Below are 109,193 nucleotides of genomic sequence, written 5' to 3'. Positions count from 1 at the left end.
CATCAACTTCATCGTCGCCGGCTCGACCGTCATTCTCGGTGAGGCCTGGTTCCGCCAGGGTGGCCGCACGCCGGCGCTCGGCGAAGGCGCGCGCTTCCAGACGATCACCTTCCCCTATGCCGACAGCATCCGGGAAATCCCGATCCTCGGCCCGATCTATTCGGACCTGCTTTCCGGGCATTTCATCCTGACCTATGTCGCCTTCGCCATGGTGCCGATCAGCTGGTGGATCCTCTACCGCACCCGTTTCGGCCTGCGCCTGCGCGCGGTCGGCGAGAACCCGGGCGCGGTCGACACCGCCGGCATCTCGGTGATCTGGATGCGCTATCGCGCCGTCATCTGCTGCGGCATTCTCTGCGGCTTTGCCGGCGCCTATCTGTCGCTGGCGATGACCGCCGGCTTCGTCAAGGGCATGACCGCCGGCAAGGGCTATATCGCGCTGGCAGCGCTGATCTTCGCCAAGTGGCGGCCGTTCAACATCATGCTTGCCTGCCTGCTCTTCGGCTTCCTCGATGCGCTCGCCATCCGCCTGCAGGGCAATCCGCTGCCGCTGATCGGCCAGGTGCCGGTGCAGCTGATGCAGGCGCTGCCCTACATCCTCACCGTGATCCTGCTTGCCGGCTTCATCGGCAAGGCCATTCCGCCGAAGGCCGGCGGCGTCCCCTATGTGAAGGAGCGCTAGAACCATGGAAAAGGAACTGTTCGAAGCCGCGCGCGACGCAATGGCCAAGGCGCATGCGCCCTACTCGAAATTTCCGGTCGGCGCGGCGATCCGCGCCGAAGACGGCAAGATCTACACCGGCGCCAACATCGAGAACCTGTCGTTCCCCGAGGGATGGTGTGCCGAGACCACTGCGATCAGCCATATGGTCATGGCCGGCCAGCGCAAGATCCTGGAAGTGGCCGTGATCGCCGAGAAGCTGGCGCTCTGCCCGCCTTGCGGTGGCTGCCGTCAGCGGCTGGCGGAATTTTCCGGTGCTAGCACACGCATCTTCCTCTGTGACGAGACCGGGGTGAAGAAGACCTTGGCGCTATCCGATCTCCTTCCGCACAGCTTCGAGACCGAGATCCTGGGATGACCGCGGCCGCTGAACTGTTGAAGGCCCGGCTCGGCGACCTTTCTCCGCGCTATGGCATCGTGCTCGGCTCCGGCCTCGGTTCGCTGGTCGAGGCTTTGGACGAGACGTTGCGCCTCTCCTACGCCGAAATCCCCGGCTTCCCGGTCAGCAGCGTCTCCGGTCATGCCGGCGAGCTCGTGGCCGGAACGCTCTCGGGCGTGCCCGTTGTCATGCTCTCCGGCCGGGTTCACTACTACGAACAGGGCGACGCCAATGCGATGCGCGGCCCACTGGAGACCCTGAAGGCGCTCGGCATCGAATGCCTCGTGCTGACCAATTCCGCCGGATCGCTGCGCGAGGATCTGCCGCCGGGATCGGTGATGCGGATCTCCGATCACATCAACTATTCGGGCTTCAACCCGTTGATCGGCGTCGAAAGCGACGATCGCTTCGTCGGCATGACCAATGCCTATGATGCCGAGCTTGCGGGGCGAATGCAGGACAGCGCCGAACGCCTCGGCATTCCGCTTCTCGCCGGCGTCTATATGTGGTTTTCCGGCCCGAGCTTCGAAACGCCGGCGGAGATCCGTATGGCGCGCATCCTCGGCGCCGATGCCGTCGGCATGTCCACGGTTCCGGAAGTCATCCTCGCACGCTTCTTCGGCCTCCGCGTCGTTGCCGCCTCTGTGATCACCAATTTCGGTGCAGGCATGACCGGTGGCGAGATCAGCCATCACGAGACCAAGGACATGGCGCCGGTCGGGGGCAAGCGGCTGGCCGCAATCCTCGCGGACATGATCGCGGCCGACGCGGTGCGCGGGTGACGATGCTTCCGCAGGAAACCATCAGGCGCAAGCGCAACGGCGAGCACCTCGCCCCGGCCGAGATCGCGGATTTCATTCGCGGCCTGTCGGATGGTTCGATCTCCGAAGGGCAGGTCGCCGCCTTCGCTATGGCGATCTGGTTCTCCGGCATGAGCCGTGAGGAGACCGTCGCGCTGACATTGGCGATGCGCGATAGCGGCGAAACACTCGACTGGAGTGGCATTTCACGCCCGATTGCCGACAAGCATTCGACCGGCGGTGTCGGCGACAACGTCTCGCTGATGCTGGCGCCGATCGTTGCTGCCTGTGGGCTTGCCGTGCCGATGATATCAGGGCGTGGCCTCGGGCACACCGGCGGCACGCTCGACAAGCTCGAATCCATACCCGGCTATGATATCCAGCCGTCGGCGGCGGTTTTCCGCCGCACGGTCGACGAGATCGGTTGCGCCATCATCGGCCAGACCGCCAATCTCGCGCCTGCCGACAAGCGCCTCTATGCGATCCGCGACGTCACCGCGACCGTCGATTCGGTACCTCTGATCACGGCCTCGATCCTGTCGAAGAAGCTCGCGGCCGGCCTTCAGTCGCTGGTGCTCGACGTCAAGCTCGGCAACGGCTCCTTCATGAGCGATACGCGCGAGGCCGAGATCCTGGCACGCTCGCTGGTCGATGTCGCAAACGGCGCCGGCGTGCGCACCTGCGCACTTCTAACCGACATGAACGAACCGCTGGCAGACGCGGCCGGCAATGCGCTGGAGATCGACAACTGCCTGTCTTTCCTGCGGGGCGAGAAGAAGGGAACACGGCTTGAAACGGTCGTGCTCGCCTTTGCCGCCGAAATGCTGCTGGCGGGCGGTGTTGCCGGCGATGCCGAACAGGGCGAAGCCTTGGCGCGCAAGGTGCTTGGCAGCGGAGAAGCGCTGGAACGCTTCGGGAAGATGGTCCATGCGCTGGGTGGACCGGCGGATTTCATCGAGCGCTCGGTCGCCTATCTCGGCCGTGCGCCGGTCATCCTGCCGGTCGAGACCGAGCAATCCGGCTATCTGGCTGCCTGCGAGACGCGGGAACTGGGCATGGCCGTGATCGCCCTCGGCGGCGGCCGTTCGCATCCGGACGACAGGATCGATCATCGCGTCGGTTTCGACGCCCTGAAGCCGCTTGGAACGCGGGTCGAGAAGGGCGATCTGATCGCCTTCGTTCACGCGGCAGACCAGGGGGCTGCGGAAGCGGCCCGGCGACGCCTGTTGGAACTCTACACGATCGACGACGTCGAGCCGGAGACGAGGTCTCCGATCCTTGCCAAGATCACCTGACGAGATGCAGGGCGCCGTCCTCCACGCGGAAGGACGACAATCGGTTGAGGAACGTCATGCCGATCAGCGTGCCGGAAAGCGCCTTGTCCGGCAGCACAAGCGCCTGCACGTCGCGCACCACGATACCGCCAATCTCGATCCGGTTTAGCATGGTCGGAGCCGCTTCGATGACCCCGTTGGCGGTGCTGACGCGGGAGGCAAACGAGAGCGAGCTCGGTGAGATGCCGAGCCGGCGCGCGGTTGAAATGTTGATGGCAATGGCGCTTGCGCCCGTGTCGACCAGCCCGCGTTCCGTGCGGCCGTTGATGCGAAACGTGCCGAAGAAGTGTCCCCTTCCGTCCGCGTCGAGCACGACGCTGCGTCCAGAGGCGTATTTCGCTGTCATTGCCGGCGCGGCAGGCGTCGTTTCGACGGCCGAGTTGCTGTCGGCCTGTGTCAGGACGCTCGTCGCGAAGTGAGGCACCAGCATCGCCGCAAGCGCGGCCACACCGGCCAATGTAAGCAGACGGACGAGCATGGACATCACCTCTCGATCGAACAGAAATGCTCGTTCAAGTAGAACGGATGACGCCTAAGAGGGCATAAAAAAAACCGCCGGGATCCGGCGGTTTTTTGATCGATTTCAGATCCTGGTTAAGGAGCGGCAAATCACTTGGTGCCGTACATGCGGTCGCCGGCGTCACCCAGACCGGGCATGATGTAGCCGAGTTCGTTCAGGTGGCTGTCGATCGAGGCCGTGAAGATCGGCACGTCCGGGTGCGCGCTCTGGAAGTTGCGGATGCCTTCGGGCGCGGCGAGCAGGCAGAGGAAGCGCATGTTCTTGGCGCCACGTTCCTTCAGCTTGTCGATCGCGGCGATCGACGAGTTGCCGGTGGCAAGCATCGGATCGACGACGATGATCAGGCGCTCTGACAGGCTCTCGGGTGCCTTGAAGTAGTATTCCACCGCTTCGAGCGTCTCATGGTCGCGATAGACGCCGATATGGGAGACGCGGGCGGAAGGCACCAGTTCGAGCATGCCTTCGAGCAGCCCGTTGCCGGCCCGCAGGATCGAGGCGAAGACAAGCTTCTTGCCTTCGAGGACCGGCGAGTCGATTTCCTGCAGCGGCGTTTCGATGCGCTCCATCGTCAGTTCGAGATCGCGCGTCACCTCGTAGCAGAGCAGCGTCGAAATTTCCCGAAGAAGCCGGCGGAAACCCGCAGTCGAGGTCTCCTTCTTGCGCATGATGGTCAGCTTGTGTTGCACAAGCGGATGATCGATCACTGTAACGCCGTTCATGGCTCACCTTTCCGGATTTTTGTATCCGTCCTTTTTCCATGGAATGCGTCGTCGCCGCAAGGGTATTGGCCGGCGGGAGACCGTCATCCCCAGCCGGCAAATCGTGACCTGTGCCCTAGATCCGCGCCAACAGCAGCTTACGCGTCGGCTCGTCGACGAAGGCGGCTTCGATCGCGGTCCTGGTCATGCCTTTGATCTCAGCGTCGCTGAAGCCCATCACCGCGGAGGCGATGTCGTATTCCTGGGCGAGCGACGTGTGGAAAAACGGCGGATCGTCGGAGTTGAGCGTCACGCGCACGCCGGCCTCGTGCAGTGCCCGCAGCGGATGCGACGCGAAATCCGGGAAGACCTGAAGCGAGATGTTGGAGCCGGGGCAAACCTCGAGCACCACGCCGGCGTCCGCCAGGCGCCGCACCAGATCCGCGTCTTCGATCGCCCGCACGCCGTGGCTGATGCGCGACGGGCGCACATGGTCGAGCGCGTCGCGCACGCTGAAAGCGCCGGAGAGTTCGCCGGCATGGATCGTCAGCCCGAGGCCGGCATCACGCACGATATCGAAGGCGCGCGCGAAGTCGGCGACCTTGTGCATGCGTTCCTCGCCGGCGAGGTTGAAGCCGGTGACGAGCTTGTGCTCGCGCTTGGCGGCGAACTCGGCTGTCTTGATCACCGATTCCGGGCCGAGATGGCGGATGCCGGTGATCAGCATGCGCGATTCGATGCCGGTCTTCTGCCGGGCCGCTTCCATGCCGGCCGCAAGGCCTTCGAGATAGGCATGGGCACCCAGGCCGATCGTCTTGCCGTGATCAGGCGAAACGATGATCTCGCTATAGATCGTGCCCGCTTCGGCGAGTTCCGTCAGGTAGGCTTCCGCGAGCAGCGCGTAGTCTTCCTCGGTCTTGAACAGCGAGGCGATGGCATCGTAGCACTTCACGAAGCTGGTGAAGTCTTCCCAGAGATAGGCCTTGTCGCGGATGATTGCACTGGTGTCTACGCCGTATTTCTCGGCCTGGGCCAGAGCCAGTTCGGGCGGCGTCGCGCCCTCGATGTGGCAATGCAGCTCCGCCTTCTTCAGGTGTGCGGTCAAATGAGGCTTCTCCCATGGTGGCCCGGCGCGATGCCGAGATGCTTGGCGACGGTTTCGCCGATATGCGTGAAGGTGTTGGCAATGCCGAGCGAGCGGCTGCGCAGTGACGGCCCGAACATCAGCACCGGCACGCGCTCGCGCGTATGGTCGGTGCCGCGCCAGGTCGGATCGCAGCCATGGTCGGCCGTCAGGATGACGATGTCGCCCGGCTGCAGGCGCCGGTCGAGATCGGGCAGGCGTGCGTCGAAGGCCTCGAGCGCCGCCGCATAGCCGGCAACGTCGCGGCGATGGCCGTAGAGCATGTCGAAATCGACGAAATTGGTGAAGACCAGGCTGCCGTCCTCGGCCTCGTCGATGGCCGCGAGGCTGGCATCGAAGAGCGCCATGTTGCCGTCGGCCTTGGTCAGCTTCGTCACCCCCTGGTGGGCGAAGATGTCGCCGATCTTGCCGATCGCGTGAACCGTGCGCTCGGCCTCCACAAGCCGGTCGAGGATCGTCGGCTCGGGCGGCAGCACCGAGAAGTCGCGGCGGTTGCCGGTGCGCACAAAGGTCTGCGGGCTCGTGCCGACGAAGGGGCGGGCGATGACGCGGCCGATATTGTAGTCGTCGAGCAGGCGGCGAACGATCAGGCAAAGCTCGAGCAGCCGGTCGAGGCCGAAGCTTTGCTCGTGCGCCGCGATCTGGAAGACCGAGTCCGACGAAGTGTAGCAGATCGGCTTGCCGCTGCGCATATGCTCCTCGCCGTGGCGGGCGATGATATCGGTGCCGGAGGCGTGGCAGTTGCCGAGAATGCCGGGAATGTTGGCCTCGCGGCAGATCGCTTCGACGAGCTCCGGCGGAAAGGCGTCGCCTTCGGCGGAGAAGTAGCCCCAGTCGAACATGACCGGTGTTCCGGCGATTTCCCAATGACCGGAGGGCGTGTCCTTGCCGCGCGATACCTCGCTTGCCGCGCCATAGGCGCCATAGACGCGATTGGGCACAGGCATGCCCTGGGGAACGGTGCCGGTCGCAAGTTTTGCCGCGTGGATCAGACCAAGCGCGGACATGTTCGGCAGGCTGAGCGGGCCTTCACGCAAGCCTGGCCGGTCGGCAGCGCCGATAGCGCAGAACTCGGCGATATGGCTAAGCGTATTGGCACCGAGATCGCCGAAGGCTTCGGCGTCAGGCGCCCCACCTATGCCAAAGGAATCGAGAACGAATAGAAAGGCACGCGCCATGATGCACCTGACAGCGGGCGCGCAGCGTTTGCGGCCCGAAACCTACGGAAAAGCGCAGGCGCGCCTCTTGGGCACCTGCGCAATCTCGAAGGGATAGCGCCGCTTGTTGTTCAATGCAATTGCGTCGGACACCCGTCCGATCAGCAATCCGAGCATTTTATCGGCTGGGAGAGGCGTGCGTGGAAGTAGGCCGTCTTGGAGAGATCGATGGTCTTTGCGGTCGCCTGAAGGCTTGGCGCGTAGAGCAGGAGTTCATGCGGTACGGTCAGTTCCGTGCGAATGACGAAGGAGTTGGTCGCTGCGAACTGGGCGGGCAGCGAAACCTTCGTATTGACGGCATAGGGCGTGGCGCCTGCCTGATCGCGCGACCACAGGATCGTGCCCTCATTGGTGTTCGTGACCGCGATGCCGCTGATCTTCAGCGTGTAGTTGGTGTTCCCGTAGGGCGCCAGGATGCTCTTTGCGATGTTCGACACATTGGTGAGGAAGGCCTTGTTGACCTCCGTCTGCTGCGCGACGACGTCGGCCGTAGCGCTTGCGGCGCGCGCGGTCTTGCCGGCAACGGTAAAGCCGACCGAAAGTTCGAAGGCGCCGAGATAAGCCACCACCAAAAGCGGGGCGACCATCGCGAATTCGACCGCACCGACGCCGCTCTTGTCGCGCCGCAGCGCGCCAAGAGTTTTGGTGATCGGCTTGAAGCGCAGAATCTCTAACGCGGAATACGACATCGCAGGGCGCCTCACTCGCTCTCGTTTCGGAAGGTGGCGGTCGCCACCATGAGATAGTCCTTCGGCATGCTTGAACCAGCTGGCCGCAGGTTGGTGATGAACGGCCTGACGAGGTCCGTGAAGACGCTCCAGCGATAATAGGCGCGAAGCACGTTGAACGAGCCGGGACCGCCAGGGGCAAACTTGAAACCGGTCGTGTCGATGTCGGTGGAATCGGTCTTGCGCGGGATCAGCACGGGAAACTTGCTGAGATCGGCGACCGCTCTGACGTCCAGATAGAATTGCGAGGGTTGGCCGGCTTCGGTCGCCGAGCATTTCATCAGCACCGAGATCTCTTCACAGAACGCCTGGCGGAACTGCGCCTCGCTCATGTCGGTCTGTTTTCCCTGCTGGAAGGTGATCTGACCGGTGCGGACCTTGCGCGCCATCGTCTCCGTCGCATTCGCAAGGAGCTGGTCGCCGTAGAAGGCGGCGAAGGTTTCGAGCGACGCGAAGATCACCACGAAGAAGGGGAGCGCGAGAATGGCGAACTCGATGCTCGTCGTGCCTTTGCGGTTGCGAAGGAAGCGGCTGAAGATGCCTTTTCGCCTTTTTTCGGCCCCGCTCGGCCGCCCTGTGCCCTGCTCGATGTTCATTGCGCCGTCCCATCATGTTACGCCAGACGGGCGGCAGATTATGGAGCAACCATTGATATTTCGTTCTCAGGGGTGATGTGTATTTTAACGAATCACCGGCCTAGAACCCATAAAAATCAATTGGTGCTACCTGCGGTTTTACGTTCGGCGTGACGCTCGCAATTTGGTGTGCAGGAGAGCACGGTGCGGGACGTCTGTTTGTAGACGCGCACGGTGTTGCCTTCGTCGATCGACACCAGGATGCGCTCGTCGACGATCGCGTTTCCGTCCTGATCGAGGATGACCAGGTTGGTCGTCCCGAAGTTGCGGCCGGTGATCACGATCGTACGGGCGTCGGCAACCGTTGCGTCCGCAACCTCGGCATTGCCGATAATGACCTTGCTGACAGGGCGATCGAGCTTCAGTACGCGCGCGTGATCCATATACACGCGCATCATGTCGCTCTCGGCCGCGGCGGCAACCGATGGAGCAAGGGCAGCGATCGCGAATGCGAATATGGCGGCTCGGCCGGTCGCGAATGGCGTGGTCATGGCGGGTCCCTAGGTGGTGTTCACGCCATACTCCCTTGTCTTGGTGAATGAACCGTTAAGTCGGCCCCGTCGAGGCTTTGCGGAGGCCTCGTCGTTTTCTGTTCGTTTACCCAAAAATCAGGGACGCTTCGTTAACCTTCAGGTAACCGCCTTCTTTAAGTCGATGGCAATGCGCCAGGACTAGTTTGGGGTTCATCCGATCAACGGCAACAGTTGGCGGAAGTGCTGAACAACAAACGTGAAGTAGGAGAATCATCATGAAGAAGATTTTTGCCCGTCTGATGAAGGACGAGTCCGGCGCGACCGCCATCGAATACGGCCTGATCGCAGCCCTCATCTCGGTTGCCCTGATCGCTGGTGCCAGCACCCTCGGCAACTCGCTGAACAGCACGTTCAACGGCCTCGGTGGCAAGCTGACCAGCACCACGTCGGGCAAGCTCTAATCGGCTAAACGCAAGCGAGGGGAAATTCGCATGACGAAGATTTTCCGCCGCCTGCTACGGGATGAAGCCGGCGCGACTGCCATTGAGTATGGCCTGATCGCGGCTCTCATTTCCGTCGCCCTGATTGCTGGTGCGACCACGCTCGGGAACTCGCTCGATTCCACGTTCAATGGGATCGGTGGCAAGATCACGACGACCACGGCCGGCAAGCTCTGACGAAACAGGTTTCGCAAGAACCTGCGATAGAGCCGCCCCCAAAAGGCGGCTCTATTGTTATCTGGAAGCCAGCAGGCATCGCAGATTGTTTGCTCTCATTTTGGAGGCAGGAAGCGTGATTGAAGCCGCCATTTTCGTGGTTTTTCCCTTTTGTCTGGGATTCGCGGCGTTTTCTGACCTGCTGACGATGACGATCCCGAACCGTGTTTCGGTGATCCTGCTTGGCGCCTTCTTCCTGGTGGCGCCGATGTCTGGCATAGGGCTTACGGAAATCGGCCTGCATCTGCTCGCAGCCGCCGCAGTCTTTGCCGCATGTTTTGCCCTGTTTGCGACGAACGTGATGGGGGGCGGAGACGCGAAGCTGCTGACGGCCAGCGCCATCTGGTTCGGACTGACGCCGTCGTTGACGGCCTTCCTGCTCTATGTCTCGATCTTCGGTGGGCTGTTGACGCTCGCGGTGCTTTTGTTGCGCCGGCAGGAGCATACGATCCTTGCGAGCGGCATTCCTTTCCCGCAGCTGCTGCTCACCGCCAAGAAAGTTCCCTACGGGATCGCGATCGCGCTTGGGGGCTTTGCCGCCTATCCCTCGTCGCCGCTGATGGAGGCGGCCTTCGCGCGGCTGTCCTGAAAGGTCACGCGCCCGGCTGGTCAACTTTCGTTAACTGCGCTCATAAGTAATCCGTTAACCATAATTACACCAATTCCTGATCAATCTGACCCTGGCATTTTTTCGGGGCTCGGAAACAATCATGAAACCGGTTCGCATCATCATACTGGCAGTGGCCGTTCTCTCGGCTGCGATGGCCGGTCTTTTGGCGATGAGGCTGACAGGCGCGCCTGCGCCGCAGATGGCTGAACCGGTCGTCGAGCGTGCCCCCACCGTCAACGTGCTGGTCGCCAGCAAGAGCCTGCCCGTCGGATCGCGACTGGGCGGTGACAGCATCCAATGGATGGCCTGGCCGAAGGACGGCGTGGTCGATGGCATCATCACGGAAGAAAACCAGCCGACTGCGATCGACGATCTGACCGGCGCGGTCGTCCGCCTGCCGATCTTCAACGGCGAACCCGTTCGTCACGAAAAGGTGGCCGATTCGTCCAGCCGCATCATGTCCTCGCTGCTCCCAGCGGGTAAGCGCGCCGTCGCGACCGAAATCACGGTCGCCACCGGTGCCGGCGGCTTCATCCTGCCGAACGACCGCGTCGACGTGATCATGGTGCGCAAAGGTGACGGCGAACTCTATCTGACCGAAACCGTGCTCAGCAATGTGCGTGTGCTCGCGATCGACCAGCAGGTCGAGGAAAAGGATGACGGCACCAAGGCGGTGGTCGGAACCACGGCCACGCTGGAACTTACGCCTGACCAGTCGAAGGTGATGACGGTCGCACAGCAGATGGCGGAACGCATTTCGCTGGCGCTTCGAAGCGTCGCCGACGCACAGGAGCCTGACACGGATGCAGCAGACTATCTGCTGAGCGGCGACGGCCAACCGAACATTCAGGTCATCAAGTCCGGCTCCATCGTCAAGGGCGATGGCACGGTCGGCCAGACGCAGCAATGACAGACACGGGCAGGAACCAGGTGAGCACGGGGCAAAAGGTGAAGCGGAGCGGAAACAAATTTCGGGCGTCTGTCGCAGCCGGCCTATCATTCTGCCTGGCGGTTACCGGCATGTATCTGCCGGCGCCGACGGAAGCCTTTGCCGGCGCGTCCTCGGTCGTCCGCATCGTCGAAAGCGGCCCGGGCGTGAAGAAGAAGGTCAGCCTCGGTTTGAACAAGGCCGTGGTCGTCGACTTGCCAGCGGACGCGCATGATATCCTCGTCGCCGACCCGTCGCTCGCCGACGCCGTGACCCGCACCTCGCGGCGCATCTACCTGTTCGGCAAGTCCGTCGGCCAGACCAACATCTTCGTCTTCGGTCCCAACGGTGAGGAGATCGTCTCCCTCGACATCGAGGTCGAGCGCGATGTGTCCAACCTTCAGTCCAACCTGCGCCGCTTCATTCCGGATGCCGATATCAATGTCGAGATCGTCTCGGACAACATCGTGCTGACCGGTACCGTGCGCACGCCGCTCGATTCCACCCGCGCCGTCGACCTTGCCAAGGCCTTCCTCCAGGGCGGTGAAGCGACCACGCGCAACATCACGGCCCAGGGCAACAACGGCGACGCCGATATCTTCGCCGAAGACCGGCAGGTGTCGCAGATCGTCAACCTTCTAACAATCGACGGCGACGACCAGGTAAATCTTAAAGTTACCGTGGCCGAGGTCAGCCGCCAGGTTCTGAAACAACTTGGCTTTAATGGTCGTGTCAGCGACGGGCGAAGCGGGATTGCCTTCCGTAACCCGGCCAATCTCGGCGATGCGATCGGTGTCGGTGTCAACGCAGTGGTCAACGGGTCGATCGGCAGCACGGCGATCTCCAGCTACATAAATGCGATGGAGCAGGCCGGCGTGATGCGGACGCTGGCCGAACCGAGCCTGACCGCCATTTCGGGGCAAGAAGCGAAGTTCTATGTCGGCGGCACGTTTCGATTGGCGGGAACGCAAGAGGTATCGGAAGAAGACGATCCGGTAACGAAGCAACCCAAGAGAAAGGTCGAACGTGAAGTCAACGATGTCGAATATGGCATCCGTCTGAATTTCAAACCGGTCGTGCTCGGTCCGGGGCGCATCAGCCTGAAAATCGAGACGAACGTTTCGGAGCCAACCTACGAGGGATCCGTCGTTACCGGTAACAGCTATACCGACATTCCGGGCAATACCTTCCTCGGTATCCGCAAGCGCGAAGCATCGACCAGCGTCGAGCTCCCGTCCGGCGGCTCGATCGTGATCGCCGGCCTGGTTCAGGACAACATTCGCCAGGCGATGTCCGGCCTGCCGGGCGCTTCAAAGATCCCGGTCCTCGGCACGCTGTTCCGCAGCAAGGACTTCGCGCGGAACGAGACCGAACTGGTCATCATCGCCACGCCCTATCTGGTCCGTCCGGTTGCCAGAAGCGCGATCTCCCGGCCTGACGACAACTTCAATCCGGCCAACGACCTCGACAGCTACTTCCTCGGTCGCGTGAACCGCATCTACGGCCGTCCGGAGGCAGTCGCTCCGGCAGGCCGTTACCACGGCAACGTTGGCTTCATCTACAAATAGGCTGGGTCATGACGCTTCGAACCGTTAGTCACGCGAATTCCGAAAGGCCGAACGCCATGTCCTCAGGTCCGTCAGGAACATTCATCCGTCGCACGAGCCGGGCAGCCGTCCTGGTGCTGGCCGGTGCCCTGCTTGCCGGTTGCGGCACGCGGGACAATCTGGCGACCGGCTCCATACCCGACGACTACCGCACCCGGCATCCGATCGTGCTTGCCGAAGGGGAGCGGGTCATCGACATCCCGATTGCCTCGGGCGATCGCCGTCTTACCCAGGGCACGCGCGATGTCATCGCCGGCTTTGCAGCCGACTATCGCAATTCCGCAAGCGGGGTCGTGCAGATCATGATGCCGCGGGGGGCCGCCAACAGCCACGCAGCCCAGGCGATGCGCCGGGAGATCCGCGGCGTGCTGGCGAGCGCCGGTGTGCCGCCCAAAAGGTTGCTGGAGACGAGCTATGACGCCGGACCCTACGGCGATGCCGCGCCCATTCGTCTGAGCTATGTGGCGATCACGGCGCAGACGGGACCTTGCGGCACCTGGCCGGAGGACCTGAACCTCAACACCATGGAAAACAAGAACTACTACAACTTCGGTTGCGCCACGCAATCAAACCTGGCGGCTCAGATCGCCAATCCGACGGACCTTCTCGGGCCGCGTCAAACGTCGCCGATCGACGCGGTGCAGCGCGGCAAGGTGATCTCGGACTGGCGTGGAACCGAGAAGAAGGACGGCACGGTCATCACCTTCAACTGATATCGGCTGGATGAAAAGATGAGTACCATCGATTACAGGATCGAAACTGGCGCCGAGGGGGACGACCCGTCCTTCGATGCGCGCACGAGCGATCTGGAGCAGGTTCGGCCGCTGCCGCGGATTTCGATCCACGCGTTTTGCGAAAGCAACGCGATGTTGCGGCTGATGGAGCGCTGCGGGCAGGATCGACGCATGGCGAAGGTGAGCCTGCGCATCAACAGCGGCAGCATCGACGCCGCCGCGAACATGTTTGCGACAGTACCGACGCCCAACCTGATCATTCTCGAGACGGCGACGGAGCCGCGGTCGCTGCTGACGGAACTGGCGCCGCTGGCTGAGGTTTGCGACCCCAGCACCAAGGTGATCCTCGTTGGCAAGCACAACGATATCGGGCTCTACCGCGAACTCATCCGCAACGGCATTTCCGAATACATGGTCGCGCCGGTATCGATGCCGGATATTCTCACGGCCGTGTCGGCGATCTTCGTCGACCCGGATGCCGAACCCTTGGGGCGAAGCATCGCCTTTATCGGTGCGAAGGGCGGCTGCGGATCGTCCGTGATTGCGCACAATTGCGCCTGGGGCATCTCCAGCCTGTTTTCGACCGAGACCATTCTCGCCGATCTCGACTTGCCCTACGGCACGGCCAACATCGATTTCGACCAGGATCCGCCGCAGGGCATTGCCGAAGCGGTTTTTGCGCCGGAGCGCCTGGACGAGGTGTTCCTCGATCGCCTGCTGACCAAATGCTCCGAGCACCTGTCGCTGCTTGCCGCACCGTCGATGCTCGACCGCGCCTATGATTTCGAGACCGGAGCTTTCCACCCGATCCTCGAGATCCTTCAGCGTAGCGCTCCGGTTTCCGTTCTCGACATCCCGCATCTGTGGACGGACTGGACGCGCTCCGTGCTCGGCGAAGCCGACGAGGTGGTGATCACGGCGATCCCCGACCTTGCCAGCCTGCGCAACACCAAGAACCTGCTCGATGCCATGAAGAGGCTACGCCCGAACGACAAGCCGCCCCATCTGGTGCTGAACCAGGTCGGCATGCCGAAGCGGCCGGAGATTGCCGCCAACGAGTTCTGCGATTCGCTGGAAATCGAAGCGGCAGCCATCATTCCCTTCGACGCGGCCTTGTTCGGAAACGCTTCGAACAGCGGGCGGATGATTGCCGAAATCGACAAGAAAGCGCCGGCCGCCGAAACCTTCTCGCAGCTCGCACATCTCCTGACCGGCCGCGTGACGATGAAGAAGGCGCGGCGCGGCGGCCTTGGCAAGATGCTCGCAGCGCTCGGCAGAAAATAGGAACGTAGGATTACCCAGATGTTTGGCAAGCGCGGAAACGAAGGCTTCGGTAAAGGCGGCGGCACCCCGGTTTCCGCCCCGCCGCCGATCGTGGCTGCGGTGCAAGCGCCGGTGGTCGAGCGCGCCGTTCCGGTTCTCGCCGATACACCCTCCGCTGGCGCGAGATTGCCGACGCCCGCCCCGCCGGCAAGGCGGCGGCAGGCGCGAACGGAAGACTATTACGACACCAAATCGCAGGTCTTTTCCGCGCTGATCGACACGATCGACCTGTCGCAGCTCGCCAAGCTCGATACGGAGAGCGCGCGCGAGGAAATCCGCGATATCGTCAACGACATCATCACGATCAAGAATTTCGCGATGTCGATCTCCGAGCAGGAGGAACTGCTCGACGATATCTGCAACGACGTTCTGGGCTACGGTCCGCTCGAGCCGCTGCTTGCCCGCGACGACATCGCCGACATCATGGTCAATGGTGCCGGCCAGACCTTCATCGAAGTTTCCGGCAAGGTGCAGGAATCGGAAATCCGGTTTCGCGACAACGCGCAGCTTCTGTCGATCTGCCAGCGCATCGTCGGCCAGGTCGGCCGTCGCGTCGATGAATCGAGCCCGATCTGCGACGCGCGCCTGCCGGATGGGTCCCGCGTCAACGTCATCGCCCCGCCGCTCGCCATCGACGGCACGGCGCTGACCATCCGCAAGTTCAAGAAGGACAAGCTGACGCTCGAACAGTTGGTCCGCTTCGGTTCGATCACGCAAGAGGGCTCTGTTCTCCTGCAGATCATCGGCCGCGTCCGCTGCAACATCGTCATTTCGGGCGGCACGGGTTCGGGCAAGACGACGCTGCTCAATTGCCTGACGCGCTACATCGACACGGATGAGCGGGTGATCACCTGCGAAGACACGGCCGAATTGCAGTTGCAGCAGCCGCATGTCGTGCGCCTCGAAACCCGCCCGCCGAATATCGAAGGCGAAGGCGAGATCACCATGCGCGATCTCATCAAGAACTGCCTGCGCATGCGCCCCGAACGCATCATCGTCGGCGAAGTGCGCGGCCCGGAAGTCTTCGACCTGCTGCAGGCGATGAACACCGGCCATGACGGTTCGATGGGGACGATCCACGCCAACACGCCGCGCGAATGCCTGAGTCGTATGGAGTCGATGATCGCTTTGGGCGGCTATACGCTGCCGGCAAAGACCGTGCGCGAGATCATCGCCGGATCGGTGGACGTGATCATCCAGGCGTCCCGCCTTCGCGACGGGTCCCGCCGCATCACCCACATCACCGAGGTGGTGGGCATGGAAGGCGACGTGATCATCACCCAGGACCTGATGCGCTACGAGATTGACGGTGAAGACGCCGGCGGACGGATTATCGGCCGCCACATGTCGACCGGCATCGGCCGGCCGCATTTCTGGGATCGTGCCCGTTACTTCAACGAGGACAAGCGCCTGGCAGCGACCCTCGACGCGATGGACAAGGGCTAGGAGCTGGGATGTTCGGGATAGACATCACCGTTCTGGCACTCGCGGCCCTCGTCGCCATATCGGCGGCGGCGCTTGCCTACGGCCTGCTGTTCTCGCGCATCGAAAGCGAAAAGAAGGCGGAAGGCCGCGTGCGCAAGATCAGCGCAGCGGAAACCGACCGCGCCAAGATGAAGGCTGCGCGCGACCGCGTGAGCGAATTGTCGAAACGGCGAAAATCCGTCCAGGATTCGCTGAAGGAGCTGGAAAAGAAACAGCAGGAGCGCTCGGCCAAGACTGCTCCTTCGATGAAGGTGCGTCTGACACAGGCGGACCTGTCGATCTCCATCGGGCGCTTCTATCTGTTCAGTGCACTTTTCGGCTTCTTTGCTTTTCTTGTCGTGTTGATGGCGGGGGCCGGGCTTGCCATTGCCGCCGGCTTTGGCCTGGTGGCCGGTCTCGGCCTGCCGCGCTGGTTCATCGGCTACCTGATCAAGCGGCGCTGCAAGAAGTTTCTCGAGGAGTTCCCGAACGCGCTCGAGGTCATGGTCCGCTCGATCAAGTCGGGCCTTCCCTTGAACGACGCGTTGCGTCTCATCGCCGCCGACGGTCAGGAGCCGGTCAAGACCGAGTTTCGCCGCGTGGTCGAATCCCAGCAGGTGGGCCTGAGCGTGACCGAGGCCTGCGCCCGCATGGTCAACAGCATTCCTCTGCCGGAGGTGAATTTCTTCGCCATCGTGATCGCCATCCAGGCGCAGGCGGGCGGTAACCTATCGGAAGCCCTCGGCAACCTGTCCAAGGTCCTGCGTGAGCGCAAGAAAATGCGGGCAAAGGTCAGCGCCATGTCGATGGAAGCCAAGGCCTCGGCTTGCATCATCGGCGCCCTGCCGTTCATCGTCGCGCTCTTGGTCTACCTGACATCGCCCGCCTACATGATGGTGCTTTTCACCGACCCGCGCGGTCATCTGATCATCGGTGCCGGCCTGTTCTGGATGAGCATCGGCATCTGGGTGATGCGCAACATGATCAACTTCGACATCTGAGGGGCGCGTCGATGAGCACGAACCTGATCAAGACCCTGACCGATCCGAACGTCGTCATCGCCGTCCTGGTTTCGCTCGCCGTGCTCGCGACCTTCTATTCGCTGATCGTGCCGCTGTTCGATCGCGGTGACCTCGGCAAGCGGATGAAGTCCGTTGCCACTGAGCGCGAGCAGATCCGGGCGCGCGAACGCGCGCGGCTTGCCGCCGAGGTACAGAACGGCAGGGCAAGCCTGCGCGGGCAGAACAACGCCTCCATCCGGCAGATCGTCGAACGCCTCAATCTGCGCTCCGCGCTTGTCGACGACAACACCGTCAACCGGCTGAAAATGGCCGGCTTCCGCTCGCAGAACGCGCTCAACACCTTCCTGTTCGCGCGCTTCTGCCTGCCCTTCCTGTTCCTGCTCATCGCGCTCGTCTACATCTTCGTCCTCGGCAACTTTGTCGACAAACCGTTCATGGTGCGGCTGTTCTTCGCGATCGGCTTCGCCTATCTGGGCTTCTACGCGCCGAACATCATCGTGACCAATGCGATCTCCAAGCGCCAGGCGTCTATACGCCGGGCCTGGCCGGACGCGCTTGACCTTCTGCTGATCTGCGTCGAATCGGGCGTGTCGATGGAACTGGGCATGCGCCGCGTCGCCGACGAAGTGGCGTCGCAGTCGCAGCAGCTTGCGGAAGAGTTGGTGCTGACGACGGCGGAACTGTCGTTCCTGCCCGAGCGCCGGGTTGCGCTTGAAAATCTCGGTCAGCGCACCGGCCTCGATGAGGTCAAATCCGTGGTCCAGGCGCTGATCCAGGCGGACCGCTACGGCACGCCGATCGCCCAGGCCCTGCGCGTGCTTGCACAGGAAAGCCGCGACCAGCGCATGACCGCAGCCGAGAAGAAGGCGGCCGCCCTGCCGCCGAAGCTTACCGTGCCGATGATCCTGTTCTTCCTGCCGGTACTGGTCGCGGTCATTCTTGGACCGGCGGGCATCCAGGTCGCCGACAAGTTCTAGGCAGCGGCGCGCCGCCGGCAGCGCTCAATCATCGTCAGAGGATTGCCTGTGCGCAGCCGTAGACAGGCATGCCGCGCGAATGTGTGCGGCGCGCCTCGCGGACTGTTTAGGCAGTAGATCGGAAGCCTGGAGGCGGCAAGGGCGTCTCCGAAGAATGCGGTTCGCCTTTAGTTGGCGACCTTCTTGTCGTCGGCTTTGGCGAGCTCTTTCCATGCGCCCTGCTGCGACAGCATCGAGCGCAGATAGGCGACGTTCGCTTCGGCCTGCTCGCTGGAAAGCTCCTGGCGGGCGATCGTCTCTGCTTCCTGGAAGCGGCCCTGAAGGCCGACGGCGAGCGCAAGGTTCTGCCGCACGCTGCTATCGGCGCCGGGCTGGCTTGCCGCAGACTTGAGATAGGTTTCGGCGGTGCGAAGGTCCTTGGTCAAAAGGTATGACATGCCGAGATTGGAGAGCACCGACGGCTCGTTCGGCTTGAGCTCGAGGGCCTCGCGGTAGCGCAGCCGTGCTTCCTGGGCGCGGCCCAGCTGGTCGAGGATCGCGCCCTCGGCCGATTTCAGCTTCCAGTCCGGACGGTCGGGCGTCTGCGCCCGGCCGATCGTCGCAAGCGCCTGCTCGAGCTGGCCGGCGGCGGCCTGGGCCTTGCCGTAGGCGCCGAGCACTTCGCGGTCGGACGGATGGTTGATCGCGACCTGCTGCATCACCGCAAGCGCCTGTTCGTTGCGGCCGGTCATGCGCAAGAGATTGGCGTAGTTGAGCCCCGCTTCGCGGTCTTTGGGGTTCTTCTCGTAGGCCTGGCCGATGCTTTCGGCAGCGGCCGAAAGCTCGGTCGCGGTCATGGACTGCACCGGTTTCGACGTTCTGGAGATCGACCCCGTCGTCAGTTCCTTCTTCGGCTGGTTGGCGCAGCCGGCAAGGGCAAGCGCCACCAGCGCGATTGCCGCGCCCTGCAAGAAACGGGCGTGTTTCGAGGATGAGGTCGTATATTTGGCCATGTGTGTCCCCAGCATGCATTCGCGCACCTGAACTTCAGACAACACCGGCGCAACTTTCACTCCAGCAATAATCTGTTAACCCTAACAGAGCGTTAATGGCGCGATTCCATCTCTGTCAGCCGAGGACTTTCATGGCCCCCTATCAGTTCATCGAGCGGCCGTCGCCGTTCAACACCAGCGCCGGCAAGACCCTGCCGATCTTCGCCGTCACGCCGGCGCATATCGAGACGGGGACGATCGACCCGATCGCTTTGGACTGGGCGCGCAAGGCAGGCTTCACGGCCGATTCCGGCGCGGTGCTGTTGATCCCGTCCGCCGACGGCCATCTCGGCGGCGCGCTCTTCGGCCTCGGCAGCAATCCGTCGGAAGCCCCGTTCCTGGCCGGCAAGCTGGCGCGAGCGCTGCCGGCGGGCAAATGGCATATCGAAACGGCGCCGCTGACGGCCAACCGGCTCGCGCTCGGCTACGGCCTCGGCTCCTATCGCTTCGAGCGCTACAAGTCCGCCAAGGGCGAACCGCCCACGCTGCTCATTCCGGCAGATGCGGACGCAACCGATATCAAGCGCCAGCTCGCCGGCGTGTTCCTTGCCCGTGACCTTATCAACACGCCGACCAACGACATGGGGCCGGAAGCGCTCGAAGCGGCGTTCCGTGCGCTAGCCGCCCACTACAAGGCCGATGTTTCGGTCATTACGGGCGAGGCGCTGCTGACGCAGAATTTCCCGCTGGTCCACACCGTCGGCCGCGCCAGCGCCGAGGCTCCGCGTCTGCTGGAGCTGCGCTGGGGCAAAAAGGGCCACAAGAAGGTAACGCTCGTCGGCAAGGGCGTCTGCTTCGATACCGGTGGTCTCGACATCAAGCCGTCGGCCTCCATGCTCCTGATGAAGAAGGACATGGGCGGTGCCGCCAACGTGCTTGGCCTGGCGCTGATGATCATGGACGCCAAGCTCAAGGTGGATCTGCGCGTCATCGTGCCGGTGGTCGAAAACTCGATCTCGGCCAACGCCTTCCGGCCCGGCGACATCTACCGCAGCCGCAAGGGCCTGACCGTTCAGATCGACAACACCGATGCCGAGGGCCGGTTGATCCTCGCCGACGCACTCGCCTATGCAGACGAGGAAAAGACCGATCTGCTCGTCGACATGGCGACGCTGACCGGTGCCGCCCGCGTCGCGCTCGGTCCGGATCTGCCGCCCTTCTTTACCGACGATGCCGATCTCGCCCATGATCTCACGGAAGCAAGCCTCGAGGTCGACGATCCGATGTGGCGGATGCCGCTCTATAACGGCTACGACAAGGATGTCTCGGCCCGTATCGCAGACCTGACCAACGCGCCGGCGGGCGGCATGGCCGGATCGATCACCGCGGCACTCTTCCTCCGGCGCTTCGTCACCAACGCCAAGAGCTGGGTGCACTTCGATATCTTCGGATGGGCTCCGTCCGAGCGTCCGCATTCGACGGTTGGCGGGGAGGCGCAGGCGATCCGCGCGCTCTATCAGCACGTCCAGAAGATGGCGAAGTAACCGCAGCCAGGCGGAACCGGCAAAGAAACGCTTGCGTAACGATCCGCCGCTATCGTGGCGGATCTGTATCTTGCGTAGGAGCTGCCATTGCCGATCGAGCTAACGCCCTCCCAGGCCCTCGGGCTTTGGCATTCGGTGTCGCTCGCTCAGGTTCGCGTCGACAGCCGCGACCTGACCTTGCGGCAGCTGGCGATCCTGCTGCAGATCTACCTCGTGCCGCCGCCGCACACCGTGCGCGGACTGGCAGCGACGCTCGGTGTCACCAAGCCGGTCATCACCCGCGCGCTCGATACCATGGGCGCGCTTGGCCTTGTCGATCGCGTCCGCGACGATCGTGATCGCCGCAACGTCGTCATCAAAAGGACAGTTGAGGGTGCTCTCTATCTTGAAAAACTCGGTGACCTGATCATTGATCAGGGCCGCAAGCAGCTGAAGTGAGTAAGATATGTCGACACTGCCCGATCGCCGTCTGAATGCCTATCGACCAGACCTTGCCGAAAGCCGCCTTCGCGGCGTCGTAGAGGCTGAACGGTATGTCGAGGGCAGCGTTGCGCGCGTCTCGGTTCCGGTTGCGCCGCTGCGTGCCAAGCCCGATCTCGCCTGCGGCACCGATACCGAACTCTTGCTCGGCGAATCGGTCCGGGTGCTCGACACCAGCAACAGCTGGTGCTGGGTAAAGGCCGACCTCGACGGCTATGTCGGCTACCTTCCGGAATATTGCCTGGCGCCGGTTATCAAGAGCCCGACCCATGTCGTGACCGCGCCGCGCACGTTCGTCTATACCGGCCATGATCTGCGTTTCCCGACCGTCTATCCGCTGTCGATGGGCAGCCGGCTGACGGTTATCGATGAGCGCGAGACCCGGGGAACGCGCTATTTCCTGCTCGACGGCGGCCAGGCGGTCATCGCCAATCACTGCATCGAGGTCGGCAATGTCTTGCCGGGAGACTATGTCTCGGTCGCTGCCCGCTTCGTCGAAACGCCCTATCTCTGGGGCGGGCGTTCCGGCTTCGGCATCGATTGCTCCGGTCTTGTGCAATTGTCGATGATGATGGTCGGCAGGCAGGCGCCGCGCGATTCCGATATGCAGGCGACGGGGCTGGGAACACCGATTGTGCGCGAAGAACTCAAGCGCGGCGACCTCGTTTTCTGGAAAGGCCACGTCGCGCTGATGGAGGACGACGAAACCCTGATCCATGCCAACGGCCACACGATGACGGTAGCGCGCGAAGGGTTGGAAGCCTCGATCGAACGGATCGGCTGGCTCTATGAGCAGCCGACGGGCTATCGCCGCCCTTGATCGCCTGCCAGCGGGACCGGAGAAGCGAGTTTCCTCGATCATTGCCGATGAGGCAAGACAACCATTCGCCTTGCGGAATCAGACGTTGCGTCTCTGGCAGCAGCTTCGGCGCAGCAAGCGCTGCACCACGCTCTCGCTAAATCAGTAGCCGGCTACTTTGTCGACGACATGTTCGAGCTTCTGCCCGCCTTCGAAGCGGGAGATCTGCTGCTCCACGTGGCGGAAGAGCGCCTTGACGTCGGAGGATGCCGCCACGTGCGGCGTGACGTAGACGTTGGGCAGGGTCCAGAAGCGGCTGTCCTGGGCGAGCGGCTCTTGCTCGAACACGTCGAGAGAGGCACCGGCGAGCACGCCGCTGTCGAGCGCCTTCAGGATGTCTGCTTCGACCTGGCTGCCGCCGCGGCCGGCATTGATGAAGACAGGTGCGCCGAACGGCCCATTGCGGCTAAGCTTTGCAAACAGGCGCAGGTTGAATATGCCGCGGGTGTCCGGCGTCAGCGGCAGCAGGCCGACGAGGAAGTCGCTGCGCGCCAGGAAGCTGTCGAGTTCGTTGCCGCCAAAGGTCTCGATGCCGGCGACGTCGCGCTTGCTGCGCGACCAGCCGATGACTTTGAACCCCATGGTAGATAGCTTGCGGGCGGCGTCCTGGCCAAGCACGCCCATGCCCATGACGCCGACGGTGATGTCGGCCGCTTCGGGCTGGGTCAGATCGCGCCATTCGCGTTTCGCCGCCTGCGCCTCATAGGCGCGGTGCTGGCGCAGGTGCAGGAGGCACTGCATGACCACCCACTCGCTCATGCGCGTCGTCAGCGTCTGGTCGACGAAGCGCACCAGCGGCACCTCGGGAAGACCAGGCAGCGTCAGCACGTGATCGACGCCGGCGCCGCCGGAGAACACCACCTTGAGATCGGGGGCCCGCTCAAAAAGGTCCGGCGCCGATTTCCAGACGACCGCATAGTCGATGCCCGAGAGATCGCGGTTGTGGTGAACCGCATCGGCGCGGTTGATCACCTCGCGATCCGGGAAGGCCCCGCGAAGCGCCGCCTCGACCTCCTCTGGAATGAACTTCAGATCGACGATGACGGGGCTTTTTGCGGACATTCGGACACCTATTGGCGGATCGCGGTCAAGTTGACGGCTTCGAGGTTGAAGGCGGCTGCCATCAGCGCCTTGGTATAGTCCTGGCTCGGCGCATTGAAGATGCGCTCGGCCGGACCCTGCTCCACCACCTTGCCCATGCGCATGACGATCATCTCGTTGGCAAGGGCGCGCACGACCTTGAGGTCGTGGCTGATGAACAGATAGGCGAGGTCATGCTTCACCTGCAGGTCGCGCAGGAGGTCTACCACCTGTGCCTGAACGCTCATGTCGAGCGCCGAGGTCGGTTCGTCGAGCATCACGAATTGCGGCTTCAGCACCATGGCGCGCGCAATGGCGATGCGCTGGCGCTGGCCGCCGGAGAACTCGTGCGGATAGCGCCACCGGGTCGCAGGATCGAGGCCCACTTCTTCGAGCGCCGCGGCGACGCGAGCATCGCGCGCGTTGTCCGACAGCGATCGCTCGTGGATCTTCAGGCCCTCGGCGATGATATCGGCCACCGACATGCGCGGGCTGAGTGAGCCATAGGGGTCCTGAAAGACGATCTGCATCCGGTTTCGAAGCGGCCGCATCGCGTTGAAGCTGTACCGGTCGATGTCCTTGCCGATGAAGGCGATGCGTCCCTTCGACGAGATCAGCCGCGTCAGCGCCAGCCCGAGCGTCGTCTTGCCGGAGCCGGATTCGCCGACGACGCCGAGCGTCTGGCCGGCACGCAGCTTCAGGTCGATGCCGTCGACCGCCTTTACATGGTCGATCACCTTGCGCAGGAAGCCGGCCTTGATCGGAAACCACACCTTCATGTCGGAGGCTTCCATCACGATCGGCTTCGACGCGTCTGATAGCGGCGGATTGCCCTTCGGTTCGGAGGCGAGCAAATGGCGGGTATAGGCGTGCTGGGGATTGGCGAAGATTTCGGCGGTCGGCCCGGTCTCGACTATCTTGCCCTTGGTCATAACGCAGACCCGATCGGCGATCTTGCGCACGATGCCGAGGTCATGGGTGATGAACAGCATCGACATGCCGTGCTCGTCCTTGAGCGACTTCAAGAGTTCGAGGATCTGTGCCTGTACGGTGACGTCGAGCGCTGTCGTCGGCTCGTCGGCGATCAAGAGTTCCGGCCGGTTGGCGAGCGCCATCGCGATCATCACGCGTTGGCGCTGGCCACCCGAGAGCTCGTGCGGGTAGGCGCTGAGCCGCTTTTCCGGCTCGCGGATGCCGACCTGGTTCAAGAGTTCGAGAATGCGCGTGCGCCGCGCCGCGCCCTGCAGCCCCTGGTGCAGTTCAAGGATCTCACCGATCTGCCGCTCGATCGAGTGCAGTGGGTTGAGCGAAGTCATCGGCTCCTGGAAGATCATGGTGATGTCGTTGCCGCGCGCATGGCGCAGCTCGGCATCGCTGGCCCTCAAGAGGTCCTTGCCGTTGAACAGGATTTCGCCGCTCGGATGGCTGGCCGACGGGTAGGGCAGGAGCTTCAGGATCGAGTTGGCCGAGACCGATTTTCCCGAACCGGATTCGCCGACAAGCGCCACGGTTTCCCCGCGCTTGATGTCGAAGGAGATGTGATCGACGGCAACGGACGTGTTGCCGCCCTGGTGAAAGGCGACGGAGAGGTCGCGGACGGAGAGAAGGGGGTCTGTCATCGTCGCGCTCACCGGAACGTCTTTCTCGGATCGAAGGCATCGCGCGTGGCTTCGCCGACGAAGATCAGCAGCGACAGCATCAGCGACATGACGCAGAAGGCCGTCAGCCCCAGCCAGGGCGCCTGCAGGTTGGACTTGCCCTGGGCGATCATCTCGCCGAGCGAGGGCGATCCGGGCGGCATGCCGAAGCCGAGGAAGTCGAGCGAGGTCAGCGTCGTGATCGAGCCGGAGAGAATGAAGGGCAGGAAGGTCAGCGTCGCTACCATCGCGTTCGGCAGGAGGTGGCGATACATGATCGTGCCGTTGCCAACGCCGAGCGCGCGTGCCGCGTTGACGTATTCGAAGTTGCGCGCCCGCAGGAACTCGGCGCGCACGACGCCGACGAAGCCGACCCAGGAGAACAACAGCATGATTCCGAGCAGGATGAAGAAGCCCGGCGGCAGGATCGCGGCGATGATCAGCAGAATGTAGAGCACCGGCATCGACGACCAGATCTCGATGAAACGCTGCATCAGGAGGTCGGTCCAGCCACCGAAATAGCCCTGGATGGCGCCGGCGGTGACACCGATCACCGCCGAGGCGATGGTGAGCGTCAGGCCGAAGAGCACCGAAAGACGGAAGCCGTAGATCATGCGCGCAAAGACGTCGCGCGCCTGGTCGTCGGTGCCGAGCCAGTTGAGGTTTCCGACGATGCAGTTCCGGTCGCTGGTCTTGTCCGGGTAGGCGGAGCAGCGCTCTTCCTTGTCCATCAGCCAGAAGGGCTTGGTCGGCGCCGAATGCGGGATGTTGGAATTGACCGTCTGGTAGGAATAGCGCACCGGCGGCCAGATCATCCAGCCATTGGCCTCGATCTCGTCGCGGATGAAATCGGAGCGATAGTCGGTCTCGGCCAGGAAGCCGCCGAACTTTTCCTCCGGATAGTCGATGACGACGGGGAACAATAGCTCGCCCTTGTACGAGGCGATGATCGGCTTGTCATTGGCGATGAGTTCGCCGACCAGGCTGAGCCCGAACAGCGCCAGGAACAGCCAGAGCGACCAGTAGCCGCGCCGGTTCGCCTTGAAATTCTGCCAGCGGCGCTGGTTGACCGGTGACAGCCAGCCACGCGGCGCCACAGCGGCCGGGGAGGTCGTGACGCTTGCCATCAGACATCCCTCCGCTCGAAGTCGATGCGCGGATCGACCCAGGTATAGATGAGGTCCGACAGCAGGCTGACGAGCAGGCCCATCAGCGAGAAGATGAAGAGGGTAGCAAAGACGATCGGATAGTCGCGCTTGACGACCGAATCATAGCCGAGCCGGCCTAGGCCATCGAGCGAGAAGATGTATTCGATCAATAGCGAACCGGTAAAGAAGGCCGAGATGAAGGCGCCGGGGAAGCCGGCGATGATGATCAGCATGGCGTTGCGGAACACATGGCCATAGAGCACCTGACCGTCGGTGAGGCCCTTGGCCCGTGCGGTCGTCACATACTGCTTCTTGATCTCATCGATGAAGGAATTCTTGGTGAGCAGTGTCGTCGTTGCAAAGGCCGACAGCAGCAGCGTGATCAGCGGCAGCGTCATGTGCCAGATGTAGTCGAGGATCTTCTGCCACCAGGGCAGTTGCCAGAAATTGTCGGAGACGATGCCGCGCAACGGGAACCAGTCGAAGAACGAGCCGCCGGCAAAGACGACGATCAGCAGGATGCCGAAGAGGAAACTCGGTACGGCGTAGCCGACGACGATGATGCCGGAGGTCCACACGTCAAAGGCGGAACCGTCGGACACCGCCTTCTTGATACCGAGCGGGATCGAGATTGCGTAGGAGAACAGCAGGATCCATAGCCCGAGCGAGATCGAGACCGGCATCTTCTCCTTGATCAGGTCGATCACCGACGTGTTGCGGAAGAAGCTCTCGCCGAAATCGAAGCGCATATAGTTCCACATCATGGTGGCGAAGCGCTCGAGCGGCGGCTTGTCGAAGCCGAACTGCTTTTCGAGCTTGGCGATGAATTCCGGATCGAGGCCTTGAGCGCCGCGATAGCGCCCGCCCTCGTCTCCGCCGGCTTGCATCAGGTCGCCGCTGCTGCCCGACAGACGATCGGAGCCGCCGGCATTGGTCAGGTCCGAGATCACCTGCTCGACCGGGCCGCCCGGCGCGAATTGCACCACGATGAAGGAGATCGCCATGATCCCGAAGATCGTCGGGATCATCAGAAGCAGGCGGCGCAGGATATAGGCACCCATCAGGCGGGCCTTTCGATCGACGTGTGGGCGGTGGCCCGGACCGGCGAAGCGTCGGCATGCCGTCTATGGTGTCTCAATCCCTGTGTCTCCTTGCGTGCCCCGGATCGAGGCTTGTTTCAGTGATTCGTTTTTTTGCATTTGGAATCGAGACGCCATCTGAGCGCAAGGACTTCATTTGGGGGAGGCGTTTTTCGACCACCAGGCATCAGGAAACCCGATGCCATAATAGGGAAGCTCCTGCGGGCGGGCGAGCTGTTTCCAATAGGCGACACGAACGTTCTTCGAATAGAAGAGCGGCACGACGTAGTGGTGGGCGAGCAGGACCCGGTCGAGCGCCCGTGTCGTTGCCACCAGTTCCTCGCGGTTGGGCGCGAAGATGATCCTGCGGATGAGTTCGTCGATCGCGGGATCGGCGATGCCGGCATAGTTCCTCGATCCCGTCTGGTTGACGGAGCCGGATCCCCAGTAGTCGATCTGTTCGTTTCCGGGCACCAGCGTCTGCGCCCAGATGCCGTAGATCATGTCATAGTCGAAGCTTCGCACACGGTTGGTGTATTGCGAGTCGTCGACGGTCCGTATGCGTGCATCGATGCCGATCTTCTTCACGCTGTTGATGAACGGCGTGACCGTACGCTCGAAGGACGGATTGGACAAAAGCAATTCGAAGCTGAAGGGCTCGCCGGTCTTTACATTGACCAGGCGGTTGCCCTTGAGTTCGTAGCCCGCCTCCTTGAACAGCGCCAACGACTTCCGCAGGTTGTCGCGCACCTTCTGCGGGTCGCCGTTGACCGGGTTCGTGTAGGGCGTTGTGAAGACCTCCGGAGGAACCTTGTCTTTCAGTTCCTCCAGAATGGCCTTCTCGCGCCCTTCCGGCAAAGCCTTGGAGGCAAGCTCGGTGCCCCAGAAGTAGCTGTCGACGCGTTGAAAGGCGTTGTAGGCAAGGCTGCGGTTCAGATCCTCGAAATCAAAGGCGTAGTTCAGGGCTTCGCGCACCCGCTGGTCTTTGAACTTCTCGCGGCGCATGTTCGGCACGAAGGCCTGCATGATGCCAGCTGCGCGCAACGGATTCTCGATCTCCTCGCGGACCACACGGCCGTCTTTCATCGCCGGGAAATCATAGGCCGTCGCCCAGTGGCTGGCGCTGTTGTCCTGGTAGAAATCGACGTTGCCGGCGCGGAAGGCCTCGAACTGCACGTTCCGATCGCTGAAAAAGGCATAGCTGATCACGCCGAAATTATATTGCCCGACGTTGACGTTGAGGTTCTTGCCCCAATAGTCGTCTCTAAGCTCGAAGCGGATTGAGCCACCGGCCTGGAACGAGGCGATCTTGTAGGGGCCTGAGCCCATCACCGGCTCCAGAGTCGTACGGCTGATGTCGCGCTTGTTGCCTTTGGCGTCCTGCCCCTCCCACCAGTGTTTCGGCACGATCGGGAATTGACCGAGAATGTTCGGCAATTCGTGATTGTTCCTTTCGTCGAAGCGGAAAGTGACGTCGCGCTCGCCCGTCTTTTCCGCCGAAACAACGTGGCGGTAGTAGTTGGAGAGCAGCGGATTGTGCTCTTTCACCTTTTCAAACGAAAAGACGACGTCCTCCGGCGTCACCGGCTGGCCATCGGCCCATTTGGCCTCGGAGCGTAAGCGAAACGTCGCGGAGGAAATATCGTCGGGGTATGAAACGCCCTCGGCCAGCAGCCCATAGGCGGTGGTGATCTCGTCCTCGGCCGATTTCATCAATGTATCGAAGACGAGCGAGGTTACGCCGCTCGCCGCCTCGCCCTTGGAGAGTATAGGATTGAAGGTGTCGAAGGTACCGCTCTCCGACAGGCGCAGCTCTCCACCCTTGGGAGCGTCAGGATTGACGTAGTCGAAGCGCGCAAAATCAGGCTTGTATTTCAACTCACCGATTGACGATGTTCCGTGACGCCAGACGGGCTGTTCTTGGGCATTGCCTGCAGCAGGAAAGAGAAGAAACGCCGCTGTCAGTAGCGATGCAGCGAGGCCTGATTTCATGGTCCTGCAGACGTATGGCATCCAGCCCTTACCCCTTTATATTTCAATCTTCTTTTGCGAGAGCATAGGCGAAATCAGGGCAAATGACAGGCACCGCCGCAAATCAGGCCAAATTTTTGAGTCACATCCCGGTGATTCACATGCGTGTGAGGCGCAAGGCTGAGGCAAAGACGGGGCCTTAGGATGGGGTTCGCCGGACACGGCATGCGTAGATCGGCGCTGCTGTCTGCGAGACAAACGGGACGAAATTCAATGATTGCTCCATTTCGACGTTGCGGCTCGGCGTTTCTTGCGCTGCTGCTTGGAACCAGCCTCCTGATCGCCGACAACGCCGCGGCCGACGACGTGCCGGCAAAGACGCTCTTCGGCGCCAAGGCTCTGCCTGCCGAGATGGCGGCAAATTCCTACGGCTTCTATGCCAAGGGATGCCTTGCCGGCGGTGTCGCCATCCCGACTGACGGGCCGACTTGGCAGGCAATGCGGCTGTCGCGCAACCGCCGCTGGGGCCACCCGCAGATGATCGCGCTGATCGAGCAGTTTTCCCATGATGCCGCCAACAAGGTCGGCTGGCCGGGTCTGCTGCTCGGCGATATCTCTCAGCCACGCGGCGGGCCGATGCTGTCGGGCCACGCCTCGCATCAGATCGGGCTCGATGCTGACATCTGGCTCACCCCAATGCCGCAACGTACGCTCAGCTATCGCGAACGCGAGGATATCTCCGCCACCTCGATGCTGCAGAAGAACAAGTTCCTGACGGTCGACCGTTCGATCTGGACGCCGAAGCACGCGCAACTGATCATGCTGGCGGCGAGCTATCCGCAGGTCGAGCGCGTCTTCGTCAATCCGGCGATCAAGAAGAAGCTTTGCGATACCTGGACGGGCGACCGCACGAATCTCGGCAAGGTTCGGCCGATCTACGGCCACGACTATCACTTCCACATCCGCATCAAGTGCCCCGCGGGTGCTTCGACCTGCAAGGACCAGGCGGAGGTGCCGGCCGGCGACGGCTGCGACAAGTCGCTGGCCTGGTGGTTCACCGACGAGCCGTGGGCAAAACCGACGAAGAAGCCGGACGCGAAGCCGGTCAAGCCGAAGGTAACGACGCTTGCCGACCTGCCGAAGGCCTGCGCTCTCGTGCTCAACGGCCCGGCGCCCGCCTCGGAAGCGGCCGCCACTTTTGGCACAGCCTACCGGGCTGCCGCGCCGGCCGCAGCGAGCGATAGTATCGAGCAGGTGATCGGTGCGTCCGGCGATGTCCCGCCGGCCGATATCCCAGTGCCGATGGCGCGTCCGACGCTGCAGTAGGCCAGCGACCCGAGCGGGGCGGGGAGGCATCAGCCTTCCCATTCCCGTGGCGCTCATGTATAGGGCAATCAAATCGATTTAAATATTGATGCGAGGCCCGGCATGGCGGATCGGAAATGTGTTGCGCTGATCGCGCATGATCAGAAGAAGGACGATCTTGCGGACTTTGCCAAGGCGCATGAAGCGGTACTGGCTGACTGGCGGATCGTCGCCACCGGCACGACCGGCGGCCGTGTTCTCGACGTCTGCCCAGGCCTCGATATCACCCGGCTGAAAAGCGGTCCCCTGGGCGGGGACCAACAGATCGGCGCGATGATCGCGACCGGCGAAGTGCAACTGCTGATCTTCTTCGTCGACCCGCTGACCGCCATGCCGCACGATGTCGACGTCAAGGCGCTGATGCGCCTCGCCATCGTCTACGACATTCCGATGGCGCTCAATCGTGCAACGGCCGAGCAGTTGATCGACCTCAACCCCAGATGATGCGGGCTCCGGCGGGTGGATGCGACAATCCTCCCGCACTTTTCCTCATCCCGTTCTGTCTGATAGACAGTTCAGCAACCCAAGATGACGATCAGGATGGATCTTGCGATGTCCGGCAACAATGAACACAGCTTTCCTTTTCCGATCCTGATCGGTGACATCGGCGGCACCAACGCGCGCTTTGCCTTGCTCATCGACGCCTTTGCCGACCCGAAGCAACTGCCGCCGATCAAGACCGGCGATTTCGAGACGATCGAGGAGGCGCTGCAAAAGAGCATTCTCGACAAGACCTCCGTGCAGCCGCGCTCGGCGATCCTGGCGGTGGCCGGTCCGATTCGGGGTGATGAAATTCCCCTGACCAACGCCGGCTGGGTGATCCGGCCGAAGGACATGCTTTCGAGCCTCGGCCTCGAAGACGTGCTGATCATCAACGACTTCGAGGCTCAGGCGCTTGCCGTCGCCGCTCCGGCGGACGAGGACCTGGTGCAGATCGGCGGCGGCAGCATCCGGCCGCTGACCTCCCGCGTCGTGCTCGGACCGGGAACGGGCCTTGGCGTCGGCGGCCTGGTCTTTGCCCAGCACACCTGGTTCCCGGTGCCGGGCGAAGGCGGCCATGTCGATATCGGCCCGCGCACCGAACGCGATTTCCACATCTGGCCATTTCTGGAGCCGATCGAAGGCCGCATGGCCGGCGAGCAGATTCTCTGCGGCCGTGGCATCATGAACCTCTACCGCGCCGTTTGCGCCGCCGATGGCGTGGATCCGGTTCTGACGGACCCCGCGGAAGTGACGACGCACGCCCTTGCCGAGAGCGACAGGGCGGCGATCGAGACCATCTCGCTGTTTTCGACCTATCTCGGTCGCGTGGCCGGCGACATGGCGCTGATCTTCATGGCCCGTGGCGGCGTTTTCCTGGCAGGCGGTATCTCGCAGAAGATCCTGCCGGCGCTGATGAAGTCGCCCTTCCGGGCCGCCTTCGAGGACAAGGCCCCGCATTCGGCGCTGATGAAAACGATCCCGACCTTTGCCGTCATTCACCCGATGGCCGCGCTCTCGGGATTGGCAGCCTTTGCCCGCACGCCGAGGGATTTCGGTGTGGCAACGGAGGGACGCCGCTGGAGAAGCTGAGACCGTGGCGTGCGCAAAGACTCGCCAAAGCGATATCAAACCACTATAGAGCCCCGGGAAAGATCGGGCCGGATGCCGGCCCTCCAGATTGGTTCCAGGGAAGACGGGCTTTTTGAGCGTCAGCAAGAAAAAACAGCACGCGGTCGATTCGGATACGATCAGCGGGATCCTCAAGCGGGTCATTGCGGAAAACGGTCGTGACCACATTCGCGGCTATGCTTTTGCCATCGGCTGCCTGGCGGTGGTCGCTGCCACGACAGGCTTTACCGCCTCGATCATGGAAACCGTCATCAACGAGGCCTTCGCCAACAAGCGGGCGGACATCGTTCTGCTCGTCTGCGGCGCGATCCTCGCCGCCTTCGTGCTGCGCGGCTTTGCCACTTACGGCCAGGCCGTCGCGCTTTCGAAGATCGGCAACAACATCGTCGCGCGCTATCAGCGCCGTCTTTACGCCCATCTGATGGCGCTCAGCGTCGGCTATTTCAACGAGACCCGTTCGGCGCAACTCGCCGCCCAGATCAGCCAGAACGTCAGCGGCATTCGCGACGTGCTCAATCTGACCGTTACCTCGATCGCGCGCGACCTGCTGACGCTGATCGGTCTGGTCGGCGTCATGTTTGCCAAGGACTGGCTGCTGTCGATCATCGTCTTCGTCGCCGCACCTCCGCTGCTTTTGGGCCTGCGCTATGTGTCCAAGCGCCTGCGTTCGGCCACCCGGGAGGCGATCGAAGTCAACAGCCGCGTTCTCGGCGCGATGCAGGAAACCATTCAGGGCATCACCATCGTCAAGGCCTTTACGATGGAGAGCGAGCTTCGCGGCAAGGTCGAGGCGATTGTCGATCGCGCCGAAAACCGCGCCAACCGCATTGCCCGGTTGAGCGAGCGCACGGCGCCGATGACCGAAACCTTCGCCGGCCTGGCGATCTCGGCGGTGCTTGCCTATTCGGCGTTCCGCGCCATCTATGCCGACGTACCGCCCGGCGCCTTCTTCGCTTTCGTCGTCGCTTTGCTGATGGCCTATGACCCGGCCCGCCGCCTGGCGCGGCTTCAGGTCTCGCTCGAGCGTGCCGCCGTCAACGCCCGCATGGTCTACGAGATCCTCGATACCGTGCCGCACCAGCGCGACAAGCCCGATGCCAAGGAACTGACGTTTACCAATGCGACCGTCGAGCTGCGCGACGTGCGCTTCAAATATCCGAATGGCGACGACGTGCTGCGGGGCGTGAGCTTCATGGCTGAGGGCGGCAAGACGACGGCGCTTGTCGGTCCGTCAGGGGCCGGAAAATCGACCGTCATCAGCCTCATTCCGCGGTTCTACGATCCGGCGTCCGGCCAGATCCTGGTCGATGGTCAGGATATCGCCGACGTCACCAAACTGTCGCTGCGCAAGGGCATCGCCTATGTGTCGCAGCAGCCCTATCTCTTCGAAGGCTCGATCCGCGACAACATCCGCTACGGCCGCATCGACGCGACGGATGCCGAGGTGGAGGAAGCCGCACGGCTTGCCTACGCCCATGATTTCATCCTGGCGCAGCCGCAGGGCTACGACACGCCGGTTGGCGAAAATGGCATGACGCTCTCGGGCGGCCAGCGCCAGCGCCTGTCGATTGCGCGCGCGCTCGTGCGCAACGCGCCGATCCTGCTGCTCGACGAGGCCACTTCTGCGCTCGACACCGAATCGGAAGCCGCGGTGCAGAAGGCGCTCGACCACGCCATGGATGGCCGCACGGTGATCGTCATCGCGCATCGCCTCTCGACCGTCGTCAACGCCGACAAGATCATCGTCATGAAGGATGGTTGCGTCGTCGAGGAAGGCACCCATGCGGATCTTGCACGGCGGCCGGACGGTCTCTACGCTCGGCTCCACAATCTCCAGGGCCAGAATTCGGAGGAGCAGTCTCCGGATGGCGAAACGCCCGAAGCGCCGGCCGGCGCCCAAATCCACTAGCGGACAAGAAGGAACTCACCGATGGGCGCGAACGATATGAAGCTCGTGGTGGTGGGTGCGGCAGGCCGTATGGGCCAGACGCTGATCAGGACGGTTCATGCGATGGACGGCGTGCGCCTGCATGCGGCCGTCCAGCGCACGGGTTCTCCCTTCATCGGCCGCGATGCGGGCGAACTCTCCGGGCTTGGTCCGATCGGCGTGCCGGTGAGCGACCAGCCGCTCGAAGCCTTCGTCGAAGCCGAAGGCGTCCTTGATTTCACCGCACCGGCGAGCACCGTCGAGTTTGCCGGTCTCGCGGCCCAGGCCCGCATCGTCCATGTGATCGGCACCACCGGCTGCTCGTCCGACGACGAGGCGAAGATCCGCGCCGCCGCCCGCCACGCCCGCATCGTCAAGTCGGGCAATATGAGCCTCGGGGTCAATCTGCTCGGCGTTCTGACGGAGAAGGCGGCGCGTGCGCTCGGTCCGGCCGACTGGGACATCGAAATCCTCGAAATGCACCACAAGCACAAGGTCGATGCGCCCTCGGGCACGGCCCTGCTTCTCGGTGCTGCGGCGGCGAAGGGGCGCGATATCGCTCTTGCCGACCATTCGGTGCGCGTGCGTGACGGTCATACAGGCCCGCGCCCGGTCGGCACCATCGGATTTGCCACCCTGCGCGGCGGCTCCGTCATCGGCGAGCACTCGGTGATTCTCGCCGGCGAAGGTGAGCAGGTGACCCTGTCGCACAGCGCCACGGACCGTTCGATCTTCGCGCGCGGTGCCGTCACCGCCGCACTCTGGGCTCGCAGCCAGAAGCCCGGTTTCTATTCTATGCTCGACGTTCTCGGGCTCAACTGACCTTTCCACTCTCAAGTCTCAAGGGGAATTCGACATGAGCGGTACTCTCGTCCTCGTCCGGCATGGCCAGAGCGACTGGAACCTGAAGAACCTGTTCACCGGCTGGCGTGATCCGGATCTGACGGAACTCGGCGTCGAGGAAGCCAAGGCCGGCGGCAAGGCGCTTGCCGACTACGGCATCAAGTTCGATATCGCCTTCACCTCGGATCTCGTCCGTGCCCAGCGCACGTGCCAGTTCGTGCTCGACGCCGTCGGCCAGTCCTCGCTCGAGACGATCCGCGACCAGGCGCTGAACGAACGCGACTATGGCGACCTCTCGGGCCTCAACAAGGATGACGCCCGCGAGAAGTGGGGTGAAGAGCAGGTGCATATCTGGCGCCGCTCCTACGACATCCCGCCTCCGGGCGGCGAGAGCCTGCGTGACACCGGCGCCCGCGTCTGGCCCTATTACCTGACCGAGATCCTGCCGCGCGTGCTCTCCGGCCAGAAGGTGCTGGTCGCCGCCCACGGCAACTCGCTGCGTTCGCTGGTCATGGTGCTCGATCGCCTGTCGAAGGAAGAGATCCTGAAGCTCAACCTCGCGACCGGCGTGCCGATGGTCTACAAGCTCAACGCCAATTCGACCGTCGCTTCCAAGGAAGTGCTCGGCGACATGTCCGGCGCCCACTGATCGCTGATGGCCAGGAAATGAAAAAGGGGCGCTGGCGCCCCTTTTTTGTGTCTCCGATAATGCCGGCAAACCTGGCGATCAGATCGTGCCGTCAGCCGCCTTGCCGGCTTCCCAGCCGAGGATGGCGCGTTTGCGCGTCAGGCCCCAGTGATAGCCGGTGAGGTCCCCACTCTTGCCGAGCGCGCGATGGCAGGGGACGACGAAGGAAATCGGGTTGCGGCCGACAGCAGCACCGACCGCGCGCGATGCCGTCGGCTGGCCGATGTTCCCGGCGATGTTCGAATAGGTGGTGGCGCAGCCGAGAGGGATCTTCAGCAGTGCCTGCCAGACCCGGATCTGGAAGTCGGAGCCGATGAGGAAGATGCGCAGCGGCTCGTCCTGTCGCCAGCGCGACGGATCGAAGATGCGCGCGGCATATTGGGCCGTCGCCGCGCTGTCCTCGATGTAGCGGGCGTTCGGCCAGCGTTGCGCCATGTCCTCGAAGCTCGCCTGCTCGCCGCCCATATCGTTGAAGGCAAGTCCTGCGAGGCCGCGCTCGGTGATCATCACCAGCGCCGTGCCGAAGGGCGAGGGGTGGTAGCCGTAGCGGATCGTCAGACCCTCGCCGCGGGCCTTCCATTCGCCTGGCGACATCGCCTCGTGGGTGACGAACAGGTCGTGCAGCCGGCTTGGTCCTGACAGGCCCACTTCGATGCTGGTTTCGAGCAGCGGCATGTCTTCCTGGCGCAGCAGGCGCTTGGCATGGTCGAGGGTCACGGCCTGCAGGAAGGCCTTCGGCGACAGGCCCGCCCAGCGGGTGAAGACCTTCTGGAGCTGGGTCGGCGACTGCTTCAGGCGCTGCGCCACGGATTCGAGCGACGGCTGGTCGCGATAGTCCTCAGTGAGCATTTCGATCACGCGGCTGACCGTATCGTAGTCGGTGCCCTTCGGCGTGATGTCGGTGGGTACGGATGTCGCAATGTTCATGGCTCTTCTCCTGTCTTGCCACAGGTAACCATTTGCTGGCCCCGTCAACCACCCGAAACTTGAAAACATGCGATCGCCCGGTGCCGCGATTGTAAGCGCCGGGCGTCAGCGGCGGCGCACGGTCGCAAGCGCCCCCGAGAGCGCCAGCGCAAAGGTCTCGCGATCGTCGCGGTTGAGGAACGAGCCGATATCGGTTCGGCGGCCACCGCCGCTGATCGTCATCGAGACGATGCCGATTTCCTGATGCCGGGCGACATTCAAGCGTGCCCAGAACGGATTGAAGCGATGTTCGCTGATCTGGCCCGAGGGCGTGAACTTGCGCACTGAAACGTCCGTCCTGCTGACGCTGACCTCTTCGCGGCTGAGCCCCGAGCGGTTGTTCAGCCAGAAGGCGCCGAACAGCAGCAGGTAGTCGAGCCCGAAAAAGAACACCACCGGCCAGGCGCCGATGATGAGGAAGACGATACCGTGAACGAGGCTCAGGAGCCCGGCGATCAGGAAGAACATCTTGAAGCCGCGGCGCCCGAGCGAACGATAGGGCTTGAGCTCGGCGGTGAAGACCGGAGCGTCCTCGGATGGGGTGGTGGCGTTGCCATTGATCATGACCTTTGACTATAGATGCATCATGAAAAACGTGAAGCCGAAATTGCCTGTTCGCGCCGCCAAACCAAAGCCTGCAGCCGGTCGTCGCGCCATGCCGCGGGTGAAGAGCCTCTATAGCCAGGACGAGCTCAAGGAGATCTTCCGGCGCTTCTCGATCCAGCGGCCGGAGCCGAAGGGCGAGCTCGAGCATGTCAATCCCTTCACGCTGGTCGTCGCCGTGGCGCTCTCGGCGCAGGCGACCGATGCCGGCGTCAACAAGGCGACGCGCGCGCTCTTTGCCATCGCCGATACGCCGGAAAAAATGCTGGCGCTCGGCGAGGAGAAGGTTCGGGACTACATCAAGACGATCGGACTTTTTCGCAACAAGGCAAAGAACGTCATCGCGCTGAGTGAGAAGCTCATCCGGGATTTCGGCGGCGAGGTGCCGCGCACGCGGGAGGAACTGGTGACGCTGCCGGGCGTCGGTCGCAAGACCGCCAATGTCGTGCTTTCCATGGCCTTCGGCCAGTCGACGATCGCCGTCGACACCCACATCCTGCGCATCGCCAACAGGATCTGTCTGGCGCCGGGCAAGACCCCGGACGAGGTGGAAGACAAGCTGATCAGGATCATCCCCGACGAGTATCTCTACCACGCTCACCACTGGCTGATCTTGCACGGGCGCTACTGCTGCAAGGCGCGCAAGCCCGAATGCGAGCGCTGCGTCATCGCCGATCTCTGCAAGTCACCGGAAAAGACCTGCGATATCCCGGCGCCGCTGGTCGAGCTGCCGCCGCAGATGATCTCGGCTGCTGGTTGAGCCGTCAGGCCGAAACCATCCGGTCGATCAGCGTGCCGATCGTTTCCACGTAGACCTCGCTCGACGCGCCGTCGGCAATGTCGAGCGCCGCACGATCGAACGCGGCCGAAAGCAGTGAGGCCATGGCCGACAGCCTGTGGGCCGAAACGGTTTCCGGAGCCATTGCCTCGGCGATCCCTTCCTCGAGCGTTCTTTGCGCGTTGGCCGCGTCGATCGCCATCATTTCCCGCTTGCCGAGGACGGCCGGCCCATCGAGCAGGAGCAGGCGGATACGCCCCGGCTCGCGCATGGCGTCGAAATAGGCGCGGGCGCCGACCTTCAGTGCCTCTCGGGCTGAGAGGTCGCGTGATGTCGCTTGTTCGATCGACGTCGCCACCGAAATTGCTTCCCGCTCCGCCACCGCGCGAAACAGCGCCTTCTTGTCCTCGAAGTGGTGATAGAGCGCGCCGCGGGTGAGGCCGGCGGTTGCGACGATGTCCGGCGTCGAGGTGTCGGCATAGCCCCTGGTAACGAAGAGGCCGCGGGCAGCATCGAGGATCGCGGCACGAGTCGTGTCGGATCGCTCGCGGTTGGAGCGGCGGGAAATGTCCTGTTGCATACATGCAGCCTGTATGTTAATTAAAGAAACATACAGATTGTATGATATTGCCGGAGCGAGGAAAAGCCATGAAATCGACGAGCTATTACCCGGTCATCATGACGGCTGACGTTGCCGCCACTGCCGCCTTCTACATCGATCACTTCCGTTTCCAGGCGCTCTTCACCAGCGACTGGTATGTGCATCTGCAATCGATCGAGGACGAACATGTGACGCTTGCCGTGCTCGACTACCGCCACGAGACGATCCCCGAAGAGGCGCGCGCGCCCACCCGCGGTCTTCTCCTCAACTTCGAGGTCGAGGATCCCGATCGCATCTATGCGCAAGCGCTTGCCTCCGGCCTGCCGATCCTGAAGACCTTGCGCGACGAGGATTTCGGCCAGCGTCATTTCATTACGGCCGATCCGAATGGCGTGCTGATCGACATCATCAAGCCCATTCCCCCGAGTGCCGAATTCGCCGCCGCCTATGACGAAAGCGCGCTTCCTACGGCGTGAAGCCGCCCGCACGCGTCTTTTGTCTTCCAAATGGCCGGAAAACCGGTATTAACGAACACCGGCCATCACGGAGACCGGACGAGGTTCATGACAAAATACGACGTGCTGACGATCGGCAACGCCATCGTTGATATCATCGCGCGCTGCGACGATGCCTTTCTCAATGAAAACGGCATCATAAAGGGCGCGATGAACCTCATCGACGCTGAAAGAGCCGAGTTGTTGTACTCGCGCATGGGCCCGGCGGTCGAAGCCTCCGGCGGCAGTGCCGGCAATACGGCAGCGGGCGTTGCCAGCCTCGGCGGTCGCGCCGCCTATTTCGGCAAGATCGCGAGCGACCAGCTCGGCGAGATCTTCGCCCACGACATTCGCGCCCAGGGCGTCTATTTCGAGACCAAGCCGCTCGAGAACACGCCGCCGACCGCCCGCTCGATGATCTTCGTCACCGAGGACGGTGAGCGCTCGATGAACACCTATCTCGGCGCCTGCGTCGAACTCGGCCCCGAGGACGTGGAGCCCGAGGTCGTCGCCCAATCCAAGGTTACCTATTTCGAAGGGTATCTCTGGGATCCGCCGCGCGCCAAGGACGCCATTCGCGAGACCGCGCGGATCGCCCACGCAAACGGCCGCGAGACCGCGATCACGCTGTCCGACAGCTTCTGCGTTCACCGTTATCGCGACGAGTTCCTGGAACTCATGCGTTCCGGCACGGTCGATATCGTCTTTGCCAACAAGCAGGAAGCGCTGGCGCTCTACGAGACCGAGGATTTCGATCTGGCGCTGGAGAAGCTGTCGAAGGATTGCAAGCTCGCCGCCGTGACGCTCAGCGAAGAAGGTTCGGTGGTCGTGCGTGGAGAGGAACGGGTTCGTGTCGGCGCAACGCCGATCGCCCAGGTGGTCGACACGACAGGTGCGGGCGACCTCTATGCCGCGGGCTTCCTGCATGGCTACACGACGGGGCGTTCACTGGAAGACTGCAGCAAGCTCGGCAATCTTGCGGCCGGCATTGTTATCGGCCAGATCGGGCCGCGGCCGATGGTCTCGCTGGAAACGGCCGCCAAGCAGGCCGGTCTCGCCTGATCCGACCGAATTGATTTTTGGTTAAAGACGGGCGCGGCCTTACTTGAAGGCCTCGCCCGGATAGGCGCCCCAGATTTCGCCCTGGGCGATCCAGCCTTCGACGCCTTGCGCTTCGGCATGGCACCAGTCGCCATTGCACTCGCCGACTTTCACGATGACACCGGGCTCCATGCGGGCGACGATCGGGGAATTGCCCTGCGCGTCGCGGCGCATGTTGACGAAGACGCCTTCGCCCTTGCCGCGCATCCAAGGGGCTGCGACGGCCGTGCGGTCGCCGGAGAGCAGCGCCTGGTTCACCCAGCCTTCGGTGCCGTCGGCGTCGCGGATGCGGCGCCAGTTATCGTATTCCTGGATGATCTCGACCGGCACGCCCGGCTTCATGTAGCGGAAGGCGACCGCGTAATCGACGCTCGGGCCGATCCTGAGATTGACGCTCTTGGATTTCAGGCTGACGAAGCGCGGCAGCGGCAGCCCGCTGGCGCCCTTGGCGGCCTGAGCGTAAGCCGCCGACGTCATGATCGCGGCGCCGAGGCAGGCGGCGATCAACGAGAGCGAGAATCTGGAAATGACGTGACGCATGACGAAGCCCATTTTCCGTGGCACTAGCTTTTGCAGGCGCAGTTCACTTGAGGCCCATGGGTCGGGCGGAAATCGCGGGGACGACGACGCGAGTTTTGTTTGTCTTCCCGGTGGGGTCTGGTAGAAATTGCGGCTACAGGGAGAAAGTATCGCCCAACTTGGTTAAGGACCCGTCAACAAGGCCCGTCGCAGCAATGACAAGCAAGAAGAAGCCCACGGTCTACATCACCCGCAAATTGCCAGACATCGTCGAGACGCGCATGCGCGAGCTCTTCGATGCGGAGCTGAACATCGACGATACGCCGCGCAGCCAGCCGGAGCTTGTGGCCGCGGTCAAGCGCGCCGACGTGCTGGTGCCGACGGTGACCGATCGCATCGACGCGGCGTTGATCGAGCAGGCCGGCCCGCAGCTGAAACTGATCGCAAGCTTTTCCAACGGCGTCGACAACATCGATGTCGATGCCGCCGCCCGCAAAGGCATCACCGTCACCAACACGCCCAACGTGCTGACGGAAGACACTGCCGACATGGCGATGGCGCTTATCCTCGCGGTGCCGCGCCGGCTTGCCGAGGGTGCGCAGATCCTGACCGACCGCAAGGGCGATTGGGCCGGCTGGTCGCCGACATGGATGCTCGGCCGCCGCATTGCCGGCAAGCGCATCGGCATCGTCGGCATGGGCCGGATCGGGACGGCTGTGGCCCGCCGCGCCAAGGCCTTCGGCCTCTCGATCCACTACCACAACCGTCACCGGGTGAAGGCCGAAACCGAGGAGATGCTGGAGGCGACCTATTGGGACAGCCTCGACCAGATGCTCGCCCGCGTCGACATCGTTTCGGTCAACTGCCCGTCAACGCCGGCGACCTATCATCTGCTTTCGGCCCGCCGGCTCGCCCTGATGCGGCCGGACAGCTACATCGTCAACACCGCCCGCGGCGGCATTATCGACGAGACGGCGCTGATCAAGTGCCTGCGTGAAGGCAAGATCGCCGGCGCCGGCCTCGACGTCTTCGAGAACGAGCCAGCGGTCAATCCGAAGCTGATCAAGCTTGCCGGCGAAGGCAAGGTCGTGCTCCTGCCGCATATGAGTTCGGCCACGCTCGAAGGCCGCATCGACATGGGCGAGAAGGTGGTGATCAATATCCGCACCTTTTTCGACGGCCACCGCCCGCCGGACCGGGTTCTGCCGGGCCGCGACTGATAGCGAAACGCCGCACGATCCTATCGTGCGGTCGCCAGCTGCTTCGCTGACGTTCGAAAACTAAAGCGTCTTGCGCATCTCGATCGCCGTCGGCCGGGTAAAACCGGGATGACACATCGTGTCGCTCTGAACGAAGCCCCAGGCGGCAAAAGCGCGGTGGTTGTCGGCGAGTTCGACGCGGGTGAGGAGTCTCAGCGCCGGAAGTTTCAGCGCACGCGCCGTCGCTTCGGCTTCAGCGAGCAGCATTCGGCCGATGCCCTTTCCTTGCGTCTCAGGCGCGACGGCAAGCTTGCCGATATATAGGCAGTCGTCCTCCGGTTTGCAGAAGATGCAGCCGACCAGCCGCTCGCCATCGCTGACGCCGAAGGCGATCTCGTCGGCAATCTTGTTGCGCAGCGATTCGATGTTCAAAGCATGCGCCGACGAGGGCGGGTCGATCCGCCCATCCATGTAGGAGAAGGCGCCAAGGATCAGCGCCAGCAGTTCCTCGTGCCGGTCGAATGCTTCGTCGATACGAAAGATCTGCACCATCGCCTATGCTCTCTTGCGGTAACGGATGGTGTTGAACTGTGCCGTCAAGGCGTCATACATCAACAGCCGCCCGACCAGCGGTTCTCCGAAACCGGCAATCACCTTGATCGCCTCCATGGCCTGCAGCGTGCCGATGACGCCAGTCAGCGCGCCGACGATGCCGGCCTCGGCGCAGGAGGGCACGACGCCGGCCGGTGGCGGTTCTGGAAAGAGATCTCGGTAGGAGGGGTTCGGCCGTCCATCGGGGCCGGCGCTATAGGGCATAAGCACCGTCAGCGAGCCGTCGAAGCGGCCGACGGCGCCGGTCACCAGCGGAATGCCGACTGCTGCCGCCGTATCGGCGGCGAGGTAGCGGGTATCGAAATTGTCCGAACCGTCGATTACCAAATCGTATTGCCGGAACAGCGCCTCGGCATTGTCGGCGTTGAGGCGCAGCCTGTGTTCGTTGACGCCGACATGCGGGTTGAGCGATGTGATCGCTTCGGCGGCCCGCTCGACCTTGGCACGGTCGATGTCTTCGGTGCGGTGGATGATCTGCCGCTGCAGGTTGGAAAGCGCGACCGCATCGTCGTCGACGATGCCGATCCGGCCGATGCCGGCGGCGGCAAGATAGACGAGCACCGGGGCGCCGAGGCCGCCGGCCCCGATCACCAGCACGCGGGCTGCCTTCAGCCGTTGTTGCCCGGCGCCGCCGATTTCCGGCAGCACGATATGGCGGGCGTAACGGGTGATCTCCGATTGGTCGAGCTTGTTCTCACCGGTCATGGCAATCCTCCTCGGTGACTTCTGCTTATCCCGTAACGCTGCCATGCGAAACGGTCAGGAAGCGGCCGCGTTCGCCGAGCGCCTCAAACATCGATTGGTCCGTCCCGGTCATGAAGGCCTGGCCACCAAGCCCATCGACGAGATCGAACAGAGCCGCGCGCCGGTTGACGTCGAGATGGGCGGCGATCTCGTCAAGGAGCAGCACTGGCGCATGGCCGGTCATGTCGCCGACGAGGCGCGCATGCGCCAGCACCAGGCCGACGAGCAGCGCCTTCTGCTCTCCGGTCGAGCAGCGCGCCGCCTCCATGTCTTTCTCCCGGTGACGCACGAGCAGGTCGCTGCGGTGCGGCCCGTCGAGCGTACGGCCGGCTGCCGCATCGCGCGGGCGCCCGTCGCGCAGCATCGTCAGATATTGTTCTTCCAGATCATAGGCCGGACGATGGCCTTCGTCATCGAGAAAGCCCGATAGCGCCAGGCGGGCCGACGGAAAGACGCTCTCGTCGACAGTGCGCTCGACGAGCGCCGTCAGCAGGCCAAGCATTTCCTGCCGTGCCAGCGCCATGGAGACGCCGAGGCCGGCCATTTCGCGCTCGATCGCCGTCAGCCAGGCCGGGTCCGGACGGAACTCGCCGAGCAGCCGGTTGCGGCTGCGCATCGCCCGGTCGAATTCGCTGGCGCGCCGGCCGTGTTCCGGATCGAGCGAAAGCACCAGCCGGTCGATAAACCGTCGCCGGTCGGCTGAAGGGCCGGTAAAGAGCCCGTCCATCGATGGCGTCAGCCAGAGAACGCGCAGGTGGTCGGTCAATTCGTCGACGGTCGCTGCCGGTGTTCCATTCAGCCGCAGCCGCCGGGATTGCCCTTCCGTGACGCCGGCAGTCCCGGTGCCGATCTCGACGGTTCCCTCCATGCCCTCGACTTCCGCAAAGACCGAGAACCCGTCGCCGGCACCAACCCGGGTCACGTCCGCATAGGCTGCGCGCCTGAGGCCGCGGCCGGGCGAAAGGAAAGAGACGGCTTCCATGAGGTTGGTCTTGCCGGCGCCGTTCTCCCCCGTCAGCACCACATGGCGCTGATCGAGCTCAAGCGAGAGGGCCGCATAGTTGCGGAACTCCGTAAGCTTCAGGCGGTTGAGAAAGACCTTGTTTGGCATCGGCAGTCCGGATTCGACGTTGGGCGCAGCTAGGACGAAAGCGCCTGCCAAGGCAAGGCGAAATGGGGCGCGTCGCCATATCGTGCAAGATAGGCCGATATCGACAGGGGAAAGGCGACAAACCCCTTTGATTCGGTGCTTTTCATAAAGGACCTAGTGAAATATGACAGCCGCATGACAATCCACAGATGGATATACGTGTGATGCTGGCCTGGTTCCGCAAACTTCTTCCCCGCGAGGATCGCTTCTTCGACCTCTTCGCAAAACATTCGCGCACCGTCGTCGGTGCTGCCGATGCGCTCGACAAGGTTCTCGCTGGCGGCGACGATCTGGAAAAACACTGCGACCGGATCGTCGCGCTCGAGGATGAGGCGGACCACATCACCGCCGAGGTACTGCTGGCCGTGCGCCGGTCCTTTATCACGCCCTTCGACCGCGGCGACATCAAGGATCTGATCCAGTCGATGGATGATGCCATCGACATGATGCACAAGACCGTCAAGACGATCCGCCTTTACGAACAGAAGAGCTTCGATCCCGGCATGCGCGAAATGGGCACCACGGTCGTCAAGGCCGCGCACCTGATCGCCGAGGCCATTCCGCTGCTCGACCGGATCGGCGCCAATCACGACCGCCTGATCGCGATCGCCGAAGAGGTCACCCGCATCGAGGGCCGTTCCGACGAACTGCACGAACAGGGCCTTAAGGACCTGTTCCGCCGCCACGGCGCCAGCAACCCGATGGCCTACATCATCGGCAGCGAGATCTATGGCGAGCTCGAAAAGGTGGTCGACCGCTTCGAGGACGTCGCCAATGAAATCAGCGGCATCGTGATCGAGAACGTCTGATGGATGCGACGCTCGCCTTTCCGTTGCTCGTCGGGCTGATCGGCATCGCGCTGTTCTTCGACTTCCTGAACGGCCTGCACGACGCCGCCAACTCGATCGCGACGATCGTCTCGACACGGGTGCTCCGGCCGCAATATGCGGTCATGTGGGCGGCCTTCTTCAACTTCATCGCCTTCCTGTTCTTCGGCCTGCACGTGGCCGAAACGCTCGGCAAGGGCATCATCGATCCCGGCATCGTCACGCCGCTGGTGATCTTCTCGGCGCTGATCGGCGCGATCGTCTGGAACATCGTCACCTGGCTGTTCGGCATCCCGTCGAGCTCGTCGCACGCGCTGATCGGCGGCCTCGTCGGCGCCGGTCTTGCCAGCACCGGGTTCAGTTCGATCGTCTGGACCGGCCTTTTGAAGACCGTCGGTGCCATCTTCATGTCGCCTGCGATCGGCTTCTTCCTGGCGCTGCTCCTGGTGCTGATCGTCTCCTGGATCTTCGTTCGGCAGACGCCCTTTGCCGTCGACCGCACGTTCCGCGTGATGCAGTTCATCTCGGCCTCGCTCTATTCGCTCGGCCACGGCGGCAACGACGCGCAGAAGACCATGGGCATCATTGCCGTGCTCCTGTTCTCGCAAGGCTATCTCGGCTCGGAGTTCTACGTACCCTTCTGGGTGGTGATCACCTGCCAGGCGGCGATCGCGCTCGGCACGCTGTTCGGCGGCTGGCGCATCGTCCACACGATGGGCTCGAAGATCACCAAGCTCAATCCGATGCAGGGCTTCTGTGCCGAGACCGGCGGGGCGATCACGCTCTTTGCCGCCACCTGGCTCGGTATCCCGGTCTCGACCACGCACACCATCACCGGCGCGATCATCGGCGTCGGCGCGGCCCGCCGGGTTTCGGCGGTCCGCTGGGGGCTCGCCGGCAACATCGTGATTGCCTGGTTCATCACCATGCCGGCCGCGGCGGCGATATCGGCGCTTGCCTACTTCACCATCGATCTCTTGTTCTGATCGATGCGGAAATCGCCTCCCGCCCGCTTATGAGGCGGGAGGCACCCATCATTTCGAGACCCGAGGCGCGAGGCTGTTCTGCCCGCCCTGGTGCAAGGTCAGGCTTTCGGCACGGTCGCCCTTGAGCGTGAAGCTGATCTGGGCATCGATGAGCTTCGTAAAGAAGCGGTGATCGGCCTCCGGAAGGATTTCGAGCCGATCCTGCCCGGTCGCCTGGGCAAAAAGGCTTTCACCATCCCGAAAGATCGTAAGTTCGAAATCCGGCGCCAGCCTGTAGGTGCCGATATAGGCATCATAGCGCGCCGGATCGATCGCTATGGCCGTGCGCTTGACGGTTGGCGGCGCGAGCGGCGCGTTGCGATTGAGCAGATGGCGGCCGATGTCGTCGACGCCGACGTCGGTCGACGCATTCGAAAGAGCGACCACGCCGACACCCGTCGACGGACGGTAGCCGACGAAGGATCGGTAACCGCCGGTGCCGCCGTTGTGCCAGATGAACTGCTCGTCGCCCTTGCCCGAGACGACCCAGCCGAGCGCCTGCTGATCGCGATCGCCGTTGCCGATCGGCTGGCGGGTCGCCAGCAGCGTGGTGAAGGCGGGAGCGAGCGGCGATGCCGTCTTTCCCATGGCCGCCTCGAGGAAAAGCAGGAGATCGTCCACGGTCGAGCGGAGGGCGCCTGCGCCCTGCAGAACGTCGAGATCCCAGTCGCTGACCGGCTCCAGGGCCGCGTCGTGGCCCGTTGCCCGGCGTTCGGCCCAGTCGGGTCGCGACGTGATGGCCGTATCCTTCATGCCGAGGGGAAGGGCGATGCGGCTGACGATGAGGTCTTCATAGGAGAGCCCGGACTTCAGCGCGATCGCATGGCCGAGAAGCCCGGCGCCAAGGTTGGAATATTCATGCTCGACACCGGGGCGGCGCTGCGGCTTGTGGCTGGAGAGGAAGGCATAGAGCTTTGCCGCGTCGTAGCCGGCATAGGGATTGCTCATGTCGGCCGGCACCAGATTGCTGGGCAGCCGCGGCAGGCCGGACATGTGCGTTGCGAGGTCGCCGAGCGTGATCGGGGTCTGCTTGTCCTCCGGCATGATCACGCGCTCGGGCAGAAGCGTGGCCACAGGTGTGCCGAAGCTGAGCGTGCCTTTCTCGATCGCATCGGCCAGCAGCAGCGCGGTAAAGACCTTGGTGATCGAGCCGATCTCGAACACCGTCTGCCCGTCGACAGCGCTCGGATCGCCTTTGGCCGGATGGCCATGCGCGATGACGCGCCGGCCATTGGCATCGATGATGCCGACGACGATGCCGACCGACTGCTGCTGCTTGTCGATCCGGTCGGCCAGTGTCTCCTGAATTTCTGCGTCCGTGGGCGGGGGAAGCGGACTTGCGTGAGCGTTGGTGCCAAGCGCCATAAGGACGATCCAGTTCAGAAAGCGGTTCCGCATGAGAGATAGGAATCCAGTTTTCGGTTGTCAGGGGATGCGCTGATGATGCCAGCCGGTTTCGGTCAAGCCTTGGTCAAGACTTGATCGGCGATCGGCGCGATACCGTCCGCAACGATTGTGCCGGGATTGCGGAAACCGTCACGGATCCCAATAGGGCGGATCGCCGAAGGCTGCCTTCAGGTGCTGGGCGATCGCTCTGAGCTTGGTGGAGGCGCGTCGGCCCTCCGGATGCGCCATGTAGATAAACTCCGCCTGCGGACTGAGCCCGACGTCGATCTCGCGCAGTTGCCCCTCGCGCACCGCCGGACCGGCGATGAAGGCGGGCAAAAGCGCGATGCCGAGCCCGGCGACGGCGGCGTCGTGCAGCATGTCGCCGTTGTTCATGCCGAGCGCCAGGCGGGCCCGTACAACCGTCGCGCCGCCAGGCCCTTCGAAGCGCCAATCGGCAGCACCCCGGTTGGTGTAGAAGATGCCGCGATGGCCTTCGAGTTCGGCAAGCGACGCCGGTGTACCGTGCCGGTGGAGATAGTCGGGCGCGGCGACCAGCAGGCGCCGGCTTCTGGCAAGCTTCCACACGACCAGCCGCGAATCGGCGATCACGCCATGGCGCACGATCGCATCGTAGCCTTCGGAGGCGGCATCGACCCGACGGTCGTCCAGGTCGAGCGTCAGCTCGATCTCCGGGTATTGGGTCAGGAAGGGATAGAGCGCCGGGCCGAGATGCCGTCTGCCGAAGCTGACGGGGGCTGCGATCCGAAGCGGTCCCGTCAGCAACCCGCGGCGTTCGGCAAGATCGTCGGCGGCGGCCTGCACTTCGCCGACGATCCGGATGGCGCGCTCGCGAAAGGCGATGCCATCCTCCGTGAGCGTCAGCTTGCGTGTGGTGCGGTGGAGAAGCGTGGCGTTGAGCCCGCGTTCCAGTTCTGCCACTCTCTCGCTGACGACGGATTTCGACAGCCGCAGGCGACGTGCCGCCTCGCTGATCGAGCCGGCTTCGGCCACGGCGACAAAGGCAGCTATCCCTTCGATCTTCATCATCGTTCGGCTTTTCCGAATTCGAGTTCCACAATTGGAAGACTAATCCGAACGACCGTTTTCCGCCATATCTATGGGCATCGAAGGACGGCCAATCGAACCGGCCTCCTCATCAACCCAGCAAGAGGATTTCATCATGTCACGTTTGGAGAACAAGACGGCGCTCATCACCGGCGGCACCAGCGGCATCGGTCTCGAAACCGCCCGCCAGTTCATTGCCGAAGGCGCACGTGTTGCCGTCACCGGCACCAACCCGAAGAACATCGCGGAAGCCCGCGCTGTCCTTGGCGAGGCCGCGCTCATCATCGAGGCCGATGCCGGCAATGTCGCCGGCCAGGCGGCCGTTGCCGAAAAGATTCGCGCCGCCTTCGGCACGCTCGACATCCTGTTCGTCAATGCCGGCATCGCCAAGCTGCAGCCGGTCGAGCAGTGGGACGAGGCAAGCTTCGACCGCTCGGTCGCCATCAACGTCAAGGGCCCGTATTTCCTGATCCAGGCGCTGCTGCCGGTATTCTCGAAACGCGCTTCGGTCGTGCTCAACACCTCGATCAACGCCCATATCGGCATGCCGACCTCCAGCGTCTATGCGCTGACCAAGGCGGGGCTGCTGTCGCTGGCCCGCACGCTTTCGGGTGAACTCATCGGTCGCGGCATCCGCGTCAATGCCGTCAGCCCTGGCCCGATCCGCACACCGCTCCATGACGGCCACGCCCCGACGCCCGAAGAGAACAAGCAGGTGGTCGATGCGATCGCCGCGCAGATCCCGCTCGGCCGATTTGGCGACGCGAGCGAGATTGCCAAGGCGGTGGTCTTCCTCGCCTCCGACGAAGCCACCTTCACCGTCGGCGCCGAACTGATCGTCGATGGCGGCATGGCGACGCTCTAGGACAGGCGCCGATAAAAGGCGCAAATGCCTGATGATCCAAGCGCCGCGGGTCCAGCCGACCCGCGGCGCCATCGTGTTGCCGTCTCTGGCATTGCCCGCCGTTGGCATCGGCGACGGAGAAGAGTATATTTTCCAACTCTAATAAAAGGCATCCGTTTGCGCGAATACGCGAGACGAACACCGATCAGATCCCAGGAGGAGACGATGACGAGTGTCAGATGGATGATGAAGGGGCGTGAGTTCATTCATTGCAATTGCGCCTATGGCTGCCCCTGCCAGTTCAATGCCCTGCCGACCCAAGGCCATTGCAGCGCCGTTGGCGCCTTCGAGATCGAGGAAGGTTATCACGGCGACACGCGGCTCGATGGGCTTCGCGGCGGCCTGATCGCCGCCTGGCCGGGCGCGATCCATGAGGGCAGGGGGCAGGTGGTGCCGATCGTCGATATCCGCGCATCGGGCGAGCAGCGCGGCGCGCTGCTACGCATCATGAGCGGCGAGGATACGGAGCCCGGGGCGACCTTCTTCCAGGTCTTCGCGACCACCTTCGAGACCATGCACGATCCGGTCTTTGCCGACATCGATTTCGAGGTCGATATCGGCGCCCGAACGGCGCGGCTGGAGGTGCCGGGCTGGCTTGTCGCGCGCGGTGAGCCGATCCTCAATCCGGTGACCGGCATGGCTCACCAGGCACGCATCAATCTGCCTCACGGTTTCGAATACGATCTTTGCGAAGTCGGACGGGGGTGGGCCGATACGAAAGGGCCACTGACCTTGGCGCTTGCGGATTCGCATGCCCATTTCGCCACGATGCATTTGACCGAAAGCGGCGTGATCCACTGACGCCGATGGGAGACACGGCGCTCGAAACCCTGCTCAGACGTGACCGCGTCGTCGTCGTGGCGGCGTTGGTTACCCTGACGGTGATCAGCTGGCTCTACGTCCTGTGGCTGGCGTCGGCCATGGACATGGCTGCTCCCCCGGTTCCCTCCGGCAGCATGGACATGGGCTCCGGCATGGACATGGATATGCCCATGGAGATGCCAATGACCACGGGCGCGCAGGAGGGCTCGATGGCATCGATGGCGGGCGCGGTTGCCACTCCCTGGACCGCCACGACCTTCGCCTATGCCTTCGTCATGTGGGCCGTGATGATGGTCGGCATGATGGTACCGTCGGCGACGCCGATGATCCTGCTCTACGCCCGCGTCGGCCGCCAGGCGGCACAACAGGGCAAGCCCTTTGCCGCCACCGGTTTCTTTGCCGTCGGCTACCTGTCGGCGTGGCTCCTGTTCGCGCTCGTCGCCGTTCTCGGGCAATGGTTGCTCGATCGCGCCCTGTTGCTCACACCGGCGCTCTCAAGCGCCAGTGGGCTTCTTAGCGGCATCGTGCTGGTCGCTGTCGGCCTGTTCCAGTTCACGCCACTCAAGAATCGCTGTCTCAGCCAATGCCAGGCGCCGCTGCTTTTCATCCAGAACCATGGCGGCTTTCGTCGCGAAGCGGGCGGCGCCTTCGGCCTCGGTGTGCGGCACGGGCTCTATTGCGTCGGCTGCTGCTGGGCGCTGATGGCGCTGCTGTTCGTCGGCGGGGTGATGAACGTGTTGTGGATCGCTGCCATCGCCATCTTCGTTCTGGCGGAGAAGGTCGTGCCCGGCGGCAGGGTCCTGTCCCGCATCGCCGGGGTAGCGCTCGTTTTGGCCGGGCTGTGGCAGCTCGTGGCCTTGCTCTGAAACAGAAGCGCCGCGCAACCGTTTCCGGCGCGCGGCGCTCTAGAAGTCGTCGGGCTTGAAGCCTTAGTCGCTCAGCGTATCGAAGAAATCCTTCATCCGGGCAAAGAAGCCGGTCGATTCCGGATTGTTGTCCTTGGACGAGATCTGCTCGAATTCCTGCAGCAGTTCGCGCTGGCGCTTGGTCAGCTTCTGCGGCGTTTCGATCTGGATCTGGATGTAGAGGTCGCCAGATTGCGCCGAACGCAGCACCGGCATGCCCTTGCCCTTCAATCGGAACTGCTTGCCGGCCTGGGTGCCCTCGGGAACGGTCACGCGCGACTTGGTGCCATCGAGCGTGGTCACGTCGAACTTGCCGCCAAGGGCAGCCGTCGTCATTGAGATCGGCACGCTGCAATAGAGATCGGCGCCGTCGCGCTGGTAGAACTCATGCGGCCTGACCGAGAGGAAGATGTAGAGGTCGCCTGCCGGTCCGCCGCGAAGCCCGGCTTCGCCTTCGCCCGAGAGGCGGATGCGGGTGCCGTCCTCGATGCCGGCTGGAATGTTGACAGAGAGCGTGCGCTCTTCAGTGACGCGGCCCTGGCCGTGGCACTTGCCGCAGGGATCCGTAATCGTCTGGCCGCGGCCGCCGCAGGTGGGGCAGGTGCGTTCGATCGAGAAGAAGCCTTGAGCGGCGCGCACGCGGCCCGAGCCATGGCAGGTGCCGCAGGTCTTGGGGCTGGTGCCGGGCTTGGCGCCGGAGCCGGTACAGACGTCGCAGGTGATCGAGGTCGGAACGCGGATCTGCGCCGTCTTGCCGCCGAAGGCTTCCTCGAGCGAAATCTCCATGTTGTAGCGAAGATCGGCGCCGCGCTCGCGACCGCCCGATGAGCGCCGCTGGCGCCCGCCGCCCATCATCTCGCCGAAGATGTCTTCGAAAATGTCGGAGAAGCCGCCGGCACCACCGCCGCCGAATCCGTTGCCCATGCCGCCCTGCTCGAAAGCCGCATGACCGTAGCGGTCATAGGCCGCCCGCTTCTGCGGGTCCTTGAGCATCTCATAGGCTTCGTTGATTTCCTTGAAGGTCTTCTCCGCTGCCGCGTCGCCGGGGTTCTTGTCCGGATGATACTTCATCGCGAGCTTGCGGAAGGCGCTCTTCAGCTCCTTTTCGTCGGCGTTCTTGGCAACACCAAGCGTTTCGTAGAGATCACGTTTCATTCGTAGAAGATTATCCTGTTGGCAAGCCAGCGCGATGGCTCGGCGGCTGCCCGTTTACCTTGCCACCGATTTAGTAAACCTTGAAGCGCGATACCATAGCCCGAACAGCGGTAGATACGGTTTTTTGTCGGAAAAGGTACGTTTGCGCCAAGTCACAGTGCCGATCGCCGATATTGCAGGCCCTGACGGGCGAGACCGGCAACAAAAAAGCCCGGGCGAACCCGGGCTTCTTCGTCTGTTTGAACGGCGACTTAGGCCGAACGCTTGCGATCGTCTTCGTCGTTGACTTCTTCGTAGTCGGCATCGACGACATCGCCGTCACGGGCAGCGTCGGCGGCGGCATCCGCATGGGCGGCTTCCGTCTGCTGCGCTTCGTAGATCGCCTGGCCGAGCTTCATGGACACTTCCATGAGCGTGTTGGTCTTGGCCTTGATGTCTTCTGCGTCCGGCTCGGAAGCTTCGACGGCGGTCTTCAGCGCGGCAATCGCGTCGGAGATCGCGTTGCGGTCGGTTTCCGAAACCTTGTCGCCGTAATCCTTCAGCGACTTCTCGCTGGAGTGGATCAGGCTTTCGGCCTGGTTCTTGGCTTCCACGCCTTCGCGACGCTTCTTGTCGACTTCAGCGTTGGCTTCGGCGTCCTTGACCATCTTTTCGATGTCGGCGTCGGAGAGGCCGCCAGATGCCTGGATGCGGATCTGGTGTTCCTTGCCGGTGCCCTTGTCCTTGGCCGAAACCTGCACGATGCCGTTGGCGTCGATATCGAAGGTCACTTCGATCTGCGGCATGCCGCGCGGTGCCGGCGGAATGCCGACGAGGTCGAACTGGCCGAGCAGCTTGTTGTCTGCAGCCATTTCACGCTCGCCCTGGGAGACGCGGATCGTCACGGCCGACTGGTTGTCGTCGGCGGTCGAGAAGGTCTGCGACTTCTTGGTCGGGATCGTCGTGTTGCGTTCGATCAGGCGGGTGAAGACGCCACCGAGCGTTTCGATGCCGAGCGACAGCGGGGTGACGTCGAGCAGGAGAACGTCCTTGACGTCGCCCTGCAGAACGCCGGCCTGGATCGCGGCGCCCATGGCGACCACTTCATCCGGGTTCACGCCCTTGTGCGGCTCCTTGCCGAACAGCTGCTTGACGGTTTCCTGCACCTTCGGCATGCGGCTCATACCGCCGACGAGAACGACTTCATCGATCTCGGCAGCCGAGACGCCGGCATCCTTGAGGGCTGCCTTGCACGGCGCGACGGTGCGCTGGATCAGGTCGTCGACAAGCGCTTCGAACTTGGCGCGGGTCAGCTTCATCGTCAGGTGCTTCGGACCGGAAGCGTCAGCCGTGATGAACGGCAGGTTGATTTCGGTCTGCTGCGACGAGGACAGCTCGATCTTGGCTTTTTCGGCAGCTTCCTTCAGGCGCTGAAGAGCGAGCTTGTCGTTCTTCAGGTCGATGCCCTGTTCCTTCTTGAACTCGCCGGCGAGGTACTGGACGAGACGCATGTCGAAGTCTTCGCCACCGAGGAAGGTGTCGCCGTTGGTCGACTTCACTTCGAAGACGCCGTCGCCGATTTCGAGAACCGAGATATCGAAGGTACCACCACCCAAGTCGTAAACGGCGATCGTCTTGCCGTCCTTCTTGTCGAGGCCGTAGGCGAGCGCTGCCGCGGTCGGCTCGTTGATGATGCGCAGAACTTCGAGACCAGCGATCTTGCCGGCATCCTTGGTTGCCTGGCGCTGAGCGTCGTTGAAGTAGGCCGGTACGGTGATGACGGCCTTCTCGACCTTTTCACCGAGGTAGGATTCGGCCGTTTCCTTCATCTTCTGAAGGATCATGGCAGAGATCTGCGACGGGGAGTAATCCGTGCCATGCGCTTCGACCCAGGCGTCGCCATTGTCGGCCTTGGTAATCTTGTAAGGAACCATGTCCTTGTCTTTTTGCGTGGTCGGATCCTGGAAGGTCCGGCCGATCAGGCGCTTGATCGCAAAAAGCGTGTTTTCCGGATTGGTGACAGCCTGGCGCTTGGCCGGCTGGCCAACGAGACGTTCGCCGTCTTCGCTGAAGGCCACCATCGAGGGGGTCGTGCGCGCACCCTCGGCATTTTCGATCACCTTCGCGTCTTTACCGTCCATGACGGCGACGCAGGAGTTGGTCGTTCCCAGGTCAATACCAATAACTTTAGCCATGTCGTTCTCTCCTTGCAGCGGACTGTCGGAACCCGGTCAGGCATTCGTGAGACAGCCCCTAACGGGATGGTCTTTGGATTTCTTCGCAGCTTAGACTGCGCCGATGCGGCGTATATAAGGACCGGCGTTTCGGACTGCAAGGCATTCTGCGGGGCGTTTGGGGGCAAAAGCAAGCCCGGTATTCATCAGGCCCGAAATGGCTCACGTGCCGGAGCCTGTCCGCAGGCCGGATCCCCTGTCAAATCGAGGTTCACGGGCGGCTCAGCCGCCGGTCAGAATATCGAAAAGCGTGGTGCGGCGCGTGGCCCCGGTCGTCTGGCCGACATCGGCCGGCGGCACCATGCCGTCGTTGCCCTGGTCCGCCGTCTGGCCGCCCCACGGGGCATCGCCCTGGTCGACCGGACGCTGCCCGACTGCGACACCACCATCGACGCCGACGGGTGCGTCCGGAAAGGCTTCCGGATCGCCGGACATCAGGTCGCCGGACGGCGGCGCGGTGCCGTCGTCGAAGACCGGCTGCACGCCGGTCGTGCCGAACAGCGGCGACGGCGAAAGCCCCTCGTGCGCCGCCATCATGAAGTCGTGCCAGGCCTTGGCCGGCAGGCCGCCGCCGGTGACCTTCTTCATCGACTTGCCGTCGTCGTTGCCGAACCAGACGCCGGTCGTGAGGTTGGAGGTGTAGCCGACGAACAGCGCGTCGCGGAAGGATTGCGTCGTGCCGGTCTTGCCGGCCGCTTCCCAGCCTTTCAGCTGCGCCTTCTTGCCGGTGCCCTTGGTCAGCACCCGCAGCAGCATCTGGTTCATTTCGCTGACGATCGCCGGATCGAGCACGCGGGGCGGGTTGTCGTAGGTGTTTTCGTAAAGCACCGTGCCGTCCGCCTTGGAAATGCGGCGGATCACGTGTGGCGTTGCCTTGAAGCCGCCATTCATGAAGGGGGCATAGGCCGACGTCAGTTCGACGAGGCTCACTTCCGAGGTGCCGAGCGCGATCGAAGCGTTCGCCTGCATTTCGGAATCGATGCCGAGGCGGTGTGCGACCTTGACGACGTTCGAGGGGCCAACCTCCATGACGAGCTGCGCGGCAATCGTGTTCAGCGAATTGGCGAGCGCATCGGCCAGCGTCACTTCACCACGGTATTTCTGGTCGTAATTCTCGGGCGTCCAGTTGCCGATCCGGACCGGCCCGTCGTTGCGGATCGACATCGGCGTGCGGCCGATCTCCATCGCCGCGGCATAGACGAAGGGCTTGAAGGCCGAGCCCGGCTGGCGCTTGGCCTTGGAGGCGCGGTCGAACTGGCTCTCGGCATAGTCCTTGCCGCCGACGAGCGCCCGAATGGCGCCGGTGCCGTCGACCGAGACGAGGGCGGCCTGCGAGGCGTCGAGCTTCTTGCCCTCGGCGTCCAGCGTCGCGGCGATGACCTCTTCGGCCTTCTTCTCGAGGTTGAGGTCGATCGTCGTGTCGATGACCAGATCTTCCTTGATCTCGCCGATCATGCCGGGAAGCTGGTCCATCACCATGTCGGCGACATAGTGCTCGGCGCCCGACCAATAGCTCTTGGCCTTGGTCGGGGTCTGCGACATCGCCGTCTTGATTTCGCTGTCGGTGACGTAGCCTTCCTCGCGCATGGCGCCGAGAACGACCTGGGCGCGCTCTTCCGCGGCCTTCGGGTCGCGCGCCGGCGACAGGCGGGACGGTGCTTTCAAAAGGCCGGCGAGCAGGGCCGCCTCGCCGAGGTTCACGTCGCGCGCCGACTTGTTGAAGTAGCGCCGCGAGGCGGCTTCGACGCCATAGGCGTTGGAGCCGAAGAACACCCGGTTGAGATACATCGCCAGGATCTGGTCCTTGGAATATTTCTGCTCGAGCCAGAAGGCGAGCAGCACTTCCTGCACCTTGCGCTCAAGCGTGCGCTCCGGCGACAGAAACAGGTTCTTGGCCAGCTGCTGCGTCAGCGTCGAACCGCCCTGGACCATGCGGCCGGTGGTGAGGTTCGTCAGCATGGCGCGGGCCAGGCCCAGGGGATCGATGCCGAAATGCGAATAGAAGCGGCGGTCCTCGATGGCGATGACGGCCTGCGGAATGTAGGGCGACATGTTTTCCAGCGACAGCGCTTCGCCGCCGGTGGTGCCGCGATTGGCGATGATGTCGCCGCTGACGGCAAGGATCTTGACGTTCGGCGGGCGCTCCGGGATCGACCAGCTTTCGGCGCTCGGCATGCGCGCGCCGTAGTAGAGCACCAGGCCGCCGACGCCCATGGCGCCCCAGATGCCGAGCACGATGCACCAATAGAACAGGGTGCGGACAAGGCCGATAAGACCACCGCCACCGGAGCCGCGACGGCCGCCGCCGCGCTTGCTTGCTGGCTTCTTCTTGCCGCTGCCTCTGTTGCTGTTGCCGGAAGGTTTGCTGCGGGGCGTCTTGCGGCTGGTGGCCACGCGGTCGCTGGCCTCGACGCGAAAATCGTCGTCGTCATCGTCCTCGTTTCCGCCGAACGATGGCTCGATCCGCTGTCCTGACCTGCCGCTTGCTGCCATGCCGTTTGATCTATCCCTCACCGCTCAGCGGTGGCCCTTGGCGCTATCGTTGCGGCCAATCGATTTCGACGGCGGTAACGGCGTCCCACGCCCATCCGCCACGGCGACCGGGTGAACTTTAAATGCGGCAATTTAAGGGGTGGTTAAGAAAGTCGTTGTGAAAAAGCCTGACGGTTCAAAACCTTGACGGCGGCTCGCATGCGCCCCAAGTCCCACCTGCGCGCGCCGGTTCCTACTGGATGGAGTTTCGAAGCGGTGTCGCTTCGACCGATGCCGTGGGGCTCACCGGATAGGGATCGGTGAAATCGTAGAGCCATTGGCTGAAGGGCAGGCGCAGCAGAACCCGCTTGCCCAGATGGTTCACGGCCACCTCCTCGCAGTCGGCCGCCGGGTAGGCCTGACGTCCGCACATGCCGAGCGGGCTGTCGACCAGGCGGAAGCCATGCCCCTGATAGACGAGCGCCGTCATTGACCTCAGCTTCAGGGAGCCGGGCGGCAGCACGACGAGGCGCAGGCTGGCAAGCCAGGTCGCGAGGATCAGCACAACGATGAGCGCGGTCGGAATCTGGAGCAGCAATTTCATCTGAGCGCCTGCAATTACTGAGTGAAAATTTCTTATCGACTTACGTATAGTCGTATATCGAAAAAGCTGAATGAAAGGAAACGTCCATCAGTGGTTGTGGTTTCCATGAAGTTACCGGGGCTCGGCTGACCATCGGAGCGCCGCCTTGAGGCTGGACATCAGGAAAGATGCCTCTCGCCCCTGCCTTCTCTTCACGATTTTGTGCAGTGCAAAAATGATGCCTTGAAATTGTTGCGACGCATAATTATTATACGACTTATCGAAGCGCTGCACCTCCTCCCGCGGCGCCCGATGCGGATCGGCGGCACTCCTCCTCCCAGCTGTCGATCAAGTTCGAGAGCCCCGTGTACCTCCTCCCACACGGGGCTCTTTTCATTTGCGCGTACGCCCGTGGCTTTTTGCTCATCGGCATCAGGACGCCCACCGCCTCCCATATCTCCTGAGGTCATACGGATCGCCGGCGCCGCGCCGGACGATGGCCTATGCCGTTATCGATCTCCTCGCGAATCCTGCTATGGCTTCGCCTCATTGTTGTGTTCGGCTGCCGCCACGACAAAGGAGGACTGCCATGAAGCTTCGATCCACCGTCTTCGCCCTCGGCGCCTTTGCAGCCCTGAACGGCGAGGCTCTGGCGCAGGACAGCGTCGCCTATGTCGATGACCGGTCCGATGGGCCAGCGCTCGTGCGCTCGCTCTACAATGCCGTCAACCGCAAGGAATATGCCCGCGCCTATGGCTATTTCGGCGAATCGAAGCCTGTCGGCGGCTTCAAGGCCTTCACCCGCGGCTATGAGCGCACGGTGTCTGTCGAGATCAAGGTGGGCAAGGTGAAGACGGAGGCCGGGGCGGGCAGCATTTATTCCGCCGTTCCCGTCGCGGTGAAATCGATCGAGAAGCGGGGGCGGGTGCGGTTCTTCGCCGGCTGCTACGTCACCCGCATCATCAATCCGTCGCTGCAGGTGCCGCCGTTCACACCCTACCAGATCGAAGCGGCGCGCCTGCACGAGGTGAAGGGGCCGCTCGAACAGGCGCTGCCGACGGTCTGCAACGCGCCCTGATAATGGACGCGCCCCTCGCCTAGGGGAGGTCGCTTTCCTTCGGCTGGTGGCGCTCCGCCACGAACCGCGCTCGCTCGAACACCAGGATTACCACCAGCGCCAGGATGAAGGGGATGATCAGGTAGAGCAGCCGGAAGATCGCAAGCGCCGCAAGCACGGCTGCCGGATCCATTTCCGGCAAAGCGGCGATGAAGATCAGTTCCAGCACGCCGAGCCCGCCCGGCGCATGCGAAAGCAGGGCCGCCGAGAACGAGGCGAGGAAGATACCGAGAATGACGATGTAACCCGGATTGCCGGCTTCCGGCAGGGCGAAATAGATGATCCCGGCGGCGCCGATCAGCTCCACCGGCGCGACCACCAGCTGCCGGAATACGATCTTCGGCTTGGGGTAGTGCAGCTGGAACCAGCGGGTGCGGAACGATGGCAGCCCGACGAGGCTGCCGATGACATAGAGCCCAATGACGATGAGGATCAGCACGCCCGTGGTCAGCGACATTTCGACCGGCAGGAACTCGGCAAAACGTTCGATGATGTCGGGACGCATCAGCAGCACGACGGCCGATAGAACCAAGGTGCCGAGCGTGAAGGTGAAGGAGCAGAAGGCGACCAGCACGCCGACCTCGCCCGGGGAAAGCCCCTTGGAGCGATAGGCGCGGTAACGCACGACCGCGCCGGAGAACACCGAGGCGCCGAGATTGTGCGACAGCGCGTAGGTCGTGAACGAGCAGAGCGTGATGAACCAGAGCGAAATGCGGTGGCCGAGGTGGTCGAGCGCAAGTCGGTCGTAGGCCGCCAGAGCCGCATAGGCGAGGAGCGTCGAGCCGATCGCCAGGAGCCAGCTCCTCAGCGAAATCGCATTGAAGCTTGCGAGAAACTCGTCGAACGACAGGCCGCGCAGCTCATGGTAGAGCGCGTTGACCGAAAACAGGATCGCGAGAAGGCCGACGACGGGCCAGAAATAGGTCTGCAGCCGCTTCATGCCGGTGCCGTGATCGGTGCGAGGGCGTGGCAGGGGTGTTTCAAGGACACTTCCGTTGCAGCGGCCGGAGGGATTCTCCGAGCGGAGACGTTCTGTTTTCTGAGCCGCTTTGTCATAGCATCACGCCCGCAGCGCGACGCTTCGGTCCTTACCCTTGCCAACGATCCGATTTCCCTTTGTGATTTGTTTCACAAAAAGGAAGCACCTGAGACCTCGGAGGTCAAGGATTGACGGCCTGCCGACAGCGGAGAAACCGCCGGGAAACAATGAAGGGGAAACGGTAAAGCGCGGGCATGGCGCCGATCGGGCAGGGATGCGTGCGCGTCGAAGCGGGTTTTGCGCGCAAGGGCTGCATTATCGGCGGCCGCGCAATCAAATCGAAAAAAGCCGTGGCGGAGGGCTTCGCCACGGCTTCCGGGGTCAAATATGCGGGGCGGGATGCCCGGAAAACCGCGACCCGTCCCGCACGGATCATCAGGCGGCGAGCGCGTCGAGGATGCGGATCCAGGAGCGGATGCCCTTGTGATAGGACTGCAGCTCGTACTTCTCGTTCGGTGAATGGATGCGGTCGTCGGAGAGCCCGAAGCCGACCAGCAGCGATTCCATGCCGAGCATCTTCTGGAAGTCGCCGACGATCGGGATCGAGCCACCCATGCCGATGATGACGGCCGGCTTCGGCCACTCGTCGGAAAGGGCCACCTTCGCGGTGTTGAGCAGCGGCGATTCGTACGGAAGGTGGATCGCCGGCGAGCCGCCATGGGCGTGGAACTCGACCGAGCAATCGGCCGGAACTTTCGAGCGCACATAGGCGCGGAACGCTTCGCGGATCTTTTCCGGGTTCTGGTTACCGACGAGGCGGAAGGAAACCTTTGCCGAAGCCTCGGCCGCGATCACCGTCTTGAAGCCTTCGCCGGTATAGCCGCCGGTGATGCCGTTGACTTCCGCGGTCGGTCGCGCCCAGGTCAGTTCCAGAACCGAGCGGTTCTTTTCGCCCGACGGGATCGACAGGCCGATTTCGCCGAGGAACTTTTCTGCCGTCTGGCCAAGCGTTTCCCAGGCAGCCTTGATCTGGGCGGGGGTCTCTTCGACACCGTCGTAGAAGCCCGGCAGCGTCACGCGGCTGTTTTCGTCATGAAGGCCGGCGAGAACGGTGGTGAGAATGCGGATCGGGTTGGCGGCAGCACCACCGAAGTAGCCGGAATGCAGGTCGCGGTCGGCAGCCCGGACGATGACCTCTTCGCCGACGAGGCCGCGCAGGCCAGCGGAGATCGCCGGCGTATCGCGGTCCCACATGCTGGTGTCGCACACCAGCGCATAATCAGCCTTGAGTTCGGCGGCATTGGCTTCGAGGAAGGGCTTCAGCGACGGCGAGCCGGACTCCTCCTCGCCTTCGAACAGGATGGTGACGCGGCAGGGCAGGGCGCCATGCACGTCCTTGTAAGCGCGCACCGCTTCGACGAAGGTCAGGAGCTGGCCCTTGTCGTCGGCCGTGCCACGGCCGGTGATCACCTTGCGGCCGGGCTCGATCTCCTTGATGCCGGGCTCGAACGGATCCGTGTCCCAGAGGTTCAGCGGATCGACCGGCTGAACGTCATAGTGGCCATAGAACAGCACATGCGGCGCATCGGGCTTGGCGCCGTCATGGTGGGCGACGACCATCGGATGGCCGGGGGTGTCGCGGACCGATGCGGTGAAGCCGAGAGCGTTGAGCTCGGCCACCAGCCATTCTGCCGCCTTGCGGCATTCCGCCTTGAAGGCCGGGTCGGTCGAGATCGACTTGATGCGAACCAGGTCGAACAGCCGATCGAGGCTCTTTGGCAGGTTGGCGTCTGCGCGTTCGAGAACGGGGGTGATGTCAGCCATCATGCATATCCTTGCTTCAAGTTTCGCCGGAACCTACTGCATGTGCCGCCAAAGCGAAATCGATTTGAGCGATTTTGGGCAGAGGTCCCAGGTGACGGTGAACGGAGAGCCTGGCGCCTTGGCAAGGGGAGTGCCGGGGCGCCCGGATCGGCGCGTCTGCCTCCTGCATTAGAACGGGCGCACGCCCGATTTAAGCCAAATTTTTTGATGGAACGATCAGGCCGGGCGATGGCGCATCAGGCGCGACTGTCGCTTCGTGCCACGCTGGCGAGCGCCATGCGCATATATTCGAGCATCAGTTCGCGCTCGAAGTTCCTGAGGCCGGCAAGCAGCGACTGGTCGGCGGCAAGCGCTGCCTCCTTGGCGGCCGCCTCCATCTCCTTTGCCTTTTCGGTCAGGTAGATCTGTTGCGAGCGCTTGTCCTGCGGATGCTTGCGGCGCAGGATGAGCCCGTCACGCTCCATGCGAGCGAGCGTGTTGGCCATCGTCGCCTGTTCGATGTCGAGCCGATCGAGCAGCTGTTTCTGCGTCAGGCCCTCTTCGGCCCAAAGCTCGAGCAGGATGGGAAACTGACCTGGCGCGAAACCAAGCTTCTGGCCGCGCTCGTGAAGCGCGCGCGAAAAGCTCTTCGCCAGCAGGCTGGCCAGGTAGGTCGCAGATTCCATACGATTGAAGGCCATGCCTATCGGTACGCCCGAACCGCCATGAAGACAAGTTACAATGCAGGCGATGGACCTTGAGACTGTCGCGGTTCACCGGGATTTGAGCGGAGGTGATCGGACGGCAGAAACAAAAAACCGTCACGGTGCGGAGGCGGCGCCGTGACGGTCTTTTGAAAACGGGACAAAGGCCCGGAGAGGGGGATAAGGCCTTTGTCCTCATCTGGTGCGGGCGGGGGACAGGCCAATCACCAGAAGACGGCATCACTCGGTGCCGTTGACTAAGATTTGAGGATTCAAATGTGGCTTTTCAAGGATACCAGGGCTGAATCGGACATTACAAATACGTAACGTTTGCGTGAAGCTGAACGGCCGCTTGCGAAGCCTTCAGGCGCTCGATCCCAGGGCGAAATCGACCCCCGTTTCCGCAATCCGCGGTGGCGATCGCGGCTACCGCGGCTGGTGGAGAATGTAGTGTCTGGCGGGAAAACCGCAATGGACCTTTGGCTTGCCCCGCGCTATCCATTTGCCCATGAAAAACGGTGATCATCTCTTCCTCGTCGACGGCTCCGGATTCATCTTCCGGGCGTTCCACGCCATCCCGCCGCTCAACCGCAAATCCGATGGCCTTCCGGTCAACGCGGTATCGGGTTTCTGCAACATGTTGTGGAAGCTGCTCACCGATGCGCGTGACACGTCGGTCGGCGTTACGCCGACCCATTTCGCGGTTATCTTCGACTATTCGTCGAAGACCTTCCGCAACGCGCTCTACGATCAGTACAAGGCAAACCGCACGGCGCCGCCGGAAGATCTGATCCCGCAGTTCGGCCTGATCCGTCACGCGACGCGCGCCTTCAACCTGCCTTGCATCGAGAAGGAAGGTTATGAGGCCGACGACCTGATCGCCACCTACGCCCGGCTTGCGGAAGCCGCCGGCGCCGACGTCACCATCGTCTCGTCCGACAAGGACCTGATGCAGCTCGTGACCTCGAACGTGTCGATGTACGACAGCATGAAGGACAAGCAGATCTCGATCCCGGAAGTGATCGAGAAATGGGGCGTGCCGCCGGAAAAGATGATCGATCTGCAGGCGATGACCGGTGATTCCACCGACAACGTGCCCGGCATTCCCGGCATCGGCCCGAAGACGGCCGCACAGCTGCTCGAAGAGTACGGCGATCTCGAAACGCTGCTGGCCCGCGCCGGCGAGATCAAGCAGGTCAAGCGCCGCGAAAACATCATCGCCAATGCCGACCTCGCGCGGCTGTCGCGACAACTCGTCGAACTCAAGACCGACACGCCGCTCGACGTTCCGCTGGAAGATCTGAGCCTGGAGCCGCAGAACGGTCCCAAGCTGATCGCCTTTCTGAAGGCGATGGAATTCACCACGCTGACACGTCGTGTTGCCGCTGCGACCGGCACGGACGCCGATGCCGTCGAAGCAGCCGCAGTGCCGGTGGAATGGGGCGCCGATGCGCGCGGCCCTGATCTCGACAAGGGCGATGGAGCGGCGAAGGTCAGCGAAGGCTCTTCCACGGCGGCTGTCGCCCGTGGCGAGGCCGCGGAAGCGGCCGCCGTCCTGTCGCGTGGCGCCGAAGCGAATGGCGCGGACGCGACGCCCGAGGCGCTCGCTGCCGCGCGCGCTGAAATCTTCGCCAAGGCGCCGATGGATCGGAGCGCCTATGTGACGATCCGCGACATCGCCACCCTCGACCGGTGGATATCGGACGCGCGCGAAGCCGGTGTCGTCGGCTTCGACACGGAAACGACCTCGCTCGATGCCATGCAGGCCGACCTCGTCGGCTTCTCGCTGGCGATTGCCGACCACAGGGCCGATCCGACCGGCGCTTCCATCCGGGCGGCCTATGTGCCGCTGATCCACAAGACCGGCGTCGGCGACCTGCTCGGCGGCGGGCTCGCCGAAAACCAGGTCCCGGTCGCCGAAGCCTTGAGCCGGCTGAAGCGCCTGCTGGAGGACCCGTCCGTCCTCAAGGTCGCGCAGAACCTGAAATACGACTACCTCGTGATGAAGCGGCACGGCGTCACCGTCGAAAGCTTCGACGACACGATGCTGATGTCCTACGTCGTCGATGCCGGCAACGGCACCCATGGCATGGACTCGCTGTCCGAGCGCTGGCTGAACCACAAGCCGATCGCCTACAAGGACATCACCGGAACCGGCAAGTCGTCGGTGACCTTCGACTTCGTCGACATTGACCGGGCGACCGCCTACGCCGCCGAGGACGCGGACGTCACGCTGCGGCTCTGGCATATCCTGAAGGCCCGATTGGCCGCCAAGGGACTGACGCGCGTCTACGAGCGTCTGGAGCGGCCCCTGGTTGACGTTCTGGCACGCATGGAAAACCGCGGCATCACCGTCGACCGCCAGATCCTGTCGCGGCTTTCGGGCGAGCTCGCCCAGGGTGCGGCCGGTCTCGAGGACGAGATCTACAAGCTCGCCGGCGAAACCTTCACCATCGGCTCGCCGAAGCAGCTCGGCGATATCCTCTTCGGCAAGATGGGCTTTGCCGGCGGCTCGAAGACCAAGACCGGGCAATGGTCGACCTCGGCGCAGGTTCTGGAAGACCTGGCAGCCGAAGGGCACGAGCTGCCGCGCAAGATCGTCGACTGGCGGCAGTTGACCAAGCTCAAGTCCACCTACACCGATGCGCTTCCGGGCTTCGTCCATCCGCAGACGAAGCGCGTGCACACGTCCTATGCGCTTGCCGCCACGACCACCGGCCGCCTGTCGTCGTCCGACCCGAACCTGCAGAACATTCCGGTGCGCACCGCCGAAGGCCGCAAGATCCGCACCGCCTTCATCGCGACGCCGGGCCACAAGCTGCTCTCGGCCGACTACAGCCAGATCGAACTGCGCGTGCTTGCCCACGTCGCCGATATCCCGCAGCTGCGCCAGGCCTTCGCCGACGGCGTCGACATCCATGCGATGACCGCATCGGAAATGTTCGGCGTGCCGGTCGAGGGCATGCCCGGCGAAATCCGCCGGCGCGCCAAGGCGATCAACTTCGGCATCATCTACGGCATCTCTGCCTTCGGTCTTGCCAACCAGCTGTCGATCGAACGCTCGGAAGCCAGCGACTACATCAAGCGCTATTTCGAGCGCTTCCCGGGCATTCGCGACTACATGGAAGGCACCAAGGTGTTTGCCCGCGAGCACGGCTACGTCGAGACGATCTTCGGCCGTCGCGCGCATTATCCCGACATCCGCTCGTCGATCCCCTCGCATCGCGCCTTCAACGAGCGCGCAGCGATCAACGCGCCGATCCAGGGCTCGGCCGCCGATATCATCCGCCGCGCCATGGTCAAGATGGAGCCGGCGCTTGCGGAGGCGAAGCTTTCGGCTCGCATGCTGCTGCAGGTGCACGACGAACTGATCTTCGAAGTCGAGGACGCAGAGGTCGAAAAGACCATTCCGGTCGTCGTCTCGGTGATGGAGAACGCCGCCATGCCGGCGCTCGACATGAAGGTGCCGCTGAAGGTCGACGCGCGCGCGGCGACCAATTGGGACGAGGCGCACTGATCCGGTCGTACACACGGGTTTTCTGATGGAATCCTCTCAGAAAACCTCAAAAGTCGGATGCGACGAATCTTGCAGCGCCCGGGGGCATTTCATGCTCCCGGGCGCCTTTCCATCAGGATGATAGAAAGCGTAGGCCGCCGCAGCCGGAACGATTGCCGGCGCGTTCGACTCCTCATAGGCAGCCCTAGGGAAGGGGCCGGAAGCCTCGTCCGAAACGGCTGCAATCGGAGGAGATCATGGCGCCGAAGACTTTCATTCTTGTCCTGTCCTGCGACGACAAACCCGGCATCGTCGCCGCCGTCACCACGGAGCTTGCCGCCCTTGGCGCAAACATCGCCGAGAGCAATCAGTTCTGGGATACCAGGACCAACAGCTTCTTCATGCGCATCGCCTTTCAGGTTGCAGCGAGCGTTCAGGCAGGTGATGTCGAGCGGGCGCTTCACCCGGCGGTCGAGCGCTTCCAGATGCGGACCACGCTCACGGATGCTGCGGTCAAACCGAAGATCCTCGTTCTCGTATCCAGGTTCGACCACGCGCTGCTGCACCTGCTCTACCAGATCCGTGTGGGCTGGCTGAACGCGGAGGTCGTCGCCATCGTCTCCAACCACGAAGACAGCCGGCGCACGGCCGAGGCCGAAGGGCTCGCCTATCACTGTTGGCCGGTATCGAAGGACAACAAGGTTGAGCAGGAGGAAAGGCTTCTGCGCTTGGTTCAGGAGACCGGCGCCGATCTCGTCATCCTTGCCCGCTACATGCAGGTGTTCTCGGACAATCTGTCGAAGCGCCTCTACGGCAAGGCGATCAACATCCACCACTCGTTCCTGCCGAGCTTCAAGGGGGCAAAGCCCTATCATCAGGCGCATGAGCGCGGGGTGAAGCTGATCGGGGCGACCGCGCATTACGTTACGCCGGACCTCGATGAGGGGCCGATCATCGAGCAGGAAACCGAGCGCGTCAGCCATGCGCTGACAGCGGAAGATTTCGTCGCCACCGGTCGCGATATCGAGAGCCGAGTGCTGGCGCGCGCCGTCAAGCTGCACCTGGAGCGGCGCGTCATGCTCAACGGCCACAAGACCGTGGTGTTCAGCTAAGGGGTCCGGAAGGCCCTCGTGTAGCCGGTACTTTCTGGAGTGCCGGCTACGGTGGTTACAGGCGTGCGACCACGGCCGTTGCCGTAACGGCCGGCGCGCGGAAGCTGGCAAACAGCCGGCTCAGGCCTTCGCGCCCCTCGGCTGCCAGGTCGAAGCGGCGGCCGAACAGCAGCCATTCCGTACAGAGCCCCAGCATCATCCAGTGCAGCGTCCGCGTCGCCGAGGCCGGGGTCCAGGTCTCGTGCATCTGCCCCTTGGCGAGCGCGCGGGAAAAAGCGAGTTCGAGCACGACGTTATGGTGCTCGTCGAGTTCCTTCTGGCGGGCGAGCACTTCGCCGAGGTCACCGTCGTAATTGGTGCGCAGCATGATCGTAAGGATACGCTGGCGCTGCTCGTCGGCGGCGAGCACATCCAGCCAGTCGCCCATGGCGCCTTCGAGGATGGAGAGGGTGTCGGCAGCTTCCGCTTCGATCTCGCGGGCGACCATGTCTTCCTGCGGCAGGGGCACAGCGTCGTGCAGCGCGAGGAACAGGTCGGTCTTGTTGGCGAAGTGCCAGTAGATGGCGCCACGGGTCACGCCGGCGGCCTTGGCGATTTCTTCCAGCGTCGTGTTCGAGACGCCCTTTTCGTAGAAGACGCGCTCGGCGGCGCTCAGGATCTTCTGCCTCGTTGCTTCTGCATCGGCCTTTGTTCGGCGCATTCATTCCTCCTCATGCGACGGCCCGCCAGAGGCGGGCCGTCCAATCTTGTTTTACTCGGCGGGTGTGGGGTTTTCTGCGGCTGTCGGTGTGTTTTCCACCTTCTTTCGGCTGAACAGCTTCGTGACGAACACGAAGAAGACAGGAACGAAGAAGATGGCGAGCACCGTTGCCGAGATCATCCCGCCCATGACGCCCGTGCCAATGGCGCGCTGGCTGCCGGAGCTGGCACCCGTGGCGATCGCGAGCGGCAGAACGCCGAGCGTGAAGGCCAGCGACGTCATCAGGATCGGCCGGAAGCGCAAGTGTGCCGCCTCCAGCGTCGCGTCGATCAGCGACTTGCCCTGCTCGCGCAGTTCCTTGGCAAACTCGATGATCAGGATCGCGTTCTTGGCCGAGAGGCCGATGATCGCGATCAGGCCGACCTTGAAGTACACGTCGTTCGGCATGTCGCGCATCATCACGGCGAGAACCGAGCCGATGACGCCGAGCGGAACGACCATGATCACCGCGACCGGGATCGACCAGCTCTCATAGAGGGCGGCAAGGCACAGGAACACCAGAAGGCACGACAGCGCGATCAGGAGAGGCGCCTGGGTACCGGACTGGATTTCCTGCAGGGACTGGCCGGTCCACTCGTAGCCGAAGCCTGCCGGGAGCTCGCCCGCAAGCCTTTGCATCTCGGCGATCGCGTCACCCGACGAGTAGCCGTGGGCTGCTTCGCCGCTGATACGCACCGACGGGTAGCCGTTGTAGCCGATCGTCTGGGTCGATGCCTTGACCCACTCGACGGTCGCAAAGGCCGAGAGTGGCACCATGCCACCATTGGCATTGCGAACGTTGAGGTTCAGCAGATCAGTCGTCTGCATGCGCTGACCCTCGTCCGCCTGCACCGTCACGCGCTGCATGCGGCCGGCATTCGGGAAGTCGTTGACATAGGACGAGCCAAGGTTGGTCGAGATCGTCGAGTTGATATCGGCGAAGGTAACCCCGAAGGTGTTGGCCTTCTCGCGGTCGATGGTCACGCTGACCTGAGCCGCATCGGGCATGCCTTCGAAACGAACGCCGGTGACGATCTTGCTCTCAGCCGCAAGGCCGAGAAGCTGGTCCCGGGCCTGCGACAGAGCCGCTTCGCCGAGGCCGCCGCGATCCTGCAGGCGGAAGGAGAAGCCGCCTGTGGTGCCGAGGCCCTGGATCGCCGGCGGCGACAGCGCGAAGCTGATCGCATCCTTGATCTGGCTCATAGCCATCGTTGCCCGCATGGCAATCGACTGAGCAGCATTGTCGGCGTCGCGTTCGCTCCAGTCCTTCAGCGTCACGAAGGCGAGCGCTGCGTTCTGTCCGGTGCCGAAGAAGGAGAAGCCGTTGATCGCGATGATGCGTTCGACAGCCGGCTCCTTGCCGAAGATGTTCTCGGCCTGCTCAACCACCTCGGTCGTACGGTTGCCCGTCGCCTCGGAGGGAAGCTGCATCATGACGATCACGAAGCCCTGATCTTCGTCCGGAAGGAACGACGACGGCAGCTTCATGAACAGCCAGCCGAGGCCGGCAAGCACGGCGACATAGATGATCATGTAACGGCCGGTCCGGTGGACCAGGCGCTTCACGATGCCGCTATAGCCATGCGAGGTCTTGTCGAACGAGCGGTTGAACCAGCCGAAGAAGCCGCGCTTGGCGTGGTGGTGGCCCTTGGGAACCTGCTTGAGGAAGCTGGCGCACAAGGCTGGCGTCAGCGACAGGGCAAGCAGCGCCGAGAACAGGATCGACACGACCATCGTCAGCGAGAACTGGCGATAGATCACGCCGACGGCGCCCGGGAAGAAGGCCATCGGAATGAACACCGAAGCCAGAACCAGCGTGATACCGATGACGGCGCCGGTGATCTGCTTCATCGCCTTGCGGGTTGCGTCCTTCGGCGTCAGTCCCTCTTCGGACATGATGCGTTCGACGTTTTCGACGACGATGATCGCATCGTCGACGAGAATACCGATAGCCAGCACCATGCCGAACATGGTGAGCACGTTGATCGAAAAGCCCATCGCCAGCATCACCGCGCAGGTGCCGAGCAGGGCGACCGGAACGACGAGCGTCGGGATGATGGTGTAGCGGATGTTCTGCAGGAACAGGAACATCACGACGAAGACGAGCGCGACGGCTTCGAGCAGCGTCTTAAGCACCTTCTCGATCGATACGGCAACGAACGGCGAAGTGTCGTAGGGAACCGAATATTCGAGACCCTGCGGGAAGAACTTCGACAGTTCGTCCATGCGCTCCTTGATCGCGGCCGATGTCGACATGGCGTTGCCGCTCGGCGACAGTTGCACGGCGATAGCCGCGGACGGCTTGCCGTTCAGGCGGGTCGAGAACGCATAGCTCTCGCCGCCGATTTCGACGCGGGCGACATCGCGCAGCCGAACGGAGGAACCGTCCGGATTGGCGCGAAGCACGATCGCTCCGAATTCCTCGGCGCTCGACAGCTGGCCCTTGACGACGACGGGGGCACTGATCTGCTGTGTGATCGGGTTCGGCTGGGCGCCGATCGAGCCGGATGCGATCTGGGCGTTCTGGGCCTGGATCGCATTGGTCACGTCGGCAGCCGTCAGATTGAGGCCGAGCATCTTGTCCGGATCGAGCCAGATGCGCATCGAGCGTTCGGTGGCAAACAGCTGCGCACGGCCGACGCCGGGCACGCGCTGGACTTCGTTCAGAACGTTGCGGCTGAGATAGTCGCCGAGAGCGATGGCGTCCATCTGGCCGTCGGTCGAGGTGAGCGCGACGATCATCAGGAAGCCGGAGCCGGCTTCATCGACCTGCACGCCCTGGCGCTTGACCGAATCGGGCAGGCGCGGTTCGACGCGGCGAACGCGGTTCTGAATGTCGACGGCCGCCTGTCCCGGGTCGGTGCCCGGTGCAAAGGTGGCGCTGATTTCGACCGAGCCGGAGGCGCTGGAGGTCGACTCGAAATAGAGCAGGCCTTCGACGCCGTTCAGCTCATTTTCGATCAGCCGAGTGACGCTCTGGTAGGTGTCCTGGGACGACGCCCCGGGATAGCTCGTGTTGATCGAGATCTGCGGCGGTGCGACATCAGGATATTGCGATACCGGCAGAAGCGGTATCGCGATGATGCCGGCGAGCATGATGAAGATCGCCACCACCCAGGCAAAAATAGGCCTGTCGATGAAAAAACTGGGCATTAATCAGCACTCACTTTGTGGCTTCAGCGGGCTTTTCGTCGGCAGAGGCCGCCGTCTGCGCTGCTTCGGCAGTCGGCTTGGCGTCCGGGTTCCAGTCCGTCGGTTCGACGGGGGCACCGGGGCCGATCTTCTGGAAGCCCTCGACGATGACCTTCTCGCCGGCCTTGAGACCGGAGGTCACCTGCCAGCGGGTGCCGATCGTGCGGCCGAGGGTCACGTTGCGGAACTCGACCTTGTTGTCGGCGCCGACGATATAGACCTGCGACTGGCCGGCATTGTTGCGCTGGACGGCCTGCTGCGGAACGGTGATCGCGTCCTTCTCGACGCCCTGCTGCACGAGCACGCGAACATACATGCCGGGAAGCAGGTCGTTGTCGGGGTTCGGGAACTCACCGCGCAGGGTTACCTGGCCGGTCGTCGCATCGACGGCGGCTTCCGAGAACAGGAGCTTGCCCTTGTGCTCGTAGACCGTGCCGTCGTCGAGCACCAGCTGGACTTCGGCTTCCTGGCCGTCACCGTTCATCATCTTGCCGTCCTCGAGTGCCTTGCGCAGGCGGATGAGGTCGGTCGCCGACTGGGTGAAGTCGGCGTAGAGCGGGTCGAGCTGCTGGATCGTCGCGAGGTTTTCCGAGCTGTTGGTGCTGACAAGCGCGCCTTCGGTGATCAGCGCACGGCCGATGCGGCCGCTGATCGGCGCCGTCACGTCGGCATATTGCAGGTCGAGTTTGGCCGCCGCGAGGCCGGCTTCTGCGATCGCGACATCGGCGTCGGCGGTCGCAAGCAGCGCAGCCGCATCTTCCAATTGCTGCGCGGCGACGACGTTCGCCTTCCTCAGCTGTTCCTGGCGATCGGCCTTCTGCTGGGCCTGCTGGCGAATGGATTGGGCACGCCGAAGCGTTGCCTCTGCCTTTTCGACCTGAACGCGGAAGGGCGCAGGATCGATGCGGTAAAGCACATCGCCCTCATTGACCTTGGAGCCCTGCTGGAAGACGCGTTCGACGACAATGCCGGAAACGCGCGGACGGACCTCGGCGACGCGGGTCGCGGCGATGCGGCCCGGCAGCTCGTTGGTGATCGGCAGGGTTTCGGCCTTGGTCGTGAAGACCGCGACGGCGGACGGTGGGAATGCGGCGGCGCCCTGTTGTGCTTCCTCTTTCTGGCAGCCGGAAAGAAGAATCACAGTTGCCAAGGCGGCGGCCAGTGTCGGTCGGTTCATGCGCATAGCGATGTCCATATTCGGTGACCGCAGGCGACAGGTGCATCTCGCAAGGTGCCCGTACGGTCCGGAAGTGAAGGGGAGCAAAACCGGTATCGCTTGGGGAAAATACCGGAAAGCTAATATACAAACACAAATGTATGTTAAATTGCTTTGCGGCGCAACAGAGTCGTTCAGCACGGACAATCAAAAAATAAATCAACCGCCACAGGGGTTTAAGCCCAGGGCGGTTGCTTTTCACGTAGCTGTGATGAGGCCTCGGCCTCAAAGCGGATCAGGCGAGAACGCGGTCGTCGTCGCCGAAACGGTGCATGGCGCCGACCGTCGGCGTCGCATAGACGATGTCGTCAGGCGCGTAGCGGTGTTCGCCGAAGAGGCGGACGGTGATGGTGCCGACCTGCTCGCTGTCGATGTAGACGATGGTGTCGGCCCCGAGGTGCTCGACATGCACCACCTTGCCCTTCCAGTCGCCGCTCTCGCGCGAAAGCGCCATGTGCTCCGGGCGGATGCCGATCGTCTTGGCTTTGACATCGCCGAGCCGGGCGCCCTCGATGAAGTTCATCTGCGGCGAGCCGATGAAGCCAGCGACGAAGACGTTCGCAGGCCTGTTGTAGAGGTCCATCGGCGAGCCGATCTGCTCGATCTTGCCGGCGTTGAGGACGACGATCTTGTCGGCGAGCGTCATCGCCTCCACCTGGTCGTGGGTCACGTAAATCATCGTTGCCTTCAGGCTGCGATGCAGCCGGGCAATCTCGAGCCGGGTGTTGACGCGCAAGGCCGCATCGAGGTTCGAAAGCGGCTCGTCGAACAGGAAGAGCTTCGGTTCGCGCACGATCGCGCGGCCGATCGCCACGCGCTGGCGCTGGCCGCCGGAAAGCTCGGCCGGGCGACGGGCGAGGTAGGGATCGAGCGACAGCATGCTCGCTGCCTTGCCGACCTTGTCCTCGATCTCCGCCTTCGGCGCGCCTGCCTGCTTCAGGCCAAGGCCCATATTGTCCTTCACCGACAGGTGCGGATAGAGCGCGTAGGACTGGAACACCATGGCGATGCCGCGCTTGGCGGGCGCCACATGGCCGACTTCCGTGCCGTCGATCTGCACGCTGCCGGAGGTCGCGTCCTCGAGACCGGCGATGGTGCGCAGCAAGGTCGACTTGCCGCAGCCGGACGGGCCGACGAAGATGACGAATTCGCCGTCCTTCACCTCGAGGTCGATGCCCTTCAGCACCTCATGGCTACCGTAGGCCTTGCGGATGGATTTGAGTTGAAGCGATCCCACCTGGTTGCCCCCTTTAAAGTTTGACTGGTCTGCCGGTGCGCACGCTTTCGTCTGCTGCAAGGCAGATGCGGAGCGACTGCACGGCGTCGTTCATGTGACGGTCGAGGTCGATGTTTTCGCGAATGGCCTTCAGCACATAGGCCTGTTCGCGGTCGCAGAGTTCCTGGTGGCCGGGTTCGCCGTCCATCTTCAGGTCCTCGTCGGCTTTGAGGAATCGGCCATCGGGACCGGTTTCGGCATTGTGCAGCCGGATCACCGCGGTCTTGGTGTGCATGTCGATGTCGTCGGACTTCGCATTCTGGTCCATGACGATCGACACCGATCCCTTCGGCGACATCACGTCCTTCACGAAGAAGGCGGTCTCCGAGATCATCGGTCCCCAGCCGGCTTCGTACCAGCCGGCCGAACCATCCTCGAAGATCACCTGCAGGTGGCCGTAATTGTACATGTCGGGCGCGATCTCGTCGGAGAGGCGAAGCCCCATGCCGCGCACTTCCACCGGCTTGGCGTCGGTGATCTGGCACATGACGTCGACATAGTGCACGCCGCAATCGACGATCGGCGACGTCGTCTTCATCAGCGACTTGTGCGTCTCCCAGGTCGGTCCGCTCGACTGCTGGTTCAGGTTCATGCGGAAGACATAGGGGCCGCCGAGCTTGCGCGCTTCGGCGATCAGCCGGATCCACGAGGGGTGATGGCGAAGGATGTAGCCGATCACCAGCTTGCGGCCGTGTTTCTTCGCCGCCGCGACGACGCGCTCGGCGTCGGCGACGGTGGTCGCGAGCGGCTTTTCGACGAAGACGTCGGCGCCGGCCTCGAACGCCATGACCGCAAAGTCGGCATGGCTGTCCGAATAGGTGCAGATCGAGCAGAGCTCGGGCTTCAGTTCGGCCAAAGCCGCCTTGAAGTCCGGATGGATCGTGTAGCCGCTCAGTTCCTCCGGCAACGGTACCTTCGAACGGTTGACGAGGCCGACGATCTCGAAGCCGGGATTGTTGTGATAGGCGAGCGCATGGCTGCGCCCCATGTTGCCGAGCCCCGCGACGAGGACCCGGACCGGTTTGCTGCTTGCACTCACTTGACTGCTCCTGCCGTGATGCCGCGGATCAGTTGCCGCGAGAAGATGACGTAGAGGACGAGAACCGGAAGGATGGCGAGCGACAGCGCCGCCAGAACCGCGTTCCAGTTGGTGACGAACTGGCCGATGAAGATCTGCGAGCCGAGCGTCACCGTCTTGGTCGCTTCCGCCGGCGCGAGGATCAGCGGGAACCAGAGGTCGTTCCAGATCGGGATCATGGTGAAGACCGCGACCGTTGCCATGGCCGGCCGGACGAGCGGCAGAACCAGGCGGAAGAAGATCGAATATTCCGACAGCCCGTCGATGCGTCCGGCGTTCTTCAGGTCATCGGAGACCGTGCGCATGAACTCCGAGAGAATGAAGATCGCGAGCGGCAGGCCTTGGGCGGTATAGACGAGGATCAGCGCCGTCAGCGTGTTGACGAGGTTGGCAGCGACCATGCCCTGCAGAATGGCGACGGTACCGAGGCGGATCGGGATCATGATGCCGATCGCGAGATAAAGCCCCATCAGCGTGTTACCGCGGAAGCGGTATTCCGACAGCGCGAAGGCGGCCATCGCCCCGAAGAGCAGCACCAGTGCGATCGAGACGATCGTGACGATGAAGCTGTTCTGGAAATAGGTGGCGAAGTCGCCCTGGCCGAGGACCGTTTCATAGCCGATCAGGCTGAAGGTCTGCGGCGTCGGGATCGTCAGCGGCGCCCGGAAGATCGCGTTGCGATCCTTGAACGAGTTGATGATCGTCAGGAACACCGGGAACAGCGAGATGAGCGTGTAGGCGATGAGCGCTGCATGCACGAAGCCGGTGCGGAGAAATGAATCGCGTGCTTTCGACATCTCCGGTCTCCTCAGAACTGGTAGCGGCGCATGCGGCGCTGAATGACGAAGAGGTAGAGCGAGACGCCGGCGAGGATGATGAGGAACATCACCGTGGCGATCGTCGCGCCCATCGAGCGGTCGCCGAGCTGCAGCTGGAAACCGAAGAAGGTGCGGTAGAGCAACGTGCCGAGAATGTCGGTCGAGCCGTCTGGGCCGGCAAGGGCGCCCTGCACCGTGTAGACCAGGTCGAAGGCGTTGAAGTTGCCGACGAAGGTCAGGATCGAGATGATGCCGATGGCTGGCAGGATCAGCGGCAGCTTGATCTTCCAGAACTGGCTCCAGCCGGTGACGCCGTCGCATTCGGCAGCCTCGATCACCTCATCCGGAATGTTGAGCAGGGCGGCGTAGATCAGCATCATCGGGATGCCGACATATTGCCAGACCGAGATCAGCGACACGGTGACGAGCGCCGAGCCGGGCTTGCCGAGCCAGGGGGCAAACAGCGACTTCAGGCCGACGAGATCGAGCATGCCGGGTGCAACGCCCCAGATCGGCGACAGGATCAGCTTCCAGATGAAGCCGACGATCACGAAGGAGAGCAGCGTCGGCAGGAAGATCGCCGTGCGGTAGAAGGTCACGAAGCGCAGCTTCGGGATCGACAGCATGGCGGCGAGCGCGACGCCGATCGGGTTCTGCACGCACATGTGGATGATGAAGAAGATGACGTTGTTCTTCAGCGCGTTCCAGAAATCGTGCGCCCAGCGTTCGTCGCCGAACAGCGTCTGGAAATTCGCAAGGCCGACAAAGGCCGGCTGGCCGTCGACCGTGTTGAACAGCGAAAGCCTGAGCGTCTCGATCAACGGCAGGATCATCACCGCCGAATAGACCAGGAAGGCCGGCAGCAGGAAGACGAGGATGTGCCAGCGTTTCGGCCGCCTTGCGGTCGGCTGTCCGTCTTGCACTGAAAGAGCGTCACTCATGGATCCATCCGTTTCTAGAAGACCGGTCCCCAGGCAATCATGATGCGCACCGGCGCCACGCGGCCGGTCGCGCCGCATGCCGTCTGCCCCTTTATCGAGGGCTCATGACGAAGGTTAAGTCTATCGCGTTCTTTTGCAAACGACTGCGTCGGCGGCCTCCCACTGGGGGAGGCCGGTGACGCTTCGGCTGGGGGAGTGCCGTCATTCGGCATGTCGCCCCGCCCGGTCCCCACGGCATCCTTAAATCCATCCGGCTTAAGGTGCTCTATGCACGTCCAGGACGTGCGGCGCTGTAGGGCCGACCCTCCCCCGTCAAGGGGAGGGAACCTGTTGCGCTTACGTCTTACTTCGCCGGCTTGTACCAGCCGTCGAGGCCCTTCTGCAGCTTCTCGGCGGCAACCTCAGGCGTATCCGTGCCGTTGATCACGTTGGCCGATTCGACCCAGGTCTCGTTTTCCAGGTTCGGCGTGCCGCGCGACAGGATCTGGTAGGTCGAGCGGATCGTCGGCTTGCACTTTTCGCGCCAGGAGACGAATTCCTGGGCGAGCGGATCGGCCATCTTCACCGGCGTCGAGTTCAGGCTGAAGAAGCCCGGCAGCGCGTTGGCGTAGATTTCGGCGAATTCCGGCGAGGAGATCCAGGTCAGCAGCTTCTTGGCTTCTTCGGCATGCGCGCTCTTGGCGTTCAGGCCGACACCGATGTCGTTGTGGTCGGAGATGTAGCAGGCGTCACCGGCGTTCTTCACCGGCGGCGGGAAGGCACCCATCTTGAACTGGGCCTGCGTGTTGAACAGGCCGATTTCCCACGAGCCGGCCGGGTAGATTGCAGCGCGGCCGAGCGTGAAGAGGTTCTGGCTGTCCGGATAGGTCTGTGCTTCGAAGCCGTCGCCGAGATAATCCTTCCACTTGGCAAGAACGCGATAGGGCTCGACCCATGCGTCGTCGGTCAGCTTCTCTTCGCCCTTGATCAGCTTGGCGCGGCCTTCTTCACCCTTCCAGTAGGTCGGGCCGATGTTCTGGTAGCCCATGGTCGCGGCTTCCCAGAGGTCCTTGGTGCCCATCGCCATCGGGATGTAGTTGCCGTCGGCCTTGATCTTGTCGAGGGCGGCGAAGAATTCCGCTTCCGTCGTCGGGATCTGGATGCCGAGCTGGTCGAAGGCGTCCTTGTTGTAGATGAAGCCGTGGATGACCGAAGCCATCGGCACGCAGAATGTGGCCTTGCCGTCGTCGGTGGTCCAGGCGGACTTGGCGACCGGCGAGAAGTTCTCCATGCCGGCCAGACCCGTCAGGTCAGCGAGGTGCTTCTTGTTGTAAAGCTCGAGCGAGGCGTCGAACGGACGGCAGGTGATGAGATCGCCTGCGGAGCCGGCGTCGAGCTTGGCGTTGAGTGCGGCGTTGTACTCGGTCGGCGCGGTCGGCGCGAACTTGACCTTGATGCCCGGGTGCTTGGCTTCGAACGCCGGGATCAGCTTTTCCTGCCAGATCGCCAGGTCGTCGTTGCGCCAGCTTTCGATGGTCAGCGTCACGTCCTCGGCGTGCGCCAGCCCGGCCGTGCCGAGAATGCTCGAAGCGAGCAGCAGGCCTTTGATTGTCGTACGGATCATGCAGTTTCTCCCTCTTTATAAGCGCCCTCCGGCGCGGTTTGGATCCCGGAATTACTCAGGCCGAGACGATGTCGATCGCTTGGCGCAGATTCTGCCTGGTCTCTTTCAGTGCCGCCTCCGCGACCGCAACGTCCTTTGCGCCAGAGGCGAGCAGGATCGCGACCTTGACCGAGCCGGAGGCCATGTTGATCAGCCGGCCGGCCTCGGCAGCGCTGATGCCGGTAATGTCGGTAACGATGCGGATTGCGCGGCCGTGCAGCTTGATATTGTCGGCGCGCAGGTTGACCATGTGGCCGTCGAGCACGTGGCCGAGCTGAATGCCGACCAGCGTCGAGAACATGTTGAAGGCGATCTTCTGCGCGGTGCCGGCGCCCATGCGGGTCGAGCCGGAAACCACTTCCGGCGGAGTCTGCAGAAGGATCGACACGTCGGCGTCCTTGAACAGCGCCGCACCCGGATTGTTGGCGACCCCGATCACCTTGGCGCCGAGCTTGCGGGCCTCGTCGGCCGCAGCAAGCGCGTAAGGGGTGGAGCCGCTGGCGGAAACGGAAACGAGGCAGTCGCCCGCGCCGATGCCGGCCTTGCGCACGTCTTCACGGGCAAGGTCCATGTCGTCTTCGTAGCCGCCCGCAAGGTCGCTGAGACTGGCGGTGCCGCCGGCAAGCAGAACGACGATCTGGTCCTGGGCAATGCCGTAGGTGCCGGGCAGTTCGAGCGCGTCGGCCATGGCCATCAGGCCGGAACTGCCGGCGCCGGCATAGGCGAGACGCCGGCCGGATGCGAGGGATTCGGCCGCGATCGATGCGGCAGCCGAGATCGACTCGATCGCCGCGTCGACGGCCTTGGCGGCCGCCTGCTGGCCGGACGCGAGCAGCCGGAGCGCCAGCGCCGGATGCATAAGATCCAGGCCTTTGGCGTTGTCGTGGCGCTCTTCGGTCTTGGCTGACGGCATGGGTTGTGTCTCCTCTTGGTCAAATTAATGCCAAAAAAATACCAATTGTCCAGCAGAATTTAAGTTTTGGCGCCTGAAAAAACTAAACAGCTAAATTAGCCCTTAGATTTCAACGTATTGCAACGAAATCGAAACGGTGGGCGGATTCAGGCTTGGATATTGGTATTTTTTTGGTATCCTCAATGGGCGGAGGTGCTCATGGCAAATTACCTGATCGGAATCGATGGCGGCGGAACGAGCTGCCGGGCTGCCGTGGCAACGGCGGACGGGCGCATTCTCGGGCGCGGCAAGTCCGGCGCCGCCAATATCCTGACGGATCCGGAAACCGCGCTTGCCAATATCGGTGAGGCCGCACGCGCCGCTTTCGTAGAGGCGGGCCTTGATCCCCTGGGTATTAGCGCCGCCAAGGCGATCGTCGGTGTCGCCGGGCACAATGTCGGCGACGCCGTGCATTATGTGAAGCGCCGCCTTCCGTTCGCCGCCGCCGATATCGAATCCGATGGCTTGATCGCCCTCCAGGGCGCGCTCGGCAATCGTGACGGCGCGGTCGCCATTCTCGGTACCGGCAGCATCTATATCCTGCGCCAGGGCGAAACCGTCAGCTATGTCGGCGGTTGGGGCTTCACCATCGGTGACCATGGCAGCGGCGCCCGCATCGGCCACGCGCTTCTGCAGGAAAGCCTGCTTGCCTTCGACAATATTCATGAAGCCTCGGCGGTGACGGCATCGGTCCTTGCCGAATTCAACAACGACGCGCGGGACGTCGTCGATTTCGCCCGCCTCGCCAAGCCCGGCGAATTCGGCCGCTATGCGCCGCGCGTGTTCGAGGGGGCCGCATCCGGTGATCCGGTTGCCGTGCGCATCCTGAAGGCCGCCGCGCTTACAGTGGACGAGGCACTTGATGTCGTCGTCGCAAGGGGCTGCGACAGATTGTGCCTTCTCGGTGGATTGGCGCCGCTCTATCGCCCCTGGCTTGCCGATCGGCATCAGGCCTTGCTCGTCGAAGCGGAGGCCGACGCGCTGACCGGATCGGTCGCCGTTGCCGCCCAGCGTTTCGGCACCCAGGCGAGGGCAGGGGCATGACGCACCAGCTCGCTTCCATTCTGCCGCTCGAGGGCCTGCAGTCCGGAGGGTCGGGGCCGCTCTATCTCAAGCTCAGGCAATCGCTCGAAGACGCGATCCAGTCGGGCAAGCTCAATCACGGCGACGCTCTGCCGCCGGAGCGCGACCTTGCCGACTACGCCAATATCAGCCGCGTCACCGTGCGCAAGGCGGTGGACGATCTCGTGCGCGACGGGCTGCTGGTTCGCCGCCACGGCTCCGGCACCTTCGTCGTCAAGCCGGTCTCCAAGGTGCAGCAGTCGTTGTCGCGGCTGACCTCGTTCACCGAGGACATGGCCCGCCGTGGCCTGAACACCCATGCCCGCTGGCTGGAGCGCGGCCTGTTTCATCCCTCGCCGGATGAAATGATGGCGCTCGGCCTTCCGGCCGACGCGCTGGTCGCCCGCCTCGGGCGCCTACGCATCGCCGACGACATGCCGCTTGCGATCGAACGCGCCAGCATTTCGGCGGAGTTCCTGCCGGACCCGCAGGCCGTCACCTCGTCGCTCTATACTGCGCTCGACAAGACTCGCTCGCGACCGGTTCGCGCCGTGCAGCGTATCTCCGCCTGCAACATCAAGGATCCGGATGCCTCGATGCTGGGCGTCGCCGTCGGTTCGGCCGGCCTTTCCATCGAACGTGTTTCCTATCTCGCATCGGGACGCGTCGTCGAATTCACCCGCTCGCTCTACCGGGGCGATGCCTATGACTTTGTCGCGGAACTGACGCTGTCGGAATCCTAAAGCGACGGCTCCGCCAAGAAAGGGAATTGACCATGCAGACCAATATGCGCCGAGAAATCGACGAGATCCCCGAAGCCGCCCAGCGTCTGCTGGAACGCTCCGCCGACCAGCTCAAGGCTGCCGGCGCGGCACTCCGCGCCAAGGATCCGGCCTTCCTCGTCACCATCGCCCGCGGCTCCTCCGACCATGCGGCGCTGTTCCTCAAATATGCGATCGAGCTGCAGGCCGGCGTGCCCGTCGCCTCGCTCGGCCCGTCGCTCGCCTCGATCTACGGTGCCAAGCTGAAGCTCGGCGGCGCCGCAGCGATCGCGATTTCGCAGTCGGGCAAGAGCCCTGACATCGTCGCCATGGCGAAGGCTGCCACCGATGCCGGCGCGGTCTCGATCGCGCTTACCAACACGCTGCCCTCGCCGATTTCCGAGGCTTGCACCAACCCGCTCGACATCCTGGCCGGTCCGGAATTCGCCGTCGCCGCCACCAAGTCCTATGTCAACTCGATCGTCGCCGGCCTTGCCGTGCTCGGCGAGTGGACCGGTGATGCGGCGCTTCAGCGTGCGGTCGCCGACCTGCCGAACCAGTTTGCCAAGGCCGTCAAGCTCGACTGGCAGGCCTTTGCCGACGATCTCGGCGAAGCCGAATCGCTCTACGTGCTCGGCCGAGGCCCGGCGCTCGCCATCGCCAGCGAAGCGGCACTGAAGTTCAAGGAAACCTCCGGCATGCACGCGGAAGCTTACTCCGCGGCTGAAGTGCTGCACGGACCCGTGGCGCTCGTCGGCGCCAAGTTCCCGGTGCTGACGCTCGCGGCTCGCGATGCGGCCGAGACCTCGGTCGCCGGCATCGCCGACGGTATGGCGGAAAAGGGCGCGGTGGTTCATGCTACTTCGAACCTCGCCGCCAAGGCCAAGCGTCTGCCCTTCGTCGAGACCGGCCACCCGATCACCGACGCGCTGACGCTGATCCTGCCGTTCTACGGCTTCGTCGAGGCCTGGTCGCGTTCGCGCGGTCTCAACCCCGATGCGCCCGCAAGCCTCAAGAAGGTAACGGAGACGAGATGAGCGAGAGGAAGGCAATCACCGGCGCCCGCCTGTTCGACGGCGTCGAATGGCACGACGGCTGCGCCCTCGTGATCGAGGCCGGCAGGGTCAAGGCGATCGTGGCGTCAGCCGACGTTCCCGCCGACGCCGAGCGGATCGATGCTCACGGCATGCTTCTGGTGCCGGGGTTCATCGACCTGCAGGTCAACGGCGGCGGTGGTGCGCTTCTGAACGAGGAGCCGACGGTCGAAGGCATCCGGCAGATCTGCTCGGCCCATGCCAAGTTCGGCACGACGGCACTTCTGCCGACGCTGATCACCGATACGCGCGAAATCAGAAGCGCCACCATCAAGGCCGGCCTTGAGGCCAAGGCTGCCGGCGTGCCCGGTTTCCTCGGGCTGCATCTCGAAGGCCCGCATCTTTCGGTCGTGCGCAAGGGTGCGCACGATCCGAAACTGATCCGCCCGATGGACGACGCCGATCTCGCCGAAATGCTCGATTGCGCCAGGGCGCTCGGTGTCCTGATGGTGACCGTGGCGCCGGAAAACGCCACGAAGGAGCAGGTGCGGGCGCTTACTGACGCCGGCGTCGTCGTCAGCCTCGGCCATACGGATGTCGGCTATGAAACCGCGGTCGCCTACGCCAAGGCAGGCGCACGCACAGTAACCCATCTCTTCAACGCCATGAGCGGCCTCGGCCATCGTGAGCCGGGCGTGGTCGGTGCAGCGCTTGCCACCGGCACGCTGCATGCGGGCATGATCGCCGACGGCTATCACGTCGAGCCGGCGTCGATGGGCGTGGCGCTGCGCGCCAAGGTGGGGCCGGGCCAGATCTTCCTGGTCACCGACGCGATGTCGCCGATCGGCACCGACATGAAGAGCTTCCAGCTCAACGGCCGCGAAATCCTGCGCGAGGGCGGCCGCCTGACGCTTGCCGACGGCACGCTCGCCGGTGCCGACATCGACATGCTGTCCTCGGTTCGTTTCGTGCACGAAAAGCTTGGCCTGCCGGTCGAGGAAGCGTTGCGCATGGCTTCCGCCTATCCGGCCGACGCCATGGGTCTCGCCACTCACAAGGGCCGGTTGAAGCCCGGAGCGGATGCCGATTTCGTGCTGCTCACGCCGGAACTCGGCATGGGTTCCACCTGGATCGGCGGCACGCAGGTTTACGCAGCCTGATTGCGACGTCACGGACAACAAGACCTGACAGAAAGACCCGGAAAGCGCTTCGCTCTCCGGGTCTTTTTTTGGGGCTTTTTTGTTAGCGCGGGCTAAGGGCCGCAAGCTTCGCCTTCATCGCTCGCACCGTGTCCGCATCGGTGCGACGCCGGTCGGCGGAGACGAAGCCCATCTCCACCAGTCGCGGATCCTGAGCCGGCTCACGAACGGAACAGGAGGAGTGAATCTCGCCGACACTCAGTTTACTTAAGAGGGCAACCGCGGTTTCCAGCGTCACGCCGGACCCGGGCATGATCGACAATCGCCCGGCTGCACGCTCGATGATGTCCGCCAAGCGGTCGATCGCCTGCGGCGCGCTCTTCGCGCCGCCCGAGGTCAGTATGCGTTCGAAGCCGAGTTCCACCGCCGTTTCCATCGCCTCGGCAAAATCTGGCACGAGATCGAACGCCCGGTGCAGCGTCATGCCGAGCCCGGCCGCGTGGCCGGTGAGTTTGATGAGCATCGACGCGTCGAGCCGGCCATCGGCCAGCGACGCGCCGAGCACGACACCGGCCAGACCGGCGTCTCGCGCCGCGTCGATATCGCGACGCATCACATCGAGGTCGGCGGTTGAGAAAATGAAGTCGCCGGGCCGCGGCCGGATCATCGCGTAGACGGGCACTCGTGGCGGGCCAGCCAGCGCCATAAGGCCGGGATTGGGCGTGAGGCCACCGACGGAAAGGGCGGCGCAAAGCTCGATCCGGTCGGCGCCGCCTTCGATGGCCGCGTAAAGCCCGTCGGCATCGTCGACGCAGACTTCGAGTTTGATGTCGCTCATGCCTTGTCTCCTGAAAGCCCGAGTAGCGCCGCGCCGATGAGGCCGGGCTCGATCCGGCATTCGCCGCGCACAACCAACGGCCGGTCGAACCGCCGCAGAATCCGGCTACGCACCGCCCTGTCGATCTCGGTAAGCAACTCCTCGGCATTGGAAAGGCCGCCGCCGACGGGCACGATCGTTGCCCCGGTTATGTTGATGACCAGCGCCAGCGGCGAGCTGACGAGGTCGACGAGGAGCTCGACCGTGCGTTTCGCCTCGGCGTCGCCAACCTTCCAGGCCTCGATGATCTCTTGGCTCGAAAGCGTCTTGCCGTGAGCGGTCTGGTGCAGCCGTTCCAGCCCGCGGGCGCCGCCGACGGTATCGACGCAGCGCTTCTGGCCGCAGCCGCAGGCATAGGCGGGAATGGCGATGGGCGGATCGCCGGCTTCCGACGCGATCGCCGGACCATGGCCCCATTCGCCGGCAAAGCCGCCATCGGCATTGATCAGCTGGCCATCGATGACCAGGCCGCCGCCGACCCCGGTGCCGAGGATGGCACCAAAGACGATGCGATGACCGCGCCCTGCACCCGCTCCGGCCTCGGCCAGCGCAAAACAGTCGGCGTCATTGGCGATCTTCACCGGCAGATGCAGCGCCGCCTCGAGTTCAGCAACCAGTTCGAGCCCGTCGATGCAGGGAATGTTGGCGCATTTGATGCGCTGCGTCTCGGGATCGATGACGCCCGTGATCGAGATCGCGACGCAAGCCGGATGTCCGCCCGCTTCGTCGAGGACCGATTCGAGCGCCTGCACGAACTGGCGGAAATTGGTAAGCGGCGTGGTTCGGCGCGGCAGCGGAAAGATCCGGTCGCGCGAATGCACGATCGCGCCTTTGATTGCAGAGCCGCCGATATCGAAACAGACGATCATGCCTCACCCCGGATGATCGCCTCGGCCGAAAGCGCCACCGAAAGCAGCCGGTCGTCCTGGTGATGCGGGGCCGCAAGCTGGAAGCCGACCGGCATTTCCGCCGCCCCGAGCCCGCAAGGAATGGAGATGCCGCAGAAATCTAGGAAGTTGCCGATCGAGGTGTTGCGCAGCGTCTTGCCGTTGATCTTGAAGAACAGTTCGTCGTCTTCGAGAAGCGGCGCGATCGGTGGGGCGACATGGGGCAGCGTCGGGTGGGCGATGAGTTCGTTCGGCTTCAGACTTTCGACCGTCTCGTGGATCAGCTGGTCGCGCGCGTCGAGGAGCGCGATGTAGTCGGGCATGGAGATCTTCTCGCCGAGCCGTGTGCGGGCGACGACGCGTGGATCCATCGCATGGGCCTCGGGCCCGGCCAGACGCTCGCGGTGCAGCGCATAGGCCTCCGCCGTCACCAGGGCGCCATGACGGGCCATCAGGCCGAACACGGCCGAGAAGGACGGGAAAGCGCGGCGGCTGACGGCAACGCCCGCCTTCTCGAGCCGCTTGATCGCGTCCTCGAAGGCTTCGACGACCTCCGGTTCCGCATCGTCGAAGACCACCGTTTCCGGGATCACCAGCGCGACGCCCGAGAGGTCGGCGCGGCGCACGGTCGGCGCCGTCAGCCCGTGCATGGCGGCGTCCACCCAGACGGCATCCTGCACCGTGTGGCAAAGGGGCCCGAGCGAATCCAGGCTTTCTGCCAACGGAAAGATGCCCTTCATCGCATAGCGGCCGCGTGTCGCCTTGTAGCCGACGATGCCGGTGAAGGCTGCGGGAATGCGGACGGATCCGCCGGTGTCGGTACCGATGGCCGCCGGCACCAGCCCGGCCGCAACCGCGACCGCCGAGCCCGACGACGAGCCGCCGGGAATGCGCTCGACGTCGGTGGCGACGGGGTTGCGCGGCGTGCCGTAGTGCGGGTTGATGCCAAGGCCGGAGAAGGCGAATTCGCTGAGATTGGTGCGGCCGACACTGACCATGCCGGCGGCGGAAACGGCGGCGACGACGGGTGCGTCGCTCGTGGCCGGCGCGTTCGTGCGCAGCACCGCCGACCCGGCGGTCGTGACGCTGCCGGCGGTGTCGAACAGATCCTTCCAGGCGACCGGCAGGCCGTCGAGCAGGCCGAGCGACCGCCCGGCCCTCAGACGCTTCGAGGCAGCCTCCGCATCCCGTGTCGCGCGCTCCGGCGTCAGCTCGACAAAGATGGCGTAATCGCCGTGGGCGTCGATCGCCGCATAGGTTTCCGTGGCGAGCTCCACCGGATCCAGCTTGCCGCTCTGCACCAGCACGGAAAGGCTGGCGAGTGTCTTTTGTTCTGTCATGTCATCCTCCGCTGAGCGCTGCTGCCGGCATCCCATATGTCTACAATATCGCCGCTCCCGGCGTTTTCCATGCTTCCCTTAGATGAGGTGCATGAATCTTGCATAAAGACGGGTGCCCGCCGGAACGATCTTGTCGCCGGTAGCGCCTCTGCCTACATGCACCATCGAACCTTGGCCCATGCTGGAGAGCGATGATGATCCTGGACGCGGCGCGGCTGTCGCTTGCCAACCTGTTTGCATCCGAGACCCGATCGGTCTTCTGGAAGGTGCTGGGGCTGACGGTCCTCGCGCTTGTCGCCCTGTGGTTTGCGGTGCGCGAAGTGTTCATCTGGCTGGCCTTGCCGTGGATCGACACGCTGATGCCGGGCACGCCAGTCTGGGCCGGCTGGCTGACCTTCGTGCTCGGCATCTTCGCAAGCCTTGGCCTGGCCCTCGTGCTCGCCTTGCTTCTTGCCCCCGTCACCGCGCTCATTGCCGGCTTCTTCCTCGACGACGTCGCCGATGTCATCGAGAAGCGTGACTATCCGAACGAGCCCCAGGGCCGGCCGCTGCCGCTCGGCGAGGCGATTGCCGGCTCGCTGAAGTTCCTGGGCGTCGTCATCCTGGGCAACCTCCTGGCGCTCGTGCTGCTGCTCGTTCCGGGCGTCAATCTCGTCGCCTTCTTCCTGGTCAACGGCTATCTGCTCGGCCGCGAATTCTTCGAGTTTGCGGCGATGCGCTATCGCGCGCCGGCGGAGGCGCGGCTCTTCCGGGAAAAGCATCGCTCGACGGTCTTTCTCGCCGGGCTGCTGCTCGCCGGCTTCCTGGCGGTACCCTTCGTCAACCTTTTGACGCCGCTCTTTGCCGCCGGCCTGATGGTGCATCTGCACAAGCGGCTGTCGGCGAAAGATCCCGGGTTCTCGCTGCGTGTCGCGGCGAAGGCGTAAGGCTGTTGCTTGACATAAGGCCGGCGGTGGCCAATCTGCCGGCAAACGGCGCTGCGCGCCCATGGAGTTTGCAGGAATGAGCAACACGGACGAACGGATCACCCGCCTCGAGGAGACCGTGGCCCACCAGGCCAAGACCATCGAGGAGCTTTCCGATCAGCTTGCCGAGCAGTGGAAGGTGGTCGAGCAGACCCGCGCCAAGCTCGACCGGCTGACCGAAAGGTTCCTGTCGCTCGAAGAGCAGTCGCTCGACGCGCCGGCCATTACGAAGCCGCCGCATTACTGATCGCCGCGATCAAGTCAGGACAAACAAAAGGCCGCCGGTCCAACGAACCGGCGGCCTTTTTTATGACGCAAGCGCTGCTCTTAGTAGGGGCAGGACTCGTCGCTCATGTAGTCGTGGACCTGGACCTTGCCGGCGATGATTTCGGCCTTCACCTTTTCCACCGCGTCGAGCATCTCAGGCGTGATCAGAGCCTTGTTGTTGTCGTCGAGGGCATAGCCGACGCCGTCTTCCTTGAGGCCGAGATTGGAAATGCCGAACTCGAACTTGTCGTTCTTGGCCGCCGTGAAGGCTTCGTAGACGGCGACGTCGACGCGCTTCAGCATCGAGGTCAGGACCTTGCCCGGCTGCAGGGCGTTCTGGTTCGAATCGACGCCGATGCCGAGCTTGCCCGCGTCCGCAGCTGCCTGCAGAACACCGACGCCGGTGCCGCCGGCTGCGTGGTAGACGACATCCGAGCCCTGGTCGATCTGGGACTTGGCGATTTCGCCGCCCTTGACCGGGTCGTTCCAGGCGTCCGGCGTCGTGCCGGTGTAGGCTTCCAGAACCTTGACGTCAGCGCCGGTCGACTTCGCGCCGCCAACGTAGCCACAGGCGAACTTGTGGATCAGCGGAACGTCCATGCCGCCGACGAAGCTGACGGTCTTCGACTTGGAAGCGAGACCGGCGAGAACGCCGACGAGGTAGGAGCCTTCCTGTTCCTTGAAGACGACCGACTTGACGTTTGGCTTCTCGACGACCATGTCGATGATCGCGAACTTGATATCCGGATATTCCGGGGCGATCTTTTCGAGCGAAGCCGCCCAGTTGAAGCCGGCCATGACGATCGGGCTGTTGCCGTCGCTGGCAAAGCGCCGCAGCGCCTGTTCGCGCTGGGCGTCGTTGGCGATTTCGAACTCGCGGTATTCGACACCCGATTCCGTCTTGAACTTCTCGGCGCCGTTAAAGGCAGCCTCGTTGAAGGATTTGTCGAACTTGCCGCCGAGATCGTAGATGATCGCCGGCTTGATGTCGGCGGCCAGTGCCGTCGCGGACATCATTGAAAAGGCAAAGAGACCGAGAATTGTTTTTTTCATCGTGCAGCCCTGTTGTCGCTATTGATCTTATTGGGTCCTCCCGCCGGCTCCCTGACAGAAGCCTGTCTGCGGAACCCACCCCCTTCTCCTTGGGGCTAGGGTGGCGCATCCTTGCACGGTCACGGCAAAAAAACACTCAAAATTTTTCAGATGGTAAAAATTGAAGCCGCGGATACCGGCACCCGTAAGGCACCGGTTCTGTTGCGTTTTTGAGATCCGGGCGAGGTGTTTCGACCGGTCTGGCGTGGCCTCAGGGTTGTGGGTATCGCGACCGCACGCGCGATACCACCCGAGGGGTATGCGTCTAGTGGCCGATCGGGCAGCTGACGCCGGTACCACGCAGGCCGCAATAGCCGCTGGGGTTCTTGGCCAGATACTGCTGGTGGTAGTCCTCGGCGAAATAGAACGCGCTCGCCATGTCGATCTCGGTCGTCACCCTGCCGCCGTGGTTGGCGTGCTTCAGCGCGGTCTGGAACGTGGTGCGCGTGGCCTTGGCTTCCGCCAGCTGCTCGTCGTCACAGGCATAGATCGCCGAGCGGTAGGTGGTTCCGATGTCGTTGCCCTGGCGCATGCCTTGCGTCGGGTCGTGTTCCTCGAAGAAGGTCCTAAGCAGGCTCGCGAGCTTCACCTTTTCCGGATCATAGACGACCAGGACCACTTCGGCATGGCCGGTAAGCCCGGTCGTCGTTTCCTGGTAGGTCGGGTTCGGCGTCAGCCCGCCGGCATAGCCGGCCGCCGTCACGTAGACGCCGGGGATGTTCCACAGCAATCGTTCGGCGCCCCAGAAGCAACCCATGCCCAGAAGGATGCGCTTGGTGCCGTCGGGGTAGGGGCCTTTCAACGGCCGGCCGGAAACGAAATGCGTCTCGGCCGTCGGGATCGCGGCGTCACGGCCCGGCAGCGCCGTCTGCGCGTCCGGCATGATCGTCTTCTTGTTGAACATGTCGATCAGGAACATCAGCATACTCCTTTCGATGCGAAGGTGGCCCGCGCCGTGTCAGGCGGCGAACCGTCCAGCCGCCGGCCGCTTCTTGTATCCGGCCATCCACAGGATGAGAGCGATCAGTGCGAGCACCGCGAAGGCCGGCTGCTGCAGCAGCCAATGCAGCATCCCGTGCCAGATCGTCGGTGCGGTATCTGAACGTTGGGCAAACTGGACCCAGCTTGCCGTGTCGGCGCCAAGCGCCTCCAGGTCGTCGCCGAGCGACGTCATCACCAGTTCCGATGCGGCGACCGACTGGATCGCGTCGACGGCACCGGCAAGCACGGCGGCAAACAACACGATGGCGCTCGCCAGCCTCAATAGAAATCGCATCGCACGGCATTCCCTTCAATTCGCTGGCTGGCGCCCAGTCGTCGGCTCGGCGCGTCGCCCCGCCGCATCTTCTCCGATCGCCCGTGCCTCGGACAAGGCCCGGCGATGAAAATATGCGGCAACCTGGCAGGCCGGAGGATGTGGCCGAGACCGGCCGGACGCATCGGACACGCCCTGACGCAAGAGATAAGCCCCTTGCCCGGAGCGCACAATGGGAACCGGGAACCCGCTCGCGTCACAAGATGTCAATAATCTGTCAGAAAGCAGTTGATCCCGGGCAAATCATCGGTATATAGACGCGCGTCCGCCGGTTCTAAGCTGGCTGACGCCGAAGGGCACCGCCCTTCCCATCCAGCCGGATTGACCGTCGGCTGCTGACGGATGGACAGGTGGCCGAGTGGTTGAAGGCGCACGCCTGGAACGCGTGTATACGTGAAAGCGTATCGAGGGTTCGAATCCCTCTCTGTCCGCCATCTCCCCCTTGTTCTGCTTCCCATGCCAATTTGTTCACAGCGCTACCCATTCCTGTCCGCTGGCAGGTATCGATCTGCGGCGCCTTGACCGCATCTTGCGGCGCGCAAAAGCCAGATCCTTTCTTTTCTCCTCCTGCTGAACAGCGCACTTGTCATTGAGATAAGTCCGTGCTTATGTGTTGGTCATGATCGAGAACGAGATATTTCGAGCCCTGGCTGACCCGACGCGCCGCGCCATCTTCGAGAAGCTTGCCGACGGAAGCATGAATGCCAGCGCCTTGCGAGAAGGCATGGACATCAGCCAGCCGGCGATGTCCCAGCACATTTCGGTGTTGCGGAGTGCCGGGTTGGTGAAGGAGCAGCGACGAGGTCGGTTCGTAAACTACGAAGTCGATCCGGACGGGCTGACCCATATTGCGCAATGGCTCGCGAAGTACCGTGCCTACTGGCCCGCACGCATCGAAGCTCTGAAGATCTTGCTGAAGGATATGGACCAATGAACCGTGAAAGCAGCGCTCCGAACGAAAACAGCCTTGAGCTGGAATACGAACTCGACGAGGCGCCGCAGAAGGTCTGGCGCGCAATCAGCATCCCGGCGTTTCGTGAAAACTGGCTGCCGAAAGAGGCATTGGCTGATCCTGAAGGCGCCGTTGTCGTGCCTGGAGAGGAGGTCCGCTACAGGCTGCGCGAAACCGAGGCTCCGTTCCTCGAAAGTACCGTCACCTTCCGGATCGCTCCGATCGGTGCCGACAGAACCAGGCTGCGGATCGTGCACGAACTGCCGAATGTTCGCAGCGGTCGCGTGACCAGGAAGGCCGCGAACAACAACGATACCCTCATGCTCGCCGCGTAAGCCGACGGGCTTCCCCACAAACTCTGGATAAATGGAGTTCGCCGATGCGCGAAGCGATGCAACTCGTCCCTATGGTCGTTGAGCAGTCGAATGGTGGAGAGCGATCGTTCGACATCTATTCCCGCCTGTTGCGCGAGCGAATCATCTTTCTCAATGGTGAGGTGAACGACACGGTCTCCGCGCTGGTCTGCGCCCAGATGCTTCTTCTCGAAGCGGAAAACCCGAAGAAACCCATCCATCTCTACATCAATTCGCCGGGCGGCGTAGTGACCAGCGGTTTCGCCATGTACGACACCATGCGCTACATCCGGGCGCCGGTGCATACCTTATGCATGGGGACCGCACGCTCCATGGGTTCGTTTCTGCTGATGGCCGGTACGCCGGGACAGCGGGCAGCCTTGCCCAATGCCAGCATCCTCGTGCACCAGCCATCGGGCGGTTTTCAGGGCCAGGCGTCCGACATGCAAATCCACGCCGAGGAGATCCTTCGCACCAAGCAGCGCATGACGCGGCTCTATGCGGAACATTGCGGACGGACCTACGAGGAGTTCGAACGCGCCATGGACCGGGACCGTTTCATGACGGCCGAGGAGGCTCTGGAGTGGGGGCTGATCGACACCATCCTCAAGGTTCGCGACGACGGCGAGCCGGTGGCCGCCGGCGGCTTTGCTCTCTGACGGTCGGTCTCTGTCGGCGGGCCATCTGCCAAGGACGGATGGTCCGAGCCACGAAACCGGCTGAAGGCGCTCCCCTGCCAAAGGAGTGTTGCCCGACGTTCGAATCGCCTGACGCAAAAAAATCTTCGCGTGCGCGATCCGTTTCGCCTCTTCGCTGCGTCTTTGCTGCATCTGCAACGAAGGAGAAGCACCATGACCACTGCACCCGTCACTCTCGTCAACGTTCTGAAGGTCGAACCCGGCAAGCAGGCGCAGCTGATAGCGCTTCTGAAGCGCAACATCGACACCGTCATCCGCACGCTCGATGGCTGGCGGACGAGCCGGCTGATTGCCGCCAGCGACGGCACAAGTGTCATCATCTATTCGGAATGGGAGACGCCCGCGGCCGTCGAGGCGATGCGCGCCGATGCCAGGATGAAGGCCTATTTCCCACAGATCCTCGAACTGGCGAGCCTCGAATCGGTCGTCGGCGAGGTAGTCCTCAGCGATAACAGGTGACGCTGCACGGTAGTCCGCTGCCAAGACCGGTTGCGATCAGTCAGGCAGCGGACATTTTCTTTCGTCCACGCTATCGTCCGAACCAGACGCCTGGAGATATCCCGATGGAACTCGATACCATGAATGCGGAAGACTTCGAGGATCGGCTGAGGGAACTCCGGCCGCGGCTGCACCGCTATTGCGCGCGCATGACCGGCTCGGCCGTGGATGGCGAGGACGTGCTGCAGGACACGTTGATCAAGGCCGTGCAGGCACGGGCGGATGGCGTGAAAGTGGACAATCTCGAAGGCTGGCTGCTGCGCATCGCCCACAACACCAGCCTCGATTTTCTGCGCCGACGGTCCCGGCACAAGATCATCCCGCTTTTCGATGACATGGAAGACGCGCCGCTGCCCGATGCGGACATCGTCGCGGTCGGCTATCAAACCTTCCTGCAGCTGCCGGAACTTCAGCGCTGCGCCGTGATCCTGAAAGATGTGCTCGGCCATTCGATCGAGGAAATCGCCGATATCGCCGACTGCACGCCGGCGGCGGCCAAGTCGGCGCTGCAGCGCGCCAGGGTGGCGCTCCGGCAGCTGGCCCAACGCCCGGAAGATATGCGGCTGCCGCTGATGTCCGATGCGAGCCGGCAGAAAATGGCAAGCTTCGTGCGCTTCTTTCAAGGCGGAGACTTCGATGCCATCCGCGCCATGCTGGCCGACGATGTGAAGCTTGAGCTGGTCAACAGGCTGAAGCTGGAGAGCCGGGAGGGAATCGGCCGCTATTTCACCCGCTACGCGCAGGAGACGCGGTGGCGTTTTGCGCTGGGGGCGATCGAAGGGCGGCCGGCCATGCTGGTTTTCCACAGTGTCGGCCCGATGGAAAAACCGGCGCATTTCGTCGTTCTCGACTGGCGCGGCGACGAGATCGCCGCGATCCGCGATTTTCTCTTCGCCCCCTATGTGCTTGAAACCGTCGACTGGGTTCGGCTCGCTTGAGCTGCGGGAGAGCGGCTCTCTGCCGATTGAGGGGCGGTTCTTCGCCAAGTGTTGACGGTTCCGCGCTACTGCTGAACCTTCGCTGGTGTCGGCAGCCGTTGGCTCTTGGCAGGTTTTCCTGGCCGGTCTCGCACCGGCGCCGGGCATCGCAGCGGGGGGGACTGGTTGCGATCTGGGGAGAGGCAGCATGAGTTTGGCGAGCGACGCGCGTTTCTGGGACCGGACGTCGCGGCGATACGCCAAGGGCACGATCGCGGACCCGGCCGCCTATGAACACACGCTCGACCGCACCCGCGCCTTGCTTCTGCCCGATGACCGGGTGCTTGAACTCGGTTGCGGCACGGGAACGACGGCGTTTCGGCTGGCGGGCGATGTGCGCGATTATCTTGCGACCGATTTTTCGACCGAGATGATCGCCATTGCTCGGGAGAGATATGCCGTCGACCTGGTTCCGAACCTCGCCTTTCGCACCGCGACGGCCGAAACGCTTGCGGCCGAATGCGGTCAGTTCGATGCGGTGCTGGGCTTCAACTACCTGCATCTCGTGCGCGACCTGCCCGCCACGCTCGACAACATTCACACCCTGCTTGCCTCCCGGGGGGTGTTCATCTCCAAAACACCCTGCGTCGGCGACATGAACCCGCTCGTCCGGCTCGTGCTGCTGCCGGCGATGCGGGCGGTCGGCTTGGCGCCCTATGCGGGAGCCTTCAGTGCGGCCGAACTCAGCCGGCACATTGTCGCTGCCGGCTTCGAGCTTCTGTCGGCGGAAAATCACGCATCGGCGAGCAACGACAACCGTCCCTACATCGTCGCCCGCAAGCGCTGAAGACCGGAGCGGCGGCGCGGCCCCGGTCTTGATGCGTCCTAGACGCGCGCAGCCGGTTCGGCGGCATGTGCCCGATGCAGCAGGCTGATAAACGCCTCCGCGTCCGGGATCGCCGTCGAGCCGATGGCGCTGACGGCGATGCCAGGCGTCCAGGAATTGAGCACCGCAGCGCCGGAGAGCGTCTTCAGCCGGTCGAGGGTGATTTCCTCCTGCCGCTGCGGAACACCGAGACGTTCGAGTTGCCGCTGGACCGTGCCCATCATCGTGCCGGTCAGCATCTCGGCCTTGGGCCAGATGACGGCTTGGCCATCCCAGAAGACCAGGTTCCAGATCGTCGCTTCACTGAGGTGCCCTCGACGGTCGATGAAGGCGTCGTCGTCGTAGCCCTGCCTTATCGCCTGATGCAGGTAATAGGTCTTGCCGGATTCTCCGACGTGCTTGATGGTCGCGAGCGGGCGTTCGTGCTCGACGACGGCGAGCCTGAGCGGTCCCTTCGGCCCGTTGGAGGGCGGGCCGCTGCGCACGAGGACCGAGAGGTCTCCCTGCATGCTGTCGGCGGTGAACTCGCCGTCCGGCGAATATACCGTGACGGTCAGGGACTGGTCGGCCGGGCCGGCGTCGACCGCGGCCCGGATGCGGGCGCGCAGGGTTTCTTCGGGCACGGCACGGCCGAAAAATTCGATCGACGCGCCGTGCAGGCGCTTGAGATGCAGGTCCAGGCCCTTGATCCTGTGGTCCCGGACCTGGATCGCCGTGAAGTGCGCGAAGCCGGCGAAGGCGAGCGCAGTCAGCTCCGCCGCGTCGGCCGGGCGGCCGTCGATTGCTGCCGGATAGTGGTGGGTTTCGGTCGCCATGATTTTGCTCCTGGGTGCGGTTTGCATAAGGGAGCCATAGCCTTAAGGTCTGACAGCGCTGTCAGAGTCAAGGGTGTGTTGAAGGGCGCTTTCAAGGGTGATTGCATGAAGATCGGCGAGCTGTCGAAACGCACCGGCGTCAGCATCCGGATGCTGCGCTACTACGAGGCGGAAGGTCTGTTGAAGCCGGAGCGCACCGAAACCGGCTATCGTGATTATGACATGGCGGAGGTGCGCACCGTCGAGCGCATCAAGCTGCTCGGGGCCGGCGGCATGACCCTTCCGACCATCCTGCAGTTCCTGGCCTGCGTGCGCGGCGAGGGGCCGATTTTCGAGCCCTGCGACGAGTTGCGCGTGACGTTGCGTCAGCAGATCCGCCTCGTCGAGGAAAAGACGGAAAAGCTGGCGCAGAACCACAATGTGCTGACGAGCTTCCTGGCCGAGATCGGCGAAGGTTGAGCCGCCCGCCGAGCCGTCGTTGTTGACGTTCAACGCTTGCGCGACAGGATCGATACCAGCGCCAGTCCGCCGATCACCGAGACGTGCTCCAGCGCCACGGTCATGTCGCGGAAGGCCTCTTCGCCCTGCTTCAGCCAGAAGGGATGGGCGATCGGGACCGTCAGCATGGTGAAGACGGCGAGCGCGCCGGCAGCAAGCCAGACCCAGCGGTTGAGGATGATCAGGAGAGAGGCGCCGATCTGCAGGATCAGCGTCGCCGTATTGAACAGCCATCCTGGCGTCAGGCCGAAGCCTTCCATGACCGCGGCGTTGGCGTTGAAGTCGAAGAGCTTGGCAAGGCCGCTCGACCAGAAGACGAGCGTCAGCAGCACGCGGGCGAGGATGCCGAAGGCGCGCGAATCGAGAATCCTTGCGATAGGGCCGGACATCGGATCATTCCTTCCTTGCTGTAAGGAGGGAGGCGTTGCGCGCGCTTGCACTTGGCAATGCCGGCCCGGTGGCGAGGCCTGCGAGCCAGTCGGCGGCGTACGATGCGCCGCCGGGCTCGGCGATGCCCGCGGATGCGGTGCCGGTCCCGGTATTTTCAGTCTTCATCTGGTTTTTGAATGCCACGTCGGCCCCCTTGTCCTATTGAACCGACGGGGTTTGTAGAAGCTCAACCACGCTTGAGGTCAAGAAAACGGCGATGTGACAAATTGGCTGCCTCCGGTGGCTTCGCGTCGATCAATAGTTAGCTATTGCGCTAAGTATTTGCGCATGATACTTAGCCTTATGGAACAGTATTCAGACCGATTGGACGTGATCTTTCAGGCGCTCGCCGATCCGACCCGGCGTGCCGTGCTTTCGCGGCTCGGCGGCGGTCCGGCGAGCATCAGCGATCTCGCCAGACCCTTCGACATGGCCCTGCCTTCTTTCATGAAGCACATCCACTTCCTCGAGGGCAGCGGGCTCATCCGCACGCACAAGCAGGGCCGGGTGCGCACCTGCGCGATCGAGAAGGCGCAATTCGCTGCAGTCGAAACCTGGCTCTCGGCGCAGCGCGCGCTCTGGGAAGGCCGTGCCGACCGGCTGGAAAAATTCTCCACTGAACACGAGGAGGAACGACATGACCCGCTCTCCCGATCCTGAACTCGACCTGACGATGGCCCGCGTCATCAAGGCGCCACGCGCGACCGTCTGGCGCGCCTGGAGCGATCCCACGCGGCTCGAACAATGGTGGGTTCCCGAGCCGGCAAGATGCAAGGTGATCGACATGGATCTCAGGCCCGGCGGCAGCTTCGTAACGCGGATCAGCGAAGGCGGCGGCGCTTTCGTGCCGCATATCGATGCCTGCTTTCTCGCGGTCGACGAACTCTCGCGCATCGTCTTCACTGACACGCTGCTTGCCGGCTGGCGCCCGGCGGAAAATGCCTTCATGACGGCGATCATCACCCTCAGCGATCATCCTGGCGGTACGGAGTACGCCGCCCATGTGATGCATCGCAGCGGCGCGGACCGGAAGATGCACGAGGAGATGGGCTTTCACGACGGTTGGGGAACGGTCGCCGAGCAACTGGCCCGGTTCGTCGAGCAAGCCCACTGAGGAGCCGATCCCATGCGCAACATCGTGCTGCAGATGATGACGACGCTCAATGGCCGCCTGGACGATCCGCTTGCCTGGATGGGCACTGTGGTCGAGGAACAATACCGGGCGATCGACCGCCTTTACGCCGGCTACGACACGGTTCTGGTCGGTCGCACGACCTATGAGGAGATGGTCGGCTACTGGCCGGGCGCACTGAACGACGAGGCGGGCGGCGAGACCAATCGGCTGATGGCAGGGCGCATGCACGACTATCGCAAGATCGTGTTCTCCCGCACCGGTGAGCAGGCAATCAGCCCCTGGCACAATGCCGAGCGGGCGGTGGTTCCTGATGATGCGGCGCTCTCGCGCTTCCTGACCAGCCTGAAGGCTGAACCCGGCCGGGATATCCATCTGTCCGGCGGCGCGAGCCTTGCACAGACGGTGATTGGCCTCGGCCTCGTCGATCGCTACCACTTCTTCGTCTACCCGGTCGTATCGCCGGGCGAACCATGGTTCGCCCGGCTGCACGACAAGAACGAGCTGCGGCTGATCGGCAGCGAGCACTACGACAACGGCGTCGTCGGGCTTCACTACGAGACGGTGCGCGACACGAAGTCGGCGCGCCCGAAAAGCTTCTCGGAGCTCATTGCCTAAAGCAATTCCAGGAAAAGTGCGTAGCGGTTTTCCGTCCGGGATTGCGCCAGCCAAACGAGCAATTCCAGGAAAAGTGCGTAGCGGTTTTCCGTCCGGGATTGCGCCAGCCAAACGAGCGAATTCCAGGAAAAGTGCACAGCGGTTTTCCGTCCGGAATTGCGTCAGCAAGACAGGCCAATTCCAGGAAAAGTGCACAGCGGTTTTCCGTCCGGGACTGCGCGGCTTGTAAGTTCACTCCCCGGCTTGCAGGGTGGCGAGCAGCCGGTCGTAGGTCGGCGCCAGCAGGCGCAGGCTTTCGGCCGCCTCGGCATCCCTGCGCAGGACCAGCGGATACTGCAGCGCGCCGATCAGCCGTGCCTGCTCGCCGGCGATCGCGGCGGATTTGGCAAGGCCCGCCCGCGCCAGGCAGGATGCCGCGTCGCCGGCGCGGCGGGCGCCAACGCGAACGGCGAAGTGCACGAGGTGAGCCCGCAGGTTCTTGTCGCAGTTAGCTTCGATCCGAGCAGCGAGCGCTTCGGCAGCGTCGGCATTGCCAAGGCTGCCCACCGGCACCAGCCGGTCCGTGGTCATCGAGAGCCAGTGGATGGCGGCCGGCACCGAGGCGCGAATTGCCTCGATCTCGCTCACGTCGGCGACGCGCGAGAATCCCCATCGCATGGTGTAGGGGTCGCCATAGCTCAGCGTCTCGGCGCCCCAGGCCGTCATGAAATCGTGGAGCGGCAGAGAGGCGTAGGGATATCCTTGCGGGTCGTGCATCAGCACGCGCGTCTCGTCCACTGCGAGGACCACGACGTAGTGATCGGCCTCGATCGGTCCAGTCATGCCCGGCTGGTGCCGCAGATGCCCCATCTCCACCGGGCCGACCCAGACGGGGCCATCCTTCAGTGCCGAGCGCAGGCGGGAGAGCGCGTCCTCGGGCTCGCCGCCGCTGCTGACCTGCGATGTCCAGCCGAGCGCCTTCAGCGCGCCGTCGAACCCGGCCTCCGGATCCCAGCCATAGGGATCGAAGAACGGCAGCGTGCCGCCGACGATCTGCATGCCGAAGGGACTGCCGGTGGCAAGCTCTATGGTCGAGGTCGAGGGTGCAGCCTCGCCGAACATCATCGCGAACGAGTTGGCGTAGCAATAGGGGCCGGAACCCACATAGGAAAAGTGCTGCATCGGTTGATCCTTCAGTAATCGAGGGGAGGAGAAATCGGGGGAGGAAGTGATTGGGACGTGCGGGGATTGGCTTAGCGCACGATGGGGTAGGCGACATCGAAGCGGGCGCTGCCGCTGCCGGGATAGATTTCGTAGGGGCTGCCGAAGCAGCTGAGGTCGTCGCTTTGCTCGAACCAGGCCTCGATCGCGTCATAGACGCGAAGCACGGCCGGAAAGGTCTCGAACGGTTCGGCCACGGCGAGGAACGCCTCGCGCCCCGCCGGCTGGAGGCGGATGCGCAGATCGCCTGTGGGTTCGAGACTGCCGTCATAGCCGATCGCGACCTCGACGAGACCCTTGCCGTCGTGATTGACCGGCTCGTGGAAATGCAGCGTCATCGGCCCGTCGTCGCTCTTGCCCGATTGCGCAAGATAGCCGCGGATCTCCGTTTCGGCGCTTTCGGTGAAGGCCTCGAGCGCATCCACCGTCACATGGTTTTGGCGATAGACGATTTTCGAAGGCGCGACGTCGCGCACGGCAACGGCCCTGACAAGCGGATCGTCGCCGCCGCTCGATTGCCGGATGATGGCCTCCACCAACTCGCGCTGATCCTCGAGCCGCTTGCTCTGCACCTCCAGCCAGGCGCGAAGCTCCGTCAGGCGAACGTCAGGCTGAAGATCGATCAGCCGCGCGATCCGGGCGATCGGTAGGCCCAGCTGCCGCAGCCGGGCAATCAGCCTGGCGCGGCTTGCCTGCGTGGCGGCGTAGTAGCGGTAACCGGTTATGGGATCGACATGGGCAGGCACCAGCAGGCCCTGCTCGGCATAGAGCCGGAGCGCCTTCGGCGACAATCGTGTGGCGGCGCCGAAGCGGCCTGCGAGGAAGTAGGAATCGGTCATGAGAGCAGTCTGGGGCCAGCCCCAGGGGCGAGGTCAAGGGGCATGTTGCCGTCTTTCCGGTTGAAGACCTCCCGGAGTGGGTGACCGCTCCGGGAGGGGCAGGGCTATCGAATTTTGCGCCGGTCGAGAAACGCCAGCGCCAGCAGCGTGATCGCCGCCATGCCGAGGCAATAGCCGACGAGCGGCCAGGCCGTATCGCCACCAAGCAGCAGCACGGCGCCAGTGCCGACAAGGCTGACGATCAGGCTCTGGATCGAGAAGTAGAGCGCCACCGCCGTCCCGGCGATGGCATCGAAGGCCTTGAGCGCCCCATTGGCGGTGACCGAGGCGGTCATGACGATGCCGAAGGCGATCACCCACATCGGCAGCACGAAGCTCTCGAACGACGGAGCGGCCAAGACTTCGCCCGCGCCAAGCAGCAGCCCGCCGAGGATGATCAGGGCCATGCCGCGGGTCAGGCAACCGGCGGTCCCGTAGCGGGCGACGAAGCCCCTGGCGAAGCGCGTGGCGATGATCATCACGACGGCAGCGGTCGCGAAGGCCAGGCTGAAGCCCAGCTGCGAATAGCCGGCGCGATCGATGAGCAGGCGTGGGGCGGTGGAGAAGAACACGAAAAACGCGCCCATCGCCGTGCTGAAGCCAAGCGTGTAGGTCCAGAAGGCACCACTTGTGAGCATGGGCATGAAGCTCGGCTTTGCCGGTGCAGCGGCGTCGGGCCGGGTTTCGGACCAGCGCGGCAAGGCCTGGCCGAGTGCGGCAAGGCCAAGAACGCTAAGCGTCACGAAGATCGCTTGCCATCCGAAAGCGCCTGCGATCAGCGCGCCGGCGATCGGCCCGAGCGCCGGTACGAAGGAGAGCATGGCGCTGAAGAGGCCATAGATGGTCACGCCTTCCGGACGCGCGCCATAGACATCGCGCACGGTCGCGAAGGTCGCGACCAGGGCGGCCGAGGCGCCGGCCGCCTGGACGAGCCGCAAGGCGACGAAGACCGGCGCCGAGGTGGTTGCCGCCAGTCCCAGCGACGACAGGGCAAACAGCGTCGCGCCGCCGAGAAGCACGGGCCGGCGGCCGAAGCGGTCGGACAGCGGGCCGAACAGCAGCTGGCCCAGGCCCAAAAGCAGCATGTAGAGGCTGAGCGTGAGCTGGACGACTGCCGGCGACGTGCCGAGGATGGCCGGCATGTCGGGCACGACGGGCAGGTAGATGTCCATGGCGAGCGACGTCAGGATGTCGAAGGGCGCCATCAGCAGAAGGGCTGCCGGCAGCGAGTAGGGCCAGGTGGGGGAATTACGATCGGGCATGATGATACATCCGCGCAAATGAAAACATTCGGCGGCGATCTGCCACTTCATCAACTGTTCTGAGTGTGAGCCGACAGACGCCGCAACAACTTATTCAACCGTTGTTGCGGCTTACCTGGTTGCTGACGGGTCGGTCCTCATCTGCGGCTCCTATGGCGGCTCTCCAGCGATAACGCCAAGCCAGCCGAAATCTCATGCCGGCATGTCCTATCATCGGGATTTCCGGACGGCAACTGCTCGCTCAGCTATCAGCCTCGGCCGCGCCCGGCATCACCGCCAGCCGGTTCTCGACGCTGGTGACGCCGATCACCGATGCTGCGACATCGCCGGCGCAAGCGATGTCGGATGCCTGCGCCACATGGCCGGAAAGCACCACGATCCCGCCGAGCGCCATCACCGAGATCTCGCGCGTATCGATCATCGCCGCATACTGGATGTAGCGCAGCACCTTGTCGGCGAGCGCATCGTCGATGAGATGCGGATCGTCGTCTTTGTGCGCGTAAATGGACTTCTCTGTCGGCATGGCTCGTTCCTCATGCTGTTTCGGAACGCCTGCGGCCGGGGAATGTTCCCCTCTCTCTGCCAGCTGTTCGCGCGCTTGCGGCGCGGGTGCGAACAACGTTATTGCTGGCAGGATCACTCCAGGAGCGGGAAGAGGAAAGCATCTGCGGTCTTCCGCCCGGCTCCCGCTCACCTCATGACAACCGACCCCGAAGATCTTGGATCGATCCGCTCCAAGGTCATCGTGATCCAGGGCCCGCGCATGTCCGACATCTTCCAGAATGTCCTGCCCATCTTCATCCTGATCCTTGCCGGCTGGTTGCTGGTGCGCCTGAAGTACCTGAAACCGGCCGTCGGCGAAGCGCTGGGCGATTTCGTCTTTCGCGTCGCGGTGCCCATCCTGTTGTTTCGCACGATTGCGGAAGCGGATTTCAAGGACGGTTCGCCCTGGCCGCTCTGGGTCGCCTATTTCTCCGGCGTCGCGGTGACCTGGACGTTGGGACACGTGGCGGCGACGCTCGTCTTTAAGCGGGATGCGCGCATGGGCGTTCTCGCTGGCGTCTCCTCCGCCTTCGCCAACACGGTCTTCATCGGCCTGCCGCTGGTGTCGCGCATCGTCGGCGAGGAGGGCATCGTTGCGATCTCGATCCTGCTTTCGGTGCATCTGCCGGTCATGATGATCGCGGGCACGCTCCTGATGGAGCGTGCGGAGCGGCGCGCCGGGGGCAAGCCGGGGCAGAGCCCGCTGCAGCTCCTGGCCGGCGTCGCCCGCAATCTGGTGCGCAACCCGTTGGTGATCGGTCTTGCCTGCGGTGCCGCCTTCCATCTTGTCGGCCAGCCGCTTGGCGGTCCGGTCAAGACCGTCGTCGATCAGCTGGCGTCGATGGCAGCACCCGCGGCGCTGATCTCGATTGGCATGGCACTGGATAAATACGGCCTTGCCGGCAATCTTGGGCTCGCCTCGGTCACGAGCGCCTTGAAGCTCGTCGTCATGCCGGCGGTCGTCTATGCGAGCTGCCACCTGCTCGGCCTTAACGACAACTGGACGACGGCGTTGGTGCTGACGTCGGCCGTTCCGACGGGTGTGAACGCCTGGTTGATCGCTAACCATTTCAATGTCGGCCATGGGCTGGCGTCCTCGACGATCACGCTGACGACCGCGCTCGGCGTCGTCAGCGTTTCGGTCTGGGCCTATCTGCTGATGTGATTGTCGCACTTTCCGGCAAACTGTTTCGCCGGAGAGGGGGATCCGTCTCAACGTTCCGTGCGCGACATCCGTCGCTGTGCCCGAATACGAAAAGGCCCGGCGCGAGCCGGGCCTTTTGCAATAGGGTCGTTTCCGACCGCTGAACTTATTGCGCCGGTGCCGGCTGGCCTTCGGCCGGCTTGGTCTCGGTTGCCGGGGCTTCGGCCGGCTTTGCACCTTCGGCGCCAGCAGCCGGCGCTGCTTCGCCGGCAGCCGGTGCGGCTTCGGCAGAACCGGCAGATGCGTCCGGCAGTGCTGCCGGAGCGTCGGCCTGCTCGCGCAGCCAGGCAATCAGGTTGGCGCGCTCGTCGGGCTTCTTGACGCCGGCAAAGCCCATGGCGGTACCCGGAACGTGCTTCTTCGGTGCTTCGATGAAGTAGCTGAGGTGGTCGTAGTCCCAGACGACCTTGCCGCCTTCGGCAAACGTCTTCATGCCGGCCGAGTAGCTGAAGCCCTCATGCGAAGCGATCGGGCGGTTGACGAGGCCCCAGAGGTTCGGACCGACTTTGTTTGCGCCGCCCTTGTCGGCGGTGTGACAGCTTGCGCATTTCTTGAACACGGCTTCACCGGCGGAAGCATCGGCCTTGAGCAGCAGCGGCTTGATGTCGACTTCGACTTCTGCGGCACCGCCGGCACCGGCTTCAGACGTGCCTTCTTCGGCGACGATCGTAAAGCCTTCCTTTTCGGGAGCTTCGGAATGGAAAATGCCTTCCGATGCAATGGACACGGACATCAGAACGAAGACCGTTCCCAGAAAGGCGCCCACGCCCATGTTCACATATGAATTCATCTGCAAACGCTCCCTTTGCCACCGGCGCAAACAAAAACCCGGCCTATCTTGAAATCGCGCGGAACCTATGTCTTTTGGCTCTGCGTTGCAACAGTGATTATCGGCCCCTAACTGAGACTTATTGACACTTTCGGCGGGGTTTTTGAAGGCCAGATCATGAATCGCGAAAATTCAGGTAAAGTCATCGTGCTCATTCCGGCGCGCATGGCGTCGACACGCCTACCCGGAAAGCCGCTCGCCGACATTTGCGGCCTGCCGATGATCGTCCAGGTAGCGACCCGGGCGCAGGAAGCGGACGTCGGCCGCGTCGTCGTTGCCGTCGACGACCAGCAGGTCTTCGACGTGGTGCGCGAGGCCGGCTTCGAAGCGATCATGACCCGCGTCGACCACCAGTCCGGTTCCGACCGGATCTACGAAGCGCTGCAGAAGGCCGATCCGAACGGCGAAGCCGAGTTCGTCATCAACGTCCAGGGTGACCTTCCGACGGTCGAGCCGGCCTCGATCCGCGCGGCGCTGAACCCGCTCGAAAATGCCGCCACCGATATAGCAACACTGACGGTGGCGATCACCGAAGAGAGCGAGAAGACCAACCCGAACATCGTCAAGGTCGTCGGTTCGCCGCTTTCGGACACGCGCCTGCGCGCGCTCTATTTTACCCGCGCGACCGCGCCCTATGGCGAAGGCCCGCTCTATCACCACATCGGGCTCTATGCCTATCGCCGCCAGGCGCTGGAGCATTTCGTCTCGCTTCGGCCCTCCGTGCTCGAGCGCCGCGAATCGCTGGAGCAGCTGCGTGCGCTCGAAGCCGGCATGCGCATCGATGTCGAGATCGTCGATTCGGTCCCGCTTGGTGTGGACACGCCGGTGGAGCTGGAAAAGGCCCGCCACATCCTGTCCGCCCGTAACCGCTGATATCAGAACCTGAGAAGGACGCTACCGTGACCGCCAAGACCAACAGGATTTCCTTCCAGGGCGACTATGGCGCCAATTCCGACATGGCCTGCCGCGACATGTTCCCGTCGATGGAGCCGCTGCCTTGCCAGACCTTCGAGGATGCCTTCGTCGCGGTCGAGAACGGCGACGCCGATCTGGCGATGATCCCGATCGAGAACACGATCGCCGGCCGCGTCGCCGACATCCATCACCTCCTGCCGGAATCGCGGCTGCATATCGTCGGCGAATACTTCATGCCAATCCGCTTCCAGCTGATGGTGCTTCCGGGTGTCACCCGTGATGAGATCCGCACCGTGCACAGCCACATCCATGCGCTTGGCCAGTGCCGCAAGATCGTTCGTTCCAACGGCTGGAAGCCGGTCGTCGCCGGCGATACGGCGGGTGCGGCAAAGCTCGTTTCCGAAAAGGGCGACCGCTCGATGGCAGCGCTCGCGCCGCGACTGGCCGCCGATCTCTATGGCCTCGAAATCATCGCTGAAAATGTCGAGGATACCGAGAGCAACGTCACCCGCTTCGTCGTGCTGTCCCGCGAAGAGCAGCGCATATCCCGGACCAGCGACGAAGAGCTGATGATCACCACCTTCGTCTTCAATGTCCGCAACATCCCGGCAGCGCTCTACAAGGCCATGGGCGGTTTCGCCACCAACGGCATCAACATGACCAAGCTCGAGAGCTACCAGCTCGGCGGCCGGTTTGTGGCGACGCAGTTCTATGCGGATATCGAAGGGCACCCGGACGACGTCGGCGTGCGCCACGCCATGGACGAGCTGCGTTTCTTCTCCGAAAAGGTCCGCATCCTCGGAACCTATAACGCACACCCGATGCGCGGCGTTCTCTGAGCAGATCCGCTCCGGCGCCAGACTTCTGAGAGAAAAGCCTGCGCAGGCAGGCGCCGACCGCCTCCGGCTAAGCCGTGGGGCGGTCGCTTTCGTTTGCCCGCAGCTTTGCCCTCAGCTGGAGGATGCAGGTCACGAGTGCGCCTGATTTCTAATCAAAATAAAGCCTATGGTTGCGGTTCTTTTGCGCCCTGTATTCGCGGGTCTGCCATCTGGCTAAGATTTTTACAGCTTCATGCTTAAGTCCTGCGCGTTCCGTCCGCGATCATTCTCCGAGGGAATCATTGGTTTCGCCACGCCCTACGGGGGCGAAAGTGGCAAAAGTTCGTTAACCGGCTACGCGTCTGGTGCATGCCTAGTTTGCAATCGTGGCGCTACACAAATTTTAGGCAAATGCCTATTTGACGCTCGTCAAGTAAGGAGTTTTAAAAATGAAGATCCGTCAGAAGATCATGGAATATGCGAAGACCCGCCGTGCGATCCGCGAGCTGAACGCTCTCGACGATCACGCACTGAGCGACATTGGTCTGTCCCGTTCGCAGATCCAGGCCGCCGTTTACGGCCGTTAATCCATACCATTCGCGCATCCCGCCGCTTCAGGCTGGCGGGATGCGCGCCGCCTACCCTCTCGCTTATGAATCGTAGAGGCAGACGCGCAGCCGGTGACCATCCGGATCGAGCGCGACGAAAGTCGGACCGAAATCCATCTCGGTCAATTCCTGCGCAATCGGCAGGCCTTTCCCCTTCCAATCTTCGTAATGTGCGCGCACCGCGCTCTCGTCCTCCACCATGAAGGCCAGTTCCGATCGGCTGCCCGATGCCGCCGGCTCCGGCGAGACCGTATGTTCGGCCCAGAGCCCGAGGGTGAAACCGCCCGGCAGCTCGAAGGACGAGAAGGTCTGGTAGGCGACCTGCGGTTCCTGCGCGAGAACCCCCCGGTAGAACGTCACGCTTGCGAGCGGATCCTTGACGTAGAGAACGATGAGATTTGCCTTGGCCATGGTTTTCCTCCTTGTTGCGGGAGTGCCAAGGCTAGGACTGGCCGCTGCCAGTTTCTGTCAGCATCGGCGCATGTGCGCCCGTCAGGAGCCGACCGTCTGGCGTTTTGATGCCGACATGTTCTGGCTCGCGCGCCAATCCTTCATCAGCACCTGCCGGCGGCGGGGATAGCGCGCCTCGGTCACCGCCATCCGCTGCATGCGGTCGGCGCGAAAGTGCCGGAAGTCCAGGCGCAGCTCGCACCAGGCCATGACCATGCGCACGTTTTCGAAGAAGCCGAGCGCAAAGGGCCAGATGGTACGCTGCGTCGCGCTGCCGTCATTGTCGACGTAGTCGAGCTCCACCTTGCGTTCGTTGCGGATCGCGCGCCGGAGTGCCGCGATGTCGATGCCGTTGGTGGCCGGCGGGCTCGGGCCGACGAGCAGGGTCGAACTGTCCAGTTCCTCGCGAAGCTCGACAGGCAGCACGGCGGCGATCTTGGCGAGCGCATTGGCGGCAGCACCGGCGAGATCGTCGTCGGTGCGCTTGGAGACCCAGCGCGAGCCGAGCACCAAGGCTTCGATCTCCTCGGCGGAAAACATCATCGGCGGCAGCATGAAGCCGGGTTTCAGCACATAGCCGAGTCCCGGCTCGCCCTCGATATCGGCGCCCTGGGCCTGGAGGCTGGCGATATCGCGGTAGAGCGTTCGGAGGCTGACACCGGTTTCTTCCGCCAGCCTCTGGCCGCTCACCGGCTGGCGGTAGCGCCGGAGCACCTGCAGGAGGTCGAGCAGCCGTTCGGAGCGGGACAAGGCCGGTCTCCTCTAGAGCGCGCCTACGCCCGCTCGCCCCAGGCGAGCCAGTCGCGCATCAACTGGTGTGCGATCGCACCCTTCGGCGGCGGAATATGCGCGTCGCCGGTGTCGGCGACCCCGGTCGAGCGTTCGAGCATCGCGGTCGTTTCCTCGCGCGTGAACCAACGCACGTCCTCCAGCTCCTGTTCGTCGCGCTTGATGATGGTCGATTTCGCCTCGGCATAGCAGCCGATCATCAGCGTGTGCGGCATCGGCCAGGGTTGCGAAGCATGGTAGCGCACCCGGCCGATATGAATGCCGGACTCCTCGAGGGTTTCGCGGCGCACGGCGTTTTCGATCGTCTCGCCCGGCTCGACGAAGCCGGCAAGGCAGGAATACATGCCCGGCGCGAAATGCGGGCTGCGACCGAGCAGGCAGAGATCGCGCTCAAGGTCGATCGTCATCATGATGACGACGGGGTCGGTCCGCGGGAAGACCATGTGGCCGCAGGCGGTGCAGATCCGGCGGTAGCCGCCGGACTTGCCTTCCATCGGGCCGGCGCAGCGGCCGCAGAAGCGGTTGTTGGCGTTCCAGGTAATCAGGCTCGAGCCTTGCGCGAACTGGCCGAGCAGTTCCTCCGGCAGCATCTGCTGGCGATAGAGGGTGCGGCCATCGGCGATCTTGAAGGGCTCGGTGATCGTCTCTTCGGTGAGACCCGTCGGCACGGCCAGCCGTGGCTCGCCGTTCGCGAGGTAGCCGAGCAGGATCGTCTCGTCGAGAACGGGCTCGAGGCCTTCGAGCTCATAAGGCGCAAACAGCGGGTCGATGATCTTTTCGTCATGCTTGACGATGAGCTTCGCTCCGGAGAAGGCGAGGAAGTGCGCACCGGGGTGCTTCAGCGCCACTTCGACGCAATCGTCGGCCCGGTGTTCCGACTGGCGATCCAGATGATTCTCCGAGAAGGCGACGAGGGTGCTTGGCTCTGGATGCGGGCTGCGAAGGTCAAAGATCGATTTCGTCATGTTCAGAGGTTTTCCAGAATGCGGGCTGCAAAGGCCTGATGTTCTTTCTCGTCCCACGGCTCCGCCCTGCCGAAGCCCCAGACCGGCCCCGGCCAGTTCGGGTCGCCGTCGCTGCGGGCGATGATATGCACATGAAGCTGCCGGACGATGTTGCCCAACGCGCCAATATTGATCTTCTCGGCGCCGGTGACCTTCTTCAGCGCTGTTGCCGCCATGGTCGTCTCGAAGGTCAGCATCGTCTGGTCGAGCGGGGTGAGGTCGAAGATCTCGGAGATGCCTTCACGCTGCGGAATGAGCACGAGCCAGGGCCAGCGGCGGTCGTTCATCAGCCGCATCTGGCAAAGCCCGATCGAGGCGATCGGAATGCCGTCGCGTTCGAGCCGCTCGTCGAGGGTGAAGGTCGTCAACGGGTTCTCCTTGGCTATTGAGAATGGCGGATTCGCTTTGTTTTGCATATCGATATCAGTTTTTTGATGGCTTGGCTTGCATTTGCTTTCGATATTGCCGATATGGAAGCCGGGAGGTTGGTGGTGGACGAGCCACTCGCCAACCGGGTCAGGTCCGGAAGGAAGCAGCCCCAACGAGCTCCGGCACGGGTCATCGTGCCAGCCTCCCACCTTTTCCGTCCTGTCGGGACAAGAGTTCGAACAGCGGCAGGGTCGATGAGCGACGATACGTCCATTTCATCCGTTGAGAAACCAGCCGCCTACCGTGTTCTGGCGCGCAAATATCGCCCCAAGGATTTCTCCGACCTGATGGTCGGACAGGAACCGATGGTGCGCACGCTCACCAACGCGTTCGAAACCGGTCGCATCGCCCAGGCCTATATGCTGACCGGCGTGCGCGGGGTCGGCAAGACCACCACCGCCCGCATCCTCGCTCGCGCGCTGAACTATAAGACGCCGGATATCGACCGGCCGACGATCGACCTGCGCGTTCCCGGCGAACATTGCCAGGCGATCATGGATGGACGTCATGTCGACGTCATCGAAATGGACGCCGCTTCGCACACCGGCATCGACGATATCCGCGAGATCATCGAGCAGGTCCGCTACCGCCCGGTTTCGGCGCGCTACAAAGTCTACATCATCGACGAAGTGCACATGCTCTCGACCCAGGCTTTCAACGGCCTGCTGAAGACGCTCGAAGAGCCGCCGGAGCACGTGAAGTTCATCTTCGCCACCACCGAAATCCGCAAAGTGCCGATCACGGTTCTGTCGCGCTGCCAGCGCTTCGACCTGCGCCGCATCAGCGCATCGGATCTCGTCGGCCTGTTTTCGACGATCCTCGGCAAGGAAGGCGTCCCCTTCGATCCGGAGGCGCTCGCCATGGTCGCCCGCGCCGCCGAAGGCTCTGCCCGAGACGGCCTGTCACTGCTCGACCAGGCGATCGCCCACGGCGGCGGTGCCGTCGAGGTGGAGACCGTACGCTCGATGCTCGGCCTTGCCGACCGCGCCCGCATCGTCGATCTGTTCGAACACGTCGTCAAAGGCGATGTCGCCGCGGCCCTCGAGGAATTCACGGCTCAGTATGAGGCCGGCGCCAACCCGACGGTCGTCTTGACCGACCTTGCCGATTTCACCCATCTCGTCACCCGAATGAAATACGTGCCCGAGGCGGTCAACGACCAGTCCTTGAGCGAGATCGAGCGCACCCGCGGTGCTGCTTTCGCCGAAAGCGTCGCGGTCACCGCGCTGTCGCGCATCTGGCAGATGCTGCTCAAGGGTATTCCGGAAGCCGAAAGCTCGTCGCGCCCGGCGGGTGCCGCCGAA

The 109,193-nt window shown here is 63.4% G+C and carries 112 protein-coding genes, 1 tRNA gene and 1 other RNA gene (2 of these 114 only partly in view); 58 read left to right on the top strand and 56 right to left on the bottom strand.

Annotation, left to right across the window (positions count from 1 at the left end; all coding sequences use genetic code 11):
- The 4 genes in view from JVX98_RS22120 to deoA are tightly spaced (at most 4 nt apart) and all read left to right on the top strand, a layout consistent with a single transcriptional unit that may run on beyond the window.
- A protein-coding gene (locus tag JVX98_RS22120; protein ID WP_043622808.1) for an ABC transporter permease crosses the window boundary here: on the top strand, positions 1-682 show its 3' portion. The gene continues 290 nt to the left of window position 1, outside the view; the window shows 682 of its 972 coding nt (coding positions 291-972); the start codon falls outside the window, past its left edge; the stop codon is at positions 680-682.
- A 4-nt stretch (positions 683-686) separates the two neighbouring features.
- Positions 687-1,079, top strand: a complete 393-nt coding sequence (locus JVX98_RS22115; protein ID WP_043622805.1) for a cytidine deaminase — start codon at positions 687-689, stop codon at positions 1,077-1,079.
- Entirely contained in the window at positions 1,076-1,882 is an 807-nt protein-coding gene (locus tag JVX98_RS22110) for a purine-nucleoside phosphorylase (protein WP_205237418.1), read from the top strand. Before JVX98_RS22115 ends, JVX98_RS22110 begins: the two co-directional genes overlap by 4 nt.
- Positions 1,879-3,195 (top strand): thymidine phosphorylase, encoded by a 1,317-nt coding sequence (gene deoA, locus JVX98_RS22105; RefSeq protein WP_205237417.1) that lies wholly within the window; start codon positions 1,879-1,881, stop codon positions 3,193-3,195. Before JVX98_RS22110 ends, deoA begins: the two co-directional genes overlap by 4 nt.
- Here the strand turns inward: deoA and JVX98_RS22100 are convergent.
- The 7 genes from JVX98_RS22100 to JVX98_RS22070 form a co-directional block, all read right to left on the bottom strand.
- A complete protein-coding gene (locus JVX98_RS22100) occupies positions 3,188-3,712 on the bottom strand; it encodes a TIGR02281 family clan AA aspartic protease (RefSeq protein WP_205237416.1) in 525 nt (174 codons plus the stop codon). The two genes, deoA and JVX98_RS22100, sit on opposite strands and share 8 nt — an antisense overlap.
- A gap of 131 nt (positions 3,713-3,843) precedes the next feature.
- Positions 3,844-4,473: a uracil phosphoribosyltransferase gene (gene upp / locus JVX98_RS22095; RefSeq protein WP_034805105.1), complete on the bottom strand. Its 630-nt coding sequence runs from the start codon at positions 4,471-4,473 to the stop codon at positions 3,844-3,846.
- Between the two features lie 115 nt (positions 4,474-4,588).
- Positions 4,589-5,557, bottom strand: coding sequence for an adenosine deaminase (locus JVX98_RS22090; RefSeq protein ID WP_205237415.1), 969 nt, complete (start codon positions 5,555-5,557; stop codon positions 4,589-4,591).
- Positions 5,554-6,774 (bottom strand): phosphopentomutase, encoded by a 1,221-nt coding sequence (locus JVX98_RS22085; RefSeq protein ID WP_205237414.1) that lies wholly within the window; start codon positions 6,772-6,774, stop codon positions 5,554-5,556. Before JVX98_RS22085 ends, JVX98_RS22090 begins: the two co-directional genes overlap by 4 nt.
- A gap of 140 nt (positions 6,775-6,914) precedes the next feature.
- Positions 6,915-7,502: a TadE/TadG family type IV pilus assembly protein gene (locus JVX98_RS22080; protein WP_205237413.1), complete on the bottom strand. Its 588-nt coding sequence runs from the start codon at positions 7,500-7,502 to the stop codon at positions 6,915-6,917.
- Positions 7,503-7,513: 11 nt separating this feature from the next.
- Positions 7,514-8,137 carry a TadE/TadG family type IV pilus assembly protein gene (locus JVX98_RS22075; protein ID WP_192448261.1) on the bottom strand — a complete coding sequence of 208 codons (624 nt, stop codon included), beginning with the start codon at positions 8,135-8,137 and terminating at the stop codon, positions 7,514-7,516.
- A 116-nt stretch (positions 8,138-8,253) separates the two neighbouring features.
- Positions 8,254-8,667: a pilus assembly protein N-terminal domain-containing protein gene (locus tag JVX98_RS22070; protein WP_043622787.1), complete on the bottom strand. Its 414-nt coding sequence runs from the start codon at positions 8,665-8,667 to the stop codon at positions 8,254-8,256.
- 257 nt (positions 8,668-8,924) lie between these two features.
- On the opposite strand from JVX98_RS22070, the gene JVX98_RS22065 reads away from it, so the two are divergent.
- From JVX98_RS22065 to JVX98_RS22020, 10 genes are all read left to right on the top strand, one after another.
- Positions 8,925-9,110 carry a Flp family type IVb pilin gene (locus tag JVX98_RS22065; protein ID WP_043622786.1) on the top strand — a complete coding sequence of 62 codons (186 nt, stop codon included), beginning with the start codon at positions 8,925-8,927 and terminating at the stop codon, positions 9,108-9,110.
- A gap of 30 nt (positions 9,111-9,140) precedes the next feature.
- A complete protein-coding gene (locus JVX98_RS22060) occupies positions 9,141-9,326 on the top strand; it encodes a Flp family type IVb pilin (protein ID WP_043622784.1) in 186 nt (61 codons plus the stop codon).
- A 115-nt stretch (positions 9,327-9,441) separates the two neighbouring features.
- The gene (locus JVX98_RS22055) at positions 9,442-9,954 is read left to right on the top strand and encodes a prepilin peptidase (protein WP_246764929.1); all 513 of its coding nucleotides are present in this window, start codon (positions 9,442-9,444) and stop codon (positions 9,952-9,954) included.
- A 121-nt stretch (positions 9,955-10,075) separates the two neighbouring features.
- Positions 10,076-10,885: a Flp pilus assembly protein CpaB gene (cpaB, locus tag JVX98_RS22050; protein ID WP_043622779.1), complete on the top strand. Its 810-nt coding sequence runs from the start codon at positions 10,076-10,078 to the stop codon at positions 10,883-10,885.
- Complete coding sequence (locus tag JVX98_RS22045; protein WP_205237412.1) at positions 10,882-12,471, top strand: type II and III secretion system protein family protein; 1,590 nt, start codon at positions 10,882-10,884, stop codon at positions 12,469-12,471. The genes cpaB and JVX98_RS22045 overlap by 4 nt, the downstream gene beginning before the upstream one ends.
- Before the next feature lie 56 nt (positions 12,472-12,527).
- Positions 12,528-13,223 (top strand): CpaD family pilus assembly protein, encoded by a 696-nt coding sequence (locus JVX98_RS22040; protein WP_246764928.1) that lies wholly within the window; start codon positions 12,528-12,530, stop codon positions 13,221-13,223.
- Positions 13,224-13,241: 18 nt separating this feature from the next.
- Positions 13,242-14,528, top strand: coding sequence for a CpaE family protein (locus JVX98_RS22035; protein ID WP_043622773.1), 1,287 nt, complete (start codon positions 13,242-13,244; stop codon positions 14,526-14,528).
- Between the two features lie 18 nt (positions 14,529-14,546).
- Positions 14,547-16,013, top strand: coding sequence for a CpaF family protein (locus JVX98_RS22030; RefSeq protein WP_192448255.1), 1,467 nt, complete (start codon positions 14,547-14,549; stop codon positions 16,011-16,013).
- Between the two features lie 8 nt (positions 16,014-16,021).
- Positions 16,022-17,032 (top strand): type II secretion system F family protein, encoded by a 1,011-nt coding sequence (locus JVX98_RS22025; protein WP_043622769.1) that lies wholly within the window; start codon positions 16,022-16,024, stop codon positions 17,030-17,032.
- 11 nt (positions 17,033-17,043) lie between these two features.
- A complete protein-coding gene (locus JVX98_RS22020) occupies positions 17,044-18,030 on the top strand; it encodes a type II secretion system F family protein (RefSeq protein WP_192448253.1) in 987 nt (328 codons plus the stop codon).
- Positions 18,031-18,197: 167 nt separating this feature from the next.
- Here JVX98_RS22020 and JVX98_RS22015 read toward each other — a convergent pair whose 3' ends face one another.
- Positions 18,198-19,022, bottom strand: a complete 825-nt coding sequence (locus tag JVX98_RS22015) for a tetratricopeptide repeat protein (RefSeq protein WP_192448252.1) — start codon at positions 19,020-19,022, stop codon at positions 18,198-18,200.
- A 131-nt stretch (positions 19,023-19,153) separates the two neighbouring features.
- Here JVX98_RS22015 and JVX98_RS22010 point away from each other — a divergent pair, with 131 nt between their 5' ends.
- The 3 genes from JVX98_RS22010 to JVX98_RS22000 all read left to right on the top strand — a co-directional run bounded on the left by JVX98_RS22010 (position 19,154) and on the right by JVX98_RS22000 (position 21,845).
- On the top strand, positions 19,154-20,545 hold the full coding sequence (locus tag JVX98_RS22010; RefSeq protein ID WP_205237410.1) for a M17 family metallopeptidase: 1,392 nt from the start codon (positions 19,154-19,156) through the stop codon (positions 20,543-20,545).
- Positions 20,546-20,632: 87 nt separating this feature from the next.
- Positions 20,633-20,983 carry a helix-turn-helix domain-containing protein gene (locus tag JVX98_RS22005; protein WP_043622758.1) on the top strand — a complete coding sequence of 117 codons (351 nt, stop codon included), beginning with the start codon at positions 20,633-20,635 and terminating at the stop codon, positions 20,981-20,983.
- A 7-nt stretch (positions 20,984-20,990) separates the two neighbouring features.
- Positions 20,991-21,845 carry an NlpC/P60 family protein gene (locus JVX98_RS22000; protein ID WP_192448250.1) on the top strand — a complete coding sequence of 285 codons (855 nt, stop codon included), beginning with the start codon at positions 20,991-20,993 and terminating at the stop codon, positions 21,843-21,845.
- Between the two features lie 141 nt (positions 21,846-21,986).
- Here JVX98_RS22000 and JVX98_RS21995 read toward each other — a convergent pair whose 3' ends face one another.
- The 5 genes from JVX98_RS21995 to JVX98_RS21975 all read right to left on the bottom strand — a co-directional run bounded on the left by JVX98_RS21995 (position 21,987) and on the right by JVX98_RS21975 (position 28,841).
- Positions 21,987-22,946, bottom strand: coding sequence for a glyoxylate/hydroxypyruvate reductase A (locus JVX98_RS21995; RefSeq protein WP_205237409.1), 960 nt, complete (start codon positions 22,944-22,946; stop codon positions 21,987-21,989).
- Positions 22,947-22,954: 8 nt separating this feature from the next.
- Positions 22,955-24,583, bottom strand: a complete 1,629-nt coding sequence (locus JVX98_RS21990) for an ABC transporter ATP-binding protein (protein WP_205237408.1) — start codon at positions 24,581-24,583, stop codon at positions 22,955-22,957.
- 8 nt (positions 24,584-24,591) lie between these two features.
- Positions 24,592-25,728: an ABC transporter permease gene (locus JVX98_RS21985; RefSeq protein ID WP_043622749.1), complete on the bottom strand. Its 1,137-nt coding sequence runs from the start codon at positions 25,726-25,728 to the stop codon at positions 24,592-24,594.
- Positions 25,728-26,810 carry a microcin C ABC transporter permease YejB gene (locus tag JVX98_RS21980; RefSeq protein WP_043622746.1) on the bottom strand — a complete coding sequence of 361 codons (1,083 nt, stop codon included), beginning with the start codon at positions 26,808-26,810 and terminating at the stop codon, positions 25,728-25,730. The genes JVX98_RS21985 and JVX98_RS21980 overlap by 1 nt, the downstream gene beginning before the upstream one ends.
- A gap of 171 nt (positions 26,811-26,981) precedes the next feature.
- Positions 26,982-28,841, bottom strand: a complete 1,860-nt coding sequence (locus JVX98_RS21975) for an extracellular solute-binding protein (RefSeq protein WP_205237407.1) — start codon at positions 28,839-28,841, stop codon at positions 26,982-26,984.
- Between the two features lie 231 nt (positions 28,842-29,072).
- Here JVX98_RS21975 and mepA point away from each other — a divergent pair, with 231 nt between their 5' ends.
- The 6 genes from mepA to JVX98_RS21945 all read left to right on the top strand — a co-directional run bounded on the left by mepA (position 29,073) and on the right by JVX98_RS21945 (position 35,194).
- The gene (mepA, locus tag JVX98_RS21970; protein WP_192448245.1) at positions 29,073-30,125 is read left to right on the top strand and encodes a penicillin-insensitive murein endopeptidase; all 1,053 of its coding nucleotides are present in this window, start codon (positions 29,073-29,075) and stop codon (positions 30,123-30,125) included.
- Between the two features lie 102 nt (positions 30,126-30,227).
- Positions 30,228-30,608, top strand: coding sequence for a methylglyoxal synthase (locus tag JVX98_RS21965; RefSeq protein WP_043622736.1), 381 nt, complete (start codon positions 30,228-30,230; stop codon positions 30,606-30,608).
- A gap of 108 nt (positions 30,609-30,716) precedes the next feature.
- Positions 30,717-31,736: a glucokinase gene (locus tag JVX98_RS21960; RefSeq protein WP_192448340.1), complete on the top strand. Its 1,020-nt coding sequence runs from the start codon at positions 30,717-30,719 to the stop codon at positions 31,734-31,736.
- 112 nt (positions 31,737-31,848) lie between these two features.
- The gene (locus JVX98_RS21955) at positions 31,849-33,684 is read left to right on the top strand and encodes an ABC transporter ATP-binding protein (RefSeq protein ID WP_192448244.1); all 1,836 of its coding nucleotides are present in this window, start codon (positions 31,849-31,851) and stop codon (positions 33,682-33,684) included.
- Between the two features lie 21 nt (positions 33,685-33,705).
- Complete coding sequence (gene dapB / locus JVX98_RS21950) at positions 33,706-34,524, top strand: 4-hydroxy-tetrahydrodipicolinate reductase (protein WP_192448243.1); 819 nt, start codon at positions 33,706-33,708, stop codon at positions 34,522-34,524.
- A 34-nt stretch (positions 34,525-34,558) separates the two neighbouring features.
- Positions 34,559-35,194, top strand: a complete 636-nt coding sequence (locus JVX98_RS21945) for a 2,3-bisphosphoglycerate-dependent phosphoglycerate mutase (protein ID WP_043622730.1) — start codon at positions 34,559-34,561, stop codon at positions 35,192-35,194.
- A gap of 78 nt (positions 35,195-35,272) precedes the next feature.
- Here the strand turns inward: JVX98_RS21945 and JVX98_RS21940 are convergent, their stop codons facing one another.
- Positions 35,273-36,160: a bifunctional helix-turn-helix domain-containing protein/methylated-DNA--[protein]-cysteine S-methyltransferase gene (locus JVX98_RS21940; protein ID WP_192448242.1), complete on the bottom strand. Its 888-nt coding sequence runs from the start codon at positions 36,158-36,160 to the stop codon at positions 35,273-35,275.
- Between the two features lie 105 nt (positions 36,161-36,265).
- The gene (locus JVX98_RS21935; RefSeq protein ID WP_192448241.1) at positions 36,266-36,763 is read right to left on the bottom strand and encodes a DUF2244 domain-containing protein; all 498 of its coding nucleotides are present in this window, start codon (positions 36,761-36,763) and stop codon (positions 36,266-36,268) included.
- A 22-nt stretch (positions 36,764-36,785) separates the two neighbouring features.
- Between JVX98_RS21935 and nth the strand changes: the two genes are divergently transcribed.
- Positions 36,786-37,562 carry an endonuclease III gene (gene nth / locus JVX98_RS21930; RefSeq protein WP_192448240.1) on the top strand — a complete coding sequence of 259 codons (777 nt, stop codon included), beginning with the start codon at positions 36,786-36,788 and terminating at the stop codon, positions 37,560-37,562.
- A 4-nt stretch (positions 37,563-37,566) separates the two neighbouring features.
- Here nth and JVX98_RS21925 read toward each other — a convergent pair whose 3' ends face one another.
- Complete coding sequence (locus JVX98_RS21925; protein ID WP_205237406.1) at positions 37,567-38,160, bottom strand: TetR/AcrR family transcriptional regulator; 594 nt, start codon at positions 38,158-38,160, stop codon at positions 37,567-37,569.
- A gap of 68 nt (positions 38,161-38,228) precedes the next feature.
- On the opposite strand from JVX98_RS21925, the gene JVX98_RS21920 reads away from it, so the two are divergent.
- Both JVX98_RS21920 and JVX98_RS21915 read left to right on the top strand, forming a co-directional pair.
- The gene (locus JVX98_RS21920) at positions 38,229-38,657 is read left to right on the top strand and encodes a VOC family protein (protein ID WP_043622718.1); all 429 of its coding nucleotides are present in this window, start codon (positions 38,229-38,231) and stop codon (positions 38,655-38,657) included.
- 87 nt (positions 38,658-38,744) lie between these two features.
- Positions 38,745-39,737, top strand: coding sequence for an adenosine kinase (locus tag JVX98_RS21915; RefSeq protein WP_205237405.1), 993 nt, complete (start codon positions 38,745-38,747; stop codon positions 39,735-39,737).
- Positions 39,738-39,776: 39 nt separating this feature from the next.
- Here JVX98_RS21915 and JVX98_RS21910 read toward each other — a convergent pair whose 3' ends face one another.
- Positions 39,777-40,328 (bottom strand): SH3 domain-containing protein, encoded by a 552-nt coding sequence (locus JVX98_RS21910; RefSeq protein ID WP_034804952.1) that lies wholly within the window; start codon positions 40,326-40,328, stop codon positions 39,777-39,779.
- Positions 40,329-40,510: 182 nt separating this feature from the next.
- Here JVX98_RS21910 and JVX98_RS21905 point away from each other — a divergent pair, with 182 nt between their 5' ends.
- A complete protein-coding gene (locus JVX98_RS21905; RefSeq protein ID WP_192448236.1) occupies positions 40,511-41,515 on the top strand; it encodes a D-glycerate dehydrogenase in 1,005 nt (334 codons plus the stop codon).
- Positions 41,516-41,575: 60 nt separating this feature from the next.
- On the opposite strand, the gene JVX98_RS21900 is transcribed toward JVX98_RS21905, so the two are convergent.
- From JVX98_RS21900 to recF, 3 genes are read right to left on the bottom strand one after another with little or no spacing between them, the layout of a single operon-like run.
- Complete coding sequence (locus JVX98_RS21900; protein WP_192448338.1) at positions 41,576-42,043, bottom strand: GNAT family N-acetyltransferase; 468 nt, start codon at positions 42,041-42,043, stop codon at positions 41,576-41,578.
- Positions 42,044-42,049: 6 nt separating this feature from the next.
- On the bottom strand, positions 42,050-42,811 hold the full coding sequence (locus tag JVX98_RS21895; protein WP_205237404.1) for a molybdopterin-synthase adenylyltransferase MoeB: 762 nt from the start codon (positions 42,809-42,811) through the stop codon (positions 42,050-42,052).
- Between the two features lie 25 nt (positions 42,812-42,836).
- The gene (gene recF, locus JVX98_RS21890; protein ID WP_205237403.1) at positions 42,837-43,961 is read right to left on the bottom strand and encodes a DNA replication/repair protein RecF; all 1,125 of its coding nucleotides are present in this window, start codon (positions 43,959-43,961) and stop codon (positions 42,837-42,839) included.
- A 203-nt stretch (positions 43,962-44,164) separates the two neighbouring features.
- On the opposite strand from recF, the gene JVX98_RS21885 reads away from it, so the two are divergent.
- Both JVX98_RS21885 and JVX98_RS21880 read left to right on the top strand, forming a co-directional pair.
- Positions 44,165-44,809, top strand: coding sequence for a DUF47 domain-containing protein (locus tag JVX98_RS21885; protein WP_043622835.1), 645 nt, complete (start codon positions 44,165-44,167; stop codon positions 44,807-44,809).
- Positions 44,809-45,813, top strand: a complete 1,005-nt coding sequence (locus tag JVX98_RS21880; protein ID WP_077962852.1) for an inorganic phosphate transporter — start codon at positions 44,809-44,811, stop codon at positions 45,811-45,813. The genes JVX98_RS21885 and JVX98_RS21880 overlap by 1 nt, the downstream gene beginning before the upstream one ends.
- A 48-nt stretch (positions 45,814-45,861) precedes the next feature.
- Here JVX98_RS21880 and JVX98_RS21875 read toward each other — a convergent pair whose 3' ends face one another.
- A complete protein-coding gene (locus JVX98_RS21875) occupies positions 45,862-47,250 on the bottom strand; it encodes a serine hydrolase (protein WP_205237402.1) in 1,389 nt (462 codons plus the stop codon).
- Positions 47,251-47,388: 138 nt separating this feature from the next.
- Positions 47,389-48,288 (bottom strand): LysR family transcriptional regulator, encoded by a 900-nt coding sequence (locus JVX98_RS21870; RefSeq protein ID WP_205237401.1) that lies wholly within the window; start codon positions 48,286-48,288, stop codon positions 47,389-47,391.
- A 133-nt stretch (positions 48,289-48,421) separates the two neighbouring features.
- Between JVX98_RS21870 and JVX98_RS21865 the strand changes: the two genes are divergently transcribed.
- The 3 genes from JVX98_RS21865 to JVX98_RS21855 all read left to right on the top strand — a co-directional run bounded on the left by JVX98_RS21865 (position 48,422) and on the right by JVX98_RS21855 (position 50,898).
- Positions 48,422-49,171 carry an SDR family oxidoreductase gene (locus tag JVX98_RS21865; RefSeq protein ID WP_192448232.1) on the top strand — a complete coding sequence of 250 codons (750 nt, stop codon included), beginning with the start codon at positions 48,422-48,424 and terminating at the stop codon, positions 49,169-49,171.
- A gap of 204 nt (positions 49,172-49,375) precedes the next feature.
- Positions 49,376-50,011 carry a DUF1326 domain-containing protein gene (locus JVX98_RS21860; protein WP_192448231.1) on the top strand — a complete coding sequence of 212 codons (636 nt, stop codon included), beginning with the start codon at positions 49,376-49,378 and terminating at the stop codon, positions 50,009-50,011.
- A gap of 5 nt (positions 50,012-50,016) precedes the next feature.
- The gene (locus tag JVX98_RS21855) at positions 50,017-50,898 is read left to right on the top strand and encodes a DUF2182 domain-containing protein (protein WP_205237400.1); all 882 of its coding nucleotides are present in this window, start codon (positions 50,017-50,019) and stop codon (positions 50,896-50,898) included.
- Positions 50,899-50,961: 63 nt separating this feature from the next.
- Here the strand turns inward: JVX98_RS21855 and dnaJ are convergent, their stop codons facing one another.
- The 4 genes from dnaJ to JVX98_RS21835 form a co-directional block, all read right to left on the bottom strand.
- Entirely contained in the window at positions 50,962-52,092 is a 1,131-nt protein-coding gene (gene dnaJ / locus JVX98_RS21850) for a molecular chaperone DnaJ (protein WP_192448229.1), read from the bottom strand.
- Between the two features lie 251 nt (positions 52,093-52,343).
- Positions 52,344-54,266, bottom strand: a complete 1,923-nt coding sequence (dnaK, locus tag JVX98_RS21845; RefSeq protein WP_043622688.1) for a molecular chaperone DnaK — start codon at positions 54,264-54,266, stop codon at positions 52,344-52,346.
- A 261-nt stretch (positions 54,267-54,527) separates the two neighbouring features.
- Entirely contained in the window at positions 54,528-56,798 is a 2,271-nt protein-coding gene (locus tag JVX98_RS21840; RefSeq protein ID WP_205237399.1) for a transglycosylase domain-containing protein, read from the bottom strand.
- A gap of 232 nt (positions 56,799-57,030) precedes the next feature.
- Positions 57,031-57,381, bottom strand: coding sequence for a hypothetical protein (locus tag JVX98_RS21835; protein ID WP_192448227.1), 351 nt, complete (start codon positions 57,379-57,381; stop codon positions 57,031-57,033).
- A gap of 568 nt (positions 57,382-57,949) precedes the next feature.
- On the opposite strand from JVX98_RS21835, the gene JVX98_RS21830 reads away from it, so the two are divergent.
- On the top strand, positions 57,950-58,438 hold the full coding sequence (locus JVX98_RS21830) for a hypothetical protein (RefSeq protein WP_192448226.1): 489 nt from the start codon (positions 57,950-57,952) through the stop codon (positions 58,436-58,438).
- 19 nt (positions 58,439-58,457) lie between these two features.
- Here the strand turns inward: JVX98_RS21830 and JVX98_RS21825 are convergent, their stop codons facing one another.
- The 3 genes from JVX98_RS21825 to JVX98_RS21815 form a co-directional block, all read right to left on the bottom strand.
- Positions 58,458-59,417, bottom strand: coding sequence for a YbhN family protein (locus tag JVX98_RS21825; RefSeq protein ID WP_192448225.1), 960 nt, complete (start codon positions 59,415-59,417; stop codon positions 58,458-58,460).
- A gap of 474 nt (positions 59,418-59,891) precedes the next feature.
- The gene (locus tag JVX98_RS21820; protein WP_192448224.1) at positions 59,892-61,283 is read right to left on the bottom strand and encodes a M20/M25/M40 family metallo-hydrolase; all 1,392 of its coding nucleotides are present in this window, start codon (positions 61,281-61,283) and stop codon (positions 59,892-59,894) included.
- Positions 61,284-61,516: 233 nt separating this feature from the next.
- Entirely contained in the window at positions 61,517-61,960 is a 444-nt protein-coding gene (locus JVX98_RS21815) for a MarR family winged helix-turn-helix transcriptional regulator (RefSeq protein WP_192448223.1), read from the bottom strand.
- A gap of 511 nt (positions 61,961-62,471) precedes the next feature.
- Between JVX98_RS21815 and polA the strand changes: the two genes are divergently transcribed.
- Positions 62,472-65,480 carry a DNA polymerase I gene (polA, locus tag JVX98_RS21810; RefSeq protein WP_205237398.1) on the top strand — a complete coding sequence of 1,003 codons (3,009 nt, stop codon included), beginning with the start codon at positions 62,472-62,474 and terminating at the stop codon, positions 65,478-65,480.
- 236 nt (positions 65,481-65,716) lie between these two features.
- Positions 65,717-66,571, top strand: coding sequence for a formyltetrahydrofolate deformylase (gene purU / locus JVX98_RS21805; protein WP_205237397.1), 855 nt, complete (start codon positions 65,717-65,719; stop codon positions 66,569-66,571).
- Between the two features lie 55 nt (positions 66,572-66,626).
- On the opposite strand, the gene JVX98_RS21800 is transcribed toward purU, so the two are convergent.
- The 9 genes from JVX98_RS21800 to JVX98_RS21760 all read right to left on the bottom strand — a co-directional run bounded on the left by JVX98_RS21800 (position 66,627) and on the right by JVX98_RS21760 (position 78,386).
- Positions 66,627-67,271, bottom strand: coding sequence for a TetR family transcriptional regulator (locus JVX98_RS21800; protein ID WP_192448220.1), 645 nt, complete (start codon positions 67,269-67,271; stop codon positions 66,627-66,629).
- Positions 67,272-67,322: 51 nt separating this feature from the next.
- Positions 67,323-70,463 (bottom strand): efflux RND transporter permease subunit, encoded by a 3,141-nt coding sequence (locus JVX98_RS21795; RefSeq protein WP_192448219.1) that lies wholly within the window; start codon positions 70,461-70,463, stop codon positions 67,323-67,325.
- 10 nt (positions 70,464-70,473) lie between these two features.
- Positions 70,474-71,697 carry an efflux RND transporter periplasmic adaptor subunit gene (locus JVX98_RS21790; RefSeq protein WP_205237396.1) on the bottom strand — a complete coding sequence of 408 codons (1,224 nt, stop codon included), beginning with the start codon at positions 71,695-71,697 and terminating at the stop codon, positions 70,474-70,476.
- 256 nt (positions 71,698-71,953) lie between these two features.
- Positions 71,954-72,955, bottom strand: a complete 1,002-nt coding sequence (locus JVX98_RS21785; RefSeq protein WP_192448217.1) for an ABC transporter ATP-binding protein — start codon at positions 72,953-72,955, stop codon at positions 71,954-71,956.
- A gap of 13 nt (positions 72,956-72,968) precedes the next feature.
- Positions 72,969-74,033 (bottom strand): Gfo/Idh/MocA family protein, encoded by a 1,065-nt coding sequence (locus JVX98_RS21780; protein ID WP_205237395.1) that lies wholly within the window; start codon positions 74,031-74,033, stop codon positions 72,969-72,971.
- On the bottom strand, positions 74,030-74,869 hold the full coding sequence (locus tag JVX98_RS21775; protein ID WP_043626614.1) for a carbohydrate ABC transporter permease: 840 nt from the start codon (positions 74,867-74,869) through the stop codon (positions 74,030-74,032). The genes JVX98_RS21780 and JVX98_RS21775 overlap by 4 nt, the downstream gene beginning before the upstream one ends.
- Before the next feature lie 11 nt (positions 74,870-74,880).
- Positions 74,881-75,831 carry a carbohydrate ABC transporter permease gene (locus JVX98_RS21770; RefSeq protein WP_043626608.1) on the bottom strand — a complete coding sequence of 317 codons (951 nt, stop codon included), beginning with the start codon at positions 75,829-75,831 and terminating at the stop codon, positions 74,881-74,883.
- A gap of 343 nt (positions 75,832-76,174) precedes the next feature.
- A complete protein-coding gene (locus tag JVX98_RS21765) occupies positions 76,175-77,434 on the bottom strand; it encodes an ABC transporter substrate-binding protein (protein WP_192448215.1) in 1,260 nt (419 codons plus the stop codon).
- A gap of 55 nt (positions 77,435-77,489) precedes the next feature.
- Positions 77,490-78,386 carry an N-acetylmuramic acid 6-phosphate etherase gene (locus tag JVX98_RS21760; protein ID WP_043626602.1) on the bottom strand — a complete coding sequence of 299 codons (897 nt, stop codon included), beginning with the start codon at positions 78,384-78,386 and terminating at the stop codon, positions 77,490-77,492.
- Positions 78,387-78,584: 198 nt separating this feature from the next.
- Between JVX98_RS21760 and JVX98_RS21755 the strand changes: the two genes are divergently transcribed.
- The 4 genes from JVX98_RS21755 to nagA are packed head-to-tail and all read left to right on the top strand — an operon-like array spanning position 78,585 to position 82,442.
- Positions 78,585-79,469 carry an N-acetylglucosamine kinase gene (locus JVX98_RS21755; RefSeq protein ID WP_205237394.1) on the top strand — a complete coding sequence of 295 codons (885 nt, stop codon included), beginning with the start codon at positions 78,585-78,587 and terminating at the stop codon, positions 79,467-79,469.
- Positions 79,466-80,230, top strand: coding sequence for a GntR family transcriptional regulator (locus tag JVX98_RS21750; RefSeq protein ID WP_034804855.1), 765 nt, complete (start codon positions 79,466-79,468; stop codon positions 80,228-80,230). The genes JVX98_RS21755 and JVX98_RS21750 overlap by 4 nt, the downstream gene beginning before the upstream one ends.
- A gap of 32 nt (positions 80,231-80,262) precedes the next feature.
- The gene (locus JVX98_RS21745; RefSeq protein WP_205237393.1) at positions 80,263-81,285 is read left to right on the top strand and encodes an SIS domain-containing protein; all 1,023 of its coding nucleotides are present in this window, start codon (positions 80,263-80,265) and stop codon (positions 81,283-81,285) included.
- Positions 81,282-82,442 (top strand): N-acetylglucosamine-6-phosphate deacetylase, encoded by a 1,161-nt coding sequence (gene nagA, locus JVX98_RS21740; RefSeq protein ID WP_205237392.1) that lies wholly within the window; start codon positions 81,282-81,284, stop codon positions 82,440-82,442. The genes JVX98_RS21745 and nagA overlap by 4 nt, the downstream gene beginning before the upstream one ends.
- An 82-nt stretch (positions 82,443-82,524) precedes the next feature.
- Here the strand turns inward: nagA and JVX98_RS21735 are convergent, their stop codons facing one another.
- From JVX98_RS21735 to JVX98_RS21725, 3 genes are read right to left on the bottom strand one after another with little or no spacing between them, the layout of a single operon-like run.
- A complete protein-coding gene (locus JVX98_RS21735; RefSeq protein WP_205237391.1) occupies positions 82,525-83,259 on the bottom strand; it encodes a copper homeostasis protein CutC in 735 nt (244 codons plus the stop codon).
- On the bottom strand, positions 83,256-84,167 hold the full coding sequence (locus tag JVX98_RS21730; RefSeq protein WP_205237390.1) for an ROK family protein: 912 nt from the start codon (positions 84,165-84,167) through the stop codon (positions 83,256-83,258). Before JVX98_RS21730 ends, JVX98_RS21735 begins: the two co-directional genes overlap by 4 nt.
- The gene (locus JVX98_RS21725) at positions 84,164-85,525 is read right to left on the bottom strand and encodes an amidase (protein WP_205237389.1); all 1,362 of its coding nucleotides are present in this window, start codon (positions 85,523-85,525) and stop codon (positions 84,164-84,166) included. The genes JVX98_RS21730 and JVX98_RS21725 overlap by 4 nt, the downstream gene beginning before the upstream one ends.
- A 194-nt stretch (positions 85,526-85,719) precedes the next feature.
- On the opposite strand from JVX98_RS21725, the gene JVX98_RS21720 reads away from it, so the two are divergent.
- A complete protein-coding gene (locus JVX98_RS21720) occupies positions 85,720-86,451 on the top strand; it encodes a sulfate transporter family protein (protein ID WP_205237388.1) in 732 nt (243 codons plus the stop codon).
- 76 nt (positions 86,452-86,527) lie between these two features.
- The gene (locus JVX98_RS21715; protein WP_192448208.1) at positions 86,528-86,737 is read left to right on the top strand and encodes a SlyX family protein; all 210 of its coding nucleotides are present in this window, start codon (positions 86,528-86,530) and stop codon (positions 86,735-86,737) included.
- Between the two features lie 80 nt (positions 86,738-86,817).
- On the opposite strand, the gene JVX98_RS21710 is transcribed toward JVX98_RS21715, so the two are convergent.
- The 3 genes from JVX98_RS21710 to JVX98_RS21700 form a co-directional block, all read right to left on the bottom strand.
- On the bottom strand, positions 86,818-87,810 hold the full coding sequence (locus JVX98_RS21710) for a BMP family protein (RefSeq protein WP_034804831.1): 993 nt from the start codon (positions 87,808-87,810) through the stop codon (positions 86,818-86,820).
- A 304-nt stretch (positions 87,811-88,114) separates the two neighbouring features.
- Positions 88,115-88,768: a peptide-methionine (S)-S-oxide reductase MsrA gene (gene msrA, locus JVX98_RS21705; protein ID WP_205237387.1), complete on the bottom strand. Its 654-nt coding sequence runs from the start codon at positions 88,766-88,768 to the stop codon at positions 88,115-88,117.
- A 39-nt stretch (positions 88,769-88,807) separates the two neighbouring features.
- The gene (locus tag JVX98_RS21700; protein WP_043626572.1) at positions 88,808-89,125 is read right to left on the bottom strand and encodes a membrane protein; all 318 of its coding nucleotides are present in this window, start codon (positions 89,123-89,125) and stop codon (positions 88,808-88,810) included.
- 383 nt (positions 89,126-89,508) lie between these two features.
- Here JVX98_RS21700 and JVX98_RS21695 point away from each other — a divergent pair.
- The 7 genes from JVX98_RS21695 to JVX98_RS21665 all read left to right on the top strand — a co-directional run bounded on the left by JVX98_RS21695 (position 89,509) and on the right by JVX98_RS21665 (position 93,429).
- Positions 89,509-89,598: transfer RNA gene (locus tag JVX98_RS21695), tRNA-Ser, on the top strand.
- Between the two features lie 185 nt (positions 89,599-89,783).
- Entirely contained in the window at positions 89,784-90,098 is a 315-nt protein-coding gene (locus JVX98_RS21690) for a helix-turn-helix transcriptional regulator (RefSeq protein ID WP_205237386.1), read from the top strand.
- On the top strand, positions 90,095-90,451 hold the full coding sequence (locus JVX98_RS21685) for an SRPBCC domain-containing protein (RefSeq protein ID WP_205237385.1): 357 nt from the start codon (positions 90,095-90,097) through the stop codon (positions 90,449-90,451). The genes JVX98_RS21690 and JVX98_RS21685 overlap by 4 nt, the downstream gene beginning before the upstream one ends.
- 44 nt (positions 90,452-90,495) lie before the next feature.
- Positions 90,496-91,128 carry an ATP-dependent Clp protease proteolytic subunit gene (locus JVX98_RS21680; protein WP_192448204.1) on the top strand — a complete coding sequence of 211 codons (633 nt, stop codon included), beginning with the start codon at positions 90,496-90,498 and terminating at the stop codon, positions 91,126-91,128.
- Positions 91,129-91,320: 192 nt separating this feature from the next.
- Positions 91,321-91,626 carry a putative quinol monooxygenase gene (locus JVX98_RS21675; RefSeq protein WP_205237384.1) on the top strand — a complete coding sequence of 102 codons (306 nt, stop codon included), beginning with the start codon at positions 91,321-91,323 and terminating at the stop codon, positions 91,624-91,626.
- A gap of 104 nt (positions 91,627-91,730) precedes the next feature.
- Positions 91,731-92,603, top strand: coding sequence for a sigma-70 family RNA polymerase sigma factor (locus JVX98_RS21670; RefSeq protein WP_205237383.1), 873 nt, complete (start codon positions 91,731-91,733; stop codon positions 92,601-92,603).
- A 187-nt stretch (positions 92,604-92,790) separates the two neighbouring features.
- Positions 92,791-93,429 carry a bifunctional 2-polyprenyl-6-hydroxyphenol methylase/3-demethylubiquinol 3-O-methyltransferase UbiG gene (locus tag JVX98_RS21665; protein ID WP_205237382.1) on the top strand — a complete coding sequence of 213 codons (639 nt, stop codon included), beginning with the start codon at positions 92,791-92,793 and terminating at the stop codon, positions 93,427-93,429.
- Positions 93,430-93,467: 38 nt separating this feature from the next.
- Here JVX98_RS21665 and JVX98_RS21660 read toward each other — a convergent pair whose 3' ends face one another.
- Positions 93,468-94,283 carry an aminotransferase class IV family protein gene (locus JVX98_RS21660; RefSeq protein ID WP_205237381.1) on the bottom strand — a complete coding sequence of 272 codons (816 nt, stop codon included), beginning with the start codon at positions 94,281-94,283 and terminating at the stop codon, positions 93,468-93,470.
- A 105-nt stretch (positions 94,284-94,388) separates the two neighbouring features.
- On the opposite strand from JVX98_RS21660, the gene JVX98_RS21655 reads away from it, so the two are divergent.
- Positions 94,389-94,742 (top strand): MerR family transcriptional regulator, encoded by a 354-nt coding sequence (locus JVX98_RS21655; protein WP_205237380.1) that lies wholly within the window; start codon positions 94,389-94,391, stop codon positions 94,740-94,742.
- A 29-nt stretch (positions 94,743-94,771) separates the two neighbouring features.
- Here the strand turns inward: JVX98_RS21655 and JVX98_RS21650 are convergent, their stop codons facing one another.
- Together JVX98_RS21650 and JVX98_RS21645 are read right to left on the bottom strand one after the other, a co-directional pair.
- On the bottom strand, positions 94,772-95,170 hold the full coding sequence (locus JVX98_RS21650; RefSeq protein ID WP_192448199.1) for a DoxX family protein: 399 nt from the start codon (positions 95,168-95,170) through the stop codon (positions 94,772-94,774).
- 4 nt (positions 95,171-95,174) lie between these two features.
- Positions 95,175-95,354: a hypothetical protein gene (locus JVX98_RS21645; protein ID WP_205237379.1), complete on the bottom strand. Its 180-nt coding sequence runs from the start codon at positions 95,352-95,354 to the stop codon at positions 95,175-95,177.
- Positions 95,355-95,513: 159 nt separating this feature from the next.
- Between JVX98_RS21645 and JVX98_RS21640 the strand changes: the two genes are divergently transcribed.
- The 3 genes from JVX98_RS21640 to JVX98_RS21630 are packed head-to-tail and all read left to right on the top strand — an operon-like array spanning position 95,514 to position 96,960.
- Positions 95,514-95,870 carry a helix-turn-helix transcriptional regulator gene (locus JVX98_RS21640; protein ID WP_205237378.1) on the top strand — a complete coding sequence of 119 codons (357 nt, stop codon included), beginning with the start codon at positions 95,514-95,516 and terminating at the stop codon, positions 95,868-95,870.
- Positions 95,848-96,324 carry an SRPBCC family protein gene (locus JVX98_RS21635; RefSeq protein ID WP_205237377.1) on the top strand — a complete coding sequence of 159 codons (477 nt, stop codon included), beginning with the start codon at positions 95,848-95,850 and terminating at the stop codon, positions 96,322-96,324. The genes JVX98_RS21640 and JVX98_RS21635 overlap by 23 nt, the downstream gene beginning before the upstream one ends.
- Positions 96,325-96,336: 12 nt before the next feature.
- The gene (locus JVX98_RS21630; RefSeq protein WP_205237376.1) at positions 96,337-96,960 is read left to right on the top strand and encodes a dihydrofolate reductase family protein; all 624 of its coding nucleotides are present in this window, start codon (positions 96,337-96,339) and stop codon (positions 96,958-96,960) included.
- A 231-nt stretch (positions 96,961-97,191) separates the two neighbouring features.
- Here the strand turns inward: JVX98_RS21630 and JVX98_RS21625 are convergent, their stop codons facing one another.
- The 4 genes from JVX98_RS21625 to JVX98_RS21610 form a co-directional block, all read right to left on the bottom strand.
- Complete coding sequence (locus tag JVX98_RS21625) at positions 97,192-98,121, bottom strand: hypothetical protein (protein WP_205237375.1); 930 nt, start codon at positions 98,119-98,121, stop codon at positions 97,192-97,194.
- 71 nt (positions 98,122-98,192) lie between these two features.
- Entirely contained in the window at positions 98,193-98,999 is an 807-nt protein-coding gene (locus JVX98_RS21620) for a MerR family transcriptional regulator (RefSeq protein ID WP_205237374.1), read from the bottom strand.
- A 104-nt stretch (positions 99,000-99,103) separates the two neighbouring features.
- Positions 99,104-100,300: a CmlA/FloR family chloramphenicol efflux MFS transporter gene (cml, locus tag JVX98_RS21615; RefSeq protein ID WP_205237373.1), complete on the bottom strand. Its 1,197-nt coding sequence runs from the start codon at positions 100,298-100,300 to the stop codon at positions 99,104-99,106.
- Positions 100,301-100,541: 241 nt separating this feature from the next.
- The gene (locus JVX98_RS21610) at positions 100,542-100,823 is read right to left on the bottom strand and encodes a BON domain-containing protein (protein WP_205237372.1); all 282 of its coding nucleotides are present in this window, start codon (positions 100,821-100,823) and stop codon (positions 100,542-100,544) included.
- Between the two features lie 240 nt (positions 100,824-101,063).
- Here JVX98_RS21610 and JVX98_RS21605 point away from each other — a divergent pair, with 240 nt between their 5' ends.
- Positions 101,064-102,008, top strand: coding sequence for an AEC family transporter (locus JVX98_RS21605; RefSeq protein WP_205239500.1), 945 nt, complete (start codon positions 101,064-101,066; stop codon positions 102,006-102,008).
- A 145-nt stretch (positions 102,009-102,153) separates the two neighbouring features.
- Here the strand turns inward: JVX98_RS21605 and JVX98_RS21600 are convergent, their stop codons facing one another.
- Positions 102,154-102,837, bottom strand: coding sequence for a cytochrome c family protein (locus JVX98_RS21600; protein WP_192448190.1), 684 nt, complete (start codon positions 102,835-102,837; stop codon positions 102,154-102,156).
- A 156-nt stretch (positions 102,838-102,993) separates the two neighbouring features.
- On the opposite strand from JVX98_RS21600, the gene JVX98_RS21595 reads away from it, so the two are divergent.
- From JVX98_RS21595 to JVX98_RS21585, 3 genes are all read left to right on the top strand, one after another.
- Positions 102,994-103,749: a 3-deoxy-manno-octulosonate cytidylyltransferase gene (locus tag JVX98_RS21595; protein WP_205237371.1), complete on the top strand. Its 756-nt coding sequence runs from the start codon at positions 102,994-102,996 to the stop codon at positions 103,747-103,749.
- A 26-nt stretch (positions 103,750-103,775) separates the two neighbouring features.
- The gene (locus JVX98_RS21590) at positions 103,776-104,630 is read left to right on the top strand and encodes a prephenate dehydratase (RefSeq protein WP_192448188.1); all 855 of its coding nucleotides are present in this window, start codon (positions 103,776-103,778) and stop codon (positions 104,628-104,630) included.
- 428 nt (positions 104,631-105,058) lie between these two features.
- Positions 105,059-105,196 carry a DUF1127 domain-containing protein gene (locus tag JVX98_RS21585; protein WP_064817013.1) on the top strand — a complete coding sequence of 46 codons (138 nt, stop codon included), beginning with the start codon at positions 105,059-105,061 and terminating at the stop codon, positions 105,194-105,196.
- A gap of 63 nt (positions 105,197-105,259) precedes the next feature.
- On the opposite strand, the gene JVX98_RS21580 is transcribed toward JVX98_RS21585, so the two are convergent.
- The 4 genes from JVX98_RS21580 to JVX98_RS21565 form a co-directional block, all read right to left on the bottom strand.
- Complete coding sequence (locus tag JVX98_RS21580) at positions 105,260-105,628, bottom strand: VOC family protein (protein ID WP_192448187.1); 369 nt, start codon at positions 105,626-105,628, stop codon at positions 105,260-105,262.
- Between the two features lie 81 nt (positions 105,629-105,709).
- On the bottom strand, positions 105,710-106,417 hold the full coding sequence (locus JVX98_RS21575; RefSeq protein WP_205237370.1) for a YafY family protein: 708 nt from the start codon (positions 106,415-106,417) through the stop codon (positions 105,710-105,712).
- Positions 106,418-106,440: 23 nt separating this feature from the next.
- Complete coding sequence (nudC, locus tag JVX98_RS21570) at positions 106,441-107,421, bottom strand: NAD(+) diphosphatase (protein ID WP_205237369.1); 981 nt, start codon at positions 107,419-107,421, stop codon at positions 106,441-106,443.
- A 2-nt stretch (positions 107,422-107,423) separates the two neighbouring features.
- On the bottom strand, positions 107,424-107,876 hold the full coding sequence (locus tag JVX98_RS21565) for an HIT family protein (protein WP_205237368.1): 453 nt from the start codon (positions 107,874-107,876) through the stop codon (positions 107,424-107,426).
- Between the two features lie 64 nt (positions 107,877-107,940).
- On the opposite strand from JVX98_RS21565, the gene ffs reads away from it, so the two are divergent.
- Positions 107,941-108,038: signal recognition particle sRNA small type (gene ffs, locus JVX98_RS21560), an RNA gene on the top strand.
- A 45-nt stretch (positions 108,039-108,083) separates the two neighbouring features.
- On the top strand, positions 108,084-109,193 hold the 5' portion of the coding sequence (locus tag JVX98_RS21555) for a DNA polymerase III subunit gamma/tau (RefSeq protein ID WP_205237367.1). Its footprint extends 759 nt past the window's final position; 1,110 of the gene's 1,869 nt are visible here — the first part of the coding sequence; its start codon is at positions 108,084-108,086; its stop codon lies beyond the right edge, outside the window.

Source organism: Ensifer sp. PDNC004 (assembly GCF_016919405.1).
GTDB lineage: Bacteria > Pseudomonadota > Alphaproteobacteria > Rhizobiales > Rhizobiaceae > Ensifer.
This window is presented reverse-complemented; position numbering and strand designations above follow the sequence as displayed.

What these genes read in the sequence shown, in the direction of transcription:
- JVX98_RS22115 (WP_043622805.1), top strand. Translation starts at nt 687, where the DNA reads ATGGAAAAGGAACTGTTCGAAGCCGCGCGCGACGCAATGGCCAAGGCG.
- JVX98_RS22110 (WP_205237418.1), top strand. Translation starts at nt 1,076, where the DNA reads ATGACCGCGGCCGCTGAACTGTTGAAGGCCCGGCTCGGCGACCTTTCT.
- JVX98_RS22100 (WP_205237416.1), bottom strand. Translation starts at nt 3,712, where the DNA reads ATGCTCGTCCGTCTGCTTACATTGGCCGGTGTGGCCGCGCTTGCGGCG.
- upp (WP_034805105.1), bottom strand. Translation starts at nt 4,473, where the DNA reads ATGAACGGCGTTACAGTGATCGATCATCCGCTTGTGCAACACAAGCTG.
- JVX98_RS22085 (WP_205237414.1), bottom strand. Translation starts at nt 6,774, where the DNA reads ATGGCGCGTGCCTTTCTATTCGTTCTCGATTCCTTTGGCATAGGTGGG.
- JVX98_RS22080 (WP_205237413.1), bottom strand. Translation starts at nt 7,502, where the DNA reads ATGTCGTATTCCGCGTTAGAGATTCTGCGCTTCAAGCCGATCACCAAA.
- JVX98_RS22075 (WP_192448261.1), bottom strand. Translation starts at nt 8,137, where the DNA reads ATGAACATCGAGCAGGGCACAGGGCGGCCGAGCGGGGCCGAAAAAAGG.
- JVX98_RS22070 (WP_043622787.1), bottom strand. Translation starts at nt 8,667, where the DNA reads ATGACCACGCCATTCGCGACCGGCCGAGCCGCCATATTCGCATTCGCG.
- JVX98_RS22065 (WP_043622786.1), top strand. Translation starts at nt 8,925, where the DNA reads ATGAAGAAGATTTTTGCCCGTCTGATGAAGGACGAGTCCGGCGCGACC.
- JVX98_RS22060 (WP_043622784.1), top strand. Translation starts at nt 9,141, where the DNA reads ATGACGAAGATTTTCCGCCGCCTGCTACGGGATGAAGCCGGCGCGACT.
- cpaB (WP_043622779.1), top strand. Translation starts at nt 10,076, where the DNA reads ATGAAACCGGTTCGCATCATCATACTGGCAGTGGCCGTTCTCTCGGCT.
- JVX98_RS22045 (WP_205237412.1), top strand. Translation starts at nt 10,882, where the DNA reads ATGACAGACACGGGCAGGAACCAGGTGAGCACGGGGCAAAAGGTGAAG.
- JVX98_RS22040 (WP_246764928.1), top strand. Translation starts at nt 12,528, where the DNA reads ATGTCCTCAGGTCCGTCAGGAACATTCATCCGTCGCACGAGCCGGGCA.
- JVX98_RS22035 (WP_043622773.1), top strand. Translation starts at nt 13,242, where the DNA reads ATGAGTACCATCGATTACAGGATCGAAACTGGCGCCGAGGGGGACGAC.
- JVX98_RS22030 (WP_192448255.1), top strand. Translation starts at nt 14,547, where the DNA reads ATGTTTGGCAAGCGCGGAAACGAAGGCTTCGGTAAAGGCGGCGGCACC.
- JVX98_RS22025 (WP_043622769.1), top strand. Translation starts at nt 16,022, where the DNA reads ATGTTCGGGATAGACATCACCGTTCTGGCACTCGCGGCCCTCGTCGCC.
- JVX98_RS22020 (WP_192448253.1), top strand. Translation starts at nt 17,044, where the DNA reads ATGAGCACGAACCTGATCAAGACCCTGACCGATCCGAACGTCGTCATC.
- JVX98_RS22015 (WP_192448252.1), bottom strand. Translation starts at nt 19,022, where the DNA reads ATGGCCAAATATACGACCTCATCCTCGAAACACGCCCGTTTCTTGCAG.
- JVX98_RS22010 (WP_205237410.1), top strand. Translation starts at nt 19,154, where the DNA reads ATGGCCCCCTATCAGTTCATCGAGCGGCCGTCGCCGTTCAACACCAGC.
- JVX98_RS22000 (WP_192448250.1), top strand. Translation starts at nt 20,991, where the DNA reads ATGTCGACACTGCCCGATCGCCGTCTGAATGCCTATCGACCAGACCTT.
- JVX98_RS21995 (WP_205237409.1), bottom strand. Translation starts at nt 22,946, where the DNA reads ATGTCCGCAAAAAGCCCCGTCATCGTCGATCTGAAGTTCATTCCAGAG.
- JVX98_RS21990 (WP_205237408.1), bottom strand. Translation starts at nt 24,583, where the DNA reads ATGACAGACCCCCTTCTCTCCGTCCGCGACCTCTCCGTCGCCTTTCAC.
- JVX98_RS21985 (WP_043622749.1), bottom strand. Translation starts at nt 25,728, where the DNA reads ATGGCAAGCGTCACGACCTCCCCGGCCGCTGTGGCGCCGCGTGGCTGG.
- JVX98_RS21980 (WP_043622746.1), bottom strand. Translation starts at nt 26,810, where the DNA reads ATGGGTGCCTATATCCTGCGCCGCCTGCTTCTGATGATCCCGACGATC.
- JVX98_RS21975 (WP_205237407.1), bottom strand. Translation starts at nt 28,841, where the DNA reads ATGCCATACGTCTGCAGGACCATGAAATCAGGCCTCGCTGCATCGCTA.
- mepA (WP_192448245.1), top strand. Translation starts at nt 29,073, where the DNA reads ATGATTGCTCCATTTCGACGTTGCGGCTCGGCGTTTCTTGCGCTGCTG.
- JVX98_RS21965 (WP_043622736.1), top strand. Translation starts at nt 30,228, where the DNA reads ATGGCGGATCGGAAATGTGTTGCGCTGATCGCGCATGATCAGAAGAAG.
- JVX98_RS21960 (WP_192448340.1), top strand. Translation starts at nt 30,717, where the DNA reads ATGTCCGGCAACAATGAACACAGCTTTCCTTTTCCGATCCTGATCGGT.
- dapB (WP_192448243.1), top strand. Translation starts at nt 33,706, where the DNA reads ATGGGCGCGAACGATATGAAGCTCGTGGTGGTGGGTGCGGCAGGCCGT.
- JVX98_RS21945 (WP_043622730.1), top strand. Translation starts at nt 34,559, where the DNA reads ATGAGCGGTACTCTCGTCCTCGTCCGGCATGGCCAGAGCGACTGGAAC.
- JVX98_RS21940 (WP_192448242.1), bottom strand. Translation starts at nt 36,160, where the DNA reads ATGAACATTGCGACATCCGTACCCACCGACATCACGCCGAAGGGCACC.
- JVX98_RS21935 (WP_192448241.1), bottom strand. Translation starts at nt 36,763, where the DNA reads ATGATCAATGGCAACGCCACCACCCCATCCGAGGACGCTCCGGTCTTC.
- nth (WP_192448240.1), top strand. Translation starts at nt 36,786, where the DNA reads ATGAAAAACGTGAAGCCGAAATTGCCTGTTCGCGCCGCCAAACCAAAG.
- JVX98_RS21925 (WP_205237406.1), bottom strand. Translation starts at nt 38,160, where the DNA reads ATGCAACAGGACATTTCCCGCCGCTCCAACCGCGAGCGATCCGACACG.
- JVX98_RS21920 (WP_043622718.1), top strand. Translation starts at nt 38,229, where the DNA reads ATGAAATCGACGAGCTATTACCCGGTCATCATGACGGCTGACGTTGCC.
- JVX98_RS21915 (WP_205237405.1), top strand. Translation starts at nt 38,745, where the DNA reads ATGACAAAATACGACGTGCTGACGATCGGCAACGCCATCGTTGATATC.
- JVX98_RS21910 (WP_034804952.1), bottom strand. Translation starts at nt 40,328, where the DNA reads ATGGGCTTCGTCATGCGTCACGTCATTTCCAGATTCTCGCTCTCGTTG.
- JVX98_RS21905 (WP_192448236.1), top strand. Translation starts at nt 40,511, where the DNA reads ATGACAAGCAAGAAGAAGCCCACGGTCTACATCACCCGCAAATTGCCA.
- JVX98_RS21895 (WP_205237404.1), bottom strand. Translation starts at nt 42,811, where the DNA reads ATGACCGGTGAGAACAAGCTCGACCAATCGGAGATCACCCGTTACGCC.
- recF (WP_205237403.1), bottom strand. Translation starts at nt 43,961, where the DNA reads ATGCCAAACAAGGTCTTTCTCAACCGCCTGAAGCTTACGGAGTTCCGC.
- JVX98_RS21885 (WP_043622835.1), top strand. Translation starts at nt 44,165, where the DNA reads ATGCTGGCCTGGTTCCGCAAACTTCTTCCCCGCGAGGATCGCTTCTTC.
- JVX98_RS21880 (WP_077962852.1), top strand. Translation starts at nt 44,809, where the DNA reads ATGGATGCGACGCTCGCCTTTCCGTTGCTCGTCGGGCTGATCGGCATC.
- JVX98_RS21875 (WP_205237402.1), bottom strand. Translation starts at nt 47,250, where the DNA reads ATGCGGAACCGCTTTCTGAACTGGATCGTCCTTATGGCGCTTGGCACC.
- JVX98_RS21870 (WP_205237401.1), bottom strand. Translation starts at nt 48,288, where the DNA reads ATGATGAAGATCGAAGGGATAGCTGCCTTTGTCGCCGTGGCCGAAGCC.
- JVX98_RS21865 (WP_192448232.1), top strand. Translation starts at nt 48,422, where the DNA reads ATGTCACGTTTGGAGAACAAGACGGCGCTCATCACCGGCGGCACCAGC.
- JVX98_RS21860 (WP_192448231.1), top strand. Translation starts at nt 49,376, where the DNA reads ATGACGAGTGTCAGATGGATGATGAAGGGGCGTGAGTTCATTCATTGC.
- JVX98_RS21855 (WP_205237400.1), top strand. Translation starts at nt 50,017, where the DNA reads ATGGGAGACACGGCGCTCGAAACCCTGCTCAGACGTGACCGCGTCGTC.
- dnaJ (WP_192448229.1), bottom strand. Translation starts at nt 52,092, where the DNA reads ATGAAACGTGATCTCTACGAAACGCTTGGTGTTGCCAAGAACGCCGAC.
- dnaK (WP_043622688.1), bottom strand. Translation starts at nt 54,266, where the DNA reads ATGGCTAAAGTTATTGGTATTGACCTGGGAACGACCAACTCCTGCGTC.
- JVX98_RS21840 (WP_205237399.1), bottom strand. Translation starts at nt 56,798, where the DNA reads ATGGCAGCAAGCGGCAGGTCAGGACAGCGGATCGAGCCATCGTTCGGC.
- JVX98_RS21835 (WP_192448227.1), bottom strand. Translation starts at nt 57,381, where the DNA reads ATGAAATTGCTGCTCCAGATTCCGACCGCGCTCATCGTTGTGCTGATC.
- JVX98_RS21830 (WP_192448226.1), top strand. Translation starts at nt 57,950, where the DNA reads ATGAAGCTTCGATCCACCGTCTTCGCCCTCGGCGCCTTTGCAGCCCTG.
- JVX98_RS21825 (WP_192448225.1), bottom strand. Translation starts at nt 59,417, where the DNA reads ATGAAGCGGCTGCAGACCTATTTCTGGCCCGTCGTCGGCCTTCTCGCG.
- JVX98_RS21820 (WP_192448224.1), bottom strand. Translation starts at nt 61,283, where the DNA reads ATGATGGCTGACATCACCCCCGTTCTCGAACGCGCAGACGCCAACCTG.
- JVX98_RS21815 (WP_192448223.1), bottom strand. Translation starts at nt 61,960, where the DNA reads ATGGCCTTCAATCGTATGGAATCTGCGACCTACCTGGCCAGCCTGCTG.
- polA (WP_205237398.1), top strand. Translation starts at nt 62,472, where the DNA reads ATGAAAAACGGTGATCATCTCTTCCTCGTCGACGGCTCCGGATTCATC.
- purU (WP_205237397.1), top strand. Translation starts at nt 65,717, where the DNA reads ATGGCGCCGAAGACTTTCATTCTTGTCCTGTCCTGCGACGACAAACCC.
- JVX98_RS21800 (WP_192448220.1), bottom strand. Translation starts at nt 67,271, where the DNA reads ATGCGCCGAACAAAGGCCGATGCAGAAGCAACGAGGCAGAAGATCCTG.
- JVX98_RS21795 (WP_192448219.1), bottom strand. Translation starts at nt 70,463, where the DNA reads ATGCCCAGTTTTTTCATCGACAGGCCTATTTTTGCCTGGGTGGTGGCG.
- JVX98_RS21790 (WP_205237396.1), bottom strand. Translation starts at nt 71,697, where the DNA reads ATGGACATCGCTATGCGCATGAACCGACCGACACTGGCCGCCGCCTTG.
- JVX98_RS21775 (WP_043626614.1), bottom strand. Translation starts at nt 74,869, where the DNA reads ATGTCGAAAGCACGCGATTCATTTCTCCGCACCGGCTTCGTGCATGCA.
- JVX98_RS21770 (WP_043626608.1), bottom strand. Translation starts at nt 75,831, where the DNA reads ATGAGTGACGCTCTTTCAGTGCAAGACGGACAGCCGACCGCAAGGCGG.
- JVX98_RS21765 (WP_192448215.1), bottom strand. Translation starts at nt 77,434, where the DNA reads ATGATCCGTACGACAATCAAAGGCCTGCTGCTCGCTTCGAGCATTCTC.
- JVX98_RS21760 (WP_043626602.1), bottom strand. Translation starts at nt 78,386, where the DNA reads ATGCCGTCAGCCAAGACCGAAGAGCGCCACGACAACGCCAAAGGCCTG.
- JVX98_RS21755 (WP_205237394.1), top strand. Translation starts at nt 78,585, where the DNA reads ATGGCAAATTACCTGATCGGAATCGATGGCGGCGGAACGAGCTGCCGG.
- JVX98_RS21750 (WP_034804855.1), top strand. Translation starts at nt 79,466, where the DNA reads ATGACGCACCAGCTCGCTTCCATTCTGCCGCTCGAGGGCCTGCAGTCC.
- JVX98_RS21745 (WP_205237393.1), top strand. Translation starts at nt 80,263, where the DNA reads ATGCAGACCAATATGCGCCGAGAAATCGACGAGATCCCCGAAGCCGCC.
- nagA (WP_205237392.1), top strand. Translation starts at nt 81,282, where the DNA reads ATGAGCGAGAGGAAGGCAATCACCGGCGCCCGCCTGTTCGACGGCGTC.
- JVX98_RS21735 (WP_205237391.1), bottom strand. Translation starts at nt 83,259, where the DNA reads ATGAGCGACATCAAACTCGAAGTCTGCGTCGACGATGCCGACGGGCTT.
- JVX98_RS21730 (WP_205237390.1), bottom strand. Translation starts at nt 84,167, where the DNA reads ATGATCGTCTGTTTCGATATCGGCGGCTCTGCAATCAAAGGCGCGATC.
- JVX98_RS21725 (WP_205237389.1), bottom strand. Translation starts at nt 85,525, where the DNA reads ATGACAGAACAAAAGACACTCGCCAGCCTTTCCGTGCTGGTGCAGAGC.
- JVX98_RS21720 (WP_205237388.1), top strand. Translation starts at nt 85,720, where the DNA reads ATGATCCTGGACGCGGCGCGGCTGTCGCTTGCCAACCTGTTTGCATCC.
- JVX98_RS21715 (WP_192448208.1), top strand. Translation starts at nt 86,528, where the DNA reads ATGAGCAACACGGACGAACGGATCACCCGCCTCGAGGAGACCGTGGCC.
- JVX98_RS21710 (WP_034804831.1), bottom strand. Translation starts at nt 87,810, where the DNA reads ATGAAAAAAACAATTCTCGGTCTCTTTGCCTTTTCAATGATGTCCGCG.
- msrA (WP_205237387.1), bottom strand. Translation starts at nt 88,768, where the DNA reads ATGTTCCTGATCGACATGTTCAACAAGAAGACGATCATGCCGGACGCG.
- JVX98_RS21700 (WP_043626572.1), bottom strand. Translation starts at nt 89,125, where the DNA reads ATGCGATTTCTATTGAGGCTGGCGAGCGCCATCGTGTTGTTTGCCGCC.
- JVX98_RS21690 (WP_205237386.1), top strand. Translation starts at nt 89,784, where the DNA reads ATGATCGAGAACGAGATATTTCGAGCCCTGGCTGACCCGACGCGCCGC.
- JVX98_RS21685 (WP_205237385.1), top strand. Translation starts at nt 90,095, where the DNA reads ATGAACCGTGAAAGCAGCGCTCCGAACGAAAACAGCCTTGAGCTGGAA.
- JVX98_RS21680 (WP_192448204.1), top strand. Translation starts at nt 90,496, where the DNA reads ATGCGCGAAGCGATGCAACTCGTCCCTATGGTCGTTGAGCAGTCGAAT.
- JVX98_RS21675 (WP_205237384.1), top strand. Translation starts at nt 91,321, where the DNA reads ATGACCACTGCACCCGTCACTCTCGTCAACGTTCTGAAGGTCGAACCC.
- JVX98_RS21670 (WP_205237383.1), top strand. Translation starts at nt 91,731, where the DNA reads ATGGAACTCGATACCATGAATGCGGAAGACTTCGAGGATCGGCTGAGG.
- JVX98_RS21665 (WP_205237382.1), top strand. Translation starts at nt 92,791, where the DNA reads ATGAGTTTGGCGAGCGACGCGCGTTTCTGGGACCGGACGTCGCGGCGA.
- JVX98_RS21660 (WP_205237381.1), bottom strand. Translation starts at nt 94,283, where the DNA reads ATGGCGACCGAAACCCACCACTATCCGGCAGCAATCGACGGCCGCCCG.
- JVX98_RS21655 (WP_205237380.1), top strand. Translation starts at nt 94,389, where the DNA reads ATGAAGATCGGCGAGCTGTCGAAACGCACCGGCGTCAGCATCCGGATG.
- JVX98_RS21650 (WP_192448199.1), bottom strand. Translation starts at nt 95,170, where the DNA reads ATGTCCGGCCCTATCGCAAGGATTCTCGATTCGCGCGCCTTCGGCATC.
- JVX98_RS21640 (WP_205237378.1), top strand. Translation starts at nt 95,514, where the DNA reads ATGGAACAGTATTCAGACCGATTGGACGTGATCTTTCAGGCGCTCGCC.
- JVX98_RS21635 (WP_205237377.1), top strand. Translation starts at nt 95,848, where the DNA reads ATGACCCGCTCTCCCGATCCTGAACTCGACCTGACGATGGCCCGCGTC.
- JVX98_RS21630 (WP_205237376.1), top strand. Translation starts at nt 96,337, where the DNA reads ATGCGCAACATCGTGCTGCAGATGATGACGACGCTCAATGGCCGCCTG.
- JVX98_RS21625 (WP_205237375.1), bottom strand. Translation starts at nt 98,121, where the DNA reads ATGCAGCACTTTTCCTATGTGGGTTCCGGCCCCTATTGCTACGCCAAC.
- JVX98_RS21620 (WP_205237374.1), bottom strand. Translation starts at nt 98,999, where the DNA reads ATGACCGATTCCTACTTCCTCGCAGGCCGCTTCGGCGCCGCCACACGA.
- cml (WP_205237373.1), bottom strand. Translation starts at nt 100,300, where the DNA reads ATGCCCGATCGTAATTCCCCCACCTGGCCCTACTCGCTGCCGGCAGCC.
- JVX98_RS21610 (WP_205237372.1), bottom strand. Translation starts at nt 100,823, where the DNA reads ATGCCGACAGAGAAGTCCATTTACGCGCACAAAGACGACGATCCGCAT.
- JVX98_RS21605 (WP_205239500.1), top strand. Translation starts at nt 101,064, where the DNA reads ATGTCCGACATCTTCCAGAATGTCCTGCCCATCTTCATCCTGATCCTT.
- JVX98_RS21600 (WP_192448190.1), bottom strand. Translation starts at nt 102,837, where the DNA reads ATGAATTCATATGTGAACATGGGCGTGGGCGCCTTTCTGGGAACGGTC.
- JVX98_RS21595 (WP_205237371.1), top strand. Translation starts at nt 102,994, where the DNA reads ATGAATCGCGAAAATTCAGGTAAAGTCATCGTGCTCATTCCGGCGCGC.
- JVX98_RS21585 (WP_064817013.1), top strand. Translation starts at nt 105,059, where the DNA reads ATGAAGATCCGTCAGAAGATCATGGAATATGCGAAGACCCGCCGTGCG.
- JVX98_RS21580 (WP_192448187.1), bottom strand. Translation starts at nt 105,628, where the DNA reads ATGGCCAAGGCAAATCTCATCGTTCTCTACGTCAAGGATCCGCTCGCA.
- nudC (WP_205237369.1), bottom strand. Translation starts at nt 107,421, where the DNA reads ATGACGAAATCGATCTTTGACCTTCGCAGCCCGCATCCAGAGCCAAGC.
- JVX98_RS21565 (WP_205237368.1), bottom strand. Translation starts at nt 107,876, where the DNA reads ATGCAAAACAAAGCGAATCCGCCATTCTCAATAGCCAAGGAGAACCCG.